Origin of the sequence: Gordonia bronchialis DSM 43247 (genome assembly GCF_000024785.1) — a bacterium.
Lineage (GTDB): Bacteria > Actinomycetota > Actinomycetes > Mycobacteriales > Mycobacteriaceae > Gordonia > Gordonia bronchialis.
In genome coordinates, this window is the sequence record NC_013441.1 from 1,082,948 (window position 1) to 1,194,026 (window position 111,079).

Sequence of the window (111,079 nt, forward strand, 5' to 3'; positions counted from 1 at the left end):
GATCGTCGCCTTCTTCGCGCAGTACCAGGGGATCGCCGACTCGATCCGCGAACAGGTGCATGCGGGCTCCGAAGGCGTGCCGGCCAATCAGGTCACCTTCATGACGTCGACGCCCTTCATCGTGACCGTCCTCGTGGGTGTGGCCGTGGTCCTGTCCGTCATCCCGCTGGTCTTCGTGTGGCTGGCGCGGCGCGGATACAACTGGGCCCGGGTGGTGGTCGCCGCGATGGGCGTCTACGTGACCGTGGACATGATCTGGGCGTTCTTCGTGGGTCGCGACCCGGTGTGGGCGATGGTGCCGACGGTGCTCAGCGGCGTCGCCGGTCTGGGCGCCACCATCCTGTTGATGCGCCGCGAATCCGACACGTACTGCCGGGCGATGGCGGAGTTCCGCAAGCCGCGTCCGGTCACACCACCTCCTCTGTATCCGCCGCACGGCTGGGGACAACCCGGCCCCGGCGTCGCTCCTCCTCAGGTGCCGCCCACCTCGCCGCCGTATGGTGAGACGAGGCCGACTCCGGACCCCCCGGGCCCGACGCCGCCCGGCCCCGATCACCCGACCGGCGATCACGACACCCGGGCCGACGATCACTCCAGCGAAGGACGGCGAGCACGTGACCAATCCTGATCCGGCACAGCGACCCTCACTCGTCGTCTGGGCGCACCGCTGCTGGATCACCGGTGGCGGACTGCTCGTGGCGCTCGGGGTGGCCTTCGTCGTCCTCGGGATCGTGTCGTCGACGTCTACCTTCGGTCCGGTGGCCGTGGGTGTCCTGGTGGCCTGCGTCGGCGTCGCCTACATCCTGATGGGCAGCAGGGCTTTTGCCGGCGACGCGCGATGGCGGTCGTCGTTGTCCGCGCTCACCCTGGTCGCGGTCGCGATGCTGCTGGTGGTCAGTTTCCTGGCCCCGGTGCTCGCCTTCGCGCTGATCGCCGCCATCATCGCGCTCTTCGGGTCGCTCCTGGCCTACCGCCCGGAGTCGGAGTCCTGGTACACCGGCGAACCCGTCCCCGACCGCAAGTCGAAGTCGTCGCGGCAGGCACGCCGCAAGAACGCGTGAGCGACCCGACGCCCGACGACCGGGCGCCCCGCGACAGCGCCGATCCCGCTGACGGCACCGCAGATACCGCCGAGGGCACCGCGGATTCCGACGAGGGCACCGCGGATCCCGTCGAGGGGACCGCGGATTCCGCCGAGGGCACCGCAGATACCGCCGAGGGCACCGCGGGTCCCGCCGCGGCCAGCCCGGATTCCGTCGAGGGCACCGCTGATCCCGCCGACGACCACGGCGACATCCTCTTCGCCGAGGCGGGCGGTAGTTGGTGGGTGGTGATGATCGGTCCGCTGCTGGTGATCGCGGTTCTGGTCCTGGAGGCCACCGGCCCGGGCAGTGTGCACTGGCCGGTCTTGATGATCTTCCTCGTCGTGCTGTTGGGCTTCTCGGTGGTTCAGGTGACCGCCGCACGACGCCACGTCAGCGTCGAACTCACCGAGACGACGCTGCGTCAGGGTGCCAAACGCATCCGGCTCGACGAGATCGAGAAGATCTTCCCGCCCAACCACGACCCCACGCCGCAGGACTGGGAGAGCGCCCCCGCCCTCGGTGAGCTCCATGGCGTACCGCGGCGGCGCAAGGGCGTCGGTGTGCGCCTGAGCTCCGGGGCGCTGGCGCAGGCGTGGGCGCGTGACGTCGAGGCGTTCCGTTCCGAACTCAACGATGCGCATACGGCGGTGCGTCTCGGCCTGCCGCCGCGCGGCCACGAACCCGAGGCCTGACCCTCTGACTCGCTGACCCCGTCCGACTCGCCGACCACGGCAATGGTGCGGTGACACCATGGTCACATGGGCAGCAACACCTCCGACGCGGAGTGGAACCGAGAGCAGCGATCGGAGACCAAGACGCAGCGCCTTGACCGCAACTGGGCGTCACTGCTGCAGGAACTGCGCGTCGTGCAGACCGGCGTCCAGATCCTCACCGGGTTCCTGCTGACGCTGCCGTTCCAGGACGGCTTCGAGGACCTGGGCGGATCGCTGCGCGTGGTGTATCTGGTCACGGTCACCTCGGCGGTGTCCGCGGCCATCCTGCTCGCCGCGCCGGTCGCACTGCATCGGGCGCTGTTTCGACGTCACCAGCTCGAGCTGATCGTGACTGTGGCGCATCGCCTGTCCTACATCGGACTGCTGTTGCTCGGAATCGCCCTCTCTGGGGCGATGACCGTCGTCTTCGGTGCCACCTCGGGACCGGTACCGGCTGTGGTGGCCGGTACCGTCACCGGGCTGCTGTTCGGGATCTTCTGGCTGCTGTTGCCGCTGATCCTGCGCGCCCGGACCGATCCCGACCCCGGCTAGCGGTCCGTCCTAGTGTCTCGACTGCTCAGCCGTGCTCGAGCATCGGTGCGGCGAGGAGATTCTCCGGTATGCCGAAGGCGTCCACCAGGGTTCGCGCGTGTGGGCGCAGCTCCTGGCACAGGGTGTTGACGCCGCGTCGGATCGCCTTGGCCCGCTCGACCGAGATGTGCCGGTGCATCAGGAACCAGCCCAGATCGTCCTCGAGCGCGGAGTAGACGAACAGATCGCACACCTTGCCGAGAAGCTCTGCCGCCGAACGTGAATCGCAGTCGTTGATGGCCTCGATGAAGGCCTCGAGGACGACGCGTTCGGTGTGGGCCCGCCCGACCTTGAGCAGATGGTCCTGCGCGTTGTTGAACACCTCGAAGGCGTCGTTGTCGTCGTCGAGTGCGCGGCGCAAACGCTGTGCGCACGTACGGATCAGGTGATCCTCGCGATTGCGGAACAGCCGGATCTGGGTGCCACGGTTGGTCAGATTCGACTTCTCGGTGTCCTCATCGGAACTCTCCAGCAGCGTCTGCACCACCTGACGGACCGCGGTCTTCTCGGCGACCACGTCGCGGGCCATCTCGACGACGAACCGTACCCATCCGCCGGCCGAGAGTCCTTGGACGTCATCGGCATACGATGACAGTAGCTCTTTGGCGACGAGTTGGGTCATCACCGTGTTGTCGCCTTCGAAGGTGGTGAACACGTCGATGTCGCCGCGGATGATCGAGAGCTGGTTCTCGTCCAGATAGCCTGCGCCACCGCAGGCTTCGCGGCTGACGTTCACCGCGTGCGAGGCGTGCCAGGTGGCATACGCCTTCAGGCCGGCCGCATCGGATTCCAGCTGGCGTTGCCGACCAGCGTCGGAATCGTCGGGCGAGCTGGACTGCACCTCGTGCAACTCGGCGGTGATCTCGTTCTGCGCGCAGGCGATGGCATACGATTTCGCGATGAGCGGCAACAGCTTCCGCTGGTGGCCTAGGTAATCCATGACGATGATCTCGTCGGTCTCGTCGGGTGCCTCGAACTGCTTACGCATCAGTCCGTAGCGGGTGGCCAGCGTCAGCGCCTTGCGCCCGGCCGCGCCCGCGGTCGCGGCGACGCTGACCCGACCACGGATCAGGGTGCCGAGCATCGTGAAGAAGCGACGGTTGGGGTTCTCGATGGGGGAGGTATAGGTGCCGTCGGGCTCGACGTCGGCGTAGCGGTTGAGCAGGTTCTCCGCGGGTATGCGCACGTTGTCGAAGACGATGCGGCCGTTGTCGACTCCGGCCAGACCGCCCTTGTACCCGCAGTCGCTGGTGGTGATGCCGGGCAGGTCGTTACCGTCCTCGTCGCGGATCGGCACCACAAAGCAGTGCACCCCTTGGCTTTCCGGCTCCGCACCGGGGCCGGCGGTGATGAGTTGCGCGAACACCGCGGCGTATCGGGCGTGTTCGGCGGCACCACCGATGTAGTCCTTGCGTGCGCCGGGGGTGGTGGAGTGGATGACGAACTCGCGGGTGTCGCGGTCGTAGGTCGCGGTGGTCTCGAGCGCCTGAACGTTGGAGCCGTGTCCGGTCTCGGTCATCGCGAAGCAACCGAGCACGTCGAGGTCGATGATTCCCTTGACGTAACGCTCGTGATGCCGTGCGGTGCCGAGGTTTTCCACGGCACCGCCGAACAGACCCCACTGCACGCCGGCCTTCACCATCAGGGACAGGTCGGCGTAGCCGAGCATCTCGATCGAGGTGATCGACGCGCCGACGTCGCCGGTGCCGCCGTGGTCGGACGCGAAACCGGCGGAGGCGAACCCGTGCTGGGACAGTTCGCGCACCACCCCGAGGGTGTGTGAACGTGCCTCGTCGAGGGTCCGGGACGGGTCCGGAAGGAGCTCGGACCGGTTCGACTGCTCACGCACCGTGTCCCGGACGGCCCGCCAGCGGCCGTCGAGGGTGTAGCGCAGGTTCTCCACGAGCAACGCCCGCTCGTCGGCGGAGAGTTCGTCGTCGGCGGACACGTCCGGCGGTGTCACGGGAACATCGGGTGTGCGGGCGGCGTCGGAGGCGGGGCTCTCGGTGGGAGTGCTCATGACCCCACGTTACGTAACGAGGGGCCCGCGTCGGTCGAGGTTGAGCAAGCAGGCGGCGGGCGAACCGACAACGACCGCAGGTCAGGCACGGCCGCTGAGGGTGACCCACAGCGGCGCGGTGATCTGCTCGGTGATCATCCTCACGCGATCGTCGGTCAGGACGCCACGCATGAAGATGTCGTGACGCGCGAGATCGAACGGCAGGCTCAGGACCTCTGGGCCGAGGGGCACGTCGCCGAGTTCGCCACGGGCGCGGGCACGTTCGACGATCGGGGTGGTGATGTCACCCATCCGGGTGAACAGCATCTCCCGCAGCGGCTCGGCGGCCTCGGGATCGAGTTCGGCGAGCACCACCATCATCATGCGTCGCTCGGCGCGGGTGAACAACGTGCGAAGCGTGGTGAGTGGGGCGGCGAGGTCGGCGGTGAGGCTGCCCGCGTCGGGGAGGTCGTCGAGCACTTGGGTCCGGTCGGCGAAGACGGCCGTGATCGCGGCGAGCAGCATCTTCGGTTTGGTCGGCCACCGCCGGTAGAGCACCGGCTTGCTGGTGCCGGCCCGCTCGGCGACGCCCTCGTAGGTCAGGCCCGCGATCCCGCTCTCGTCGATTTCGGCGAGGATCGCGGCGTGCAGCGCGTGCTCGAGTTCGGCCCCGCGGCGACGTGTCGGCGTCACAATCCACCCCACCTCTGTAGATACATTGCGTTTCTTATGCGGAGAGACTACCGTACCAAATAGGAAACGAATCGTATCTAATCGGAGGTGTGATGATGACCCGGGACTCGAACGCGACGTCGACGGAGATCCGCAAGGTGGTGGGCCTCGTCGTCGGACTCACGATTCTGTTGGCGGTGATGTTGTGCGCCTTCGCATTGCCCGCAGTGCATACCGGCGCGCACGGCGTGCCGGTGGGCGTCGTCGGCAACGACCAAGTCGTTGCCACGGTCAGTGAGAAACTCGACGGCTTCGAGGTCAGTGCCTATCCCGACGCCGACGCAGCGGGCGCGGCCATCCTCGACCGGCAGATCTACGGTGCCTTCGTCGTCGAATCCGGTCAGGTCCACACACTGGTGGCGTCGGCAGCGAGTTCCGCGGCTGCCACAGCCATCACTCAGGCGGGTTCCGGTTTGGCTGCAGCGCAACATCTTCCGGCGAGGGTCACCGACCTGCGCGGCTTCGGCGCCGACGACCCGCGCGGCGCCGGACTGGTGGCCGGTGCTCTCCCGCTGGCACTGGGTGGTTGGATCGCCGCGGTGGTGATCATGCAGGTCATCGGCTCGACGCGGGAACGCATCCTCGCCGTCCTGGCGTTCTCGGTGGTCGGCGGCCTCGGTATGACGGCCGTCATCCAGTTCGTGCTCGGCACCTTCGACGGCAATTACTGGCTCACGTCCCTGGCCGCGATGCTGGGCATCGCCGCGACCGCGATGACGGTCCTCGGGTTGCGTGAGCTCATGGGCGCGGCCGGGCTCGGCGTCGCCGCGGTGTTGCTGATCCTGCTGGGCAATCCGCTTTCGGGGCTGGCCAGTGCCCCGGAGATGCTCCCCACCCCGTGGGGCACCATCGGTCAGCTCCTGCCGCCCGGCGCCACCGGATCGCTGCTGCGTGACGTCGCCTTCTTCGACGGACACGGCGCCACCCATGCGCTCATCGTCCTGTTCTGCTGGCTGATCGGCGGGATGGTGTTGTACGCCAGCGGATTACGCCGCAGCGGCTCGTCTGAGAACGCTCCGCACCCCGACGAAGAGGCCTCCAGCGAGAAGCTCACCGTCGTATGAGACGACCGTCGACCGTGCAGCCGAAATCGTTGACCGGTCAGCGTCGGATGCGCTGCTTCAGGTCGTCGACGAAGCCGGGCGGAACCAACTCGGCCGGATCGTGAAGACCGGTGTCCGGCCCTGGTAGAGCATGACGGCAGAACGGGTTTCGTGTACGCGGGTGATGTCGACGAGACCGACTGACGACTCGATGGTGCCGTTGGTCGACTCGACCCGGTCGGGGAGGTAGCGAACCCGCAGCTGCGCACCCGGCGGCAGCAGGCGCCGAAGTCGCGCTCGCATACGCAAACCGTTGAAGATCAGCACACCTGCGAAGAAGATCCCGCCGATGGCCGGCGGCGAGATGAAAGGCGCTGTGCCGCGGGAGTTGTCGACGATCGCCTAGACGACGAAGATCACGGCGAGAATGCCGATCAACACCATCGACGCGGGGGTGTACGCACCGCGGAGAACACGCGTCGCGAGTCCTCGGTCGGCGATCATCGTGGCCTCCAGCCCGCCACCGTCGGTCGGTGTGAACGTGACGGTGTCCATCCCGGTCGAGTCCGATGCCGTTGCGGCAGAGGCCATCGGTCGCCGAGCGCGAAGCGCCTGGTGGCGTTCGACGATGCCGCCGGCAACCTCGGCGGGTACGAGTTGGCGCGGGATGACGATCATCGGCTGCCGGGCGATGAACATCACCAGCCGATGGCGGTCGAGCCGGATGCGGTCGACGTCTGTCAGCGTGAACCGCGACCGGATCTCGCCCGCGCGGTAGGCAATCCAGTCATCACCGAACTCCGAGGTGAGGACCGTGCCCTCCGGGAGGAGGCGCCGCGTGCGGCGCAGGATCACGAACCACAGGAACGCCCATACCGGTGAGGCCAGAACGCATCCGACGATCAGTCCGAGGACGACGATGGCGGCCGAGGTGGCGGCTGTCTGGGCAGGCGAATCGTCGGTGACGATGACAAGTGCCGCCGTGATCACCGCGAGGAGCACCATCATCGCGGCCACCCACCGTGCGGAGCGCACGAACGTGTACGCGGCCATATGACGCGCGACCGAACGGTCGGCGATCGTCGTCGTCTGCAGGGCACCGCCCGGTAAGACGGTGTGTTGGTAGGGAACAGCCAAGGCTTATTGACCTCTCGGTGGTCGGGGCGAGTCGCCACTGTAGTGGATCAGGCCGTCCGGCGCGTCAGCTCGGCGCCGACGCCGCCGGTCAGCACTACGTCGGGGATGGTCAGCGCGCCGGCGGGCAGGCGGGCCCGCACCAGCAGCGCCCCGCCGGAGCGGCGCACCCGCGCCACCGAACTCAGCGGAAGCGAGCGCACCACGCCGCCGAGCCGCAGGCGGAGCGCATCGGGAGCGGTGGCGGCGGGTGATACTTGACCCTATGGCACCGAGTGACCCGGATTTCCGGACGCTGGTCGTCGCCGAATCGATCCGGCTCTTCGGCGAGAACGGCTACGAATCGACGACGGTCGAGCAGATCGCCGCCGCCGCCGGCATCTCCCGACGCACGTTCTTCCGTCAGTTCCGGGCCAAAGAGGATGTGATCTTCGCCGATCACGAGTCGTTGCTCGCCCAGGTCGACGATCTGCTGGCCGCGACCGGGTCTGATCCGTCCGAAGCGGTGTGCGCCGCTGCCGAACTCGTCTTCGGGCACTTCTCGGGGGACCGGAACCTGGCATTTCGCCGACTCCAGGTGGTGTCGGAGGTGCCCGCGCTGCGCGATCGGGAACTCGTGACCACCTATCGCTACCAGCGGGCCTTCGAGGAATTCCTGCGCCGTCGCCTGCCCGAGGCCGACCGCGTCCACATCGTAACCTACGTCGCCGCCGTCACCGGAGCGCACAACTACCTGCTGCGCCGGATGATCCGCGGCGACTCCGACGCCACGCTGGCGCGGCTGCGAACCGAACTCACCCGCATCCGGTTGGCACTGGGTGTCAGCGGTGCGGTGTCGTCGGGGCCCTCCGCCGAGCTCTCGTCGGGGCGCACTACGAAGACCGAGGACGACCCGGTGGTCACCGTGGTGACCTACCCGGCCGGCACATCGCCGGAGGAGATCACCCGTCACCTCGCCGAACAGCTGGGTCGGCGAACAGCTGGGCAGACTCGTCGGCAGTCGCGGACAATCGAAGACGATCCCGACGGATTGACATGGCACCGAGTGCCGTGATGGACTGGAATCATCCACCGTTTGGCACCCAGTGCCGTGAGGAGCCGCAGTCATGGGTTTCGGAAACCCCGATTTCAACGTTTTTGAACTCCCCGAGGAGCACGTCGCGCTCCGCGAGGCGATCCGCGCGCTCTCCGAGAAGGAGATCGAGCCGCACGCCGCTGACGTCGACGAGAACTCCCGCTTCCCGCAGGAGGCGCTCGACGCGCTGGTGGCGTCGGGCTTCAACGCGATCCACGTGCCCGAGGAGTACGACGGCCAGGGTGCCGACTCGGTGGCTGCCTGCATCGTCATCGAGGAGGTCGCGCGGGTGTGCGCGTCGTCGTCGCTGATCCCCGCCGTCAACAAGCTCGGCACGATGGGCCTCATTCTCAACGGCTCCGACGAACTCAAGCAGCAGGTGCTCCCGTCGATCGCCTCCGGTGAGGCGATGGCCTCCTACGCCCTCTCCGAGCGTGAGGCCGGCTCGGATGCCGCCGGGATGAAGACCCGCGCCCGACGCGACGGCGACAACTGGGTGCTCAACGGCACCAAATGCTGGATCACCAACGGCGGCAAGTCGAGCTGGTACACCGTCATGGCGGTAACCGATCCGGAGAAGAAGGCCAACGGCATCTCGGCGTTCATGGTGCACAAGGACGACCCCGGCTTCACCGTCGGCCCGCTGGAGAAGAAGCTCGGCATCAAGGGTTCGCCGACCGCCGAACTCTACTTCGAGGACTGCACCATCCCCGCCGACCGCATCATCGGCGACGAGGGCACCGGCTTCAAGACCGCCCTGCAGACCCTCGACCACACCCGTCCGACCATCGGCGCGCAGGCCGTCGGCATCGCGCAGGGCGCGCTCGACAAGGCCATCGAATACGTCAAGGACCGCAAGCAGTTCGGGCAATCGATCAGCAAGTTCCAGGGCGTCGAATTCATGATCGCCGACATGGCCATGAAGGTCGAAGCCGCCCGGCTGATGGTCTACACCTCGGCCGCCCGCGCCGAACGTGGCGAGAAGAACCTGGGCTTCATCAGCTCGGCGTCCAAGTGCTTTGCCTCCGACGTCGCGATGGAGGTCACCACCGATGCCGTGCAGCTCTTCGGTGGCGCCGGTTACACCCGCGACTTCCCGGTCGAGCGCATGATGCGCGACGCCAAGATCACCCAGATCTACGAGGGCACCAACCAGATTCAGCGGGTCGTCATGAGCCGCGCTCTGCTCCGCTGACGCGGTTTCTGTTGGGTGACACGCCGAGTGCAACCGATCCGTCCTGGGCTGCGTCCAATCTTGCATGGTCTTTCTGACATCGTTGACACGCGCGACGACCCGCGCCGAACTCGTCGCCGACGGCATCACCGACCATGAGATACGGCGGGCGGTCTCCGGCGGGACCCTCACGGCGCTCGCTCCGGGGGTGGTGATCCGCACCGACCTGCTCGACGGCACGCCCGAGCAACGACACCGGGAACTCGCCAGGGCGTGGTGGCGTCGCCAGAGGTCGTCGGAACCCCGTCGGGCGCTCGCCGCCGTCTCGGCGGCGGCTGCGCTCGGTCTGCCGGTATGGGGGCTCGACACCACGCTGGTGGTGGTGACCGAGTTCGCTGCGCGCTCACGCTCGAGGACCTCGGGTCTGACACGGCTGATCTCGGATGGCCGCGCGCCGTCGACAATGGTCCACGAGGGTGTGCTCGTGGTGACTCCGGCGCGTGTCGTCGTGGACATCGCACGCACCGCCGACCGGATTGCCGCTGTCGTGGTCGGCGATGCGGCCCTGCGCATGGGTCGGTGCTCGCTCGACGAACTCGCCGTCGAACTCAGCCTCATCCACGGGGGATGGTCGGTGCCGCCCAGGCACGACGCGTGATCGAACTGCTCGACGGGAAGTCGGAGTCGGTCCTGGAGTCGCGCAGCCGGATGGTGTTTCTCGACGCCGGGCTACCGGCCCCCGAGTTGCAGCTCGAGCTGTACGACCAGTGGGGCAACCTCGTTGCGCGCGTGGACTTCTACTGGCGCGAACAGCGCGTCGTCGGCGAGAGCAACGGCCTGGCCAAGTACTCGGGCGACGACGGAATCGGCCGTGTGCTGTATGAGAAGCAGCGTTCCGACGCGCTCACCGAACTCGGCAATCGAGTGGTGCCCTGGGGCTGGAAGGACCTCGAAGACCCGAAGCTGCAGAAGAACCTGATCGAGCGACTGACCGCGTGGCTGGCGTAGTGGTCCCCAGGGCCGTCGAGGTATGCGACCAACGTCGATAGGCAAGTCCGCTCGAGTATGTCAAGGTGTTGTGGCCCATGCGGTTCGCTTGTGGACAACCGGTACCGACGCGACGTCTCGGCCGTTTCAGCAGCTACAACTTGACTCATGTCAGCACAGTCCTGGGTGACACTCGTCGTCGGCGTCATCGGTTTCGCCGGATTGATCGCCGGCATGGTACAACGCACCTTGGCCGATCGCCGAGCCGAATGGTGGCGACGCGCGAGTTGGGCCGTGGATCATGTTCTGTCTGAGAAAACGGCACGGCGCGGGTAGTCGGGTTCGATGTGTTGGCCAGGCTGCAGTCTTCGCCGTTGATCACCAGAACCGAGGCCGACGTCTTCCTGCATCTGGCTCATCTACTCCTGCGTGAAACCAACTCTGATGACTTCGTCGCAGGTGGAGGGCATACTGAGGCAGAGGAGGAGCCATGACGAGAACCCAGCGCGGCAGCGTCGCATCGGGGTCTCCGCCCGTGTCCGAGGTGCGGCGGGCGGCCGCGCGCTTGGCGTTGGCTGCCGGGAAGGCCGCTGGTCGGCCGCATGATCCGCACATGCAGGCCATCATCGACGGTCGCGAGGATGTCGGTAGTTCGGTTTCGGCAACCACGCCACCGTCTCCCGTGTCCGAGGTGCGGCGGGCGGCCGCGCGCTTGGCGTTGGCTGCCGGGAAGGCGGCGGGACGGCCGCATGATCCGCACATGCAGGCCATCGTCGACGGTCGTGAGGACTGAACAACTCTGTCGCCCGGTATTCGGTCACCAATGATCTACCGGGGCATGTTTTTACCACCCCCAGCGCGTCGACCTACAGAAACCGCGTTTCCCGTCAGAAACCGCGTTTACAAACACGGTTTTCGACGAGACACGCGGTTTCTATTGACCGACGCGCCGAAACCCCTACGCGTACGCGGCGCGAAACTCGATGCGGGCGTGCTGTTTACGCGCGGCGGCCCGGAAGTCGTTGAGCGCCCGGCCCATGTGGAACCCGTTGGTGACGATGACGGCGCCGTTGGCGCCCATGGCCTTGAGCATGCCGACGGTGTAGGTCGCGTTCTGCACGGTGCTGGTCGAGCGGCCCTCATTGACCATCTGCCACATCGGGATTCCGCGTCGAAGAAGTCCCAAGTTCATGAACTGGGCTTCGGAAACCGGTAGCCACCAGGTGTTTCCGCCGGAAACCACCATCCGGTTGAACGGATGCTGTTTGGCCAGGCGCGCAGCTACATTCAGCCGGCGATCCAGGATCGCCGGCGTCTGCCCGAAGGTGCCCATCTTGGCGCCGAGCACCACGATGTAGCGGGTCAGCACGCCCTGCCAGAGGAAAAGGCTGTTGGGCGTACCGAATTCGGAGCTGCCGAAGTCGACGCTGCCGAAATCGGTGCTCGACGAGGGGGCGGCTTGGGCAGGCGCTGCGACGACGCCGCCGGCACCGGTGGCGAGGGCGGTTGTCAGCGCGAGCGCGGACACGAGTTTTCGAACACGCATGATCACGAGAGTAGCGATCAGCACGACCGTACAGGTTTCGATCCAGTAACACCTGCAACACGGGTAACAAATGACACTCGTGTAACACGACAGCACCACGAGACACAGAGTGGAACCACAAGAGTTGCGCCCGAACAGGTTTCGGAGTGCCCGGCCACCACCACCCACCCATCGGTAGGCTGAGACGGTGATCACCCGTCGGCTCCGCACTCGGGTTCCGGCCACCGCGGCGGCGGCGCTGCTGGGACTGACCCTCGTCGCCTGCGGCACCGGCGAATCCGCCGACCGGCCGGCGAGTAGCACAAGCACACCCAGTCAGACCTCCAGCGCCGTGGATTACGTGAACCTCGGCGACAGTTACGGCGCCGGTACCGGCGTCACCCCGCTGGCGGCCGGATCGCCGTTCCTGTGTCAGCGGTCGTCGCGGAACTTCGCGCATATCCTCGCTCAGCGGGAGGGCTATCGACTCACCGACGCCAGTTGTGCGGGCGCCGACACCGCCGATCTCGCCGACGCCCAATACGACGGCGTCCCACCGCAGTTCGACGCACTGACCCCCGACGCCGGCCTGGTCACGATGATGATGGGCGGCAACGACAACGACACCTACTCGTCGTCGATCCGCGCCTGCCGCGACGTCGCCGACGACGACCCGACCGGCTCACCGTGTCGTGACCGCTACGGGGAGCGCCTCATGCAACCGATCACCACCACGACTTACCCGGACCTGGTGGCCGCCCTGCGCGCGGTACACCAGAAGGCGCGTAGCGCGCGGGTCCTCATCGTCGGCTATCCGTGGATCCTGCCGGCCACCGGCGGGTGTTATCCGACGATGAAGGTGGCCGCCGGTGACGTCGGCTATCTGCGCGAACTGCAGGCCACACTCAACGACGCTGTCCGGCGGGCCGCGCAGCAGACCGGCACGACCTACGTCGACATGTCAGCGGTGTCGGAGGGACACGACGCCTGCGCGGGCCCTGAGCGCTGGATCGAACCGATGACCACCAGCGGACCGGGTGCGGTGCACCCCAATGCTCGTGGTCAGGAGGCCATCGCGGACCAGGTCGCGACGGTGCTGCGGTGAGGGCCGAGAAGCTGAGAACCGCCTGAACGATTTGGGCCGTTGTGCCCCGTTTGGAACACTGGAGGCCGTGACCCGCACCCCGACCGGCCCCGAGAAGTCCGCCGCGCTCTTCGCGCGGGCAACCGAGGTGACACCGGGCGGGGTCAATTCCCCGGTCCGCGCCTTCTCCGCGGTCGGCGGCACACCCCGCTTCATCACCCGCGCGGCCGGCTGCCATCTCACCGACGCCGACGGCAACGACTACGTTGACCTGGTCTGTTCCTGGGGACCGATGATCCTGGGCCACGCTCATCCGGCCGTCGTCGAAGCCGTGCAGAAAGCCGCCGAAGGCGGACTGTCCTTCGGCGCACCCACCGAGGCCGAGGTGCAACTCGCCGAGGAGATCATCGACCGCGTCGACCCGGTGCAGCGCGTGCGGCTGGTCAACTCCGGCACCGAGGCCACCATGTCGGCCATCCGGCTGGCCCGCGGATTCACCGGCCGCACCAAGATCATCAAGTTCGCCGGCTGTTATCACGGTCACGTGGACGCCCTGCTCGCCGACGCCGGGTCCGGCGTCGCGACCCTGGGTCTGCCCACCTCACCGGGCGTGACCGGTGCGAGTGCCCACGACACCATCGTGCTGCCCTACAACGACCTCGACGCCGTGGCCTCGGCCTTCGCGGAGTTCGGTGACGAGATCGCCGCCGTCATCACCGAGGCCGCCGCCGGCAACATGGGCGCGATCGCGCCCCGCGACGGATTCAACGCCGGACTTCGCGACCTCACCGCGCGGCACGGTGCGCTGCTCATCATCGACGAGGTGATGACCGGATTCCGGGTCAGCCCGGGCGGGTGGTACGGCATCGAAGGCGTCGGCGCCGACCTCTACACCTTCGGCAAGGTGATGAGCGGTGGACTGCCGGCCGCGGCGTTCGGCGGACGCGCCGACGTCATGGCACGCCTCGCACCCACCGGACCCGTCTACCAGGCCGGGACCCTGTCCGGGAACCCCGTCGCGGTGGCTGCCGGACTCGCCACGCTGCGCCACGCCGACGTCGGGGTGTACGAGACCCTCGACGCCAACGCCGCCAGGCTCGGTGAGTTGTTCACCGACGCGCTGTCGGCGGCCGGCGTCGGGCACCGGGTGCAGAAGGCCGGCAACCTGATCAGTGTTTTCTTCACGCCGGACCCACAGACCCAGCTCGTCGACTATGCCGGCGTGAAAGCCACCGAGACATGGCGTTTCGCTCCGTTCTTCCATGCCCTGCTCGATCGGGGTGTCTATGCGCCGCCGAGCGCCTTCGAGGCGTGGTTCGTCTCGGCGGCCCTCGACGACGACGCCTTCGCACGTATCGCCGACGCCCTGCCTGCCGCGGCGCGCGCCGCCGCGGCAGCAACCAACCCGGGGGAGACCGCCTGATGCACACGATCGTCCACATGATGCGCCACGGCGAGGTCGCCAACCCCGACGGCATCCTCTACGGCCGACTCCCCGGTTTCCGGCTCTCCGACACCGGCCGGGCCCAGGCCCGCAAGGTCGCCGACGCCCTCGCCGACCACGACGTCACCGCCGTCTTCGCGTCGCCGCTGCAACGCGCGCAGGAGACCGCCACCCCGATCGCCGCCGCCCACGGCCTGCCGATCATCACCAACGACGACCTGATCGAGGCCGACAACGTCTTCGAGGGACTCAAGGTGTCCGTCGGCGACGGCGCGTTGTCCAAGCCGCGGCACTGGCCCAAGATGCGCGACCCGTTCACACCGTCCTGGGGTGAGCCCTACATCCAGCTCGCCCACCGGATGCTGGCCGCCGCCAACAAGGCCCGCGACGCCGCCAAGGGACACGAGGCGGTCTGCGTCAGCCACCAGCTGCCGGTGTACACGCTGCGCCGATTCCTCGAGGGCCAGCGTCTCTGGCACGATCCCCGTCGCCGGCAGTGTTCGCTGGCCTCGCTGACCAGCCTCATCTACGAGGACGACGCGCTGGTCGACATCATCTACTCCGAGCCTGCCGGGGCGTCGGATCCGTTGGCCACCGGGGCCTGAGCGGAGTTCATCAGCAAGTGACGGTTCCAGTGAGAAGTGTGGGTACTGCCCGGCGAGGTCGCCGCTCGGTGGCGGTCCTCGCGCTGCTGCTGGCCGTCGTCGTCGCCGTCACCGGTGCATGTGGCACCGGCGACGACGCGGTCGCCCAGGGCGACACCTTCCAGTTCGTCTCACCGGGCGGCAAGACCGTCATCACCTACGACCCGGCCGACCGCAAACCCATCGGCCCGGTCTCCGGGGAGAATCTCCTGGGCGGCGCACCGCTGTCCATCACCGACCCGCGCTATGCCAACAAGGTCGTGGTGATCAACGCGTGGGCGTCGTGGTGCGGCCCGTGCCGCAGCGAGTACGACGACCTCGAGCAGGTCTATGACCGTTACCGCACCCAGGGTGTCGACTTCCTGGGCATCAACCTGCGCGACGACCGGCAGTCCGCGGAGGATTTCGTCACCGACCGTCACGTCGGTTACCCGTCGATCTACGACTATCCCGGCGCCACCGTCGGCGACCTCGGCATCCCGCTGCCGGTGCTGCCGGTGACCGTGATCCTTGACCGCGAGCACCGGCCCGCGGTGGTGTTCATCAAGTCGATCACCGCCGAGGAACTCGGAGCGCAGGTGGCCCGCGTCGTCGCCGAAGACGGGAGCGCGCGCCCGTGACCGAGCCGATGATCCTGGCCGCGTCGCCGAGCGCGCCGCTGGCCGCGTTGGGGGAGACGTTCCAGAACACGGTGCTCTCCGGTCCGCTGCTGCTGGCGCTGGCCGCCTGTCTGCTCGCCGGACTGGTGTCCTTCGCCTCGCCGTGCGTGGTGCCGCTGGTGCCCGGCTACCTCTCCTATCTGGCCGGTCTCGTCGGGGCGGAGGCGCCGGCGATGACCGCGGGCGAACCCGCCAAAGCCGGTCGTCATCGGGTGGCGATGGCAGCCGCGCTGTTCGTCGTCGGCTTCACGGCCGTGTTCGTCGCCGCCACCGCGACGGTCTTCGGGTTCACCCAGACCTATGTGCTCAATCATCAAGTGCTGCAACGGGTCGGTGGGGTCATCACCATCCTGATGGGTCTGGTGTTCATCGGGCTCGTGCCGATGATGCAGCGCGACTACCGATTCCATCCGCGCCGGGTGTCCAGCCTGGTGGGCGCCCCGCTGCTCGGGGCCGTCTTCGCTCTCGGCTGGACACCGTGCCTGGGGCCGACGCTGTCGGCGATCATCGTCACGGCCACCGGCACACAGGGAGTGACCGCGGCCAAGGGGGTGTCGCTGATCATCGCCTACTGCATCGGTCTGGGTATCCCGTTCGTGATCCTGGCGTTCTCGTCGGCCTGGGCGCTGCGCAGCCTCGGCTGGTTGCGCCGCCACGCCCGGGCCATCCAGGTGTTCGGCGGGATCATGCTGATCCTGGTCGGCGTCGCCCTGGTCACCGGCCTGTGGGATCAGTTCACCATCTGGGTGCGTGAGGCATTCATCTCCGACACCGAATTGCCGATATGAGGGAGGTGAGCAGGTGACCGACGTCGCACACGCTCCGGCCGGTGCTCCGGCGCCCGGACCGGATGTGCGCAAACCGCATTGGGCCAAGCGGCGGGTGCTGTGGCCGCTGCGCAACCTGTGGCGGTCGCTGACCTCGATGCGCACCGCGCTGGTGTTGCTGTTCCTGCTGGCACTGGCCGCCATCCCGGGCGCACTCCTGCCGCAGCGGGAACTCAACGAGCAGAAGACGTTGCAGTACATCGCCGATCACGGGACTCTCGGCGAGTGGATGGACCGGGTACAGCTGTTCGACGTCTTCTCCAGCGCCTGGTTCACCGCGATCTATGTCCTGCTGTTCGTGTCGCTGGTCGGCTGCCTGACCCCGCGCATGATCGAGCACGTCCGCACCCTGCGCGCCAAACCGGTTGCCGCGCCCCGCAATCTGTCCCGCCTGCCCCGGCACGTGGAACACACCGTCGACGGCACACCCGAGGAGATCGCCGATCGGATCAACGGCCGGCTACGCGGGTGGCGTCGCATCGTCGTCACCCGGCCGTCTTCAGACGGGTTAGGGTCCGATGGCGCGGGGGTGGTCGAGGTCTCCGCGGAGAAGGGCTATCTGCGCGAATTCGGTAACCTCGTCTTCCATTTCGCGCTGCTGGCGCTGCTGGTGGCCATCGCCGTCGGCAAGCTCTACGGCTACGAGGGCACCCGCAGCCTGGTGGCCGACGGTGAGCAGTCGTTGTGCAACAACTCGACCGCCGTCTACGACTCGTTCCGGGCCGGCAGCCTCGTCGACGGAACCGACCTGTCGCCGTTCTGTTTCCGCATCGACAAGTTCTCCGCGACCTTCCTGCCCAGCGGCCAGCCGGACATGTACGACGCCACCGTGCGCTACAGCGAGGGTCCCCACCCCGGCGACCCGGCGACCTGGAACACCGCGTCGGTGCGGGTCAACGAGCCGCTGCGCATCGCAGGCGACCGGGTCTACGTGCTGGGCAACGGCTTTGCCCCGACGTTCACCGTCACCTTCCCGGGCGGCGAGACCCGCACCCAGACGGTGCCGTTCGTGCCGGACGAGTTGTCGACGATGATGTCGTCGGGGGCGGTGCGCTTCGACACCCCGGCCGGGCTGTACCCCGACGAGGACGTGCGCCGCAAGAATCAGATCGCCATCGAGGGACTGTTCGCGCCCACCGCGAATTTCACGGGTGCACACGGTGGCCTGGTCACGTCGTCGTCGCCGGTGCCCAACAACCCGGTCGTCGCGATCGACATCTACAAGGGCGACACCGGCCTGGACACCGGGCGCCCGCAGAACGCCTATCAGCTCGACCGCCAGCTGATCGAACAGGGCCGGCTGGTCAAGCAGGCACGGGTCAACCTCGGTGTCGGGCAGTCCGCCCCGCTGGCCGACGGCAGTTCGGTGCGGTTCGACGGTTATCAGCGCTGGGTGTCGGTGCAGGTGTCCCATGATCCCGCGCAGAACTGGGTGCTGGTCAGCGCCATCGCCATGCTCGGCGGACTGCTGGTGTCGCTGCTGGTCCGGCGCAGGCGGATCTGGGCCCGGTTGGTGCCGGTCCCCGGTGAACGACGTACTGTAGTAGAGATTGCCGGGCTGGCCCGCACCGATCAGGCCGGCTGGGGCGAGGGTTTCGCCGAGCAGGCAGCCGATCTGGTGAGCGAGAATCCGGACGGTACGACGGCAGCGCGACGCTTCCGCCCCCGCCGTTTGTGAATCGGCCGGTTGTGAAGTTGCCGGTTGTGAATCTGGAGAGGACGACACGATGAGCAGTGCGGCCGACATCGCCGCCACCGTCGACGGCGCACCCGTCGACGAGACGCTGGCACGCTACTCCGACCTGTTGTTCGGTACCGCCATCACCGTGTACGTCCTCGCGATGGTGCTGTTCCTCGGATCGCTGGCCGCGGTCCGCAGCCGACGCCTGGCCGACCGCGCCCTCGTCGGGGCAACCGTCGGCGCCGACGCCGGTCGCACTGCCGACCCGCGGACGCCGGGCAAGATCGAGCAGGCACGACGACGCAGTCTCGGCGAGAAGCTCGGCAACATGGCCTACCCGGTCGTCATCGTCGGCCTGCTGGCACACGTCGCGTCGATCGTGACCCGCGGGTTCGCCACCGATCGCGCCCCGTGGGGCAACATGTACGAGTTCATCTCGCTGACGTGCGCGGCCTGCGTGATCGCCGGGATCGTCGTGTTGCGTAAACCCGAGCATCGGCCGCTGCTGTCCTTCGTGCTGCTGCCGGTCACGCTGCTGATGTTCATCGCCGGTCGCTGGCTCTACACCCAGGCCGCGCCGGTGGTGCCCGCACTCAAGTCCTACTGGCTGGCCATCCACGTCTCGATCATCTCGATCTCGTCGGGTGTGCTGCTGGTCTCCGGTGTGGCCAGCCTGCTGTACCTGATCAAGATGCGCTGGGGCGCACAGGTTTCCGCGACCAAGGAGCCCTACAGCGGCGAGCCGTACGCGGATCTGGTCGACGGCACCGGGATGAAGGGAATCGGTGGTTCGCTGCGCCGGATCGTCGCCCACATCCCGGGTGCGGACACCCTCGATCGTCTCGCCTACAAGTGCGTCGTCTTCGGCTTCCCGCTGTTCGGTCTGGGCGTCATCTGCGGAGCCATCTGGGCCGAGGCCGCCTGGGGCCGGTTCTGGGGCTGGGATCCCAAGGAGACGGTGTCGTTCATCGCGTGGGTGATCTACGCCGCCTACCTACACGCCCGCGCGACGGCGGGCTGGCGCAACACCGCCGCCGCCTGGATCAACGTCGCCGGGTTCGTGGCACTGCTGTTCAACCTGTTCATCATCAATCTCGTGGTCTCCGGCCTGCACTCCTACGCCGGTCTCTGAGCGAGCGGCTCAGGGCGTCGGGTGGGTGCCCTCGCCCTGGTTGCCGGCGCCCTGGTTGTCGATGGCTTGTGCCTTCACCATTTTGAGCAGTTCGATCAGAACGTCGATGGTGTCCGGGCAGATCGCGCGGAGATCGATCCCGGACAGGTGGCTGCCGGTCACGGCAAGCAGATCCACATAGTCCTGCTGTCTGCGGACGCGCTCGACGTCTTCGTCGGGATTGGCGAGGAAATAGGTGACGCTCACGTCGAAGGCGCGTGCGATGGCCTCGACGGTCCGGAACGACGGCGTGCGCGCCTTACCGGTTCGTAACTGGGAGATGTAGGCATCGGAGAGCGAGTATCCGAGGGAGTTGGCCTTCTCGGCGACCTTCTTACCGGTGTACCTGACGCCGTTCTCGTCTCGACTGTGCTCGAAGAGTGCGCCGAGCTTGTCGGCGAAACTGAGATCGTCGTCGGATGCAGATCCACCTGACTGTCGGGGAGTCAACCAGCCACACCTCCTCGCGCGTTTCGGAGAAGTCAACCCTACCCTGAGGTATGGCAAACGACGTCACGACGCCACGAGTGGGGAGAAAGTCGGTGATCGGATCAGGCCTCGTCGCCGTCGGAACCGTTGGTTCCGCGGGTTCGATTGTCGAGGTCGCGAAGGAAATCGGGATCGTCGTCGGGTCCCTTGGGGCCGCGCGGATAGCCGCCGCCCGACGACCCGCCGTCCGCCTCGTCGCGTTGAGGCCCGAAGGCGCGCCACAACAAGAACCCGATGGCTATCACGCCGATCACGGCAAACAGAAATGTCATGGCAACCTCCCATCACCAGGGTACGTGAGGGAGTGCGCGGGTGGGCGGGGTGTCGTTCAGTGAGAGCGACGGTTGAGCAGCGCGACGACATCCTCTTCGCGGAAACGACGGTGCCCGCCCGGCGTGCGGATGGAGCCCAGGATGCCCGATGTCGCCCAGCGGGCCACGGTCTTCGGGTTCACATTGAACATCGACGCGACCTGGCCGGGTGTCAGGGTGTGCTGGCTGGCCAATCCCGGGGTGATGAAAGCTGCATTCGGTGCCGTATTGATTGTGGTCACGGTCTTCCCCTCTGTGATGTCCACGCCCGTGGGTGTTCGGCGAACCCGCCCTGGCGAACGGGTTGTTTCATGAATACACGCAAATCGCCCAGGTACTCGAACCGTCAGTAGAAGGTAAAGAGCTGGCAAAGAACCCTGTGACCTGCAGACACCAGAATCGGCACCAGTAGGCTGGAGGTCGTGAGTGCTGCAGCCGACCGGCCCCGGAAGCCGGCAGACACCGACCCGACGGCCGACGAACATGCGAGCACCGGATCGCTCGTGTTGGCGTTGCTCGCCTACACCTTCGCGAGACTCGCGCTGGTGGTGGTGGTTGCCGCGATCATCATCTTCGGCGCCCGGCTCGTCGGCGTCGACGTCCCGCTGTACGTGGCAGCCGTGTTCGGCGTGCTGATCGCGCTTCCGCTGGGCATGGTGGCGTTCAAGAGCCTGCGTCTGCGCGTCAACCGCCAGATCGCGGCCCTCGACCGCGATCGCAAGCGCCGCCACGACGACCTGCAGTCGCGGTTGCGCGGCGCCAAATGACGGCCAGCGGGTCCGGCTGGTGAAACCCACCCGCGACATCGATCGCCGCACCGACCGCTCGTGGGCGGAGAACGCCGTCCGGCTCATCGAGGCCGACGCCCGACGCAGCGCCGACACCCACCTGCTGCGCGTCGAACTCCCCGGCTGGTCGCGATGGTCCACCGCCGACGGCGCCGAGGCGGGGGTCGACCTGTATCTGAAGGACGAGAGCACCCATCCGACCGGCTCGCTCAAACACCGACTGGCCCGTTCGCTGTTCCTCTACGCCATCTGCAATGGCTGGGTCACCGAACACACGCCGGTCATCGAGGCGTCGTCGGGCTCGACGGCGGTCAGCGAGGCCTACTTCGCCAAGCTGATCGGGGTGCCGTTCATCGCGGTGATGACCGCGAGCACCTCGCCGGCCAAGACCGCCCTCATCGAGCGGGAGGGCGGTCACTGTCACTTCGTGCAACGTCCGGGCGAGGTGTACGCCGAGGCGCTGCGTCTCGCCGACGAGCGCGGCGGCCACTTCATCGACCAGTTCACGATGGCCGAACGCGCCACCGACTGGCGGGGCAACAACAACATCGCCGAGTCGATCTTCGCTCAGATGGCCGACGAGGAGCATCCGATCCCGACGTGGATCGTCGTCGGCGCCGGAACCGGCGGGACCTCGGCGACGCTGGGCCGCTATCTGCGTTACCGCCGGCATCCGACGTGGCTGTGCGTGGTGGACCCGGAGAACTCGGTGTTCCTGCCCGCCTTCGAATCCGGAGACGGCACACTCACGTCCGAGGCCGGCTCGCGGATCGAGGGGATCGGCCGCCCTCGGGTGGAACCCTCCTTTGTCTCGCAGGTGATCGACCGCATGATCGGCGTCCCCGACGAGGCGTCGATCGCCACCGCCCGCTGCGTCAGTGACCGCCTCGGCCGCCGTGTCGGCGGCTCCACCGGCACCAATATGTGGGGAGCCTTCGCCCTCGTTGCCGAAATGGTCCGGGATCGACGCGCCGGCAGTGTCGTGACCCTGCTCTGTGATCCCGGAGACCGTTACGGCACAACCTATTTCGACGATGACTGGCTGACCGGGGCGGGCTTCGACCTCGCACCGGCGACCGCGATCCTCGATGAGTTCTTCGCGACCGGTACCTGGGGCGCCTGACGCTGTCCCCCACGTGCTGGTTGAGCCGCCTCCCCACCTGCTGGTTGAGCCGCCTCCCCATATGCTGGTTGAGCCGCGACGGCGAGGAACGAGCCGCCGCGTGTCGAAACCATCGGTGCGACAACGATGTTCGCAACCACTGAGCCCCCATTGTTGGAACATACTCGGGTACCGGCATTCTCGTCTCACCAGCGGCTTCGACACGCCTCTCGTCTAGCGGCTCGTGGCGGCTCAGCCAGCAGAAAAGGGGTGGCTCGGTGGGCGGAACGGGGCGGCTCGGCCAGCAGAAAAGGGGGCCGGCTCAGCCGGTGCCGAGGTTCAGCCCGACGTCCGCCCGACGAAGGTGAGCGCATCATCACCCTGGTAGCAGGTGGGTCGGCGTGATCGCCCCGGCATTGCACGAGCTCGACGTCGGCGACCTTGCCGAATCTGATCGCGAAGGCGCGGGCGTCGGCACCGGTGGGGACCACGGTGTCGGCGGGGGAGTAGAAGAACCGGAAGCGTTTGCCGGCAAACCGTTTCGGGTAGAAGGACAATGGGTCGGCGCGGTCGGGGACGGGGCCGTCCCAGGCGTCGGCGATGAAGTCGACACCGCGCAGAGTGGGCGGGATACCGGTCAGCGGGGATATCCCGACCATCGATCGGACGTTCCGGTAGGCGGGTTCGGCCATCAGCCGGAGTGCTGCGATCGCCCCATCGACTCGGCGGCGAAGACGAGATATCCGGTGCGATAACGTGTCTGCGCGACACCAATGAGGTTGCGGTAGTCGCGCAGCGCGGCGTCGTTGCCGAAGGAATTGCCGCCCGCGGTGGCCGACGCGATCACCCAACCGGTGCGGAGGAAGGGTTCGGCGAAGTGTCGCTGACGCGGGTCGTGGTCGAACTCCGTTCCGTCGGAGTCCATCCCGTGAAACCAGACCAGGATGCCGACGGGGGTGAGGTCCTCCTGTCGGTAGGTGCGCAGTCCGTTTCCGAGGTCGTCGCTCACGATGCCTGCCGACAACCCCGACGGCGCCGGCGCCGAACCGCACCCGGTGAGCGTGGCCACCACGCCCAGCCAGTACACCAGTGCGCAGACGAGCCGAGACCTCATGCGTACATCCTCACCCAGTCGACGAACATGGTTGCCGGCAGCGAGGTTTCGGCTACCGGTCCCGGCCATTCACCTCCGACGGCTAGATTGAGCACCAGGAAGAACGGTTCGTCGAGCACCCACACCGACGACGGTGGCAGATCCCGGGGGCGCAACGTCATCACCGTCCGGCCGTCGATTCCGTACTCGATCAGACCGGGCTGACGACATTGTCGGGGGCGCTGGTGTACACCTCCTACGTGGGTCCGCGACTGTCGTCGGTGCTGAAGTACGGGTGTCAAGAAATGTTGACACAACACTCTCGTCAAGATAACCTGACAATATGCACGACGAGACCACCGCACACCAGGCCTCGGGCGACCTGACCGGCGCCGCCACCAGTGGCGATCCGGCGCAAGGACTCGCCGCGGTCCGTGCCCTCCGCACCCTGGCCGATCGGTTGGAAGACATCCACGTGGCCAACGCCCGCGCCGCGGGCTGGAGTTGGCAGGCGATCGCGGAAGTCCTGCAGATCAGCCGCCAGGCCGTGCATCAGAAACATTCACAACGCGAGGCCCGCGGATAGCGTGGGCCGAGAAGGAGTAACACCATGTTCGGAAGATTCACATCAGACGACAAGACGATGCTGGGGCTGGCCATGCAAGAGGCCACGGACCTCGAGCACAACCACCTCGGCAACGACCACCTGATCCTCGGGATGCTCTGCAACGCACGCAGTCCGCTGTTCGCCCTCCTGGGCGATCAGGGGCTGACGCTGACCGGAGCCCGGGAGGTGGTACGGGCGTTCCACGCCCAGCGCGACGACGAGGAGTCCGGCTCCGCGGACGAGTCGACGGACTCCGAAACCGCCGCCCAACGCTATGACGAGGACCGAGAAGCTCTGCGCGGCATCGGAATCGACCTCGACAAGCTGCGCTCGGCGGTCCGCGACCGGTTCGGCGAAGATCTCAGCGAAGGCTGGGGTGAGCGCGAACCACGCGGTCGGGGACGCGGCCGACGCGGCGGACCCGACGGTTGCGGGCCCCATGGTCGGGGTCATCGTGGCCCCGGCGGCGGGCGTGGGCACGATCCGCGTCGCGGCTTCGATCCGGAGAGCTTCGGACCGGGCTTCGGTCCGGGCTTCGGGCCGGGTGGACCGGGATTCGGACCGGGCTTCGGACCGGGCTTCGGCCCTGGCGGTCCGTTCGGGCCGTGGGAAGAGGGCCGCGGTCGACGTGGTCCCCGCGGTCGCGGTTCCCGACCACGTTTCGCCAAGGACACCCGCGAGGCGTTCCGCCGGGCCGTCGAACTCGCGCGTGAGCGCGGCGACCGTCAGCTGCGCGCCGAGTACCTGCTCGTCGGCATCATCGATACCGCCGACGACGCCTCGCGCGCGGTGATCGACTCGGCCGCCAACGCCGACGACCTCAAGTCCGCCGTGCTGGCGTCACTGCCGGAGGTGGAGGCGGGGGTCTGATCCCCACCGACCGATCGAGCCCAGCTTGGGAATGTGTGTGCTGGCGCACCCACATTCACCGGCTGGGCTCGATCTGTCGTGTCAGGCCGCGAGCAGCTTGACGTGAACAAGCCACTTGCGCACGAGGTCGACCACGGTGCCCTTCTCGAGGTCGGCCCAGATCCATCGCACCACCATGATCCCCATCGAACGCAACGTGTCCTCCCGCGCCTTCTCGCGGACAACCACCTCGGTGACGCCCTTACCGGGACGTAGCAGCTTGGCGTACTTGACCTTGCCGTCGAACTCGCCGACGAGCAGTTCGTGCCAGTCGAAGTCCGTGCGGGCGACGACGTTTCCGTCCTCGTCGACGAACTCACGCTGCAGGCGCGGCATCGGAAGCCCGGCTTCGATCATTTGTGCACGACTCCACGATTCGCCTGGACTCTCCGACGCCCCGTCTGCGTAGTAGAGCGCCCGCCGAGCGCGGCCGATCCCGCGTCGCCGGCCGCTGAGCATCGCGCGCATGACCTCCCGATCGGCCCCCGCGCGCAGTGCAGAGTCGAAGATGGTCAACGCTTCGGCGAAAGTCCCGACGGTACAGGCGACGTCGACGGCGGTTCGTTCGATGGAGGTGACCCAGACACCGGACACCAGGATGATCTGGTCGTCGGCCAGCTCGGCAACATGGCAGTGCTGCCTGTCCGTCCGGAAACCATGTCCGCGCCCGGCGGTGGTGTGGACCCGACGCAGGTTCGGCTTCAGCATGGCCAGTCCGAGCACCGTCGCGGCCGACTGGTGGGTCAGCGGAACCTTCGACGCCTGGCCGATCCTCGATGCGAGCGCCTTGAGACGATGCCACTCTTCGGCGGTTCGCTCACCCGCGTACACGAAGACGCCGCGCGCGATCCGCCCGATACGTTTCGCCTTGACGGCCCGGCGGATGTCGTCGTCGGTGAAGCCGATGTTGATGAGCGTGGTGCGATGGATGAGACCGTGGGTGTCGGTGGGGAATGCCTGCATGATGAGTTGGACGCGCCGAGAAGCTTGCCGGTTCCCCCATTTGCTGCGTGAAACCACTCATCGAGTCCAACTCGAGAATGTGTGTGCTGCAGCACCCACATTCCCGAACGGGACCCACATCCTCAGACTCGACCCACACTCACCCCACCGCGAGCGCCACCGCCGTCAGCACTGACCACGCCAGCATCGCCAGCCCGGCCTTGCCCAACGACGGGATCAGGCCGGGGCCGGTCGCCCCGGCCTGCACGGGGCGATAGGCGACGACGATCAGGGGCGCCGCGAGAAGTCCGACGAGCGCCCACGGCGTCGCAGCGACCAGCACCACGCTTGCCACGAGGGGAACCGCGAGAAGCACGCCGAACAGAATGCGGGTCCGGGCGTCACCGATCCGCACGGCGAGGGTGATCTTGCCGGATTCGGTGTCGCTGGGAATGTCGCGCAGGTTGTTGACCACCAGCACCGACGACGAGATCGCGCCCACCGCGACGCCGCACACCGCGCCCACCCAGTCGATGCGGTCGGCGGTGACGAACTGGGTGCCGAGCACGGCCACCGGCCCGAAGAAGGTGAATACGGCCACCTCGCCGAGTCCGATGTAGCCGTAGGGGCGCTGGCCACCGGTGTAGAACCAGGCGGCGGCGATGCAGACGGCACCCACCACCACCAGCCACCAGGCGGTCGCGATCGCCAGGATCAGCCCGCATACCGCGCCCACTCCGAAGCAGATGAACGCGGCTGCTTTCACCGCGCCGGGACTCGCCGCACCCGACCCGACCAGCCGCATCGGTCCGACGCGGTCGTCGTCGGTGCCGCGGACGCCGTCGGAGTAGTCGTTGGCGAAGTTGACGCCGACGATCAGGGCCAGCGCGACGATCAGCGCCAGTGCCGCCTTCCACCAGGAGATCTCACCGAACCCGCCGACCAGCCACAGCGCGGAGCCGACGCCGGCGACGACGGGAGCGATGGCGTTGGGCAGGGTTCGCGGTCGAGCGCCTTGGAGCCACTGAGTTGGGGTTGCCACGGATTCATGGTGTCACGGCGAACAATCGGGGCTACGACGACCGCGCCCGCAACGCCCGCCGGTCGACCTTTCCCGGACCCCGCAGCGGCAATGCATCGAGTTCGACGATCTCCCGCGGCGCCGCGAACCGATCCAGCCGCTCACCGACAAGACCCTGAATTCGCTTGGCGTCCAGCCGTTCTCCGGGCCGCGTGACCACGAAGGCGACGACTTTCTCGCCCAGCCGATCGTCTGGGAGTCCGACGACGACGCATTCGGCGACCGCCGGGTCGTCGACGATGACGGCCTCCACCGCCTGGGGGACCACGGTGAGTCCGCCGGTGGAGATGGCCTCGTCGGCGCGCCCGACGATGCGCAGCACGCCGTCGGCGATGACCCCGAGATCGTCGGTGCGGAACCACCCGGCCGTCGCGAAGGCCGGATGGTCGGGCAGGTGGCGGTACCCGCGGGCGATCATCGGGCCGGCCAGCTCGACGCGCCCGATCCCGGCGTCGTCGGCGTCGGTGATGCGGATCTCGACACCCGGTAGCGGCACGCCGTCGTAGACACAGCCACCGGCGGTCTCGCTCATCCCGTAGGTCCGCACGATCGGCAGCCCGGCGTCGAAGGCTCTGCGCTGCAACGGTTCCGGCGTCGCGGCACCACCCACCAGAATGGCATCCAGTGTGCGGGACGCGGCGATCGCGGCGGGGGAGTCGAGCACTTTGATCAGCTGGGTGGGCACCAGCGAGGTGTAGCGACGCGGACCGTCGAGCTCCGCCACCGCCCGCACGAACGCATCGACATCGAAACCGTCGCCGACATCGAGGACCGTCGGTGTGAAACCGGCTGCGAGAGAACGCAACAGCACCTGTAACCCGGCGATGTGGTGGGGTGGTAGCGCGAGCAGCCAATTGCCCGGGCCGCCGAGGTGGGCCGCGGTTGCCTGCGCCGACGCCGACAGCGTCGCCGGCGTGTGCTGGGCGCCCTTGGGAGTTCCCGTGGAGCCGGAGGTGGAGATGACTAGGCTGATGTCGTCGTCGATCGGTTCACCCGCACCTAGCGCGTCGGCGAGACGCTGTGCGGAAACGGTGTCGTCGGGGACCGGGAGATGGGCCGGTTGATCCGACGACGCGTCGCAGAGACCAGCCAGTTGATCTCGCCGGAGCAAGACGTCGACGCCGGCGGGAAGTTCCAGGGTGCGTAGAACTTTCAGGAGTCGTCCCCATCGGTATCGGGATCGTCGGTATCGGGATCGTGGGCATCCGACGTCGGATAGGGCGGCAGCGGCTCGTCGTCGAAAGGCCAGCCGGAGGCCTCGAGATGCTTCCGCACCCGCGCGATGTCGGCCTCGTGGGGAAGTTCGTGGGTGATCTCGGTGATCTTGACCCCGGCGTCGATCTTGGAGATGCGCTCCGGTGGTGGCGGGGACTCGCGGATCAGGTCGGTCGAGACCGATTCGGCCTCGGCGTCGGAGAGTTGGCGGCGCAGCAGCGCCACCAGCGGGATGTAATCGTCCTGCGGGACCCCGTTGGGGTATCCGGCGCGCAGCCACTCCACAACCCGCTTGAGGAATTGCGGACGGTCCACGGTCTCTCCCCTCGTGTCGGCGCGACGTGTCCCCGCCATCGACGGCCATTGTATAGCGACCGGCACCGACCCGATGGTCGGTGCCGGTCCGATTGCACTGGTCAGCGCGACAACTGTGCTGCGGTCGACGGGCTCACGCGGGGGCGTCGACTCGCGGCCGAGCGGCGAGGGGCCAGCCGGCTGCGGCGAGCCTGGCGGCCACCTGGTTGATCTCGTGGTCGGTCGGCTGATCGTTGATGACCTCCGCGATCGCGGCCCGGATTCGGTCGCTGTCGAGCGGGGTGTCGATGTCGTGCTCGCGGGCGAGGCGGATGACGACGTCGGTGACCTCCTCTTCATCGAGCACCCGCACCAGCAGGGCCAGCAGCGGCGGAAAGTCGGTGGGCGGCACGCCCTCCGGATAACCGGCGCGGATCCAGTTGACGGCGGATTCGAACAACGACGGTGACGGCAATGCTTTACCTCTCTACCGGTCTGGGAATACTCGGGTTACTTGTAGCCGAAGGGGAAGATCTTGATGTCGGTGTAGTAGTAGATGGTCTGCCGGGTGATCCACAGGATGCCGGTGACGATCACCAACGCCACGAAGGCGAACACCAGATAGCTCGCGACCTTGAGGGCCGGGTGGGGCGCGCTGAGGGTGCCGTCGGCGTTCTCGTCGCCGTTGCCCACCGAATGCAGTCGCAGACCGTAGGCGAACAGGGCGGGCAGCCCGGCCCCGAGCACGAGTCCGACCATCAGAACCTTGCCGATCGCTTCGACGATGTCCATCGAGTACTCAGTCCTTTCAGATGTGCGTGGGCTCAGGCGACCGCGGTCGGCTTGGCCTGCGACGCGTCGTCGGCGGGCGGGATGATCGAGTCGGTCGACTCATCCCAATCGGCGTTGACGTTCTTGGAGTCGATCTTGTTCTGCTGCGCGCGCCAGTACATGTACGCCGACGCGGCCACCAGGACCGCGAAGATGGCGATCGCACCGCTGAGGTCGCCGAGCAGGTGCGCGAGGTAGAAACAGGCCGCGCCCACCGCGCCCGCTGCGGGCAGCGTGGTGACCCAGGCGATGGCCATGCGGCCGGCCACGGCCCAGCGGACCTGCGCGCCCTTCTTGCCGACGCCCGATCCGAGGATCGAACCGGTGGCGACCTGCGTGGTCGACAGCGCCATGCCGGCGGCGCTCGAGGTCAGGATGATCGCGGCCGACGACGCCTCGGCAGCCATACCCTGCGGGGAGGTGATCTCCACGAGACCCTTGCCCAGGGTGCGGATGATCCGCCAGCCGCCCAGGTAGGTGCCGATGGCGATGGCTGCGGCACAGGAGAACACGATCCAGAACGGCAGACCGTGGCTGATGGTGGAGGCGTCGAGGTGGCCGGTCACGATGAGCGCCATCGCGATCACGCCCATCGTCTTCTGGGCGTCGCCGGTGCCGTGGGCCAGCGAGACCAGCGATGCGGTGGCGATCTGGCCGTAGCGGAATCCCGCTTCCTTACGCGACTCGGCGATCTTCTTGGTGATGGCGAAGACCATCCAGGTGCCGCAGGCGGCGACCAGGCAGGCGATCACGGGGGCCAGCAGCGCGGGCACGATGATCTTGGAGAACACGCCGTGCCAGTTGATGCCGGACAGGCCGATGGCCGCGATACCCGAACCGATGAGGCCGCCGAAGAGCGCGTGCGACGAGCTCGACGGCAGGCCGAACAGCCAGGTGAACAGGTTCCACAGGATGCCGCCGATGAGGCCGGCGAAGATGATCAGCAGAGCGGTGATGGGGGTGAGACCGGCAATGATGTCGCCTTTGTCCTCACCGGAGGTCTGCTGGATGTTGAGGACGTCTTTGGTGATGGTCGCGGCAACCTCGACTGAGAGGAACGCGCCGACGAGGTTCAGGATGGCCGACAATCCGACGGCTACCTTGGGTTTGAGAGCCCCCGTCGCGATCGAGGTGGCCATCGCGTTGCCGGTGTCGTGGAAGCCGTTGGTGAAGTCGAAGCCGAGTGCTGTGATCACCAACAGCACCAAAATCAGCATCTCTGCGCTCATGGGCATAATCATGCAACGCCGGGCCCGAAACCGCCTAAAAACCGCAGTCCGAAATGTCCGATTTTTCCTCGGTGTTTCCGCTGGTGGTGGCGATGTTCACCCATTGTTCATGTTTCCGATTCTGACCGTCCACCTGCCGCGGGCGATCGAGCGCTCGGGCGGGGTCTCGGCAAGGGGCTGTCCCTGTGGAAGAATCCGCTCTCATGACATCGATGAAGCTGGGCATGCCGATCAACTACGCAGGCGATTTCCGCGAGACCATCAACAATCTCGCCGATTTCGAAGCTGCCGGTGTGGAGCGGATCGCGGTCCCGGAGGCCTACAGCTTCGATGCGGTGAGCCAGCTCGGCTACATCGCCGCGAAGACCGAGAAGATGGAACTGCAGACCGCGATCCTGCCGATGTTCTCGCGCACCCCCACCAACCTGGCGATGACAGCGGCCGGCCTCGACTACATCAGCGGCGGCCGTGCGGTGCTGGGCATCGGGGCGTCGGGCCCGCAGGTCATCGAGGGCTTCCATGGCGTGAAGTACGACTTCCCGGTGGGCCGTGCCCGCGAGCACGCCGAGATCTGCCGCATGGTGTGGCGTCGCGACAAGCTCGACTACCAGGGCAAGCACTACACCCTTCCCCTGGACAAGGAGCACGGCGGTTCCGGCCTGGGCAAGTCACTCAAGATCATCAATCACCCGGTCCGCGAGCGGATTCCGATGCTGCTGGCCGCGATCGGTCCCAAGAACACCGAACTGGCCGCCGAACTCTTCGAGGAGTTCCAGCCCATCCTCTTCCATCCCGAGCGCATCAACGACGCCTTCGGTGAGGGACTCGCCGCCGGCAAGGCCAAGCGCGACCCGTCGCTCGGTGAACTCGGCATCGTCGTGCAGGCCACCGCCCGCATCTCCGACGACGCCGAAGCACTTCACAACGCACGGGAACTCGTCCGTCACCACGCCGCCCTCTACATCGGCGGCATGGGCGCGCGAGGCAAGAACTTCTACAACACCCTTGCCCAGCGGTACGGCTACGCCGACGAGGCCAAGATCATCCAGGACCTCTATCTCGACGGCAAGAAGGCCGAAGCCGCGGCCGCGGTGCCCGACGACCTCGTCACCTCGATGTCGCTCATCGGTTCGCGTTCGGAGGTCGCCGAACGTGTGGCGGCCTTCACAGAGGCCGGCGTCACCTGCATCCTCACGTCGTCGGTTGCCCCGACGCACCAGGAGCGCGTCGCCGAAACCGAAGTTCTCCGCGACATCTTCGGCGGGTGACCCGCAGGTCCCTCGCTGCTCGACGGGCTGAACCCAAACCACGTGCACAACAGGGCATCCCGTGGTTCCCGGGTGATCAGCCGGGATGTCCGCGGGCGCTGTTCGCGACACGATATGTGCGATCGCAAACCGGTATTCGGAATCGGAGAAAAGCGACCTCACGCGGCGCACCGACGGTCGTTCAACGGTGTCGCCCAGATCATCGGTTAACGTGGACGCATGGCAAATCCAGAAAGTGACGTTTGTCGACGACCTCGACGGCCACCAGATCGATTCCGATGATGCGCACACGGTTTCGTGGTCGTGGTTGGGCGTGGATTATGAGCTCGACGTTTCCACGGCCAATTTGAACAAAGTGGAGAACGGAAAGGTGACCGTCGCCAAGCTGCTCGACGTGTCGACCCGCGTGGGTGGACGCAAACGGCCGACGGCGGCCCGCACCGCAAGCGCCCCGAGTACGTCGTCGAAGTCGGGTTCGCCGACCACCGAGATCCGCGAATGGGCCATCGGCGCCGGCTACGACGTCGCGCCGCGGGGTCGTCTACCGCAGAACATCATCGAGGCATACGAAGCGGCTCACTGACCGAATCAACCCTCGCGCTGCACGATCGCCTTCTCGGTGGTCGCGCAGCGCGGTGTTGTCTGCGGCACAGTCCGATCGTGGCAACCCCGCAGCTGCTGTACTGATGGGTGTGTCGGGCGGTGCACGATTGTCTCCTGCCCGGCGCGCAGCTGCCGAAACCGGACATGTTCATCGCACGGAATCGTTCGGGATACTGATCGGATGGCCGCGTCACCCACTATGGAGCACCCGAGTCTGTTTTACGCCCTTGTTCTTCTCAATCTGCTCATCGTCACCGGCGCGTGGTGCCTGGCACGGCCGGGCTATCCGGCGGCTGCGGTCCTCGTCGGGCTCGGTTTTGCGTGGCTGTTCTGGAACGGACCACTCGAGGGGCGGGTGCTGTACAGCGTCAACTCTCAGCACGGGCTCACCGAGTCGGATCTCCTGTCCGTGGTGGCCTTCTTGATCGCCGGCTCGGCCATCTGGCGCGTCGGGAGACCGCGGTGACAGCACTGCTCGGAGCTGTTGCCGCGCAATCGTTCTGGAGACCGATTGTGGTGGCACCTGGCGTATGTGCGTCTCCACGGTGGTTCGTATTCCGCCCGGCGAGGCGGTGGTGACGGTGGTACTGACCTACGACGAGCCACCCCCGCGGGCAGATGGTGCCGGTCCAGCCATTGGTGGACCAACCCAAGAATGTCGGTGGATGTGCCGGTGAGATGTGATGTAGACCGCTATTCCAACGCTGCCAGGATCTTACGGCGCATCGGGGAGGACGTGCCGGGCAACCAGAGTCCGCGGACCGGGGCGAACGGCGGGTCGTTGAACTCCACGATTCGGATGCGCTTGTCATAGAGCCATCCGGGTGCATTGGTGACCAGGGCACAGGCCTGTGGATGGGCGATGACCGCGGTGTGTGGAGGAGTTCCGATGAGAGTCGAGACGATCACCCGGGGTTCGAATCCCGCCCGTCGGCACAACTCGACGAGAAGATCCGTGTACGAGGCTTCATGCTCGGGTCCCCACACCACGAGTTCATAATCAGCGATCTGTTCGAGGTCCACCCGATCCGCGGTCGCCAACGGGTGGGTTGCGGTCACCGCGAGCCGCAGTGCGTGGTGCGTGATGACGGTTGTCGCCAGGTCAGGGGTTGGTGACATACCTCGACGAAGGGCAAGATCAATTGTCCCGGAGAGCAATTCGGCACGCATGTCATGGGGGTGTACCGCTCGGACCGCGATCGGGGCAGACGGGTTGTCGAGTACGACAGGCTCGATCACGGTGAATACTTCCGACGGCGCGAGGTCGGGGGAGTGGCCGATCACGAAAGGAGTCGGATCGTCGGCGTGGCGAACCTGCGAGATCAACTGCTTGCCTGCCGCAAGTAGTGGCACGGCGCCTCGATAGAGAATGTCGGCGGCCGGAGTGGGTGTCAGGTTGCGAGGTGACCGGTCGAAGAGTGTCACCTTCAATTGCCGTTCGAGCTCGCGGATGGACGAGGACAGCGCCTGCTGGCTGATGAACAGCTCGGCTGCGGCGACACGCATACTCGGCGCCTCCATCACGGCAGCGAACATCCGAAGGCGCCGTAGGTCAATATCTCGCAAGGGCTGATCCTCCTGCATTGACAACCTCTCTATGTCAAATGATCCGTTTCACGTGATTGTAGATTGTCGATGGCCCGGTTACCGTCGACATCGGTCAGCCCTTTCGTTTCACGACGAATGTGATTGGCGGTCGGCGACGCCTCCCCTGACGGAGGAGTGAGGAGGACGCGTTCGGCCGCCACCCATGGCAGAAGTCGCGTGCGTATCACAAGCGCCGGGATCGGACGCGACGTTCGTGACAGAGGGGGCATGGGGTCGATCAGATTCTCAGCATGGCTGGTTCCTGAGTTTCTGTAGTCAAGTCCGGTCGTTGGGGGAACTGCCGGATGCGAACCATGGCAGGGGTGCGACGCCGGCTTGGTGTTGCGCAAGAACACACTCGACTAGTGGGGAAATGGTGAACACACGCTGGTCGACCGTCAGGGACACTTCAGCGCCGATGGGGGAGGGCGGCGTACGCCGCGCTGTGCTGGCGGAGGTATTGCCTTGGCGGTCCACATCATGGACAGATCGGTATCTGGCCGCACTCGCCTGGACCGACGCCCTCATCATCGTCGCAGCCGTCGCGGCGGCGTCGTGGCTGCGGTTCGGAAACAATGCGCCCGGCGAAACGCTCACGACCGCACGGATTCCCATGGTCGTGGTAGCCGGCGCGTTGATAGGCGGCTGGCTGGTGTCGATGCGTGCGTGCCAGACGCTTGATCGTCGGGTCCTCGGTTCTGGTCCGCAAGAGTACAGCCGTGTGCTCACTGCCTGCTTCTCGGTCTTCGGCCTGCTCGCCATCATCTCGCTCGCCTTCCAACTCGATGTCTCGCGTGGCTTCTTCGCGATTGCGTTGCCGCTGGGCACGGTCTGCCTGCTCGCCTCGCGACTGCTGTGGCGGCGCCGACTGACCCGCCGACGTGCCCGCGGCGAGAATCTCGAGCGACTGCTCGTCGTCGGCGAATCCGCGTCGGCCGAACATCTCGTGAAACGCTTGCAGCAGAATCCGCAGATCGGTTTCGAGGTGATCGGCGTGTGCCTGCCGCGCTTCGGTGGCCGCCACGAAACGTTCGCCGGTGTGCCGGTCTGGGGCGGCTTCGATGACGTTGCCACTGCGGTTGCGGCCTGCGGCGCCACCACGGTGGCGATCACCTCGGCGGAGGCACTGGGGCACAGTGCAATGCAGGACCTGTCCTGGAACCTGCAGGGTATGGACGTGGAGATGATGGTGGCACCGGGAGTCGCCGACATCGCCGGTCCGCGCATGATGCTGCGCCCGGTTGCCGGGCTGCCGTTGCTGCACATCGACAAACCGACATACCAGGGCGCCACCAAGTTCCGTAAAGCGACTGTGGACCGCGTGGGTGCCACACTCCTGCTGTTGATGATCCTGCCGGTGCTGGTGGCCATCGCCGTCGCCGTCAAACTCGACTCCGCCGGACCGGTGTTCTACCGCGCCACCCGAATCGGGTTGAACAACCAGCCATTCCTGATGTGGAAGTTCCGGTCGATGGTGGTCGACGCGGATTCCATGCGTGCCTCACTCGCCGCCGTCGATGAGGGTGCGGGAGTGTTGTTCAAGGTGCGAGACGACCCGCGCGTCACCCGGGTGGGTCGTTTCATCCGCCGGTACAGCCTCGACGAACTTCCGCAACTGTTCAATGTCGTCGACGGTTCGATGAGCCTCGTCGGACCCCGGCCTCCGCTTCGTGAGGAGGTCGAGCAATACGACGGCCGGGTTGCCCGCCGAATGCTCGTCAAACCCGGGATGACAGGTCTGTGGCAGGTCTCCGGGCGCTCCGACCTGTCCTGGGAGGAGTCGGTTCGACTTGACCTCTCCTACGTCGAGAACTGGTCGGCAACACAGGATCTGGTGATCCTGTGGCGGACGGCCCGCGCCGTCATCGGTAAAGACGGCGCCTACTGAGCCGGTCCGCCGGACATCACTCTTGTGTCACCTGAATCCATCAGCCCACGGGACGGAAGCCATGACATCGCGCACTTTCGAGTTCGACGACCCATCCACTTCGAAAGCGGGCGTGAATACCATCCGCTTGTTCATTGCCGGAGCAGAACTCGCCTTCGACATCCGGTCTGTCAGGACGCTTGCGCAGGAGATTGCGACCACCTGTCCGCCGTCGTGGTCGCTGGTCATCACGCCGAACTTGAACATCTGCCGGACGATGCAGGCGAATCCTCGTCTGCGCCGGATCATCTCGTCCGCGGACACACTGCTGCCGGACGGCTGGCCGATCGCCTGGCTGCTCAGCCGCGAGGCCGATCAGGAGGTGACACGCGCCAGCGGCGCCGACCTCATGGAGGAACTGCTGCGGAGCGACGGAGGTGGCCGCCCGCTGGTCCTTGTCGGCGGCAGCGATCCGACGGCGATGGCACACCTCGCCCAACGCGCCCAGGCATTCGGATGGAGAGTGCACCTTGAACCCGCACCGCCCGAAGAGCTCGAGAATCATTCGGCGCGAACGTATCTACTGGAACGGGTGTCCCGCGCGGGTAGAGGCGGAGTGGTCGTCGTCGGACTCGGTGTGCCCAAACAAGAGTACTTTGCCGACCATCTCGCGCAGCTGACGGGCTTCGGGTGGGTGCTGTGCCTCGGGATGGCTCTCAACTACAGCTCCGGTGTCAACCGGCGTGCTCCGGAACTCGTGCAGAGGATGAGGCTGGAGTGGTTCTACCGGGCGGCCAGTGAACCCCGCCGCCTCGTGCGACGCTACGCAGCCGACGCCGCCTACCTGTTGCGTCTGGTCGGACGAGCCGCGTAGCCCCGACTCCCGGTTCGACGTGCTGTCCAGCGGGTCAGTGATCGGTGCAGACGGTGGGCGGTGCGGTACCGTTCATGACCTTCTGCAGCCAGTCATAACCGGACATGTCGTCGCCGATGTCGTGATTGCGGCCGTCGAGAATGTGGTACTCGACGTCACTGCCGAGGGTGCAGGCCTGTCGGACCGCGGTGGTGGTCGACTGCGAGTTGACCACCGGATCGACGCTGCCCTGAAGGATGTACATCGGCACCGCGGTCCTGCGTTGTGGGAGCGAATAATCTTGCAGCACATCGGCGAGCTTGGTCTCGGCTACGTCGTCGGCCGGTGACACATCCTCGGAGGTGATGGAATCCATGGCCGCCTGCCGACGATCGGCGTCGCCCGGCACGCACGAAATGAGCAGGGGCAGATCATTGCGCACATTGCCCCGGAGGTAGGCCCACCGATCGAGTTGTGGCGCTGATACCGACAATCCGGTGATGAGCAATGGCATGAGCCAGTCCTCACCGGCCAGGAAGGTCCCGTCCGAGGTCACACCGAGGCGGCGCAGGTTGACTGCTGGGGCCTGGGCGGTGGCCGCCACCAGTCGCAATTCTGGGGCGTATTGGGGTGCCAGTTCAGCTGCCGCCCAAGCCGACTGCCCGCCCTGCGAGTGTCCGGCCGCGGCCCATCGGTTACTGATCAGGCCCGGGTGCATGGTACGCAGGGCCCGGACCGAGTCGGCCAGGTCGTATGCTGCCGACCGTGGCTCGAGATACGGGTGCGCCGGCGCCGAAGCCGATGCCCCGTCCGACTCGCCGGCAATCCCCAGTCCTTGAAAGTCAACGACGGTGACCGCGAATCCGCGGTCCAGCAGCATCTTCACCGGACCGACCTGATCGAGGGCGGTCGGCGATGCGGTGGGTCCGCAGTCCGGGGTGAGACCGGTTGTGCCGTGCCCGATGGCGACGACGGGCCAGCCGCCCGGGGGCGGTGTGCCGGGCGGCAGGAAGAATGCACCCGAGACCTTGGTCGCGGTGCCGGTGGCACCGTCGGTGGATCGATAGATGACCAAGTCGGTCGAGCCGAGACTTCCGGCGTCCGCCGAGGTGACGCGCACGATATCGCCTGCGGTGGCCCGGGCCTGCGCCGACTGGGGAGTGGCCAGCGGGGTCGCCATCAGCTCGGTGGCGGGGGCGTCCACGGGTACGCAACCGGCCAGGCCGATCGCTGCGACGACGGCAAGCGAAGCAGTGCTCAGGAAGTGGCGAGGAGAATAGAACACGGTGAACAGCCTATCCGCCCTACCTCAATCGTTTCTGTGAGTCCCGGCATTCGTGTTGTAAGCTATGACACGATGAATTATGGACCGCCCGTGTGGTTTTCTCGCCTCTACAGTCTGCCTTTGCTCTTTGTGATCCGACAGGCCGGTATCGAGGATCTCGTCGTCCGCGAAATGTCTCGTTGGGTGGAATGCCTGGCCGATCCAGCGCTGCTCGAGGCGTCCGATCGAGATCGTTTCGCGATTATGGTGACCCGTCTCAAAGAGTTCCGCAGCCTCATTCACTATCGGCTCCGGCACCTGTCATTCTTTGTGCGGTTCCCGCTACGCGTGATCTGGCCGGGCGAGGCATCGCTGGTCTTCGGCTGCGATGACATCGGCGCCGGGCTGTTCATCCAACACGGATTCTCGACCGGAGTTGACGCCGTTCGGATCGGAACCGACTGCTGGATCAATCAGCAGGTGACTGTGGGCCATATGGCAAAAGGCAAGCCGACCATCGGGGATCGGGTCACCATCGGTGCCGGCGCTGTGGTGCTGGGCCCGATCACCATCGGCGACGATGCGGTGATAGGTGCGAACGCCACGGTGGTGACCGATGTGCCGGCCGGCGCGGTTTTCGCTGGGCCGCGGGCCAAGGAAATCGCACGCCGGCCGCCTACCGCCACCCAGAGCTGCGACGGGCCCGCGTCAGTCGCGGAGGAAACGTTTGGCGAGGGAGGCGGCGAAGCGCATCGGTGACATATCTGGCGAGACGAGGTGCCGTGAGATCTCGAATGGGGGGTCTGCACAGCTGACCCGGCCGCCCCAGGTGGTCACCGCGTACGAGTAGCCGGCATCGGCGACGGCTTGCAGCGTCGTTGGATCATAGTCTGCGCGAGTTCCGTTCGGATACGCCAGGGTGGCAACCTCGTCGCCGAGCCGATCCTGCAGGATCTGCCTGGATTCAGTGAGGCTGCGGCGTTGGGTCTCGGCGGATTCCCTGGCCAAGATCGGATGTTCCATGGTGTGCGATCCGACGGTGAGACCCGCACGGGCCAGATCTGCGGCCGAATCCCAGTCCAGGAACAGACGATCCGCCCCGTAGCGGGTGGTCGGTGCGAGCTGGTCGACCAAGTCTTCGATCCGGGCCGTGCGAGTGGCATGATCGAGGTGCTTGACGTCTCCCTCGATGTGGCGCTGGGCGTACAGCCGCTGTGCCGGATCGCCGATCCGGTACTCCCGACCGTCGTAATGAAGCGTTCTGGCCGCGGTGCCGGCGATGGCCCAGCCGAGTCGTTCCCACCACGCGTGGACACTGCGGTCGAGCAGCCCCGGGACCAAGTAGATGGTGCCGCACATACCCCACCGACGAAGGATGGGAGCGGCCACGGTGAGGTTGTCGCGGTAACCGTCATCGAAAGTGAGTGCCACCGCACGCGGTGGGAGGGCGCTTCCCGACGCCAGGGTGTCGAGTGCCGATCTCAGATCGACGACGGTGGCGACCCTGGACAGTATCCGCATCTGTTCGCCAAATCGCCGCTCACCCATTCGCGGTCTGGCCGGCCAGCACCAGGTTCCCTCGATGTTGTGATACCCCAGTACCAACAACCTGTCTCGTCGGGTCATCGACCGTCCTCCCTGGCCTCGACGACTTGCGTCCACACTCGCAGAAGGGCGTCGTGCCAACCCTCGACGCCGAATTGCTCGGCAGTCGCCACAGCCGCCTTGGACAACATCGCGGCACCGGCCCGGTCCGACACGATCATGCCGATGGCCTTCGCAGTGGCGTCGATGTCGCCGGGAGACACCAGGATTCCGTTCTCCAAGTTGCGAACGACGTCGGGGATCGCGCCCACCGGGGAGACCACTGGGATGAGCCCGGCGGCCATCGCTTCCAACAACGCCATCGGCAGACCCTCGTCGTAACTGGGCAGGAGGAAGAAGGTGGCGCGGGCCAGAAGGTCGTCGCGTTCTGCGGGACCCACCCAGTCGCGGATCTCCACACAGTCGAGATCGGCGGATTGGGCGCGAGCCCGGTCCACCTCGCCGTCGCCGGCAAGGATCACCCGTAGGCGGGCGCGGGTCGCCGGATTCAAGGATCTGATCGCCGCGATCACATCGAAGGTGCCCTTACGTTCTCCCAACCGGCCGAGGGCGAGTCCCAGGATCGGCGCCTCTGGATCAGGGGTGACCACATGTGGTTTCGGTGCCGGATTGTGCAGCACTTCGACGCGGTCTGGGTCCAATGCGAGTACTTCGGTGTACTCGTCGGCCAGATCGTTGCCCAATACGAGCCAGCGATCGGCCCGCAGGACGTGGCGGGTCAGAGACTGCACACGGGGACTCGTCGCGCGATACCACGCGGCGAAGTTGTAACTGTGCGCATGCATGACCACCGGAATACCGCGCAGCCGGGCCGCGAGGATCGGTGCCGACTTGCGGAACACCGAGCCTCGATGAGCCAGATGGACGTGGAGGACGTCGGCGCGCCCCGACGCGACCCGCAGCGCGGCACGGACCATCCCGGCCAGGCCGACGAGTCGTTTACGGACCAGGCCGTGATCCAGGTGTGTCACCACCACAGAGAGTCGAACCTCGGAACGTGAGCTCTGGCCGAGGCGAAGCATCTCGGTCATCACAGTTGCCATTCCGCCCCGGCTGACCTCTGAGGCCGGGCCCGGGCCGACGGTGAGGACTCGCAGCGGGCGGCGCGCTTCTGAACGGGTCATCGATGGTGTTCCTTTGCAACGAGGAGCAATTCGCGACGAAGGGCCGCTGCGGCCACCGGTGCGGCGAAGTCCCGACGATAACGGCGCGCGGCGGCCTCGCCGGCCGCGGCGGCCGCTCGAGGATCGGCTAATAGGTCGAAGGCCGCCGTCAGACCCGTGATGTCGTCGCGATCGATCGGTGCCGGAATCTGGGGCTGAAACTCGGGTAGGGCACCGTGTGTGGAGACGATCGGAGCCACGCCGAGTTGCATGGACAGCACCTGCACACCACTCTGCGTGGCCAGACGATAGTGCGCCACCGACCCTTTGGCCCTGCGCAGCGGTGCCACCACGGTGTGATAGTCGTAGGGGCCACCGTTCCACCAGGCGGCTTTGGGCAGACGCGGAGGGGTGGGGGCGCTCCCATAGAGCCGTAGGGTGTCGCCCTGGTATCCGGGCCCGGTGACATGCCGTTGCCACGCCTCGAACACGGTCGGCAGGTTCTTGTACTCGTTGAGCCGGCCGATGAGGACGAAATCCTCTCGCCGATCAGCGGTTTCGGGGTGGGCGGCGAGATTGTCGGGGAGGTCGCTCGACAATGGGACGACACCGATCGACTGCGTCGAGAGTACGCCGCCGAGACGGGTCGCGACATAGTCGCTGAAGCAGATCGTACGTCGAGCCGAGGCACCCCACCGATCGAAGATCGCGCGCTCCCATCGTGGCCTTTCCTCGTCGACGCCGTGCGGTTGATCGTCGTGACGGAAGTTCACCCGGGGCGCGAGGGCGCCGAGTGCCAGCCATCGCGGGTCGCGAACGAATTCGGTGATCACCACGTCGGGACGGAAATCTCTTGCGCGGCGATAGATGCGGGCGAAATCCGGCCACGTACCCGGCGACTTCGGCCGCGGGTCGGTCACGACCTCCCAATCAAGAGTGCCGACGGGCTCGGGGTGTTGATCAGAGGTGATGAGCAGGACCTCGTCACCCTGCGCTCGTAGTTCCTCGCCATAGCACCGCGCCAGTGGCCGCAACCATGGGGACAGCCAGAGGATGCGCATCAGCTGACTCCGTCGAAAGCGGATTCGTAGGCGTCTGCCATTGCGTCGATGGTGTATCGCTCGGACATGTGCAATCTTCCGGCGGCCCCGACCGTCGGAAGACGAGCGGGATCTTCGAGCGTCTCGGTGAGCGCCGCTGCCCATGCGTCGATGGTCGGCTCATTCACGAGGATCCCGGCGTTTCCGTGATCGAGGATGTCGGGTACGGAGCACACGCGGGTGGCGAGTACCGGAATGCCACGCGCCATCGCCTCGAGCATCACGAGCGGAAAGGCCTCGTTTCCGCTCGGCGAGCACAGCAGATCGGCGTCGGAGAGGGCCTGATCGGGGCCGGGAGACCATCCGCGCCAACGGATTCGATCACGAACTCGCTCTGGTGTCATCGCCTCGAGACGTTCCCGGTCGGGTCCGTCGCCGAAGATGTCCAGAGTCCAGTCGAGATGATCGGGAATGCGGGCCAAAGCTGCGGTGAGGATATGCGGGTTCTTAGCCTCGACCATTCTTGCCAGCATCACCAACCGTATGGTGCCGTGGTCTCGCACCCGTGCCGGCGGTGTTTGCTGGACCTGGGCTGCGCTGACGACTCCGTTGGGCGCGATCACGTGCTTGACACCGGCCGGAAGGAATCTGTCGAGCTCGGTCCAATGTGCCGGTGACAAGGCGACAAAGCTGTCGGCCCGGCTCATGGCTCGGGCGAGGAGAGCCGAATAGGTGGGACCGTCATCGGTGGGACAGGAGTGAGAGGCGGCCAGCCATCGTCGATCGCGATGACCGGCCCGCCACAGCGTGCCGAACCCGGTTTCCGTGTTGGTGTCCCCGCTGATCAGGATCGCCCGAACCCCACCTCGAGGGTCACCAGGAGGGTCGGGCAGATCCACCATGGGCGCCCACCACGGTTGCCGGACCACACGGATGTCGTGGCCGATCTCGGCGACCAGCGGACCGAAGCGCTGCATACAGACGATGGTCACCGGGTATCCGCGGCGGACCAGCTCGGACCCCAGAATCACGTGATGCCGTTCTGCGCCACCGTATCCCAGTCGGTTGACGGTGAATATGACGGCGGGCTTACCGGTCGCCGAGATCGCGCTCAAACGGGCACGGTCGCGGCGACGGGAACGCTGCACCCGATCCAGGACGGAGGTTCCGGCCAGGTAGACATCGCCGTGGTGCACGGTCGCGGCGCGATCGAGGTTCCGTGCGATCCCGGTACGCAACAGATCTGTTGACCGCAGTCCGGCGCGCGGGTCGTCGCTGACGGTGCCGTGTCCGTGGTGGGAGACGCCTGGCTCGTTGGCGAGGAGAAGACGCCATCCCGCTTGTCGCGCGCGGCGTTGCCAGTCGGCTTCCTCGCCGTACAGAAAGAACTCCTCGTCAAAACTCCCGACCTCGTTCCACGCTGCGCGCGAGATCATCAGGCACGCCCCGGTCAGGTATCCCGACACCTCGGTCGGTGCGGACGGATACAGCGACGAGAAGGGGGTCGACCGCAGACGCGGCGAGTACCAGGCGTAGTCGACGAGCGCACGGACCACCCCGGCCCGCCGATGCGCCACATCCCACGGGCGGGTGTCAGCGGGACTGTCACCTCCGTGCGGATCCGTGATCAGCGGTGCGACGGCGGCGACGCGGTCGGAGCCGATGAGTTCGCGGGTCCGCTCGAGTGGGCCCAGGAGCGTGGCGTCGGGGTTGAGGAGCAGAAGGTACGGGCAACTGCTCAGGGCCGCCAGCTTGTTGACCGCGGCGGCGAACCCGATGTTCGATGACCCGAGATGCCAGTCGATGTCGGGGTGGCTGGCACTGAATTCAGCCACCGCCGGGTGTTCTGGGCCGGAGTTGTCCCAGACGCGGATGGTGATGTCGTCAAGGTGCTTGCGGACGGAGGTGATGGCCGCCGCCAGGTCATCGACGCCCCGGTACGCGACGATCAGAACCTCGAAATCGCGTTGTGCCCCAGCTGGCTCGGTGCCGGTCATGACGCCCCTTCCACGTGCTGATCTGACGACGCCCGTAGCGTTGTGACGAATCGTTTGTTGGCCGGCCCGACGACGAAGTTGACGGCGACGTAGCAGGCGGCGGCGGCCGGCAGCGAGACCAGCGGTGAAAGGTCGCAGAGCAGGTATGCCGTCACGCCCGCGGCTGCTGCCGGGATCGCCAAACGCAGAATGAACCCGATGGGTTCGCGATAAAGTCCGCGTTTGGCCAGCCGCCAGCGGCTGCAGGCGAGGCCAAGGACTTCGGTGGCGACCAGTGCAGCCGCGGCGCCACGGGCGCCGAAATGCGGTATCAGCGCAACGTTGGCGACGATGTTGAACACCAGGGTGCATGCGTTGAGCTTCATCAAGAAGTGCTGATCGTGCGCGGCGAAGAGCGCCTGGCTGGCGGCGCTGTTGAGAAAGGTGACGGCGGCGGCGACGAACAACAGTGCCAGTACCGGCGCGCCGTCGGCGAAACTGTCAGAGCTGATCATCGTGATGATCGGCGCAGCCAGGATGGGACCGACCACCGCGATCGGAACGGCGAGAAAGTACATGATCTGCGATGTGCGGGCGACGATCTGTGCGAATCGGTCCCGATCTGAGGCGAAGAGTGCCGTGGCCGTGGACAAGAGAGAGGCGAGCAGGAGGTCGGAGACCATCGTCACCAGGAAGGCCAGTGAGTACGCGAGTCCGTAATGCCCGACCTGATCGGCACTCGACAGCACCGACAGCAGCACCCCGTCGATCCGCCAGTAGAGAACGGCGATGATGAGCACGACGGTGATCGGGAAACTCTCCACCAGCAGGCTGCGGGTCGCGGAGATTTCGAAACGTGGCCTCACTTGACCGAGCCGCGCGGCCGCAAAGGCCATCAACACGAGATTCACCGCCGGCGGCACCAGCTGCACCACGGCAAACCACTCCAGTCCGGCTCCCTGGCTGACCAGTACCAACGTCATCGCCATCGACAACGTGCGGCCACCGAAGTCGGCGAGTGCCACCGCGCCATATCGCAGATGCACCTTGAAGACGGCGTCGAAGGAGGTGTAGAGCGTGGTCAGGGCCAGCGAACCGACCGTGATGAGCAGGAGCTTGGCGATCTGCGGATCGTTACGGTAGACGACGAGTCCTACGCCGAGCGTTATCAGCGACAACGGCAGAGACCACACCACCGCGAACCCGAGGCTGATCCCCACCAGACGTTCCACCGACGGCCGCTCGCGCAGCCGCGAATCCGTCACACGACGGACGATGACCTCGCTGAAGCCCAGATCGGCGAATGCGGCCCACAGGGTGATGAACATCACAGCCGCCGTCAGGTACCCGTAGTCCTCTGGACCGAGATAGCGGGTGGTGAAGGTGACGGTCGCCAGCGAAGCCAGCGTCCCGAAGACGCGGCCGAACAGTTGAAGGCCGAATGCGCGGCCGATCCGACCAGCGGTGTGGCCGGAATCGGCCATCACTGCACCTTTGTCCGGCGTGGGTGTTTCAGTCAAGACGAACTGCTTTCGAAAGATGTCTGCGGTGCCAACCGGTGCAGTCAGCGCGTCATCGCAAATGCCACCGCAGGCAGGAAGTCGCCACCTGAGCTGCCTTGTCCCACACCGCACGACCCGTCTGAGGTACCCGGCGCCTTCACCCACAGGTACGCATCGAGACCCGGGGGGGCCGCGGGTGGATTCGCACGAGGTGCATAGCCGATCTTGCGTCCGGGCGGATTGCACCAGGTATCGTTGTCCCACTGGGGGTTTCCGTTACGTGAGGTATCCACGACGTAACGTGGATCGGGCGTCCCGGTAGCGATCAGAGCTGCGCGGATGCGTTGCGCGTAGATGGTGATCGGCGCAGTCGGGGCAAAAGAACTGACGTTCACCGCGAATCCGGTCCGTTCGGATGCGCCTGCACCGCGCAGCAGTGCCGCCATGCGTTCCGGTGTCACCGAACCCGAACTGGTTCCGGCATCGAGGTACACGTAGGTTCCAGGATTTCGGTTGAGGCGCGTAACTACCTTCTGTAGCAGTTGCATTCGTCTGTCGAACCCGGCACGGTCCGCCCGGAACTGTCGATCGGCCAACCATAGTGAGTCGGGTTCGACGATGACGATCGCCGAGGTATTGCCGATTGCGGATGCGACACCGCCGACCCAGGTCAGATAGTCGGTCGAAGTGAGATTGTTGATGGGACCGGTCAATCCGTCGTCGCGGCCGGGAATGTTGTACAGGACGACGACCGGCGTGGTCCCGGTACTGCGCGCTGTCGCAAGCATCGAGGTCAGGTTGGGCAGATCGCGCGAATCCCCGGTGAGCCACAAGGTATCCGGTTTGTCGCCCAGCGCCGCGCGCAGGGCCGTGGTGCGCGGATCGTGGGGATGGTCTCGCAACCACTGACGGGTCTGGCTGAACGCCGTCGCCGTGAAAGCGCGCGTGGGCAGCGCTGTTCGTTGCGCGGTGAGGGTGGGGTCGTTCTCGAAAACGCGTGACGAGCGGACGTGGTCTGTCGATCCGACGTCATTCGCAGGACTCGCGCAACCGGCTAGCGATCCGACGATCACGAGTAGAAGTGCGAGTGTCATGTTGCGTTTCCAGTGCCCCCCGGTACCGTTCTTCATGGAAAACACGCGATTCATGATAGCGCGGAATAGCGGGTTGTGTGGCCTCGAGGGACGCGGCGCCTTCGGGCGATCGGTCGAAGTGCCGGCAGGCGGAGCGGATGTTCGCCCTGCTCTTCGGTACTCTTAAATCTCGCAGCCGTGGGATGCAGGATCGGCAATCAGCGGTGACGGCCGATTCGGTGGCATCGCATCGGCCAGGGAGGTGCCCGTGAGAATACTGACACTCGCGCGCCGTCACCGTGTGGTGACGGCGCTCATCGTGATGTTCCTGCTTGTAGTGGGAACCGTCGGCGGTGTGATCGGTGCAGGGCGTGCCGAGCCCACCTACCAATCCGACGGCATCGTGCTGATCATCCCGCCCGGCGCGGGGAACCCGTCGGCAACGATGAATCCGTTCGTGAACCTCGACCAGAACATGTCTCAGCTGGCTCAGGCACTGAGCACCCGGATGGCAGCGCCCGACGTGGTCGAGCGGATTCATCAACAAGCACCCTCGGTGGTGAACTACCAGGCGCAGGTGCGCTACGACCAGTCGGTGGTGAATCCGGCTCCCACCTCGCAGTTGCAGTTCACGGTGCAGGGCACTGACGCGCAGGCGACACGGGATGTCGTCGCGCAGCTGATGGTGCTCGCAGATGAGGAGCTCAGCCGCATCCAGACACACGCTGGTGTGACGCAGTCGACCCTGGCGGATGCGGTCGTTCTCGTGCAGCCCACCGAACCGCAGGTGATGCCGGTGTCGAGTCTGCGTGCTGCGGGAATGGCCGCTGTGGCGGCCGTCCTTCTCGGGTTGGTGCTGATCGTCGTGGGCCTTGGTGTGTGGCGTTTCGTTCGCGGACGACATGGCGAGACCATGGTCGGCACTGTGGACGACAGCGATGACACGGACAACGGCAAGTATGAACCGCCGGGCGGTTCGGCGAATCATGAACCCGGCCACGACGACTCCGGTACAAGCAGCTCAGACTCCGACGGTGCCCAGAATGACAGTGTTACGGGTGACGGTGCCACTGACGAGACCAGGGAGCCGCAAACGTGGGCTCCGTCTACGGCGTCGGCCCGTCACACCGCGCCCGCGACCGAGGCGCGAGGGAGCGCATGGTGACGATCGCTGCCCGTCTGGACGAGTTCCGGACCTGGCTGCGTGACCCGGAGCATCTCGCCGCCACGCTGGTGAGTGTGAGTGGCGCGATGCTGCTCGCCATGCGGCAGGGGTACCGGGTCCCGCTGTCGACTGGTCTGCCACCGTCGCGGGTGGCGGCCGTGCTCGGCCTGCTGATCCTGATCGCGGGAGTGGTGTCGGGTAGGCCGTACTGGATGCGGTTGATCCGCGGAGTTCCGCTGTGGCCCACCGCCGCGGCACTCGCGCTCGCCGCTTCGATTTTTCTGTCCGCAGCCAACGCGACCAACGGCGCGATCAACGCGACCGACCTGACCCTCACCTGGTACGCGACGCGCGACGCGGTCACCGCTTTGGCCGCGTTTGTCGTGATCGTCGCTTTCATCCGCACTCGGGAGTCGATAGTTCTGGTGTTGCGCGGACTCGTCGTCGGCGGCAGTGTCAGTGCTCTCGCGGGGCTTATCGCCTATGCGACGGGAAAAGACCTCGCCGCCTTGATCACGGTGCCGGGTTTGCGCTACACGGACACTCAACTGGTGACGAACCTGATGCGTGAGGGTGTGGTACGCCCGCAGGGGAGCGCCGGACACCCACTCGAGCTGAGTTCGGTGCTCACTGTCCTGGCCCCTGTCGCGGTGGCATTGACCTTCGAGGCCCGCCGACGGGGCGTCGCCTGGCAGCCCTGGGCGTTGGCGACCCTGGTCCTGCTGACCGGTGCGGCGGCGACGATTTCACGGTCGGCGCTGGTCGGAGTGATCATCGCGGTCATCGTATTCGGGTGCTACTGGCCGCTGCGACGAACACTGGTGGTGCTGGGTGGTTGCGCCGTGGTGTTGGCCGCTGCGTGGCTGGCCAACCTCGCGCTGCTCCGTCAGCTCATCGACGTCGTATCCGGTGGGTCCAAGGACGCGTCTCTGCAATCCCGGTCATACGGTCGCGGATATGTTGCCGAACACTTCGGTGATCATGTCTGGCTGGGTCAGGGTTCGGGCACCTATGACGTCCGGGTGCAGCCGGTGCTCGACAACGACTACCTGGCACAGTTGATGCAGGTCGGCATCATCGGCCTCGGTGCCCTTGTCGTCTTCTATGTTGTCGGCCTGATCGCCGGGATGAGGTCAGCTGTACGCCTACGTGGCACACTTGACCCACTGGCCGAGATCGTGCCCGGACTTCTGGCCGCGGTGCTGGTGGTCATGGCCATCTCGATGATCCTCGACGTCGGGGGTTTCGCGCAGATGTCGATGCTCTCCACCGCAATGGTTGCGTTATCGGTCTGCGTGATGCGCCTCGCGACTTCGGCCCCGACAGACGATCAATCGACCTCGGCCGCTACGACGGCAATCGCGTGACAGTGACTGTGTGACAACGACACCGTCGCATCGCGCCAACCTCTATGGGCCCCCAGACGGGCGATCGCGCCGTGGAGGCGGAGTTCGGGTGGGCCGCCGCGGCCGGTGAGCACCTCGATGTCTCGAGGCGGCGTTGCCACATCGACGAGTCCGAGAGCCTTGATCGTGGCTTCCTTGGCCGCAAATCGGGCCGCCAGCCGTGGCGTGCGGAGGGCGCCACCGCATGCCACGAGCTCCGAGGCTGTGAACACCCGATGCAGGAATCGGTCGCCGAAAGCCGCCACTGATTCCTCGATCTCGCTCAACGCCACCAGATCACAGCCGATGGTGATGCTCATAACGGCCCTTCAGCGAACGGGGAGTCGAGCGCATCGACAGACGAGATGCGGATGCGGGGTGGACGGCGGCTGCGGTCGGTGCTCGTCGCGGTGACCCGTACATCGTGGCCGATACCTCCGACGAGGCCGAAACAATTGTCGCTCATCGAGTATCCGGGTGCGTCAAGGCAGACGTAACGTAGTGAAACCGGCGCGCACACAGTGACGATCCAATCGGCTCCAGCGGCATCCGGGCGAATTCGCCCGTGTAGCCCGGACCGAACCGGCGAGCGCGGTGGAGTCACCACGAGTACGTCGCGACCGAGCGGCGTGCCGTCCGTCGCAGTGAGTCGCACCTCGACAGCATCGGTGACCGCCGGCCCGAATCGGTAGGCATGGCTGAGGTCGGTGAACGTGCCGGTGAGCTGCTGGTCGCTGCGGTGCAGGGCGGAATGCGGCGCTAACGCGACGGGTTCAACGTGGGTCTCGTGTTGGCCGACATGGAGCGTCAGATCGGCGTCGAGTGGGGTGGGCCCGTCGTTGTAGACATCGACACGCAGTCCTGACAGGCCGTCGTCGGAGAGGAGTACTGCGACCGGAGCCCAGACGCGCCGCAGCACCGACAACGGCAGCTTGGGGGAACCGTCCGCACCGAGCAGGCCCCAGCCGGCGCCTGGCACCATGTCCTTGCCGCTCAAGACCAGTGCGCCGGCGCACCGTGAATCCGCGCGACGCCAGTACCGGTAGCAGCACTCCATGGCCGCCGAGATCGCCACTCGTCCGAGCTGGAGATAGCGGGCCGGGTCCACCCGACGAATCGCGAGCGGGTCCACATCGAATACCGCACGGACGTAGTGATCGCGGACATCTTCGAAATCCCAGGATGCAGTGCGATCCCGCGGTACGCCCGCCTTCCACCACGGATGGTGACCCACCACGGTGAGCGATCCGAAATCGCGTTCGATCGTGGCGTCATCCGGTGGGATGGCAAAAGCCAGCGACTCCGCGGCAAATCGCACCCGGGCGCGATACACGTCCTCGATCGGTCGGAGGTAGCCGCCGACGCCGAACCAGTGTGCGACGCCGGACGCCGGATCGATGGCGTCGTCGGCGGACGGCGCGGCACCGGTGGGACTCGACTGGACGAAGACCGCGTCGGAGTGGTCGGCGACCATGGCCGGCAACAGTTCATCGAGTATCGGCATCCGGCGGGAGGCGGCGTCGACGCCGAGCATTTGGGGCTGCTGCTGGGTTTCGCTGCCGCCGCTGAGCACGGTGAGCGCGGGATTGCCGGAGAGCCTGTCGACAAGTGCGCCCACCTCTGCGCAGATCGTCCGGGAGATCTCCTCGGGCGGATCGAATGTGGCCTGCATGGCGTCGTGCCAGATGAGGATTCCGGCCTGGGCGCACAGATCGTAGAACTCGGGCTGTTCGGGAACCAGGCCGCCGACGAGACGCAGCATGGTGGCGCCCGCGGCGGCGAACTCGCCGACGACCCGTGTCAGGGACTCGGGGTCGTCGGCGGACGGGCGGACCGCGTTCAGTGGCGCCCAGGTGGCGCCCCGGCAGAACACCTCGACTCCGTTGACGCACAGCGTGAATCCGCCATCCGAACGATCGACCGTGACGTCCCGGAAGCCCAGCGGTCGGTCGGCGGCCCGTCGACCGTCCACGTCGATGATGAGGCGGTACAGGTAGGCGGGGCCGTAACCGGCGGGCCACCAGCGCACCGGGTTGCGCACTGACATGCGCAACTCCGCAGTCGTTCCGACGCCGACCGCGGAACTGGCAGCGGCGACCTCGATCCCGGTGTCGTCGACGATCCGGGCTCGCACCACGGGCACCGTGCCGCGGGTATCATCGGCGCCGACCAACCGAAGGTTGACCGCGACCCGGCCGTCGACCTTCGTGGTAACGGAGACGTCATCGAGAACCGGACCGCGGTGCAGGTGTACCGGCTGCCAGATGCCGACGATCGGGGGGAGATCCCCGTACACCGGTGAGCGACCGATCAGTGAGGTCCGCAACCAGCGCAGTCCCTGCGCCGCAACCAATGTGGAGCGCCACCGTCCGCGACCCCGTCGCGTTCTCAGCCAGCGGGTCACCGAGTCGAACCGCACATGGATGTGCTCGGTGCCTGCCGGGATGGTCACCGTCATCGGCAGGAACATGGACTCTACCTCGGCGACAGCCACCTGATCGGCGAAGATTGTTGCCGGACAGGTTATTCCGTCGAAGCGAACGAGCGCGGCCGACCCCGGGGTGAGGGTGGCCGACTGCCACCAGTCGTAGGCGTCCACATCGCAGCCGGCCCAGGGGGAATCCTCGAGCAGTGCGCCCACCGGGCTCGGCGTAACCACCTCGAGTCCGGGCAGTCCGAGGGCGGACAACTCGGCCGGTGTCGTCGCCGCGCCGGGTGAGGTGCGCACCAATCGCCAGGCCGTCAGTTCTTCCGCGTCGACCACTGCTCAGACAGCCTGGTCGAGCAGATCGATTCCGGCCAGCCAGTCCGAGGTCAACGCGGACAACAAATCGTCGAGATCGACTGCGCGACCACGGGCCGCGCGAGCCATCTTGAACTGGACCGTCTTCGCGGTCAGGGCCACCGCACGCAGGCGTTCGGCGGCCGGAGTGGTGTCGAGGCCGTCACGGGCGAGGAGATCGGCGAGATCCGCGGCGACCTCTGCGGTGGCGCCACATTGACGCAGAGTTGCGAAGGACCACAGATGAAAGGTGGTCATGTCGGCATCCGGCAGCCAGGAGAGGGCGTCGCGGACCGAGTCGGCAAGGCGCGCAGCGGGATTCCCCGGCGGCCGACGATCGAGGTGGCGTCGGGCAACGGCCCGGATCAGGTCGGGATCGACCCGATTGCCCGGATCCGGGCCGACCCGCCGGATCTGTTCGACGTACGGTGGCAGCTCCGGAGGCGCGAACAGTCCCGCGAAGTCCTCACCGGACAGCTCGTAGACGCCGGCATTGTGCACATAAGTCAGTGACCGGGCGTCCCGGTCGACGGCCACCGGGACGATCGTCGTCTTCACATGGCCGGTTCGGTAGTCGGTGCCCGCGGTGTCCGGCAGCCACCAGCTGTCGACCTCGACGGTGTGCAGCAGACCGCGTTGCGGACCGCTGCACACGGTGTCGAGCACGGGACGCCACAGCGTCTCCTCGGCGACCTCGAGCCCGTACATGGTCCGCAGATCCTCAGGCGCGGGTTTGAGAAAGCTCCACTGCGCACCGTCGTGGTCGGCGGAGAGCGCACAGACAAACGACGGCACGGGGTCGTGACCGAGCGCGTGCAGAACCTCGATCCACAGATCGAGATAGCAGTTGGTCTCCTGCCAGATGCGGTCGGGCGCGTGCGCAGCGTGTGGCTGATACCCGTCTGCGGCGGCTGAGATACCAACCGGTGAGCCGGTTGTGGCGATGTCCGCGATCACGCGGCTTGGTCTAGGAGCTGGGCGATGACCGCCGACAGGTTGTCGATGCTGGCGAAGGTCGTTTTCTTGAGTGCCTCGTCGGGAAATTCGACTTCGTAGGCGTCCTCGAGCGCGAGCATCACGTTGACGCTCGCATGGGAGGTGAGGCCGGCTTCAAAGAGGTCGGCATCAGTGGTAATCGTCTCGGCGTCGACGGCCAGCTTTCCGTGTTGGCGGAGAACGTCACGAATCGGCTGAATATCCATCACAGAGATACTTTCGGGTGAGGCGATGTGGGACTTGCAGTCAGTGCACTTCTTCTTGACTTGAGTGCAGACACGCGTTCAAGATGCATTAGATCGTCAGATATGTAGCTCTCCACTGAAGGGCGCTGCGTTGTTCCAGGTTTGGGGAGCCCCAGAGGGGAATCTGTTATGTCATCGACCTCGCCTGCCTTGGGTGACCTCGATTGTTCCACAGCGGTGACCGCTGCGGCCGAGAATGCCGCGGACGTCGACACCAAGGCCCGGTTTCCGGTTGAGGCAGTGAACGCAATGCGCGACGCCGGCCTGCTTTCGGCGTCGTTGCCGTCCTCGCTGGGCGGTCGCGACGCGGGCATCGCCGAGCTCGCCCGGGTCGCCCGGCAACTGGGTTTCGCGTGCAGTTCCGCGGCGATGGTGTTCGCGATGCACCACACGCAAGCGCTGAGTCTGCGCTTCCATGCCGATCGTGGCCAGATTGCCGATGTGACCAGGCGAATCGCCGAGTCCGAGGCGCTGTTGGCCTCGTCGACCACCGAGATCACCACCGGAGGGGACACCGGGTCCTCGACCTGCGCGGTGGTCTCCGACGGAGACGAGATCGTGCTGGAGAAGAATGCCCCGGTGATCTCCTATGGCGCCGAGGCCGACTACATCTGCACCACCGCCCGGCGTACGCCGGACAGTCGGCCGTCGGATCAGGTCCTCGTGGTCTGCCCGAGTGGCGACACCGAGCTCACCCAGACCTCGGAGTGGAACACACTCGGCTTCCGCGGCACCTGCAGTCCAGGGTTCGTCCTGAAGACGAAGACTTCGGCCCGACACGTGGTGCCCGTGCCCTATTCTTCGATTTCGGCGCACACCATGCTGCCGGCTTCGCATATCCTGTGGGCCTCTGCGTGGCTGGGTCTGGCCGATGCCGCGATCGCCAAAACCCGCGGGCAGGTTCGCGCTGCAGCGCGCAAGAGCGTCGGTATCACAACTCCGCAAGCGACGAAGTTCGCCGATCTCCTGGTCATCCACCAGCGGATGGAATCGTCAGTCGATGCCGAGATCCGGCGTTACACCGAGTTTCTGGCCTCAGACGAAGAAGAGCCCACCATCGCTTTCGCCATTGCGATGAACAACCTCAAACTCAGTGCCTCCATCGCGGTGGTCGATGTGGTGGCCGGAGCACTCGCGATCTGTGGCATCAACGGATATCGCGAGGATCATGCGGCTTCGATGGGTCGCCTACTGCGCGACTCCTATGGTCCGCAGGTGATGGTGTCCAACGACCGGATTCGGGCGAGCAACGCCCAGCTGGTTCTCGCCTACCGTGGTCAGTCTTGAACCTTCGACCAGCGCTGCTCGACAGCAGTGATGACCATGAAAATGAGGCACACATGGCTGACCCGAATCCGTCCACCGACAGCGCTGACCTCCTCGATGGGCTGCGGCGTGACTTCGCCGAAACCCTGATCGACCAAGGCCTCCTGATCCCAACTGGAATCGACGGACTGTACGGTCGAAGTGGTGTTTTCGAATCAATCGTCGAGGGCATCGACCATGCCGTCCGGGCGGCCGGGGCTGCGGCACACGGCTCGACTCCCCGGGTGCTGCGGTTTCCGCCGGTGTTCCCGCGGGCCAACTTCGAGAAAACCGATTACATCGCGTCCTTCCCGAATCTCACCGGTGCCATCTCCACGTTCCTCGGTGACAACAAGGCGCACCGCGCGTTGCTGGCCGACCGGGAGAACGGTCTCAGCTGGGACGGGCATCTCGCACCGGCCGGGACGATGCTGGTCTCCGCGGCGTGTCATCCGTCGTATGCGGGTCTCGCCGGCCGACTGGACAGCGCGGTACTGATGGATGTCTACGGCTATTGCTTCCGACACGAGCCCTCCATCGACCCCATGCGGATGCAGGCCTTCCGAATGCACGAATTCGTCTACGTCGGCGACGCCGAAGGCGCCCGCGCCCATCGTGACTCGTGGGTGCCCAGAGCCCTGGATGTTCTGGCCGCGCTGCAACTCGACGCGCAGGCGGTCCCCGCCAACGACCCGTTCTTCGGGCGGGCCGGCAAGATGCTGGCCGCCAATCAGCGTTCGGAGAGTCTCAAAACAGAACTGGTGGTGTCGCTTTACGGTGACGCGGGTGAACCCACGGCTGTGGTATCCGCGAACTGCCACCAGGACCACTTCGGTGAGAGCTTCGGGATCACCACCGCGGCAGGCGAAGTTGCGCACAGTGCGTGCGTCGGTTTCGGAATGGAGCGGATTGCACTCGCCCTGCTGCGAACCCATGGCACGGATGTCGCCGCCTGGCCGTTCTCGGTCCGCACGGCCATGGCGCTGCCTCGGCAATGACAAGGCCAAGCGTCGGGCAGATCGACGCCGGTTCGGTGACCAGCACCCCGTTGTACTTTGGACCCGATGATGCATCGCTGTTCGGGGTGCTCAGTGTCCCGAGGAGTCGAAAGGTGCGCGTCGGGGTTCTGGTGTGCGCGTCGCTGGGAAAAGAACAGGCAGAGACCACTCGCTGGTTCAAGTATTTCGCCGAGCGTTTGGCTGCCCGAGAGTGTGCGGTGTTGCGCTTCGACTATCCGCACACCGGCGAGTCTGCGGGTGCGCAGGACGCGCCGGGGGCGTCGCGGCAGTGGCTGGAGGGTATCGGTGCCGGCGTGGAGTTGCTGCGCTCATGCGGTGTTCCGGAAGTGATCGGCGTCGGGCACCGGATGGGTGCGCTGATGCTGTCTCTGGTCGCCGCAGAGCTGTCGGTGCACACCATGGTGCTGTGGGACCCTGTGATGAGAGGCCGCACCTATCTTCGTTCGAAGACCGTGCTGTACAACATGGTTGGTGAGATCCCGGATTGGCTGACGCCCTGGGCACATGCGTCGTCGGAGCCGGTGCCGCAGACTGACCACCGGGTACACATTGCTGGGCAATCCCTGCACCCGGATGCGGCGCAGACGCTGAGTTCCTGGAAGCTGGACCGGTTGCCGGAGAGTGCGTCGGCTGTACTGGTGCTCGAGCGGGAGGCCGGCGGGCCGCCGAGCGCGGTGTTCGACCACGCGTCGGTAGACGTCGTATCAATCGGCGATCAGGAGCCTTTCCTGGAACCTGGTCATCCTGCGGTGATCTCCTTTCCGGAACGCGATGTGACCACGGTCGTCGACTGGATCGACGAGCACGCCTCGGAGTCGAGGATCAGCTTTTCCGATCCAGATATTCGGCAAAGCGCCGTCGTCGCCCGGACACAGGACGGGCGTCCGGTAGTCAACAGCGTGCACGTTGTCGACGATGGGGTGATGGTGTGGCGGACGCAGATGGGCGGACGTGCGGCGCCGATGGACATCTTTGTCGCCCATTCGCTCGGGCAGTACGTGCGGACCGGGCCGTCGAGATTATGGTTCGACACCGCGATCCGGGTTGCGTGCAGCGGCGGCGGAGCCATCAGGTTCGACAGGCCCGGCGTCGGCGAGTCGGGAATGGTCAGCGGCGCAGATCGAATGCTGCCCCTCTACACGCAAGCCTACGTCGACGAAGGTTGCGGTGTCCTCGAGTCGCTGGAGCTACCGGTCGCGGCGCGTCTGGTGCACGGCGGGATATGTGTGGGTTCCTGGATGGCAGCGCACGGGGCGTTGGCCACCGCGCGTACCCATCCGGATCGGCATTCGACCGTCGTGCTGGTGAACCCGCTGATGTGGCGGTTGCGCCCGCAACGTCGATTCCGACTCTCCGATTACGGATCCGACGTTGGCATCGCGGGGGTCGCCACCGCGGTCAGCGCCGACGCGACCTCACGGCTCGATGATGCGCAACAACGCCTCGCGACCTTGAGGAACAGGATCGAACTGCGTGTGCGTCGTCGTATGCCGCGTCGTTGGTGGTCGGTGATCCCACACCTCCCTGACGCGGCCCTTGCCCAGTTCGCTGCCGAGGCGGTGAATGTCGAGATGGTGTTCGCGCCGGCCGATTACGCCTACTTCAATCACCTTTTCGGCGCCGACGCGACGATCCGGGCGGCGAAACAGCCCCCGGGGGTACACATCGGCGTCGTGGGCGACCACACCTCGTACAACGTCGTGATCCGCGAATTGATCATGGACACGGTGGTGGCCGCGGTCGGGAGCCCTGGCCTTCCGGACTGAGCCTTCCCAGATTTGTGAGGGAATCGGGCCACGCGTGGCGAGTGCGCCTTTGTAACGGAGTCGGTTGGAACCTCCTGATCCCACCGTCGGAATGGTCGTGGCTGTGGTGTTGCGTACTAAACTGATTGCGCACTATAATAAATATACCGGCAGATCTGTGTTATCAATCAATGCGGGTGATAGGTTCGGGCACCGTACGCTCAAGGATCGGAACGCTTGCGGGGGTGGATCCTTGAGTCGATCGCGAGAGCCGGCACACGGTGTGGAGGGGTAGTGAAGCGGCGTTTCGATCGACGGACCGTAGCAGTTCTCGTCAGCGAAACAGGCGCACTTCCGCTGCTGCTCATCGGGTATATCTGGCCTGAGAATGTGGTCGAGCACGGGCTCAGGTGGCTGCTCGTCATCGGCGTGTACACGGCCGGGTCGATCATCCTGACGGTTCTCCTGCGTCCCCTCACTGATGTGTGGTTCACCATCTTGAGCTTCGGTGGCATGCTGGGTATCGCGGGCTCGGCAGCGGTGATAGTCGACAACGGTGCCGCTCATACTGTGCTCGTTCTGCTTGCCGTGATACCCGCGCTGGCCGCGGTGGAATCGCCGCTGCGAACAGTGGTGGCGTTCGTGCTGACTGCAGCGATAATGGCTTGCGCAGTGGTGGCGGACCGAGCCACGGGGGTTGTCCCGCTGGTCGTGAGCGAGGGCTCGGTGATCATGGCCATCAGCGTGCCGACCTACCTGGTGCTGACGCTGCGCTGGTCACTGGAGCGATCGTTGGCGCAACAGCAGATCCTGAGCGATACCGACCCACTGACCGGAGTGCTCAACAGACGCGGGCTCGCGAAGAGTTGGGGCGGGATGTTGTCCGCCAGTGAAGCCGGCCAAGGCCGAATCGGATTCATCGAGGCCGACGTGGATCACTTCAAGGAGCTCAACGATCGGCACGGCCACTCGGTTGGCGACTCCATTCTCGTCGAAATCGCCGAGACGTTGAAGAAGGCAGTCGGACCCCAGGCACTGGTAGCGCGGATGGGGGGTGAAGAATTCGTCATCATCGATCACACCGACGGGGTGGCGGAACTGACTCGGCAGTGCGAGAACCTGCGAACTGCGGTCGACGAGAATGTGGCGGCAACAGTCAGTCTGGGCGCGGTGTGCGCTACGGTGAGCTTCTGCCGAGCCGACAAACCGGTTTCCGACTCGGCGATCATGGACGAGTTGTTCGGCATCGCCGACAGCTCTCTTTACGTCGCTAAACGGTCGGGGCGCAATCAAGTCGTCGTGACGTCCGCGGAGGTCACCGGCGACGTCAGCATTGATGAGATTCTCCGGGAAGGCGACAGATGATCGAGATCCTGCACCCAGACGACGACGAGCATCGCCTGAGCGAACTGCGCGCCGCCGGTGTGCCCGAGGTGGACGTCTGGGCATATGCGGCCGACGAACTTCGAGCACTCAATGCTCTTGACCACGTCGACCCGGGGGTCTCGCCGCCGACCGTGATCGACCTCGACGATCCGGTGCAGCTGGCGGCCCACTCCCGGTTTGTTCACTTCCCGTGGCGATCGACTGTTGTGCGGCTGCCCGACGCCGAATTGTTCTACCGGTTGAAGACGGCACGTAACCGACATCTGTTGACCGGCACGGAGCAGGAGGCCTGGGCGACGGGATGTATCGGGGTCGCCGGACTGAGCGTCGGGTCCGCCGCCCTGAGTTCGTGTGCGCTGACCGGCGCGCGAAGGTTCCGGCTGGCCGATCCCGATGTTCTGGCTCCGACGAACCTCAATCGGATCGAGGGGTCGGTGTGTGACATCGGAGTCTCGAAGGTCGACTTGGCGGCACGTCGGGTACTCGAGTTCGACCCCTACATCGAGCTCGAGCTCTTCCCTTCCGGATATGTTGCGGCCGACGCCGACGCCTTCCTCGGACTGTCTACGACCGCGGCGTCGGTGATCATTGAGGAGATCGACGATGTGGCGTCCAAGATCGATCTACGTCGGAGGGCACGGAACGCCGGGATTCCCGTCGTCAGTGCCACTGACATGGGCGACAATGTGGTCATCGACATCGAGCGTTACGATCTCGACCGGCAGTACCCGATCTTTCACGGGAGAGGCGAAGGCTTCGACGCGGGTGACGCCGCCGACCCCGCTCAACGGATGCGAATGGCTGCCAGCATCGTCGGGGACTCGTTGACTTCGCGCATGGCTTTTTCCGCAGCACAGCTGGGTCGCAGTGTGGCCTCCTGGCCGCAGCTGGGTTCGACGGCGGCGATGGCTGGTGCGCTCGTTGCCACCGTCGCCCGGAACATTGTCTGCGGCCGCGCGGTGACATCAGGCCGCCATGTTGTCGACGTCGAGCACATGCTGCTCGCGCCCGGCGAGCCCTCGGGCTGGAACGAACTGTCTTCCGACCAGATCAGCGAACTCTTGCGTGTTCTGGGCGTGACCCAGTGACGTACGGCCCGGCGCCGACCCCGACGTCCGGACACTCCAGACTGTCCTGGTCATTGCCGCGTCTTGTCGTATCGACGTGGCCGGCCGACCCGAGCCGATAGCCACCGACCATCGCCGGATCAAGCGACGACATCATGAGATTGACGTTGCGCGGCCAGTTCGAGGTCGGCCTCGACCTGGCAGAATTCCCGTTGCATCTGGCGCCAGACCGTGGGATCGGCATGTTGCGCAAGGAGAGTACGGTCCCAGAACATCGCACGAGTACGGTAGCGGCTGTCCGGATAGGGGGTCGGTTCGATCGCGCCGTCGATCCGGCCGCCACCGGACTGCCACCGCTTGAGTACGTGATCGGCGGATGTGGCCATCACGTAGCGGCAGCCGGTCAATGTCATCACGATCAGTGGTGTCCGCGCCATCAGACCTGCGACGTGAGCCGCAGCCGGGCTGGACGTGTCCACGTACGCGCTCTTCGCCTCGACCAACCCGCCGGGGATACGTGTGGCGATGGCCCTGATCAACTGGCGTTGGCCGGGCTGTCCTGCCCACTCGGTGAGCGCGTGAGATTCGGTGGGCAGATTGTAAGGTCCCTGGATGCGTAACCCGCCTATCACCCGGTCGTCATCGAGGACCGCGCAGAACAGTCGAGTGTTCCCTCCGTCGCGCACCGTCTCGTACTCGAGTGCATCGACCACCCCGTGCTCGCTATAGCTCCGATACGCTCCGTCGATGTAGTCGGCCCACACTGTCGGCGTCGACGACGGGGTTGCCACCAAGAGGGTGGTGTTACTGACCGTGTCCCTGAAAGTCAGTGCTGCATCGAGGGTCTCGACATGGTTGCGGATGTCGCTGGCGAACGCGATCGTCATCAGTGTGTCCTTCTTCGGTAGTGTGAATTCGGTGGCCTGACCACCGGTCGTGCGACCAGAAGTACACCAGCTGGTCCCAGCGCAGGCGTGCCCCGCCAAAACAAGTGTCAGCCCTGAGTTGTGGTGAGCGCCAGTTCTGCATTTGACAGATCAGATTCACCCGAGTAATCGGCGCGGTCAGATGTGTTTTGACCCGGTCGTTCCTATGGGCGGATGACTCCATGGGCTGGCTTCCTTCCTCTCGATGAACGCAGTCGTCGAATGGGGTGTGAGCCATGAGCAGGGTCGCTCTCGCCGGCTCGAACCCGCGGCAGCATGGGATACGATCACCTGGTGGGGGCGACCGGCCGGAGGGGCTGTACCGCGAGCGGCGGGGCAGGCGACAAAGTCGTGATCATGGTGCGGGTCGATCCGCACCATCGGGCGACCGCCGCCTATGGTCGCGACGTCGCCGTGCGCCTGGCAGGCCGCGTGATGTCCTCTTTACAGGAGCAGCTGAACCCTGCCGCGATTGCCATACACACCGACTTCGAGTGGGCGATCACCATGGTCTGGCAAGAGTCGCGGACGCAACTCGTTGACCTTCTTCGTCGAATGCCCGCCGTCCACCTCGTGACCTTGGACGGCCGAGCCTATGTCATCGATGCTCTCATGGGTGTCGCGTACAGTGGCGATCTGCCCACCGCCGATTCACCTGATGAGCTGCAGGCTCATGCCGACGCGGCTCTGTGTGATGCACTTCGACGACAGTTCACGACCTCATACGCCGGTCCGCTGACGCTTGGTGCGCTTCGCGACGAGGTGGATTTGGTGCGACGACTTCGGAGTTCGAAGGGCGATGACTTCTTCGTCGTGTACCAGCCGCTCGTCGGCCTCGATGATCTCGAGGTGCGCGGCTTCGAGTCGCTACTGCGGTGGGATGCTCCGGAGGCGATCGTGACCCCCGAGATGTTCATGTCGGAAGCCGAAAGCTCATCTTTGATTGTTCCCATAAGTTGGCACTCCATTCGGGAGTCGATTGCCGCACTTGCTACCCAGATTTCACAACGCTTCGGGCCGACATCGTTTGTCTCCATCAACCTGTCCCGTCAGCAATTGCTGGACGCCGAAATCGTGGAATACATCGGAGATCTGATCCGAGAATACGGAGTCGACCCTGCACGGATCTGGGTGGAGATCGGCGAGGACCAAATGATCGCGCTTGATTCATCGGCTGCACAAGCGGTTGTCCAACTCCACGCGATCGGCTGCCGGATCTGTGTTGACGACCTCGGATCGGGATTCTCGGCACTGAGCTACATACGAGACCTGCCGGTGGATGTGCTCAAGATCGACCGGTCGCTGATATCCAATCTGGTCGCCGGCGGACACGATCGTGCTGTGGTGCAAGCGATCTGCGAGATGGCTATGGCCACGGGCATTGTCACGGTAGCCGAAGGTATCGAGAGTGCCGACGTCCTTGCCGAGGTCAAGGCGCTCGGCTTTGACCTGGGCCAGGGTTATCTGTTCGGTCGCCCGGACCTACCGTTGGTAGTGTTCGACGAGTTGGCGTAGCGTCGCACAAACCAGGGAACATCCTGCTGTCGCGTGGCAGAAGCTTGTTGTCGATCCTGACGCACACTAGAAATAGTGTGGGAATGCGTCCCAATTGGGTGGGCGCTTCTCCAAGAACGCATTCCGCCCCTCCACCGCCTCGTCGGTCATGTAGGCCAACCGGGTGGCCTCGCCGGCAAACACCTGCTGGCCCATCAGTCCGTCATCGGTGAGATTGAACGCGAACTTCAGCATCCGTTGTGCGGTAGGCGATTTGCCGTTGATCTTCCGTCCCCACTCGATGGCGACGGCTTCGAGGTCGGCGTGATCGATGACGCGGTTCACCGCACCCATCCGGTGCATGGTCTCGGCGTCATAGGCCTCGCCGAGGAAAAAGATCTCGCGGGCGAACTTCTGGCCGACCTGTTTGGCGAGGTAGGCGCTGCCGTACCCGGCGTCGAAGGACCCGACGTCGGCGTCGGTCTGCTTGAAGCGGGCGTGTTCGCGGGAGGCCAGGGTGAGATCGCAGACTGCGTGCAGTGAATGTCCGCCGCCGGCCGCCCAGCCGTTGACGACGGCGATCACGACCTTGGGCATGGTGCGGATCAGGCGCTGCACTTCGAGGATGTGCAGGCGTCCGCCCTCGGCCTTGGCGCGGACCTCGTCGACGCCCTCCACGCCTGCGGCCGCCACGTCGGAGTCGTGGGAGGTGGCGTACTGATAGCCGGACCGGCCGCGGATTCGCTGGTCGCCACCGCTGCAGAAGGCCCAGCCGCCGTCGCGGGGGCTCGGGCCGTTGCCGGTGAGCAACACGGTGCCGACGTCAGGGGAGCGGCGCGCGTGGTCGAGTGTGCGGTAGAGCTCGTCGACGGTGTGCGGCCGGAACGCGTTGCGGACCTCCGGGCGGTTGAAGGCGATGCGCACGATGCCGTTGGCGCGTCCATCTCCGCTGTGGCGGTGGTAGGTGATGTCGGTGAGATCGTCGAAACCGGGTACCGCCGTCCACTGGGAGGCGTCGAACGGATTGGTGCCGGTGGTCGTCACTGCGGTCATGGGCTTCTCCTATGTCAAGCCGCGGTCGGAATGCAAGTGTCGGCGCGGGCGTGGTGGTCGGTGGTGAGGTGGTGGAACACGACGCGCGCGAGGCGTCGTTTGAGGCAGCGCGGGGCTTCAGGGACCACCATAATCGCGGCGCCGACCGCCATCGACGACGGTATCCGTGGACCGATTTCCTCGCTGTCACGCCATCGAACTAAGGACATGTGGCACGCTGAAGCAGTGAGTACCTGGGCGATCGTCGCGGTCGTGATGGTGGCATGGTTCGCTGTGGCCATCGTGGTTGCCCTCGTCGTCGGCCGGGCCGTCAAGTTGCGCGACGAGAAGGAACGCGGTCCCCGCGGGATACCCGACTTCGTCCCCGACGACTCGTTGTCGCAGCGCCCCGGCTCGGATACCTGAACGACTTGCTCGCTACGGTTGACCGGTGAGTGACATCAGTGATCCGCTCGATCCCACCGCCGACGCCGACGAGGATCCGCACGAGGGCGGCTTCCGGGCGCACATCGCGATCACCACCGAGCGTGGTGGCCCGCGGTACGGCGAGTTCAGCGAACAGGTGCGCGCGCTCATGGACAACGTCCGCTACGCCTGCCCCGAGGACGCGGTCACCGCCGAACTCATCGACGAGCTCAAGGCGATCAACGAGAAGCTGGCCGCCAGCCGGATCGACGAATGGCACAGCCCGTCCGGCACCCGCATCGACCTGCCGTCCCGCGGCAACATCACGCTGCCGCCCTACATCGTCGACGACGTCGACGACCACGGCGTGCGCGCGAGTGTCACATTCCGCGACTTCCACCTCGGTGGCAACAAAGCCGCGCACGGCGGCCACATCGCGGTCGCCTTCGACGATCTCGGCGGATTCGCCTCCGCCGTCGCCATTCAGGGCGTCAGTCGCACCGCCTCCCTCACCGTGCAGTACCGGTCCATCACGCCGCTGAACACTCCGCTGCAGTGCCACACCTGGGCGGAGAAGATCGACGGCCGCAAGGTGTTCATCAAGGGCACCCTGCATGACGGCGACCGGTTGTGTGCGGAGATGGACGCTCTGTTCATCAAGCTCAATCCCGGCCAGGCATAGCTCGGCTTGCGCCTCGGTGCACCTCAGACGTCGTCGAGGGCCGCGCCTGTTCAGCGCAATTCGGTTGCCTCGATGGTGAATCCGGCGGTCCGCAGACGGCCGATCAGTGCGTCGCCCATCGCGGCGGCCGGGGTCAGCACCCCGGTGCGCGGCGGCAGGTTGTCGCGGTCGAGCGCGAGGGTCAGAGCGCTCTCGCCGAGCATCACGGCCGTCGCCTTGTAGCCGGGGTCTCCCTGAGCCCGCATCTGAGCGCGAAAGCGGCGGCCCGTGGTGGTTCGGGTATAGCCCTCAGAGACGAAATAGCCGTTGTCCCTTGCTTTCTCCGACGGGCCACTACCCGGCTTGGGGAGGACGCGGTCGAGCAGGCGGCGCGTCGGGCCGAAGCTCATCGCGCCCAGGAAGGCGCCGGTGCCGACGCCGACCGCCCCGGCAGTGATGGTCGAGACCGCCGGGATGCTGCCGACGTTCATCGTCTCCGCATAGTGGAAGTCGGGCCCGTAAGCGTTGTCCAGCAACACATTCGAGCGCCGGACGATGCGGGTGTTGTGGCCGGCCATGAAGAACGGCGCGAGCGTCCCGCGGAGCGACGGGTCGACCTTCTTGGCGCTGACGATGTTCAGATCGCTGGGCTCCGACGACAGACTCGCCTTCGGGACCTCGCCGGGACCGCCGGACAACGACTGCGGGTTGAGCATCAGGCGTCGGATCTGGGAGTCCTTGGCCTGCTCGGCGAGCACCCGCATCGAGTCGATGGTGCCGCCGGAGAGGCCGCCGCGCATCGCGCGCATCACCAGGGTCGTGTCGGTGAGCTGGCCGGCATCGTCGTCGGAGATCTTCTGATACAGCGCGTACACGCCGAGATCGGACGGAATGGAGTCGAAGCCGCACGAATGCACGATGCGGGCACCGGACGCGGCGGCCGTCTCGTGTGCCTTGTCGATCGAGTACCGCACGAAGGGCACCTCACCGGTGAGGTCGACGTAGTCGGTGCCGGCCGTCGCGGCGGCGACCACCAGCGATTCCCCGTACTTGAGGTACGGGCCGACGGTGGTGCACACGACCCGGGTGCGGGCCACCATGGCGTCCAGCGCGCTCGGCGACGACGAGTCGGCGACGATCAGCGGCCACGACTGCGCCCGCTCGGGCAGCCGTTTGCGGACCGTGGCGAGTTTGGTCTCGTTTCGTCCGGCGAGTGCCACCTTGGTGCCGATGGGCGCGTGGTCGGCGAGATAGCGCGCGGTGAGTTCGCCGACGTAGCCGGTGGCGCCGTAGACGACGACGTCGAACTCGCGACCCGTCGCGTCGGACTGCTGTGCGCCTGTCTGATCTGATTCCCCGGTCATGACCGCGAGCCTACTTGGGAGGTTGGTCACACGTCATCGTCGGTGCCGGGCCGGCGCAGATGCCGGGCGGCGACGCGCGCGGCGAACGGCGCGACGAACAGCATGAGCAGCACCCGCAGGATCTGGGCGGCCACCACGAAGGCCACGTTGCCGCCCGCGGCGGTCGCGGCCGCGAGCACCGCGTAGATGCCGCCGGGTGTGGTGGCCAGATAGCAGTCGTACATCGACTCGCCCGTCCACGCCGACAGCGCCACCCCGAGCAGCGCGCAGCCGACGCCGATCGCCAGGATCAGCACCAGCGCGAACGGCAGCACGCGGCCGATCGCCCGCAGCCGCGGCAGGGTGAAACCAAGTCCGGCCTGCCAGCCGATCACCGCATAACCGAGGGTGAGCAGGATCGGCGACACCTCGGCGTCGCCGGCGATGCCGGTGAGTTCGGCGACGGTCGCCAGCGCCATCGGCACCAGCAGCGCACCGGCCGGGACGTGCAGAAGACGTCCGACGGGGATACCCACGCCCATGCACACCGCCATCAGCACCAGGCCCCACCCCTGATCGGCCCACGACGGCGTCGTCTCGGTGACCGCCGCCGACGACTGCCCGAAGACGAGCGAGGCGAACAGCGGGATCGACAGGGTGACCAGCGCGACCCGCAGATACTGGATGACCGCCACCATGCGCTCGTCGCCGCCGAGCTCGCGGGTCACCACCACCAGGCCCGACGCCCCGCCCGCCACCAGCGCGAGCGACCCGGTCAGCGGATCGACCTGCTTGTGCAATCCGAGCAGCGCACCGCCGGCCACCGACAGGCCGAGCGTCGCCACGCCGATGACCAGGACCGGAAACCAGGCCGAACCGAGCCCGGAAAGGGTGTCGGAATCGGCGATGGTGCCGATGTAGACCCCCAGCACACCCTGCGCGGCCAGCACATAGCCGCGCGGGATGACCGGGGCGTCGGGGTCGTCGGATATCGCGCCGGGCGGTCGAGGTGAGATACCGGCGATGGCCAGCACACCGGCGATCACCAACCCGGCGAACAGGGGCGCGGCGTCGACGTCGAGGAGCTCGAGAAGATAGGTTGCGGCGCCGGTGAGCAGAGCCAGCAGAATCCAACGACGCACTGGCACCAGGGTAGGGGTGAGCCCGTCGGCCACGCATATCGGACACGGTGGCCTCTTCCCAGCCGAATCGGAGCCGACACGTAGGAACCTCACAGTTCCGCGGTGGATTCTTGGTCCGTGTACCGACATGGGCATGACGGGATGTCCCTGCTGACCGGGTGGCTTCCACTGACCGTCGAGCTGCTCGCGATCGTGCTGATCGCCGTGGCGATCGCGCGTCGGACACGACGGTGGTGGCTGATCTGGATTCCGGTGTGCGTGGGCGTCGGGCTGCTCAGCGTGCTCATCGCCGTACGGACCGAACATGCCGAGGGGCTCGCCTCCGACCCGCCGCCGGCGCAACTCTGGTGGTGGGTGGGGCTCAGCGGATTCGCCGTGGCCGTGCTGGTCGTCGGCATGCGACGAACCCAGATGTGGCGACGCGGAGTGGCAGTGCTCGCCGTGATCGCCGCACTGGCCGCGACCGGCGTCTCGCTCAACCAGTGGGTCGGGTACTTCACGACCGTGCAGGAGGCGTGGTCCCAGCTGACCGCCGGCCCGCTACCCGATCAGGTGGCCGTCTCCGATCTCGGCCGGTTGCGTGGTTCGGGTCAGCAGATGACCGAGGGCAAGGTCGTGGCGATCTCGACGCCCAAGGACATCAGCGGTTTCACCCACCGCACCGAATACGTCTACCTGCCCCCGCTGTGGTTCGACGGCACGGCCCCGCCGAAGCTGCCGGTGCTTGATGATGATCGGCGGCGAGTTCAACACACCGGCGGACTGGATTCGCACCGGCAACGCGATCAGCACCGTCGACGCCTATGCGCGGACCCACGCGGGGGCGGCGCCGATCCTGGTCTTCCCCGACGTCGGTGGCAGCTTCAACAACGACACCGAATGCGTCGACGGCCCCCGCGGCAACATGACCACACATCTCGTCGACGAGGTGCGGCCGTACGTCGTCTCGCATTTCGACGCCGACTCGTCGGCCGCCAACTGGGGAGTGGTGGGCTGGTCGATGGGTGGGACGTGCGCGGTGGACCTGACCGTCATGCATCCCGAGGACTTCGCCACCTTCGAGGACATCGCGGGCGACATCGGACCCAACGCCGGCACGCCCCAGCAGACCGTGGATCGCCTGTTCGGCGGCAACCACGCCGCCTACGACGCCTTCAATCCGGTCAAGGTCATGGCCGGCCACGGCCGCTACCTCGACGTCGCCGGATGGTTCGACGAGAGCAACTCGACCGCTCGGCATGGACATGCGAGACCGCATGGCGGACAACGGCATCCACCTGGAGGGTGGGGGAACGGCAACGGTCACGGCGGTCGGGGCGACGGCGGCGATACCGGCCAGGAGCTGCCCGCGGCCCGCACCTTGTGTGCGGACGCCGAGCGGGTCGGCATCGAGTGCTCGATCGCGCTGCAATCGGGCGGGCACACCTGGCAATTCGCGGAGTCCGCCTTCGGCGATGCCCTGGGGTGGCTGATGGAGCGCATCTCACCGGCCGCTCCGCCAGCGCCGGGCATCATCGCTCAGACGACGGGCCGGGCAACCCCCATGGTCAGATAGCCAAACGGCCTGGGGGTGTCGGGTTGATAGAAGGTGTCGACGTCGACGAGGCGGAAACCTGATTCGGTCACCAGGCCACGGATGTCGCGCGTGAGGTGGCATCCGCCGGCGACGCGCTTCTGGATCGGTTCGAGCCGACGCTGCCAGCGGCTGACCTTTTCGTCGGGCGCGTGGCCGTGTTCGAGGAAGGCGAAGACGCCCTCGGGCCGCAGGACCCGGCGCACCTCGGCGAGTGCGGCCTCGGCGTCGGGGATGGTGCACAGCGTGAAGGTAGACAGCGCCGCGTCGAAGGTGCCGCTCTCGAAGGGGAGACGTTGACCGTCGAGGCCGGAACGCTCGATCCGGATGGGTGCGGCGTGCACGCGGTCGGCGGCCATTGACCACGCGACGTCGGAGGGTTCCACCGCACTCACCTCGGCCACCTCGTCGGGGTAGACCGCGACGTTGAGGCCGGACCCGAAGCCGATCTCGATCACTCGGCCATGCAGCGGGGCGCACGCCTGTTCGCGAACCGGTTTCAGGGCCGGCATGCCGCACGTCTTGTCGATGATGTGCGGGAGTACTCGGTCCTGGTAGAAGCCCATCGTCGGAGAATGCTACGCAGCCGGAGGGCGCAGCGGAGGGCATCAACGCCGATGCCCTCGGCGGATGGCTGAAAACGGGCCCCGGAGACCACAGATCGGGACTATTCCCGAGGTGAGACCTCACGGGCCCGATCTCAGTCATCTCCCGCCGTGCCCCTGCCCCCGATGGCGTCGATAGGCTGGGACATATGAATCCGTCGACCTTGCAGGCCCGGGTGATCGTCGACGAGATGATCCGCGGGGGTGTCGCCGAAGCCGTGCTGTGCCCGGGGTCGCGCAACGCGCCGCTGGCGTTCGCGCTGCACGCCGCCGATTCTGCGGGACGGCTACGGCTGCACGTGCGCATCGACGAACGATCGGCCGGCTACCTGGCGCTCGGCCTGGCCGTGGCGTCGGGACAACCGGTGCCGATCGTGATGACCAGCGGTACCGCCGTCGCCAACATGAGTCCGGCCGTCTTCGAGGCCAACTATGCGCGGGTACCGCTGGTGGTGGTCAGCGCCAACCGGCCCTATGAGCTGCTCGGATCGGGTGCCAATCAGACCGTCGAACAATTCGGCATCTTCGGCACCCAGGTGCGGGCGGCCATCAGCCTCGGACTGGCCGAGCAGGACCTCGACACCAACAGCCAGTGGCGCTCGGCGGTCGGCCGCGTGCTCGCCGCCGCCCGCGGCGCCCGTACCGGCAATGCCGGACCGGTGCAGTTCGACATCCCGCTGCGCGAACCGCTCGTCCCCGACCCCGACGTCTGGCCCGACGACGACCTGGGCACCTTCGCCGGCCGGCCCGGCGGGTTGCCGTGGACGCAGGCCCCGGTCGGCAAGCTCGACGTCCCGCTGCCCATCGACCTGTCCCTGGACACCGTGGTGGTCTCCGGGCACGGGTCGGGTGTGCATCCGCAGCTCGCCGGCATCCCGACCGTCGCCGAGCCGACCGCCCCGCATCCCCAGTCGGCACTGCATCCGCTCGCGCTGGAACGGGTGCGCCCGCAGCAGGCCATCATCTGCGGGCGGCCCACCCTGCACCGCGGGGTGTCGCGGCTGCTCGCCGACCCTTCCGTGCGGGTCTACGCCCTCACCACCGGCCCGCGCTGGCCCGACGTGTCGGGCAACGTCTTCGCCACCGGCACCCGCGCTGAGCCCACCGGTGAACCCCGCGAGGAATGGCTCAAGGAATGTGCGGCGGTGCAGCAACGGGTGCTCGGGGCCGTCGACGCCGAACTCGACGCGCCCGGCCCGGACACCGGCCTGCACGTGGCGCGCGCGGTGAGCGCGGCCATGCTGGCCGGCGAACAGCTCGTCGTCGGCGCCAGCAACCCGATCCGCGACGTCGCCCTGGCCGGCCGCGTCGGCGACGGGGTGCGGGTGCTGTCCAACCGCGGAGTGGCCGGTATCGACGGCACCAACTCGACGGCGATCGGGGCGGCGCTCGCCGGGTCGTCGGGCCGCACGGTCGCGCTGATGGGCGACCTGACGTTTCTGCACGACGCCACCGGGCTGGTCATCGGGCCCGGTGAACCGCGCCCGGCGTCGTTGCGGATCGTGGTCGCCAACGACGACGGCGGCGGCATCTTCGGGCTGCTGGAACAGGGTGATCCGCGCTTCAACCAGGGCCCGTACGCGGGCAGCTACGAACGCGTCTTCGGGACCCCGCACCGCACCGATCTGGCGGCATTGTGCGCGGGTTTTCACCTGCCGCACCGGCGGGTCGGGACCGCCGAGTTGTCGACGGTCCTCGCGCAGCCGCCGGTCGCCGGCGGTATTGAGGTCATCGAGGTCGTCACCGACCGCGAGCGACTGCGCACGGTGCATGCCCGGATCGCCGAGCGGCTGCGCGATCCGCGCGGGCTATCCTGACTGCCATGAATCCGGTGATCGTGCGGCGCGTGCAGATCGGGCTGCTCATCGTCGGCACCGTGATCACGGTGATGGCGCTGGTCCTCATCGCCGCCTGCTTCCGCAACGACGCCACGATCAACGCGAGCAAGGCCACGGTGATGGCCGATGTCGTGTCCGCGGACGCCTTGCACGCCGAGGTCTACTTCCAGACACCCGACGGCGGTTTCTACAGCCCCAATCTCGGCCTACTCTATCCCACCGAACTGAGCTCAGGTCAGCGCATCAGCGTCGAATATGCCCGCACCAACCCCGATCTCGCGCGGCCGGCCGGGCGCAGCGCGACGCTGTCGATCATCCCCGGGCTGTCGGTCGCGGTGGCCGGCTGGCTGATCGTCGGGGTGCTGATGGTGTTCGTCGCGGAGTTCAGTCGCCGGTGGGGCAGGTGGCGTGCGGCGCGGGCAGCCGAACCCGATCAGTCTGCGGAAACCGTTGAGCCGGAGGTGGATTCCGACGATCAGGTGTCGATGACCCGCGATCCGTCGTCGGAGACCACCAGCGCCTGATCGTCGCGCAGGAACAGCAGACGATGCGTGTGGCCGTACTGTTCGCATAGCCGCTCGACGGGGCCGGTGCCGCCGACCAGCCCGTCGGCGTGCGGGACGATGACGGCGTCGACGAACCCGAGTGCCTCGGTGGACTCCAGCGGATGGGCCTCGGTGGGGTCGTCGAGCAGCGCGAGGGGCCCGATGTCGGAGCCGACGATCGCCGCACCGGCGCTGGCCCCCACGTACGGCAGCCCGGCAGCGATGGCGTCGGCTAGCGGGTGGTCGGTGCCGGTGCGGCGCAGGACGCCGAGCAGGTGGAAGACGTTGCCGCCGGAGACGAAGACGGCCTCGACACTGCTCATCGCCGAGATGAACTCGCCGGCGGTCATCGATTCGAGATCGAGCTCGACGGGGGTGAAACCCTGGTCACGCAGGGTGGCGCGGTCGAGATCCACCCACGCGCGGTCGGGGTAGATCATCGACGCGGTGGGCACGAAGCCGACTCGGGCGGCCGGTCCGGTCAGCGGTGTGAGGAAGTCCGGGACGGTATCGAGCCAGCGGCTGAGCAGCAGCAGATCGGGCACTCATGGAGTTCACCACGAGTTCGCGGACTCGTCACGCGTGCGCACCGGTGGCGGTGAGACGGATCGGCGACGATGGCAGCATGCGCGTCGCGATCGTCGCCGAGAGTTTCCTGCCGCACGTCAACGGGGTGGTCAACTCGGTTCTCCGGGTGGTGGACCACCTCGAGACCACTGGTCACACCGCCGTCGTCATCGCACCGGACACCCCGCGCGGACAGCCGAGCGGACCGCGGATCGTGGGGCGTCGAACCCCGGTTCACCTGGTGCCGTCGGTGCGGGTGCCGCGGGTCACCTCCCTGCCGGTGGGGGTGCCGGCGCCGGTGCTCTACCGCGCCCTACGCGACTTCGGGCCCGACGTGGTGCACCTGGCGTCGCCGTTCGTGGTGGGCGCCGCCGGGGCGCTGGCGGCCAAGAAGCTGGGTGTACCTGCCGTCGCGGTGTTCCAGACCGACGTCGCCGGCTTCGCCGCCGCCTACCGTCTGGGTGCCGTCGAACAGTTGGCGTGGCGCTACACCCGACACCTGCACGAACTGTGTGACCTCACCCTGGCGCCGTCCGCCGTCGCGATGGAAGAGCTTGCCGCGCAAGGAGTCCCGCGTCTTCGGCGCTGGGGGCGCGGAGTCGACGCCGAACTGTTCACCCCCGCCCGACGCGACGACCGCCTGCGCGCGACGTGGACTGGCGGGTCAGGGGCACTCATCGTCGGTTTCGTCGGGCGACTCGCACCGGAGAAGCATGTCGAGCGGCTGGCGTCGCTGGCCCACGACCTGACGGTGCAACTGGTCGTCGTCGGCGACGGTCCGGAGCGTGCGCGGCTCGAACGGCTGATGCCACATGCCGTGTTCACCGGGGAACTGCGCGGCGCCGACCTCGCCCGCGCTTACGCGAGCCTCGACATCTTTGTCCATGCCGGCGAACACGAGACGTTCTGCCAGGCCATCCAGGAGGCGATGGCCAGCGGGCTGCCCGTCGTCGGACCCGATGCCGGCGGACCGCGGGATCTGGTGGCGCCCTTCCGGACCGGATACCTGCTGGCACCGGGGGAGTTCTCGGCCCGGCTGCCCGAGGTGATCAATACCCTGCGCGACGACGCGGTGCGCGCCGCCTTCGGGCGGGCGGCGGTGAGCGCCGTGCGGGCGCGGACCTGGCCCGCGGTGTGCGCCGAACTGGTGGAGCACTACCGCCAGGCGATGGGCTGGCGGAGAGGGAGCAGGTCCGGCCGGGTAGCGTGAGGCGCATGGCAGCAGCGTCTTCGGGATCTGGTGGAGGCACCGACCGGGCCACCCTGGACAAGGATCCGGCCGAGGTCGCGGCGATGTTCGACGGCGTCGCCAAACGGTACGACATCACCAACACGGTGCTGTCGTTCGGGCGGGATCGCAGCTGGCGCAAGGTGACTCGTAAGACGCTGGCGCTGACCCCCGACGACGTGGTGCTGGACCTGGCCGCCGGAACCGCGGTGTCAACCGTCGAACTCGGCCGGTCCGGGGCGCACTGCATCGCCGCCGATTTCTCGCTCGGAATGCTCAAGGCGGGCGCCGGGCGGGACGTTCCCAAGGTGGCTGCCGACGCGCTCAACCTCCCGTTTGCCGACGGCTCCTTCGACGCCGCGACCATCTCGTTCGGGTTGCGCAACGTCCACGACGTCCCGCGTGCCCTCGGTGAACTTCATCGCGTGCTCAAGCCCGGCGGGCGACTGGTGATCTGCGAGTTCTCCACCCCCACCGTCCGGCCGTTCCGCACCGTCTACATGGAGTACCTGATGAAGGCGCTGCCGGCGGTGGCGACCAAGGTGTCGAGCAACCCGGCCGCCTATGTGTATCTCGCCGAGTCGATCCGGGCCTGGCCCGACCAGTTCGGTCTCGGCGACCTGATCCGCGCCGCCGGCTTCGGCGAGGTGCGCTGGCAGAACCTGACCGGCGGGATCGCGGCGGTTCACTCGGCGCGTAAGTAGGTCAACGGGGTCGGGGCGCACGCCATGGGCGATCCCGTTGGCGATGTGAACACCTCGCCCGAAGTCGCGTAGCGCCCGGATCGGCGCGCACGCGATGAAGCGGTCCCACCGCGCCCGGGCGGTGTGGCGGGTGTGTCGGGAGTGATTCGGTTTGTAGAGCATGTACCGATCATGTGCTTGCGGGGTGTCCGACCAACAGTGGCACTAGCGCCACTGATCGATAAGATAGTGACATGACTCAGGAGCACACGGTCGCGATCCTCGCCTACGACGGGATGACCGGGTTCGAATCGGGGATGGCCGCGGAGATCTTCGGGCTCACCGAGTTGCCCGCCCGGTTCTCCGCGGGCGTGGCACCCGAGCCCTGGTACACGGTGAAGATGTGCGCTCAGACCCGCGAGATCCGCATGATCGGTGGGGCCACGATGCGCACCCGCTACGACCTGGCTGATCTCGCCGACGCCGACACCGTCATCATCCCGAGTGTCCGCGACGTCGCCGACGATCCGTCGCCGCAGGTCGTCGACTCCCTGCGCTCTGCTGCCGAAGGTGGGGCGCGCCTGGTGTCGATCTGTTCGGGTGCATTCGCACTCGCCGCCGCCGGCGTGCTCGACGGCCGCCGGGCCACGACGCACTGGGTGTACGCGGATCTCCTCGGTGATCGCTATCCCGCCGTCGAGGTCGATCCGGCCCCGCTCTACGTCGACGACGGAGCGGTTCTCACGAGCGCGGGATGCGCTGCGGGGCTTGATCTCTGCCTGCACATCGTACGGACCGACCATGGCGCGGCGGTCGCCAACGACGTCGCCCGCCGGCTCGTCGTCGCACCGCACCGTGCGGGCGGGCAGGCGCAGTACATCGCCTCCCCGGTCGTTTCGCCGGGTGCGGACGGGCATATCGCTGCCGGCATGGCCTGGGCGGTGGAGAACCTGCGCCATCCGATCACGCTCGACGATCTCGCGGCCCGCTCGTCGTTGTCCCGGCGCAGCTATCTACGGCAGTTCGCCAAAGCCACGGGCACCACTCCGATCCGGTGGCTCATCGACCAGCGTGTGCAGGCCGCGCTGGGTTTGCTGGAGTCGTCGTCGTTGACCGTGGAGCAGATCTCGGCACGGGTCGGATTCGAGTCCGCGGTGACCTTTCGACATCACTTCGGTCGCCGAATGCACACCACGCCAACTGAATACCGTCGAACATTCACCGGTGACGGTGGCGAGGGTCAGGATGCGACGGAATGGGACACCGGGCACCCGGGCGCGAAGGTGCCGAGTTCCTCGACGCGGTAGCCGCGCGGGTAGCCCTGCACCTGCGGCATCTGCCGGCCGTGGATCGGCGCACGTCGGGGACGCGCGAACCAGCGGATGGCGAGACCGCGTGCCTTGAGACCGCCACGCACCAGGGCGCGTTCGACGGCCGCCGGGCTCGGATATCCGAAGGCGTCGAGGAGTGGTGTGTCCATGAGCGCGAAGGACATTCGGCGCACCACTCCTCGCGGCAGCAGGCGATAGGGCAGGAAGGTGCACAGCAGATCCAGCGTGGCGTCGGCGACCTTGCGACTCTCGGTGCTGTAGGCGAAGTGCTCACGCTCGTAGTCGGCGAGGAACTTCTCGAAACCCGCGTAGGTCTCCGGCATGTTCTTGATGGCCATGTGCTTGCCGAGCAGGCGGTAATGGTTTGTCAGACCGGTGATCTCGTGATCGGTGAGTCGTCGCCACTCGTAGGCGTTGACCCACTGCACCGAGCAGACGACGAAGGTAGCCAGCACGTAGAGCATGTCGTCGTTGCAGATGTCGTACATCGCGTGCATCTGGTTGATGCGACGGATCGCCGCGCGCCCGGTCGGGTGCTCGAAGCCGTACTCGATGGGGGCGTCGAGCAGCAGGACCGTGTCGTCGTAGCGCTTCTGTGTCTCGCCGGTGAATTGCCCTGTGCGATAGAGAAGATCGCCGATCGAGGGGACTGCGTAGGTGCGGAACAACGCGAAGCTCAGCGCCTGGGTGATGCCCCACGGGAACTCCTGCGTGCCGAGCGCCCGGGCGATGGCGACCGGATCGGCGTCGGCGTCGGTCCGCGCGATCTGCTCACGAAGCCGGTAGCGGTCGGTGCGGGCACGGAGGGAAGCAATGACCATGCTTGGAACATATCATCAGGATCGTTCCATTGACTGCATGGCGGTGGTCACCACACCTATCCGGTGTGTTGTACATCACTGCAGGTCAGGTGAACGGTGGCCGATCGTCGATGCGCGACGACACCCGGCCGACGGTGCGCCAGGCCCGCGCGACCAGGTCCGCGTCGTCGGGGGTGATGAGGTTGCCCATGACGCGCACCACCATCGACATCAGTCGTGCCGAGCGGATGCCCGGCCGGCCGAGGGTGGGCACGGCCTGCGGGACGGTCAGCACCCCGGCGAGGCGCCGCGCCGCCGAGAACGCCAGACCGTAGTGGTCGACGAGGATGGCCGGCCAACGGGTGGTGTGGTCGGGGTCGGCGCGGGTGTCGTCGATGAGTTCGATTGCCAGACGGCCGGTTTCGAGCGCGTAGTCGATCCCCTCACCGTTGAGGGGATTGACGCACGCGGCGGCGTCGCCGATGAGCATCCAGTTGCGGCCGGCGACTCCGCTGACCGCCCCGCCCATCGGGAGCAGAGCCGAGGTCAACCGGACGGGGGAGCCGTCGACGGCCCACTCGTCGCGCACCATGTCGGTGTAGAACTCGAGGACCGGACGTAATTGCATGTGCGCCGGGCGTTTCGAGGTGGCCAGCGCCCCGACCCCGACGTTCAGCAATCCGTCGCCGGCGCTGCCGAGTGGGAAGACCCACCCGTAACCGGGCAGGAGGGTACCCTCGGGTCCGCGGAGTTCGAGGTGCGAACCCATCCAGGCGTCGTCGGCCCGTCCGGACCGGACGTAGGCGCGTGCGGCGACACCATATGCGGTGTCGCGGTGCCACTCTCGGCCGAGGATCTTGCCCAGCCCGGAGCGCACGCCGTCGGCGACGATCACGTGCTCGGCCCGTACCGCCGAGGTGCCGGCCGCCGACGACAGCGTCACCGATTCGATCCGGTCGCCGCTCATCGTCACATCAACTGCTTTGGCGCCCTGGATCATTCGCGCGCCCTTCGACACCGCGAAGGCGCGGATCGCATCGTCGAGCTCGGTGCGGGCGACGGCACTGCCGTGGGCGGGGAACCGCCCGGCCGGCCAGGGCACACGCTTGTCGGCGCCCCAGCCGTGCAGATGCAGTCCCTCGATGCGGGGGCGATCGGCCAGGAAGTGGCCGAGACCGAGCCGGTCGAGTTCGGCGACCGCACGCGGGGTGAGCCCGTCACCGCAGGTCTTGTCGCGAGGGAACACCGCGGCATCGACGAGAACCACGTCGTGCCCGGCGGCGGCCGCGTACGCCGCGGCCGCCGATCCCCCCGGGCCGGCGCCGACGACGAGAACGTCGGCGCGGGCCGGAATCGCCTCACTGGTCACGCAGACCAGTATGTCGTGTCCGCACGGGTCGCCCTCAGCGGCCACCGAGGGCAATATGCCCTCGGCGACCCGTGCGGACGACCCGCCCGGATCCGAATCCGCACCCGCTGCGTCTGACATGTATGGACGAGCCCAATTCTCAGCGCGACTTCGGGATCTATACGCGAGTTGAACTCGCGGATCGGGATTTCACGGACACCGAGATCCGACGCATGGTCCGCACCGGAGCGTTGTCACATCTGGCACGCGGCTGGTACGCGACGCCGACTGCCGAGCCGGCCGCCGCGACCGCGGTATCCAAGGGCGGCTGTCTGAGCTGCGTGTCGGCGCTCGCGGCCTACGGGTTCTGGGTGCCCCCGGGCTACAGCGGCACCACGCACATCCGCGGAGCGAAACGCCGCCGCGGCGACCTCGGTTTCTGTCGGGGCTACGGACCGCCACTACCGGTGACCGCCGCCGTCGATCTCTCGCCGACCGCGCTGGTATACGCGGCACGGTGTATGACTGCCGAAGACTGGATCGCGGTCACCGATTCTGTGATGAACACCTGGAAGATCGACGTGCCCGCCTTACAGGAGATGATGCCGTACCTGCCCAGAACGATCATTCGTCTCATGCAACGGTGTGATCACCGCTCACAGTCGGGTACCGAGTCGATAGTGCGCGTCCGGTTACGCGCACTGGGGTTCGCCGTGGAGGTCCAGCCCAGGATCGAAACGGTGGGACACGTCGACCTCAAGGTGGGTCGCCTGCTCATCGAATGTGACAGCAAGCTGCATCACACGAGTCTCGAGGATTATCAGAAGGATCGGATGCGGGACCGAAAGGCACTGATCAGGCAGGATATTCCGTTCCGGGTGACCTTCGATGACGTCATCTACGGGTGGGCGGAAACGCTCGACGACATCTGCGCTGTGACCCGTCCCGACCGGCACCGTGTCCGGAAGGGTCGCTCTCAGTAGCCGCCGAGGGCAATATGCCCTCGGCGACCCGTGAGAACGACCCGTCCGGACACAACCCATCGGGCGCGAGGTGCGTGCCTGCCGATAGGCTCAGCACCATGAACGCCGAGCGCCGTTGCGCAGCGTCCGACGACGAGATGGAGCGGTAGATCACGTGAAGTCCACATTTGCCGGGGTCGATCTGGTTTCGGATGAGTTCGCCGAGACGGTTCGCTCGTCGCTGCAGCGGGTCGAAGACCTCCTACTCGCCGAACTGTCATCCGGGGACGACGTGATGACCGAGGCGGCGACACATCTGGCCAAAGCCGGTGGTAAACGTTTCCGCCCGATGTTCGCGGTGCTCGCCGCCCAGTTCGGTGAGCGACCCGACGCCGACGAGGTGATCACCTCGGCCACCGTCGTCGAGATGATCCACCTGGCCACCCTCTACCACGACGACGTGATGGACGAGGCGCCCCTGCGCCGCGGGGCACCGAGCGCCAACGCCCGCTGGTCCAACAGCGTCGCGATCCTCTCCGGCGACTTCCTGTTCGCGCGGGCCTCGCGGCTGGTCTCGACGCTGGGACCCGATGCCGTGCGGATCATCGCGGAGACCTTCGCCGAGCTCGTCACCGGGCAGATGCGCGAGACCGTGGGAGTGAAAGCCGGTGGGGACCCCATCGAGCACTACCTGCGGGTGGTGTGGGAGAAGACCGGCTCGCTGATCGCCGCGGCCGGGCGTTTCGGTGCGATGGCCTCCGGGGCCACACCCGACGACGTCGAACGGCTCTCCCGCATCGGCGACGTGGTGGGCACCGCATTCCAGGTGTCCGACGACATCATCGACATCAGCTCGGTGACCGGCGACTCCGGCAAGACGCCGGGCACCGACCTGCGCGAGGGGGTGCACACCCTGCCGGTGCTGTACGCACTGCGCTCCGACGACGCGTCGTCGCAGCGGCTGCGTCAGCTCCTGGTGGCCGCCGACGGCACGGCCCGCCCGCTGACCGACGACGACGAGGTCGCCGAGGCGATCGAGCTGCTCGGCTCGTCGTCGGGGATGAGTCAGGCCCACGCCAGGCTGCAGTCGTTCGCCGACGAGGCCGACGCCGAGCTGGCGCAGTTGGCCGACGGCCCGGCCCACCAGGCGTTGTCGTCGCTGGTGCGCTACACCGTCGACCGGATGGGCTGAGTGGTCCCCACCGAACTCCCGCCCCGGGCGCCGCGGAAACTGATTCGGACCGTGGTTCGTTTGACCTGATGACATCCCGCGTCCCCGCGGGGTGACGAGAACGAACGAGGGATCATGCATTTCAACGGACTGAAGACCGCACTGCTGCTGGGGTTGATGTCGGCGATCATCGTCGGGATCGGTGCCGCGTTCCGCAGTCCGGTGATCCTGGCGGGTTCGGTGGTCGTCGCGATCGCCGTGAACGCCTACGTCTATTTCAACAGCGCCAAACTATCGCTGAAGGCGATGCACGCCCAGCCGGTCACCGAGGTCGAGGCCCCCATCCTGTACCGGATCGTGCGGGAGCTCGCGACCTCGGCCCATCAGCCGATGCCCGCGCTCTACATCAGCCCGACCGAGTCGCCCAACGCCTTCGCCACCGGCCGCAACCCCAAGAACGCTGCGGTGTGCTGTACCACCGGCATCCTGCGTCTGCTCGACGAGCGGGAGCTGCGCGCGGTGCTCGGCCATGAACTCTCGCACGTCTACAACCGCGACATCCTGATCAGCTCGGTGGCCGGCGCGATGGCCGCGATCGTCAGCGGTCTGGCCAACTTCGCGATGTTCTTCGGCGCGTTCGGCGGCAACCGCGGGGGCAACGGACCGAACCCGTTGGTGATGATCCTGATCGCGATGCTCGGGCCGATCGCGGCGACGCTGGTCAAGCTGGCCGTCTCGCGCTCACGGGAGTATCAGGCCGACCAGTCCGGGGCCGAGCTGACCGGTGATCCGCTGGCGCTCGCGTCGGCGCTGGCGAAGATCTCCGGCGGCGTGCAGGCCGCGCCGCTGCCGCCCAACCCCGACATCGCCGCACAGTCGCACCTGATGATCGAGAGCCCCTTCCGGGCCACCGATCGGATGGCGAAGATGTTCTCCACCCATCCGCCCACCGAGGAGCGCATCGCGCGCCTGCACGAGATGGCCCGACGCGGGACCGGCGGCGACTACCGGTAGTTGACGAACTGCAGGGCGATGCCGAAGTCCTCGCCCTTGAGCAGTGCGATGACGGCCTGCAGGTCGTCGCGCTTCTTGCTGGACACGCGCAGCTCGTCGCCCTGAATCTGCGCCTTGACGCCCTTGGGGCCCTCGTCGCGGATTTTCTTGGAGATCTTCTTGGCGTGTTCGGAATCGATGCCCTGAACCAGGTTGCCGCTGATCTTGTAGGTCTTGCCCGACGCCGTGACCTCGCCGGCGTCGAAGGCCTTCAGCGAGATGTCGCGGCGGATCAGCTTCTCCTTGAACACCTCGAGCCCGGCCTGGGCGCGTTCCTCGGCGTCGGAGGTGATCACGATGGTCTCTTCGCCGGACCACTCGATGCCGGTGTTGGTGCCGCGGAAGTCGTAGCGCTGGGAGAGTTCCTTGGCCGCCTGGTTGAGGGCGTTGTCGACCTCCTGACGGTCGATCTTGCTCACCACGTCGAATGAAGAATCAGCCATGTGCAACAGGGTAGACGGTCGCTCCCGACCGCTCGCACCCTCGCGTCCGCGTCGTGGATCGGCGACGAAGCGGTGCCGCCGCCGACGTCGTGAACAGCCGGTTTGCGCCGAAGTGGCAGTTTCGTTGTATTCTTCACGGCGTTGTTCTCACACCGGTGCGCCGGTGCGCGGAACGGCACGGCAGGTTGCCCGAGCGGCCAAAGGGAGCGGACTGTAAATCCGTCGCGCAAGCTACATAGGTTCGAATCCTATACCTGCCACTGACGTGGTCAGCCCACGCACGATCTGGTCGGGAGCGGTCCTCTGAACGGGGATTTGGTCTCGCAGAGCGTGGGTGTGTAACCTCGTTAAGGCTCTCGAAACGCCTGGCAACAGGCGGATCGGGCACGCCCCCTTAGCTCAGTCGGCAGAGCGTTTCCATGGTAAGGAAAAGGTCGACGGTTCGATTCCGTCAGGGGGCTCGCTGGACGCAAGTCCAACGGGGCGGTGTAGCTCAGCTGGTTAGAGCGCACGACTCATAATCGTGAGGTCGAGGGATCGAGCCCCTCCACCGCTACACATCGGATCCGACAACGGAACCGAGCGAAAGGGTCGCCGTCCCCGCCGGGAACCGCCGATCGCGACCACGTACCACCCGAAAGAAGGCAATCCAGTGGCCTCCTCCACAGACGTTCGCCCCAAGATCACCTTGGCGTGCGAGGTGTGCAAGCACCGCAACTACATCACCAAGAAGAACCGCCGCAACGATCCCGATCGTCTCGAGATCAAGAAGTTCTGCCCGAACTGCGGCAAGCATCAGGCTCATAAGGAATCGCGCTGACGATTCCGCGGTCGGTTCGCCCGACGCGAGTGTGAGAACGGGCCGCCTCTTGTCGAGGTGGCCCGTCTTTGCTGTAGAAGACCCCGGGTAGTTCTGTACGAGGTGATAGCCGTCATGGCTCAGTTGTCCGACGTTGATCTAGAGGAGCGCATGAACGCGTTGAAGACCGATGCGAAACTCACGCCTGAGGAGATCGCCGAGCACACCAAGTCGTTGGTGGGCTTCAACTACACCGTCGACGACTACTACGAGATCGGTCGTGAAGAGGTTCGCAAGCACGCGTTCGCGGTGCAGGACGCCCACCCGACCCACTGGGATGAGGCGCAGGCTCGTGCGATGGGTCACGACACCCTGATCGCGGCACCCACCTTTGTGTCGGTGCTCGGCATCATCGCGCAGCGCCGGTTGTTCGAGGACGTCGTCACCGGATACGACCTGTGGCAGATCATGCAGACCGACCAGCGGCTGATCTACCACCAGCCGATGAAGGTCGGCGATCAGCTGGTGTGCGACGTCTCGCTGGACTCGTTCCGTCATGTCACCAGCCCCGAGATGATCGACCTGATGGTCACCAAGAACGTCATCTGGAATCAGCGCAACGAGCCGGTGATGACCACCTACACCTCGCTCGCCGCGCGGCCCGGGATGGAGATCGATCCGGCGCTGGCCGAGTCGCTCGACCACGTGATGATGAAGGTCGACAAGGTCGGGCACGGCGGGCGGACCGTCGAACAGGAGCCGGGTCGCTACGACCAGCCCGATCCGACACAGTCGCCGAGCGCTTACGCGGCCATCGACTTCGACACCCTGACCGTCGGACAGGAACTGCCGGCCAAGCGCTTCCTGCTCACCCGCGGCAATCTGACCAACTATGCGGGCGTGGCCGCTGATCCCAACCCGATCCACTTCTCCGATCATCTGGTCAAGGCCTCGGGTATGGAAGACGTTGTGGCGCACGGTATGCAGACGATGGGACTCGGTGCGACGTTCATCTCGGAGTTCATCGGCGATCCGGCCGCGTTCTGCGAGTACAACGTGCGCTTCACCAGCCCGGTGTACGTGCCCGCCGATGACAGCGCGGCCGTCGACTTCACCGGCAAGGTCAAGTCGCTGGACCCCGAGACCCGCCAGGGTGTGATCGCCATCGTCGCCAAGCAGGGCGACCGCAAGATCTTCGGCCGCGCACAGGCCAAGATCCAGTTCAACTGATCACGACAGCAACCGGGCCCGATCTGCGCTTGTGGCGCGATCGGGCCCGGTTTGTCGTATCCGATGGGCTTGAGGTGACGGTCGGTCACCGCGGACGCGTGGTGCACGCCCACCGCGCGACGTACCCGCGGTAGGGCAGTTCGCTGCGCGCGGCGTTCTGGGCGGCCTGCGGGGTGCGGTAGCCGCTCGCCCAGTGCCAGTGCCGGCGATCGTTGGTGTAGGCGATCGCGCCGCACGAGTTGTAGAACGCGAAATACCCACAGTGCGAACCACATCGGGCCTTGGCGGCGTTGATCGCGGATCGCTGGGAGGGGTAGTCGACGGCGTAGCTGGTGCGCCCGGAGTTGTCGAAGGCGATGACGCCCCAGTTGGTGGCTGCCTGGGCGGGTCCCGCGGCCGCGAGGGTGGTTCCTCCGGCCGCCAATGATGCGGTGATGCCGATTGCTGCGATGAGTTTGCGATTCATGTTGTTAAAAATAGACTGAGAAATCGCGAAAGTATCTACTGGTCTGTCGTTCGAATTACCGCCCGTGCCGTGACCGTTCGCCGCGCTAATCAACTGTCGGACTGGTCATTTGGTGGGTGGTAAACCGGCGGTTGGCCGGCCGGGCGGGTCCGACCCGAGTACATTGTGGCGAAGGTCGGATTCATGCGGATGACGGAGCTGGCAGAAGACCTTCGATGCAGGGACTGTTTTCGCGGGTTATCGCATCGTGCGGCTCCTCGGATCCGGCGGGATGGGTGAGGTCTACCTGGCAACCCATCCGCGTCTGCCGCGTAACGACGCGCTGAAGGTGCTTGCACCCCATTACTCGGGCAATGACGAGTTCCGGCAACGGTTCAGTCGCGAGGCCGACATCGCCTCGGGTCTGGATCATCCGAGCATCGTCAAGATCTACGACCGTGGTGAGGCCGACGACCGTCTGTGGATCTCGATGCAGTACGTGCCGGGCGTCGACGCCCACGATCTGCTCGTCGCCGAGGGGCCGATGCCGCTCGATGCGGTGGTGGCGATCTCGGCAGCGGTCGGTTCGGCCCTGGACCACGCGCACGGCCACGGCATGATCCACCGGGACGTGAAGCCGCGCAACATCCTGATCGACACCACGGCCAATCCGCGGCGGGTCATGTTGGCGGACTTCGGGATTGCGCGGCCCACCGACGAGACGCATGGCCTGACGGCGACCAATCTGACCATCGGGACGATGAATTACACGTCGCCCGAACAGATCTCGGAATCGCATATCGACGGCCGGGCCGATCAGTACTCACTGGCGTGTACGGTCTACGAGCTACTGACCGGTGCTCCGCCGTTCGTCGGTAAGGGCGTGGCGAATATCATCCACCTCCAGCTCAACGCCCCGCCGCCGGATGTACGACAACAGCGTCCCGATCTGCCGGCGGGGGTCGCGGATGCGATTGCGCGTGCGTTGCAGAAGGATCCGGGACGGCGGTTCGGCTCGTGTGCCGAGTTCGAAGGTGCGTTGGTGGCGTCGCGGCAGCCGGCACCGGCCGTACGGCGCCCCGCCGGACCGTCGTCGTCGGGGTCTGTCCCGGCCCCGACTGGGGGTGCAGACACAGGCGGTGCGGCCATGGGCCCGCAATCCACGCCGCAGTCCATCTCTGGACCCCAACGCGCAGCTTCCTCGGCCATGCCCTCCGGCCCGACGATGGGCGGGACGCCGGGTTCGGGTCCCAGCTTCGCACCGACGATGTCGGGACCGCTCGCGGGAGGCGTCGGGAACGGCACCGCCGGGACGAGGCCGCCCAGCGCACCGTTTCGCGACGCGGAGCCGGGGCAGCAGAATCCGGCGGCTCGGATTGCCGGAGCGCGGAGCTCCGGCGAGGTGCACGCGCCGACGCAGGCCCGACCTCTCCTACCTGCCGCACGGCGGACGCACACGCGTCGAAACGTGCTCATCGGTGCCGTGATCGTCGCCGTCGTGGCAGCGGTCGTCGTTGCGCTGGTCCTGCGATCGACCGGCCCCGACGATGCCGCCCCGGCAGACCAACTCGCGGCCGAATTGACCGATCAGGCAATAACATTCGCGAAGCAGGAGTCGGCGACCTACAACGGCACGGTCAATGACTACGGCACCGTCTACACGCTGCGTGACTTCACTGTGACCGCTGCGGGTGATGCGGCCGGTATGGTCGAGACGGCCGGACACACGGTGGAATTCCGTGAGCTCGACGACAAGATGTTCGGTAAGAGCAATGAGGCCTACTGGCGGGAAGAGTTCACGGCGGTCAGCGAGTATTGGCCCCTCGACTACGCCGCCATGGCCCGGGGCTGGGTCCGACTCGGCCCTGATCAATTCCTGAACCTGGGCAAGATCCTCGCGCCCGAAGCGATTGCCAGTCAAATGATCTGGGGCACACGTCCGGAACCCCAACACAATCCCAACGCCGAACCCGGTGCGCGGGTCGAGCCCGCGTCGACCCAGACCGTCGAACGCGACGGTGATGTGTACACAGCGGGCGAGGCCGAGTTCACGATTGACGGGAACCGTGTGACGAAGATCGGGGGACGTCTGAGTGCATTGGCGCCGGCCCTCGTCGATCTCACGGTTTCGACGTCCCATTCGCCGGACGAGGTGTACTCCACCTTCCGCACCGAGCAGCCACAGATGCTTCGCACACCGGCACCGTGGTTGCGGCTACCGTCGGGTCGGCAAAGTGACTCGTTCCTGGTGACGCAGTCCTGCGCGGGCACCTGCCAACTGGATTACGCGCTGTATGCGGACTTTCCGGGGACCACCGAACGCGGGTCGGTGACCAATCACATCGTGACGCGAATCGAGGTCAACGGGAGGCCGGTCGGAACGCGGTGCGACGAATGGCGTTCGGTCTTGTTCAACACCGCGGTTCGCTACCGGTGCACGGTGTCGGGGACTGCCGACGACCGGTCGGCGGAACTGGCGCCACGACTGGACGCAGTACATGTTCACCGAATTCGATCCGCGGACATACGCGACGATGATCAATGCGAACCTGGCGGCGTCGAACGCCGTGGCCCGGGTCGACTGGGTGGCGAGCGATCCGTATGCACCGAGCGTGGCGCGACACTACAACTCGTCCATCTCTGCCAACGCGTCGAATCTGATGATCGCGATCGGAGCCGCCCGTTTTGACGGTCGGGCGCCCGACGGTGTGCTCGTCTCCACGTTCAGCGGCTACGACCCCAAGGTGACCTCGGCCGGGACCTTCACCCTCTCTTGGCCAGGGACCGGGGAGATGGTGCAGCGGGCGCAAACGCAGATCCGTGCTACGTCTGACCCGATACGCTGGGTGTTCGACGGGAAGCGTGCCGCCGACGCGGCCGTCGCGCTGCTGCGGAGCGAGGGGATCACCGGCATCCAGGTGGTCCACGTGCCGGCCTAGCCGGGCTGTTTTGGGTTCACCTCGCGTCGTGCTCTACACTGAAGTGTCAGGTTGACTCTTGACTTGCGCGCTGCCCTTAGGGTGGCGCGTTGGTTGTGTTGGGAGCCGATCGACAGTGATCACCCCGGTGGTCACAAAGGGGCGTAGCTCAACTGGCAGAGCAGCGGTCTCCAAAACCGCAGGTTGCAGGTTCAAGTCCTGTCGCCCCTGCCCTGGTGAAGGGCACACGTTGACTGAGAGGACCTCGAAGTTGAGCAAGCGAGACCGGGCTTCACGAGCCAAAGCCGCGAAGGACACCGCGGCCGAGACGGCTGCGGAGGAGCTCGACGGTCGCGACGAAGCCACCGACGTCGACGAGGCGGACACCACGTCCGCGGAGTCGGCCAAGGAGTTGCGTCCGTCCGGTAAGCGCTCGGCTCGTGGTCGACGGTCGGCGGGTGCGGTCACCGACGGAGACGACGCGGACGCCGAGGGCGGCTCCGCGGTCGCCGTCAAGGAACGCAAGAAAAAGAAGAAGGTACCCGCGGAGGAGAGCCGGAATCCGTTCACCCGGATCTGGGTTTTCCTCACGCAGGTCGTGGCGGAACTGAAGAAGGTCATCTGGCCGACGCGCCGGGAGATGATCACCTACACGATCGTCGTGCTGGTGTTCGTCATCGTGATGACCGCGTTCATCTCCGGCATCGACCTCGCCTTCGCCAAGGGAGTCCTCTGGCTGTTCGGCTGATCCACCGCGGTGGGTGTGCCGGGTGACCACGACGACCGGAATCGCAGAAACCTAAAGGAGCGTGGGCGCAGTGAGCACCCCGGAGAACGAGAACAACTCGACCGCCACCGACGAGATCGGCACGGTCGACGTCGTCGACGCCGAGAACGGTGCTGTCGACGAGACCGAGGATCCGGGCGTGGAAGCGCAGGTCGAGGCTGCTGAAGACGAAGCCGACGCCGTCGAGGGTGGTGAGGCGGCCGTCGAGCAGGCCGACGAAGAGCAGGCCGAGGCCGCTGTCGAGGACGAGGCCGCTGCCGAACCCGCCACTGATGAGTCCGCTGCCGACGAGCCTGAGGAAGAGGTCGACCCCGTCGAGGAGCTGCGCAAGCAACTGCGGCGCGCCCCGGGCGACTGGTACGTGATCCACAGCTACGCCGGGTACGAGAACAAGGTGAAGGCCAACCTCGAGACCCGCGTGCAGAACCTCGACGTCGGCGACTACATCTTCCAGGTCGAGGTACCGACCGAAGAGGTCACCGAGATCAAGAACGGCCAGCCCAAGAAGGTCAACCGCAAGGTGCTGCCCGGCTACATCCTGGTGCGCATGGATCTCAACGACGATTCCTGGGGCGCGGTGCGCAACACCCCCGGTGTCACCGGATTCGTCGGCATGAACTCCAAGCCGTCGCCGCTATCGCTCAACGAGGTGCTGCAGTTCCTCATGCCGCGGACCGAGGCCAAGAAGCCGGCCGCAGCCAAGGGCGCCGGTGCCGAGGGTGTGGAGGCAGCTGCTGCCGCAGCCACCGCGACCATCGAGGTCGACTTCGAGGTCGGCGAGTCGGTCACCGTCATGGACGGACCGTTCGCGACGCTGCCCGCCTCGATCTCCGAGGTCAACGCCGAGCAGCGCAAGGTCAAGGTGCTCGTGTCGATCTTCGGTCGCGAGACGCCGGTCGAGCTGGCGTTCAACCAGGTCGAGAAGATCTGAGACATTTCAGCTTTCCAAGCTGAACACAACTTCCACGCCTCCAGCGGACGTGGATCTGCAAGAAACAAACAAGGAACAAGGATGCCTCCCAAGAAGAAGAAGCTCGCCGGGATCATCAAGCTCCAGATCCAGGCAGGCCAGGCCAACCCGGCCCCGCCCGTGGGTCCGGCGCTCGGTCAGCACGGCGTGAACATTATGGAATTCTGCAAGGCGTACAACGCCGCGACCGAGTCGCAGCGCGGCAACGTCGTGCCGGTGGAGATCTTCGTCTACGAAGATCGCTCGTTCGACTTCAAGTTGAAGACCCCGCCGGCCGCGAAACTGCTGCTCAAGGCTGCCGGTCTGCAGAAGGGCTCGGGCGAGCCGCACGTCAAGAAGGTCGGCAAGGTGACCGCGGACCAGGTCCGCGAGATCGCGAAGACCAAGGCCGAGGACCTCAACGCCGTCGACATCGATCAGGCCGCGAAGATCATCGCCGGTACTGCTCGGTCGATGGGTATCACCGTCGAAGGCTGAGGTTTCGATATGCCCTCGGCTAGCGCCTCGGGCTACTCAACCAACAGAGCAGGCGCCCTCGGCTAGCGCCTCGGGCTACTCAACCAACGAACCAAACCCCGTGGGAGGGCCGGCTCGGCCCGCACCACACACCCGCGGTGACGCGGAGAAGGAACAGAGCAATGAGCAAGAAGAGCAAGGCGTACGCCGCCGCGGCCGAGAAGGTCGACAAGTCCAAGCTCTACAGTCCGCTGGAGGCTGCTGAGCTGGCCAAGGAAACGTCGTCGAAGAACACCGACTCGACCGTCGAGGTCGCGATCCGGTTGGGCGTCGACCCCCGCAAGGCAGACCAGATGGTTCGAGGCACCGTCAACCTGCCGCACGGCACCGGTAAGACCGCCCGCGTGATCGTGTTCGCCGCCGGCGACAAGGCCGCCGAGGCCACCGCCGCCGGTGCCGACGAGGTCGGCGCCGAGGACCTGATCGAGAAGATCCAGGGTGGCTGGCTGGAGTTCGACGCCGCGATCGCCACCCCCGATCAGATGGCCAAGGTCGGCCGCATCGCGCGTGTCCTCGGACCGCGCGGCCTGATGCCGAACCCGAAGACGGGCACCGTCACCACCGACGTGACCAAGGCCGTCAACGACATCAAGGGCGGCAAGATCAACTTCCGCGTCGACAAGGCTGCGAACCTGCACTTCGTCATCGGCAAGTCGTCGTTCGACGCCACCAAGCTGGCCGAGAACTACGGTGCTGCCTACGACGAGATCATGCGCGCCAAGCCGTCGGCCGCCAAGGGTCGCTACATCAAGAAGGTGACCGTCTCCACGACGAGCGGCCCCGGTATCCCGGTGGACCCGCAGGTCACCCGCAACTTCGCGGAGCCGGCGCAGGCCTGATCGCCTGACCGTCCCGCACAGGTGCCCCCGACCATCACGGTCGGGGGCACCTTTGTATCGGTCGGTGAGGTGACTGAGATCGGGCCCCTGACGGAACTCCTCTGGAATAATCCATATCTGGCCGCTCAGGGGCCCGATTTCAGTCATCGCGCGACTGCACGTTTCACGAGTCGGACCCCGGGGTGTCAGGGCAGATCACAGCGCGTCGCCGACGATGGCGCGCAGCGCCGCGATGTGGCCGGCGTACGCGTCGCGGCCGGTCGGGGTGAGGCGGGCGCGTACGGTTCGACGGCGCCCGGTGCTGCGGCGTTCGGTGGTGAGGTAGCCGGCCTCCTCAAGGGCCGAAAGCTGTTTGGACAGCGCCGAATCCGAAAGCCCTAGTTGATCTTTCAGGTACGCGAACTCGGCCCACTCGGTGGCGGCTAGGGTTGCGACCAGGGTGAGTCGCGTGCTGGGGTGGATGACGTCGTCGAAGCGTGCGACGGGGGAGGCGTCGGCGGTCATGCACCGATCCATCGTCGTCCCAGCCGGAGAAACTCCGGACCGCCCAGCCCGACGACGGCCCCGACGATGATGCCGGCCCAGAGCGTCGGATGTGTGAGGCCGTCGGCCTTCAGAGCAAGGGCCAGGGCGATGGTCAACACCACGGCGAGTACCAGGATCGCCACGACGATCAGCGGAATACGCCGGTCCGCAATCGATCTCGCGACCTGGACGTGGCTGCTCTTGCAACGACCGTCGAGGAGGCGGGAGGCCAGGGCGGCGTGCCCGGCGCCGAAGACCAGCGTTGCGATGGAGACGACCCACACGCCGGTGAACTCGCCGATCGCGCCGAGTGCCGCCCAGCCGGCGGCCATTGCCCACCAGTAGGCGCGCGGCAGTCCGATGCCGTCGGCGACGTGGTCGCGGGCCTGTTCGGCGGCCGCCAATGCGGCGCGGGCCTGTTCGGGGGTCACGTCGGCCATGGTGCCTCCTCTCCGACTACTTTCCTGGATGGAAAGTAGTCTCCACTTTCCTGACGGGAAAGTCAACGGTTGATGTCGGGTTCGTGCTTCGGGACGCGCCGGTCGTGGTGATCGGCTACAACGGAGTGCGGGAGGCCCGGCGGTAACAAACCCACGACACAGGCGGTGACTGGATGGAAGCCCGACCCACCAAGCTGGCAATCATCGGAGCGGGGGCGGTGGGCACCGCGGTCGCCTATGCGTCGCTCATCCGAGGTGTGGCGCGCACCATCGCGCTGATGGACATCAACACACCCAAGGTCACGGCCGAGGTGCTCGACATGTCGCACGGACTCGAGTTCGTGCCGCGCGCCGACATCATCGGCGACGATGACGTCTCGGTGTGCGCGGACGCCGACGTGGTGGTGTTCACCGCCGGCGCCAAGCAGAAGCCCGGACAGTCTCGTCTCGAATTGGCCGAGGCCACAATCGGTTTGACCAAGAACATTCTGCCCGGCGTCATCGAGGTGGCGCCGAATGCCATCTACATCATGGTGACCAACCCGGTGGACATCGTGACGTATGCGGCGCTGAAGATCAGTGGCCTGCCCAACAGTCAGGTCTTCGGGTCGGGCACGGTGCTCGACTCGTCACGGCTGCGCTTCCTCATCGCCCAGCACTGCGACGTCGCCGTGCAGAACGTGCACGCCTACATCGTCGGCGAGCACGGGGACAGCGAGATCCCGCTCTGGAGTTCGGCGAGCATCGGCGGTGTGCCCCTGCTCAGCTGGAAGCCGCTGCCCGGCGGGCAGGCGATTGACGCCGCGGCGCGCGAGCGCATTCACCACGAGGTGGTGCACTCGGCCTACAAGATCATCGAGGGCAAGGGTGCCACCAACTACGCCATCGGTCTGGCAACCGCGCGCATCGTCGAGGCGGTGCTCAACAACGAGCACCGGGTCCTGCCGGTGTCGACGGTCGCCGAGGGGTACGAAGGGCTCGACGATGTGTGTCTGTCGCTGCCGACCATCGTCGACCGCGCCGGCGCCCAGACCCGCCTGGAGATGCCGATGTCCGACGACGAGCACGACGGTCTGATGGCCTCGGCCGGCACGCTGCGGGAGATGCAGGCGAAGTTCGGGCTCTGATCGTCTGTCCTGCGATCGGATGATCGTTGCGCAAGGCTGCACGGTCACCAGCGCCGGCGGGTTAGCGTTTCTCGGAGGGGAGAATCGAGGAGCGAAAGATGAACCCCCGACGGATGATCGGCGGCGCCCTGGTGGCGATGGCATGCGCGGTGACCGTACCGGCTTTGGCGGCGGCTCCGGCCATGGCGGCCACGACCTACAGCAACTGTTCGGCGATGCACGAGGACTATCCGCACGGCGTCGGTAAACCCGGGGCGGTGGATTCGACGTCGGGTACCCCGGTCACCGATTTCACCGTCGACGCGGATCTCTACAACGCCAACAAGAAGAGCGACCGCGACGGTGACGGGATCGCCTGCGAGAAGAACTGACCCGACGGGTTCCGGACATGAACCCGCCGACCGCAAGGTACCTGGGACGGTGGCGGGCCGGCGCAGCGGAGACCAGGGAACCGGAACAGCTTCGGTAGCGTCTAAAGGATCATGCGCGACGATAAGCTGCTCACCCGTATCTCCGCCCTTCTGCGGCAGGCCGAGAACACCGACAACGAGCATGAGGCCGAGACCTTCATGCAGGCGGCCCAACGGCTGGCGACCGCGTCGTCGATCGATCTCGCGGTCGCCCGTGCCCACGATCCGGCGGCCCGCCGTACGACCCCGCCGATCGCCCGTCAGATCCACATCGGCGAGTCCGGCAAACGTGGACTGCGTACCTACGTGCAGCTGTTCGTCGCGATCGCCGGGGCCAACGACGTCACCGTCGACGTGGCACACAATTCGACCTATGTGCTCGCCTACGGCTACGAGGCCGACATCGATGCCTGCGAGACGCTCTACACCTCGCTGATCGTGCAGATGGTCGCGGCCAGCGACAGCTATCTGCGGTCGGGGGCGTACAAGGGTGAGACTTTTGCGCGGGTCGTCAGCCAGCGGAGTGGTTGGTACACACGGCGGGTCGTCGAGGAGAAGCCGTTGTCGCCGATCACGGCACGGCTCAACTTCCAGTCGGCCTTCGCTGAACGCATCGGCCGGCGGCTGTCGGAGGCGCGGGATGCCGCGCGTGCCGAGGCCATCGAGAACGAACGGGAGACGGAGTCGGCGGCACGCTCGACGGCGGTCGCCTTGCGTAACAAGGAGATCGAGGTCAAGGACTTCTACCGATCGGAGTCCAGGGCGCGCGGTACGTGGCGTCCGTCGAGTGCCTCGGCCGGATATTCGGAGGCCGCGCGTCGTGCCGGGGACCGGGCCGGGCGGCGCGCCAAGATCGGCGTCGATCCCGAATTGGGCGGTGCACGAGGCGCTTTGGAGGCCTGATACCCGAGAACGTGGTCGCGCGGTCAAATGGTCGGCTGGTACCAGCGCGGCGACTCGGATTTCGGCATGGGCGTGGGGGACCCGACGAGATTGCGGAGCCAGCTGCCCACCGCGCCGTCGTCGGTGATCACCGCATTGGTCACCAGTGCGGTCACCACCAGGATGCCGGCGAAGATGAACAGCCAGCTGATGGCGATGAAGACGACGCCGAGTGTGCCGTAATGCTGGGTGGTGTTGTTCATGATCCTCGGCATGACCACCCGGCTGCCGACCATCAGGACGGTGATCAGCGCGCCGGTGACCGCGCCGTTGAGGGTGAGCAGACGCAGTGGCACCTGTGCCGACACCAGCAGGCGCGGCACCAGTGTCCAGGTGATGGTCCAGATCAGGAACGTCACCACGATCACCAGGCCGATACCGAGCAGTCCGCTGTCGTCGATGTGGACGCCGAAGATGGTGTTGGAACTGAGATCGGTCGACATCCCCTGCACGGTGACGGCCACCGGGATGGTGAAGATCACCACCACCCAGCGCCACCAACCCTTCAGCGGCAGTTTGGTGACCTGCCAGATCGACACGTACATGCGGCCGAGGGCCCGCGACAGGGAGGTGGCGCCGGCGATGGTCATCAACGCACCGATCAGCCCGAAGGTGCCGACCGTGGTGGTGTCGGCCGACGACAGGAAGTCGACATTGCCGCCGTGGATGCCGAGCTTGGCCAGTGACGTGTCGATGACCGAACTGCCCGGCAGGGTGGTCAGCAGGATGACGATCGGCAGGATACCGGTGAACGCCTGTGCGGCCAGCGTCATCGCCCGGTCGGTGATGTTGCCGCGTGCGATGTCCCCGAGGATGCGGATCAGCAGACCACCGCCCGGCATCACCCGGACGAACCCCATGACCGCCACCGCGATCGCCTGGGCACGGGCCACGAGCCGGCCGAACCGGGAGTCCGGCTGTGGGCGGGACTCCTCGTCGACCGGCGATTCGGGCGCAGGCATCACGACTCCTTCACGCGGTGGCCGAGCGCCATCATCGCGTCCGATCATCATGTCCGACGGGGCACGTCAACGTCGGGTGGACGCGGCCATGTGTCGCAGGATCTCAGCCGTGTGATGGTACGAGGCGGGCCTCGATATCCGGCATTGACGACGCCGGCAGCGGCGTCACCTGTGCATCCGCGACCGTCGGGCGGTAGGTGGGCCACTATCATCGCCACCGATGTCCTCTCCGCCCGATCGTCTGCGTCGCGGCACCCCTGCGTATCGTCGGGCCACCCGGGTGCTCTTTGTCGCGGGACTCACCACCTTCGCGGCGATGTACGGCACGCAGGCGTTGCTGCCGGAGCTGTCCGACGCCTTCGGGGTGTCACCGGCGGGGGCCGCGTTGTCGGTGTCGGTGACGACGGGGGCGATCGCGGTGTCGATCATTCCGTTGGCCGTGGCGTCGGAACGGATCGGGCGCACGCGAATGATGATCGGGGCGTCGGTGCTGTTCACCGTCGTCGGATTGCTGCTGCCGCTCAGCCCGGGCCTGGGATGGCTGCTCGTCGGACGAGGCGTGCAAGGGGTGGCGCTGGCCGGTGTGCCCGCGGTGGCGATGGCCTATCTCGCCGAGGAAGTGGAGCCGGCCGCGCTCGGTGAGGCGATGGGCCGCTACGTCGCCGGCACCACGCTGGGCGGCTTGCTGGGCCGGGTGCTGCCGGCGGTCATGCTCGAGGCGCCGCTGGCCGACGACGTGCAGTGGCGTGCGGCGCTGGCCTCGGTGGGAGTGTTGTCCGCGGTGCTCACCGCCTACTTCGTGGCGCGGCTGCCGGCGTCGAGGAACTTCGTGGCGAAGGACGTGTCGGTGCGGGCCACCGTCGCGCATCTGGGCGGGCATCTTCGGGACCCGCGTCTGCTGCCGTTGTTCGGCTGCGCGTTCGTGCTGATGGGTGGCTTCGTGTCGGCCTACAACTACCTCGGATATCGGCTGCTGGGCGGCCCGTTCAACCTGTCGGAAGCCGTGGTCGGGCTGGTGTTCCTGTTGTATCTGGCGGGGACGGTCAGTTCGGCGGTGGCCGGGCGATGGGCCGACCGTTTCGGCCGCGGCGCGATCATGGCGGCCGTGATCGTCGCTGCGGCAGTGGGGCTGGCGCTGACCGTCGTCGACAACCTGGTGCTGGTGGTCATCGGGATGGGCATCTACACAGCCGGGTTCTTCGGGGCCCATTCGGTGGCCAGCGGGTGGGTGGGGGTGGTGGCCACCAGTCACCGGGCGGAGGCGTCGTCGTTGTATCTGTTCGCCTACTACCTGGGTAGTTCGGTGCTCGGTGCGGTGTCGGGAATCGCGTACGCTTCCGCGGGCTGGGACGGGGTGCTCATCTTCGTCGGAGTGGGCCTGGTGCTGGCGCTCGGATTGGTGGGAATGCTTGTGCGACAGCCGAAGGCGTCGTCGTGACGCCGCGCGACTCGGGGCGCACCGCCTACTACCGCGCGGAACAGCTGGTGTTCACCATGTTCGAGCGGGCGCCCTCGACCCGCGCAGTGCAATTGGCGGGAACCGAGCTGACGTTACCCGTCGAGGCTCGGTTCGCCTCGGTGCAATCCGTGCGCGAGTACGTGGCCAGGGTGCAGGCCATGGCCACTGTGCGAGAACGTTTCCGGCGCGCCGCGGTGCCGGTCACGGTGCGCCCGCGGCGCGGCAACCGCAAGGCCCACTATGCGCCGGCGAAAGCCGAGATCGCGATTCCCGATGCGGCAGAGGGCCGTTGGGCATTGCGCGAACTCGTCGTCCTGCATGAGCTCGCGCACCATCTCGACGAGTCCGAGGGGCCTGCGCACGGGCCGGGCTTCATCGAGACGATCACGACACTCGTTGGACTGGTGCTGGGACCCGAGGCCGGGTTCGTGTATCGGGTGGTACTTGCCGACAGCGGGGTCGGCTGACGGGCCGGGTCGCCGGTGCGAAATCGGCCGGGAGAGGTCCGACTCGCTGTTAGCGTTACGCCACGAGGACACCTCAGGAGGTCACGATGGCACTACGCGAAGTCGAGTTCACGTCGAGTAATGGACGGGACACGATCTACGGCTGGATCTACGAGCCGGTCCGGCCGGCGCGCGGCATCATTCAACTCATCCACGGTCTCGGTGAGCATTCGCGGCGGTATCTGCCGCTCATCACCAAGCTGCTCGACGCGGGGTACGTCGTCGCGGCCGACGATCACGCCGGGCACGGGAGGACGGCGATGAGTTCGGGCATCTGGGCTGATGCCGGCGACGATGCCGACCGGGTCGTCGTCGACGACGAGAAGACACTGCGTTCGATTGTGCGCGAACAACATCTGGACCTGCCCTACGTCATCTTCGGACATTCGTGGGGATCGATGATCGCCCGCGGACTGGTTGCCGGGGACAGCGAGGGCGTCGACGGGTTGATCTTGTGCGGGATAGCCGCGGGCATCCACGGTATCGACAACATCCTCGACCGGCAGGCGCTTGCCGCCGAGTCCGACGCCGAGGCCCCCGCGTCGGAGGCGTATGTGGTCGCGATGTTCGACGGCTTCATCTCCCGCTACGCACCCGGCTCGGGCCCGACGGCCTGGGTGGCCCGCGATCCCGACGTGGTGCGCGACCACGCCATCGACCCGCTGAACAACTTCGGGGCGCCGATGTCGGTGCGATTCGTGCGTGGCTTCATCGACCTGTACGACGCCGTCAACGCCGACGGCTGGTACTCGTCGGTGCGCGCCGATCTGCCCGTGCTGATCCTGGCCGGCGACGGTGACCCGGTGACCAACTTCGGCGAGGGTGCCTACCGGGTCGCCAATCAGCTTGTGCGATCCGGTCATCCGGATGTGCGGACCCGCGTGTACACCGGCTTTCGGCACGAGGTGCACAACGAACCGGAGATCCGAGACGAGGTGGCGGGCGAGATCGTCGCCTTCGCGGACCGCTGTATCGGATGACGCTTCCGGCTTATTGATTTCCGTCCCGCTTATTGGATCCAATAAGCGGGAAGGAAATCAGTACGCGGGAAGTTCGGGGCGGCTCAGTCGATCCCGTCGCCCGCCAGGAACGTCAGGTAGCTGGGATGGTCGGGGTCGAGCACCAGGCGCTGACGTCGACCGCGGGCCTTGATGAGGTCGGGGACCACGGTGAGGTAGCGGGGGAAGCTGGCCGCGTAGACGTCCACGCGCAGCCGGTGTCCGGGCTCGAGGACGGCGTCGGTGGGGACGAGGTCGACGTCGATGCGCACCGGCTGGTCGGCCGGGACCGGCAGCTTGCGCTTGCGGGACAGGAAGTGGTGCGCCCCGAGGAGGGCGCCGTCCTCGGAGTAGGTGGACTTCGACTTGTCCAGCGCCCGGTTGGACGCCGACAACGCGCCGTTGGTGAGGACTGTCGAAGTGCCGTCCGGCGCAACATCATTGACGGTGACCGCCCAGATCGCCTCGTGTCCGGTGGTGGCGACGTTGAGCCGCAGGTTCATCGCGCCGCTGATCGGGGTGGCCTCGGCGACGGGTGCGCTCGTGAACGAGAGGGCGCCGCGTTCCTGGGATCGCGCGTCATGGGTGAACGAGCGGCCCAGTGCCATGGTGGCACCAGCGGTCACCTGCGTCATGTCGCGCGACCGCATGCCGCGGATGTCGGGATGGATGTGCAGCGACGAGATCCCCACGCCAGGAACGCTACTCAGTGATCCGTCGTGTACGGCATGTCCGGCCGACTCCGATGGTTCGTCGACGAGATACAGCCGATGCGACCGGACGCCGGTGCGCGGGAAACTCGGTCCCGACGTCCAGGCCCCGCCCTGCTGCAGCATGGTCACCGGACCGTAGTAGTCGATGCCATTGCGGTGGTTCTTGAGCCAGCGGTCGAACCAGGCGCGTTCGAGGACGTCGAGTCGCGGCGGGGCGAACTTGCCGCCATACCCGGATCCGACGTCGAAGTGATAGCCGTCGCCGACGACCATCTGCTTGCGGCCGGGTTCCATGTTCAGCCGCTCGTAGACGCCGGTTGCGCTGCGGCCGAACAGATCATGCCAGGCGCCGACGGTGAACGTGGGCGCCTCGATGCGATCCACCTTGGGATCGCGCTCGTCGAAGTAGGGATCGTCGAAGATGCGATCATCGCGGGCGGTGAGGAATCCCCACAGCAGCGACGGGATCTCGGTGGCCGGCGACTTCACCCGGTCGGCGGCCCAGCGCAGGGCGTCACCGCGGACGATGTCACGAATCACGTTGGCCGGGTTGGGAACCCACTTGAGTACGTTCACCACCGACAGCCAGGCCGGGATGAACGCCGACGGCATGCCGCCGGTGATGTAGATGTCGCGGACGATGTCGTCGCAGCCCTCGACGGCGAACACCGCCTTGAGCTGGGGCGGGCACTTGTCGGCGGCCTGCAGCGAGTTGATCGCCGAGTACGACCAGCCGGCGAGGCCGACCGCACCGTCGCACCATTCCTGTGTGGCCGCCCAGTCGATGATCTCCACCGAATCCTGCTGCTCACGCGGGCCGAGGATCTCCCACTTGCCGTGGCTGGCGCCGGTGCCGCGCACATCGACGATCACCTGCACGTAGCCGCTGCGCACAAGTCTGCGGTTGATGCCGAAGACGTCGAAGACGCCACCGGCGACCGTCTGGGTGAGCGTGGTCAGTCCCTCGAGTGCGGTGCCGGTCGCGTCGATCGACCGCGACGCCGAATGCAGCGCCTTGCCGAGGACCGGGGCGTGCAGCGTCTGATCGAGGACGTCGATCGCGGCCCGGTTGTAGGGGTTGATGTTGACGATGGCGGGGTAGGGGGTCAGCACGGTCTGGCCGAAGCGGTTCGCCGGGCGGATCACGGTGGCGCGCAGGGTGACCCCGTCGCTCATCGTGATGGAGACGTCCCGGTCGATGTGCACCCGCGGATACAGTTGCGCGCCGTCGACCTGTTCACGCCAGCGGATGCCGTCGGCGCCGCCGGTCGGATCACCGAGGGGCAGGGCACCGAAATGCGGTACCCCAGCGGTGCGCGACCGTTGCGATGGCTCGAGGGAGCGGCGCGGCTTGGCGCGCGCGCCGTCGGTGTCCAATTGGTACGTCATGGTGCATCGCCCTGCCTGGGGAGCCGCCGTGACACCAGGTTCGCTTCACCGTCGACCGGTTCGTCGTCGGCGATCATCCGAGTGCACACCGACACCCCCTCGTGTCGGTGGCAGGAGCGCCGTGAGACGCGAAGTGCACTGTGGTCTGGGTCACTCCCACCGTTGCTGAAGAATAACTCAGGGCAGATCTCGGATCGCTAACTAGGGGGCCACTTTTTGGCCATGTTCGCGTAACCCGAGGTCACGGTGGGTGGCTAGGCGGCAAAACCATCCAATCGGATAGGCCTGGACCGGTACGCAGGCGGCGATTTGGAGTCGCTGATGGTCCTGGCGTAACCTTTCCTGCGATGTGATGCACACCCGTGCGTCGTATCGGTTCAACCAGAGACCGTCGGTCACCGGGACGCGAGTTCCGGACGAAGGTGCGATGTCGCCAGCCCACGCAGGATGAACGAGGAACATTGCCGCACGCCTTGCGTGCGAACTGTGCGCCCCGTGCCTTCTTGCGCCGGGGCGCTTCGTCATTTCGGCACACGTGTGCCGTCCGCCTTCGCATGACCCCCGCCTCGGGTTGGGCCCGACCAACTCTAGTGATGAGGAGAGGAGGCGAAGTATGGCCAAGTCCGACAAGGTCGCCGCAGTCGCGGAGATCGCTGAGCAGTTCAAGGGCTCCACGGCGACGGTCGTCACGGAATACCGTGGCCTGTCCGTCACCCAGATCACCGAACTGCGACGGTCCCTCGGTGAGGGTGCAACCTACTCCGTCGCCAAGAACACCCTGGTGAAGCGTGCCGCCGCAGAGGCGGGCGTGGAAGGGCTCGACGAGCTGTTCACCGGTCCCACCGCAATCGCCTTCATCGAAGGTGAGCCGGTGGTGGCCGCCAAGGCGATCAAGACGTTCGCCAAGGACAACAAAGCACTGGTCATCAAGGGCGGATACATGGACGGCCGCTCGCTGTCCGTGGCGGAGATCGAGCAGATCGCCGACCTGGAGACCCGTGAGGTGCTGTTGGCCAAGCTCGCCGGTGCCATGAAGGGCAACTTGGCAAAGGCTGCCGGACTGTTCAATCAGCCGGCTTCGCAGGTGGCGCGCCTGGCCGCGGCCCTGCAGGAGAAGAAGAACGAAGCCGGCGAATAGTTCGCCGCACCACAAACATCCCCACGGGGATAACCACAACCCCGTGTGGGGCTTGAATAGGAAGGACGCCACCCATGGCGAAGCTCACCGCTGACGAGCTCATCGATCAGTTCAAGGAACTGACCCTGCTGGAGCTCAGCGAGTTCGTGAAGAAGTTCGAAGAGGTCTTCGAGGTCACCGCTGCCGCTCCGGTTGCCGTTGCCGCTGCCGGTGCTCCGGCTGCCGGTGGCGCTGCCGAGGCCGCCGCTGAGCAGGACGAGTTCGACGTCGTGCTCGAGGCTGCCGGCGACAAGAAGATCCAGGTCATCAAGGTCGTCCGCGAGGTCGTCTCCGGTCTGGGCCTGAAGGAGGCCAAGGACCTCGTCGAGGGTGCTCCCAAGGCGCTCCTGGAGAAGGTCGACAAGGACGCCGCCGAGGCTGCCAAGGCCAAGCTCGAAGAGGCCGGCGCCAAGGTGTCGGTCAAGTAAGACCTTCTCTCTCACGAGAGATCTGCACGAACCCGGGACAGCACGACTGTCCCGGGTTCGTTGCTGTTCGAGGCAGCCCACTAGTATCTGCGCGCGTGACCAACGCCGTCGCCGGGGTGTTCTCCGGTCCGCACAAACGCCTCAACATCGTCGGCGTCGTCGTGCTCGTCCTGGGCCTCGCGCGGGTATTCGGTCAGCCCTGGCTCTTTCACATCGGACCCACCAAGTACTGGGGGCCGCCGGTCGATTTTCAGATCTACCGCTACGGCGGCCAGTTCCTGTCGCACGGCTGGGCGCTCTATGACGGCTCGATGCCGCCCACCAACGACACCCTCCTGCCGTTCACCTACCCGCCGTTCTCGGCGCTGGTCTTCGCGCCCCTGAGCTGGCTGCCGGTGCGCCTCGGTGCCGTACTGATGGCCGTCGTGGGCTGTGTGCTGGTGTGGTGGATGATCCGGTTGCTGCTGCGCCGGGTGGGCTGCGGCGATCTGCCGGTCGGCTGGTCGCTGATCCTGACGGCCGTGGCCCTGCAACTCGAGCCGGTGCGTATCACCCTCGACCTCGGGCAGGTCAACATCGTGCTGGTGGCGCTGATGGTCGCCGACACCATCGCCAAACGGCCGACGAGACTCGAGCCGTACCGCGGCCTTCTCGTCGGCGTCGCCGCGGCGATCAAACTGACCCCCGCGGTGGTCATCATCTACTACCTCGCACGACGACAGTGGCGTGCCGCCGCGAACGTGGTGCTCGGCTTCGTCGCCTGCACCGGACTCGCCTGGGCCGTCACGCCGTCGGACTCCTACCAGTACTGGACGTCGACGCTCTTCGACGCCGACCGCATCGGCGGGCTGGCCTTCATCTACAACGAGGGCATCGCCGGTGTGCTGGCCAGAATGGGCCTCGACGAGACCGACCGCTCGCACTGGTGGATGCTGGCCACCGCCATCGCGACCATCTACTGTCTCGTCCTGGCCCGCGTGCTCGCCGACCGTGGCGAGATCGAACTCTGTCTGCTGGCCGCCTCGGCGGTGGCCCTGCTGGGCGCCCCGGCGGCCTGGATTCATCACTGGGTGCTGACGTCGGTGTTCATCGTCGTCTTCCTCGCCGTCGGCATCCGGGCACGCGATCGGGTCTACCTCGGACTGGGTGTGCTGGGGCTGCTGGCCCAGTTGCCCGGGCCCTATCTCTTCCTTCCCAAACGAGATCTGCGCGAGCTCGACTGGTCGTGGTGGCAGAACATCTACGGCAATCTGTCCCTGATCTGGCTGGTGCTCGTCCTCGTCGCTGCGTGGTGGCTTCGGCTCTCGCGGGTCCGGGACAAGTGGTCGCCGACGCCGTCTGACGACCCCGATGCTGCGGTGTTGGACAAGTGACCAGCAGTGATGCGTCGGCGGTCACAGCATCGGAGTTGCCGGGACTTCCCTCACGGGCTGCTCTTGGGCTACCCTCATGCGGCATACAGGGTTACCGGCTGGTAGCTTTCTCGGCGAACCAACGATGAGAAAACTCTTCCGGTGGAGGTGACGGTGCTGTGTGTCGGCTAGAGTGACCCCAACCACAAATGTCACCGGTTCGTGTGTGGCCGCATCATGGGGCCGCCGCAGGGGGCAGCGATCGTCTGGAGGATGTAGTGGGTGTTGAGGTCAGTGTCGCGAATCTGACGAAGTCTTTTGGTTCGCAGAACATCTGGCGTGATGTCACGTTGACCCTGCCGTCGGGGGAGGTGTCGGCTCTGCTGGGGCCGTCCGGTACGGGTAAGTCGGTGTTTCTGAAGACGCTGATCGGTTTGCTGCATCCGGAGCAGGGTTCGGTGATCATCGATGGCACCGATATCACCAAGTGTTCGGCCAAGGAGCTCTACGAGATCCGCAAGTTGTTCGGTGTGCTGTTCCAGGACGGTGCCCTGTTCGGGTCGATGAGTTTGTATGACAACATCGCGTTCCCGCTTCGTGAGCACACGAAGAAGAAGGAGAACGAGGTCCGCGACATCGTGATGGAGAAGGTCGATCTGGTCGGTCTGGCCGGTGCCGAGGACAAGCTGCCTGGTGAGATCTCTGGTGGTATGCGTAAGCGTGCCGGGTTGGCGCGGGCGTTGGTGCTCGATCCGCAGATCATTCTGTGTGATGAGCCGGACTCGGGTCTGGATCCGGTGCGTACGGCCTACATCAGTCAGTTGTTGATCGACATCAATGCGCAGATCGATGCGACGATTCTGATCGTGACGCACAACATCAACATTGCGCGCACGATTCCGGACAACATCGGCATGTTGTTCCGTAAGGAGTTGGTGATGTTCGGTCCGCGGGAGCAGTTGCTCACCTCGGATCAGCCGGTGGTCAAGCAGTTCCTCTCCGGTGATCGGTTCGGTCCGATCGGTATGTCCGAGGAGAAGGATGAGGCCGTCCAGAAGCAGGAAGAGGCCATGCAGGCCGCCGGTATCGGTGGTGGCGGTACCAAGGACGATTTCTCCGAGATCATCCCTCAGGTGCAGCCCAACCCGGGGATGCCCGAACGCAAGGCGATCGGCCGGCACCGCGAACGAGTTCTGGAACTGCTGCCGACGCTGCCGGAGAACGCCCAGCGCGCCATCCGCGAGTCCATGGACGAAGAGGATCGCATGCGCGAGGAGACCCGCGCGCACGAGCAGGACACCGGGCAGCAGCCCGGTGGCCAGCACGCCGCGGGTGAGTGGACCCAGGTACAGCAGGGCGGTGGCGTCGCCGTCGCCGACCAGAAGACCGACGTGATCAACTACCAGGGCAATCAGTATCAGGGCGGGGACTACCAGGGCAGCGACGCACCCACTCAGCAGTGGGTCAAGCCAGACAACTCTCCGACCACCTCCATCAACACCGATCGTGGTGACGTTCCGGGTCACGAAGGGCGGGCCACCTAGGAATGAGTAGTGCCACCACGCGTGGCGTCGACAGGATCGCAAAAGCCGGTACGGGGGCTCTTGAGCAGACCGGCAATATCGTCCAGCTCTTCGTCGATGTTGCACGCCAGACCTTTGTGCGCCCGTTCCAGTGGCGGGAGTTCATCCAGCAGGCGTGGTTCATCGCCAGTGTGACGATCCTGCCGACGGCGCTGATCGCGATCCCCTTCGGCGCGATCGTCTCGCTACAGACGGGTTCGCTGATCAAGCAGCTCGGCGCCGAGTCCTACACCGGTGCGGCCAGCGTGCTGGTGGTGATCCAGCAGGGATCACCGCTGGTGACCTCGCTGCTCATCGCCGGCGCGGCCGGGTCGGCGGTCGCCGCCGATCTCGGGTCGCGCACCATCCGCGAGGAGATCGACGCGATGGAGGTGCTCGGCATCAACCCGATCCAGCGTCTCGTCGTCCCGCGCGTGCTGGCGATGGTTCTGGTGGCGATGCTGCTCAACGGTCTGGTCGCGGTCATCGGTATCGGTGGTGGCTACTTCTTCAACGTCGTCGTGCAGGGTGGCACGCCCGGTGCCTATCTGGCCTCCTTCGGTGCACTGGCACAACTGCCCGATCTGTACGTCTCGACCCTCAAGGCGGCGATCTTCGGTGTGCTCGCCGGCGTCGTCGCCGCCTACAAGGGACTGCATCCCAAGGGCGGACCGAAGGGCGTGGGTGACGCGGTCAACCAGAGCGTCGTCATCACGTTCCTGCTGCTGTTCCTGGCCAACCTGATCATCACTGCGGTCTACCTGCAGATCGTCCCGCCGAAGGGGAGCTGACATGGCCAACGGTGGGGTGACGATCGCCAAGAGCCGCCCCGAGTACTACATGTACGAGGCGCGTAAGCAGCTGTCGAAGCCGCTGAAGGTGCTCGACGGTGCCGGCGAACAGATGTCCTTCTACGGGCGCACGCTCGCCTGGATGCCCAAGACCCTGGTGCATTACACCCGCGAGGTGTTGCGCCTGCTCGCCGAAGTCGCGTTCGGATCGGGTGGTCTCGCGGTGATCGGCGGCACCATCGGCGTGATGGTGCTGATGTCGGGATTCACCGGCGTCGTCGTCGGGCTGCAGGGATACGCGGCCCTCGACCAGATCGGCTCGCAGGCCCTGACCGGCTTCCTCTCGGCCTACGTCAACACCCGTGAGGTCGCCCCGCTGGTGGCAGGTCTGGCGCTCTCGGCGACGGTGGGCTGCGGCTTCACCGCCCAGCTCGGTGCCATGCGCATCTCCGAGGAGATCGACGCGCTGGAGACCATGGCCGTGCCGTCGATCCCGTTCCTGGTCAGCACCCGCGTGATCGCCGGTTTCGTCGCGGTCATCCCGCTCTACGTGCTCGGTTTGCTCTCGGCCTACCTGGCATCGCGGGTGATCACCACCGTGTTCAACGGGCAGTCCGGCGGGTCCTACGACCACTACTTCAACCTGTTCCTACCACCGGCCGACGTGTTGTGGTCCTTCGGTAAGGTTCTGGTCTTCGCGTTCGTGATCATCCTGGTCCACTGCTATTACGGCTACTACGCCAGCGGCGGCCCGGCCGGTGTCGGCGTGGCCGTGGGACACGCGGTACGAGCGGCGCTCGTCCTGATCGCGATCCTCGATTTCTTCCTGGGTCTGGCGATCTGGGGTACCACCACGACCGTGCGAGTAGGGGGTTAGCCGGGTGACTGTATTACGCCGGCGGCTGCTCGGTCTCGTGTTCTTCATCATCGTCGCGCTGTTCTTCACGGTGACGATCATGAAGTTCAACAATTCCTTCACCGACTACACCGAGGTGACGCTCAAGACGGATTCGACGGGCAATGCGCTGCCCTCCAACGCCGACGTGAAAGCGCGCGGCGTGGTGGTCGGCGAGGTGCGTCGCGTCGAACCCGCGCCCGACGGAAGCGTCGACGTGATCCTCGGGCTCACCCCGTCGATGGCCGACGAGCTCCCCGCCTCGACCACCGCTCGCATCCTCCCGAAGACGCTCTTCGGTGAACGGTATGTGGCGCTGCAGGTCCCCGAGACCACCGGCGGCCCGACGCTGACCAACGGTGCGTCGATCGCCACCGACACCAGCGGCAATGCCCGCGAGGTCCAGGAGCTGTTCGACAAGCTGCTGCCGGTCCTCGAGGCGATCCCGCCGCAGGACCTCAACGTCACGCTGACGTCGCTGTCGTCGGCGTTGTCGGGACGTGGGGAGCAGATCGGCACCACCCTCGACGAGCTCAACACCATCTTCGCCCGCATCAATGAGCACATGCCCGAGCTGCAGGGCACCCTGCGCGGGCTCGCGAGTTTCTCCCAGACCTACTCGGAGGCACTGCCGGACGTGATCGACGCCCTCGACAACCTGCGCACGACGAGCAACACCATCGTCGAACGTCAAGGTGATCTGCGGACGCTGATCTCGACCCTGGGGGTTGCGGCGACCGACACCACCGGCTGGCTGCGGCAGAACCGCACCGACCTCATCGACCTGTTCGTCGATTCCGAACCGTTCCTGGTGGGCCTGGCCAAGCAGTCGCCGACCTTCGTGTGCACCTTCCGCAACTTCGCGGGGCTGATCCCGGAGTCGAGGCGCATCGTCGGGCAGGGCACCAAGAATCCGGGCGTGCGGGTGAACCTGCAGTTCGTCAACCCGCGTGGACGGTACCTGCCCAACCAGGACGAGCCGCGGCTGCTGGACCGCGACCCACCGGCGGTGTGTTACGAGCCGGCGCGTGACGGCCGACCGTTCCCGCAGTACCCCGGCGGCGGCCTGGCTGACGGCAGCTACCAGCCGCCGTCGCGCAACGCCGGTCCGCGCACCGTCAAGACGCTGCCGCAGCCCCAGTTCAGCGGCATGCCGGCGGGCACGGTTCGCTCCAACCCGTACGACGACCCCGACTACGTCAATCAGCTCAAGGTGATCTACGGCGCCACCAGCGGCGTCGATCCCAAGGACGTCCCGAGCTGGGTCACCATGATCGGTGGCGCGACGCTGCAGGGAGCGCAGGTCGACATCAAATGAAATCGATTGTGGCACCGCTGATCAAGCTGATCGTCTTCGCCGTGGTGACGGTGGTGGCGACCAGTCTCCTCGCGCTGACCATCGCCAATGCCGGCGGTGACGGCGACGCCGGCTACGAGGCCCTGTTCACCGACGCGACGCTGCTCAACCCGGGCGACGACGTGCGCATCGCGGGTGTGCGCGTCGGCCAGGTGGAGAGCGTGGACGTGGTCCGCGTGCACGAGGGCGACAACGAGGTCTCCAAGGCGCTGGTGAAGTTCAACGTCAACCGCGACCGCCTGCCGGCCGGCACCCAGCTCTACATCCGCTACCGCAACCTGACCGGCCTGCGGTATCTGGGACTGGAGCGGGGTGCGGGCGACCCGAACCAGACGGTGTCGAAGGGACACACCTTCGGCGAGGGCGTCGACGATCGTTCTACGCACCCGCCGGTGAACCTGACCGAGCTGTTCAACGGGTTCCGTCCGCTGTTCCAGCAGCTGTCGGCCGACGACGTGAACAAGCTGTCGGAGAACATCATCAAGGTGTTCGACCGCCAGGAGGACTCGATCAGTTCGCTGGTCGCCAGCACCGCCGACCTCACCAATGCGCTGGCCGACAAAGACGCCGTCATCGGTGAGCTCATCACCAACCTGACGCGGGTGCTCGACACCGTCAACCGCCACGACGACCAATTCACCAGCCTGCTCGACAACACCGAGAAACTGGTGACCGGCCTTGCCGCGCAACGTGGTTCGGTGGGCTCGGCGATCACCTCGGTGTCCAACCTGACCTCGGTGACCGCCAACATCCTCGGTGCGACCCGGCCGTCGATCCAGGGTGACATCGCCGGACTGAAGTCGCTGGCCGACCAGATCAACGCCCGCGACGACGATGTCGAGGAGATCCTGAAGAACCTGCCGGTCAAGCTGCAGAAGATCGGCCGCGCGGCGACCTTCGGATCGTGGTTCCAGTTCTATCTGTGCGGCATCGACGTCGTCGCGGGCAACGGTAAGTCGACGCTGCTGACCAAACCGCTGATCCCGTTGCCGGACATCAATCATGTGCTATACACCAGCGCGGCGACCCGCTGCTGGGCGAACGAACAGCCAGGGGGGTGACACCGATGGCCGACAATGATCCGCAGGACAACACCGCGCAGGACAACACCGCGCAGGGCGATAGCTCCCAGAACGACGCCCCGCCGGAGAACACACATCCGCATCGCCGCTTCGGCGGTCGGCGCAGCCCGGTCAGCATCGGCGCGATCGGCCTTCTGGTCGTCGTCATGCTCGCCGTGTCGTCGTTCTATCTGCAATCGCTGCCGCTGGTCGGCGCCGGGGCGCGCTACACCGCGAAGTTCACCGAGGCCGCAGGCCTCAAACCGGGCAACGAGGTGCGGGTGGCCGGCGTGAAGGTCGGCGAGGTCGACGGGGTGAAGCTCAACGGCGACCGCGTCGATGTTTCCTTCCGGGTCACCAACACCTGGCTCGGCAACCAGACGCAGGCGTCGATCCAGATCAAGACGATCCTGGGCCAGAAGTTCCTCTCGCTGACGCCGCGCGGCAGTGAGCCCGCCGACCCCGACGAGCCGTTCACCGACACGGTGGCGCCCTACGACGTCGTCGAGGCGTTCTCCGATGCTGCCAAGCAGCTGACCGGCGATCCCAACGGTGGCAATCCGGGTATCGACACCACGCAGGTGGCGACGTCACTGCGGGTGCTCTCCGATGCGTTCTCCGGGACCGCGGGCGACATGGGCCCGGCGCTCAACGGCATCGCCCGGCTGTCGCAGACCATCGCCAGCCGCGACCAGGAGGTCCAGAAGCTCCTGCTGGCCACCAAGGACACCTCACAGATCCTCGCCGACCGCAACGAGACCTTCGTGCGGCTCATCGCCGGTGCGGGTCAGCTGCTCGACGAGCTGAACAACCGCCAGCGCAGCATCTCCGCGCTGCTGGCCAGCACGACCAGTCTCGGCGCTTCGCTGACCGGCATCGTCCGCGACAACGAGCAGCAGATCGGGCCCGCACTCGACGCACTCAAGGGCGTCAACGATCTGCTCAAGCGACAGAACGACAACCTGCGGCAGACCATCACCTACATGGCGCCGTTCTATCGGCTCTACGCCAACGTGCTCGGTAACGGCCGCTGGTTCGAGACCGTGGTGACCAACCTCCTGCCGCCGGCGCTGCCGCAGCAGAACACCACACGCCCGCCCAACAAGCAGGCGCTCCAGAACAACGGCGGAACGGGGGCGGGCTGATGACGGCACCCGATCTCACCCAGACCTCGGGCCCGGGACGCTGGTTCACGCCGCGTCACATCGTGGTCCTTGTCATCGGGCTGATCCTGGCACTGATCCTCGCGGGTGCGCTGTGGTGGGTGTTCTCCTCGATGGGGACCACCAAGATCACCGCCACCTTCCACCGCACCGTCGGCATCTATGAGGGCTCCGACGTACGCGTCCTCGGCGTGGCCGTCGGCAAGGTCGACTCCGTGGAGCCGCAGGGAGAGACGGTGAAGGTGACCATGACCGTCGACCGCGGCGTCGAACTGCCCGCCGATGTGCGTGCCGTGCAGATCATCCCGTCGGTGGTCGCCGACCGGTACGTGCAGCTGGCGCCGGCCTATTCGGGCGGCCCCAAGGCGTCCCGCGACATCACGCTCGGGCTCGACAAGACGCTGGTCCCGGTGGAGGTCGATCAGATCTATCGCAGCGTCGAAGACCTGTCGAAGGCTCTCGGACCCCAGGGTGCCAACAAGGAGGGGGCGGTCAGCGACGTCATCGCGACCGGTGCGGCCAACCTGCAGGGCAACGGCCAGAAGCTCGGCGACGCCATCAAGAACCTGTCGGGTGCGGCGACCACGCTGAGCGATTCGCGCGGCAACCTCGTCGACACCATCAAGAATCTCAACGTGTTCGTTTCAGCGTTGCGGGAGAACGACGCGCAGGTCCGGCAGTTCAACACGCAGATGGCCTCGTTCAACCAGTTCCTGGCCGGCGAGCGCAATCAGCTCGCCGCGTCGCTGAACAAGCTGTCGATCGCGCTCGGCGACGTGGCGACCTTCCTCGCCGACAACCGCGAGCAGATCGGTGAGACGCTCAAGGACCTGCAGCCGACGACGCAGGCGCTGCTGGACACCAAGACCTCCCTCAAAGAGGTCCTGACAGTTCTGCCGATCACGCTCAACAACCTGATCAACGCCTACGACGCGGAGTCCGGCACGCTCGCCATGCGGTTGACGGTCCCGGATCTGCAGGACCTCATCGGTGCCCAGTGCCGCCTGCTCGATCTCGGTCAGCTGCTGCCCGGCAACCCGGCGTTCGTCCAGTTCAGCAACACGTTGCGGCCGTTCATCAGCCAGTGCGAGAACATCGGCAAGCAGATCCAGAAGGGTGTGCTCGAGCCGCTGTTGCCGGTACTGCCGTTCGGCATCATGAGCAACAACAAGCTGCAGCGCTACCCGGTTCCGGGTACCCGTCCCGGGAATCCGGATCCGAATCTGCAGTCGCCGCCCGCCTCGACGCGTCCGTCCTCGCGTCCGGCGTCGACGACCCCGCGGACCCCCGCGTCGACCACTCCCCGGGGAGGCAACTGATGCGGTTCATCCCGTGGCGCTTCGCTTCTGCACGCCGTGCCAGTTCGCTGCGCCGTGCCGGCGCGGTCGGCGTGCTGATGGCGATGGTGGTCGTCATCGCCGGCTGTGGCAGCAACGGCATCCAGTCGATCCCGCTGCCCGGTGGCGTCGACACCGGCGACAACGCGCGTACCTACCGGATCCAGTTCGACAACATCCTCGACCTGGTCCCGCAGTCGATGGTGAAACAGAACGGCATCCCGGTGGGCCGCGTCACCAAGGTGGAGGTCCCCGGCGACGAATGGTTCGCGCAGGTCACCGTCGAGGTCAAGAACGAGGTGAACCTGTCGAACAAGGCGACGGCCAGCGTGCAGCAGACCTCGCTGCTCGGTGAGAAGTTCATCGCCCTCGACGATCCGGCCGCCGATCGTTCGGCCCCCCGCCAGAGCCAGGACGCCCCGATCCCGCTGACCCGGACCCGCACCGCAACTGACATCGAGCAGGTGCTCGGCGCGCTCGCGATGCTGCTCAACGGCGGTGGTCTCAACCAGTTGCAGCCGATCGTCTCCGAATTGAACAAGGCACTCGACGGCCGCACCAACCAGGTCCGTGGCCTGTTGGAGCAGGCGAACACGCTCATCGTCGGGCTCAACCGCCAGCGCGACGACATCGTCCGCGCGATCGACGGCCTGGCGACGCTGTCCACGCGGGCGGCCGGCCAGACCGATCAGATCGAACGCATCCTGGCCCAGCTTCCGGAAGGCGTGGCGGTCCTCGAGGAGCAGCGCCCGCAGTTCGTGGACCTGCTGACCAAACTCGACCAGCTCGGTCAGGTCGGCACCGACGTGCTGGGCAAGTCGCGTAAGTCGCTCATCAACGACCTCAAGGCGCTGCGGCCGGTGCTCACCCAGCTGGCCAAGGCCGCCCCGGACCTGATCACCGCGGCACCACTGATGCTGACCCATCCGTACCCGGACTGGTTGCTGCCGGGCGTGCACGGTGACTCGACCAACCTGTTCATGACGCTGGACCTGCGGCTGCTCAATCAGCTCGAGGCACTCGGTGTGGGCCAGGGGACACCCAAATACTCGCCGCCGGAGCGGGTCAACGTGCCGGTGAATCCGAACAACCCGTATTACAAGGGCAACGGTCCGCGCTACGGCTGGCCGACGATCACACTGCTGCCGCCGGCCCCGAACTCCCGGCCCGGACCCAACACGCCGCCGTCCGGTGGCCGTTACCCGGCGTCGTTCCCGAAGCCGGCGCAACCCGGCCAGAACTTCCTGGACGGTCCGCTGTCGATGCTGGGGGTGCGCTGATGCTCAGTAAGCTCGCGAAGATCCAGCTGATCGTGTTCGTGATCGTCGGTCTGGTTGCGATCGTCTACGTCGGGGCCAAGTACGCGCGGCTGGACAAGCTCGCCGGTGTCGGTATGTACAAGGTGGTCGCCGAACTGCCCGATTCCGGTGGCATCTTCACCAACGCCGAGGTGACCTATCTCGGTGTCCCGGTCGGCCGGGTGGGGCAGCTCAAGCTGACCCAGAAGGGTGTCGA

118 protein-coding genes and 4 tRNA genes (2 of these 122 cut by a window edge) are annotated in these 111,079 nt (G+C 66.4%); 77 read left to right on the plus strand and 45 right to left on the minus strand.

Going from position 1 to position 111,079, the window contains the following annotated elements; genetic code table 11:
* From GBRO_RS05020 to GBRO_RS05035, 4 genes are all read left to right on the plus strand, one after another.
* On the plus strand, window positions 1-628 hold the 3' portion of the coding sequence (locus GBRO_RS05020; RefSeq protein ID WP_012832907.1) for a hypothetical protein. Its footprint begins 116 nt before the window's first position; the window shows 628 of its 744 coding nt (coding positions 117-744); its start codon lies off the left edge, out of view; the stop codon is at window positions 626-628.
* Window positions 615-1,061: a hypothetical protein gene (locus GBRO_RS05025; RefSeq protein ID WP_012832908.1), complete on the plus strand. Its 447-nt coding sequence runs from the start codon at window positions 615-617 to the stop codon at window positions 1,059-1,061. The genes GBRO_RS05020 and GBRO_RS05025 overlap by 14 nt, the downstream gene beginning before the upstream one ends.
* Window positions 1,058-1,777, plus strand: coding sequence for a RodZ family helix-turn-helix domain-containing protein (locus GBRO_RS25105; protein ID WP_083775526.1), 720 nt, complete (start codon window positions 1,058-1,060; stop codon window positions 1,775-1,777). Before GBRO_RS05025 ends, GBRO_RS25105 begins: the two co-directional genes overlap by 4 nt.
* A 66-nt stretch (window positions 1,778-1,843) precedes the next feature.
* Window positions 1,844-2,350 carry a DUF6328 family protein gene (locus GBRO_RS05035; RefSeq protein ID WP_012832910.1) on the plus strand — a complete coding sequence of 169 codons (507 nt, stop codon included), beginning with the start codon at window positions 1,844-1,846 and terminating at the stop codon, window positions 2,348-2,350.
* Window positions 2,351-2,375: 25 nt separating this feature from the next.
* Here GBRO_RS05035 and GBRO_RS05040 read toward each other — a convergent pair whose 3' ends face one another.
* Both GBRO_RS05040 and GBRO_RS05045 read right to left on the minus strand, forming a co-directional pair.
* A complete protein-coding gene (locus GBRO_RS05040) occupies window positions 2,376-4,409 on the minus strand; it encodes an acyl-CoA dehydrogenase family protein (protein WP_012832911.1) in 2,034 nt (677 codons plus the stop codon).
* Window positions 4,410-4,490: 81 nt separating this feature from the next.
* On the minus strand, window positions 4,491-5,081 hold the full coding sequence (locus tag GBRO_RS05045; protein WP_012832912.1) for a TetR/AcrR family transcriptional regulator: 591 nt from the start codon (window positions 5,079-5,081) through the stop codon (window positions 4,491-4,493).
* A gap of 92 nt (window positions 5,082-5,173) precedes the next feature.
* Between GBRO_RS05045 and GBRO_RS05050 the strand changes: the two genes are divergently transcribed.
* Complete coding sequence (locus tag GBRO_RS05050; protein ID WP_012832913.1) at window positions 5,174-6,184, plus strand: hypothetical protein; 1,011 nt, start codon at window positions 5,174-5,176, stop codon at window positions 6,182-6,184.
* 57 nt (window positions 6,185-6,241) lie between these two features.
* Here the strand turns inward: GBRO_RS05050 and GBRO_RS05055 are convergent, their stop codons facing one another.
* From GBRO_RS05055 to GBRO_RS26250, 3 genes are all read right to left on the minus strand, one after another.
* Entirely contained in the window at window positions 6,242-6,466 is a 225-nt protein-coding gene (locus tag GBRO_RS05055) for a hypothetical protein (protein ID WP_147290625.1), read from the minus strand.
* A gap of 99 nt (window positions 6,467-6,565) precedes the next feature.
* Window positions 6,566-7,300: a YcxB family protein gene (locus GBRO_RS05060; protein ID WP_012832915.1), complete on the minus strand. Its 735-nt coding sequence runs from the start codon at window positions 7,298-7,300 to the stop codon at window positions 6,566-6,568.
* 47 nt (window positions 7,301-7,347) lie between these two features.
* Complete coding sequence (locus GBRO_RS26250) at window positions 7,348-7,503, minus strand: hypothetical protein (protein WP_155825215.1); 156 nt, start codon at window positions 7,501-7,503, stop codon at window positions 7,348-7,350.
* 59 nt (window positions 7,504-7,562) lie between these two features.
* Here GBRO_RS26250 and GBRO_RS05065 point away from each other — a divergent pair, with 59 nt between their 5' ends.
* The 6 genes from GBRO_RS05065 (at window position 7,563) to GBRO_RS05080 (ending at window position 11,326) form a co-directional block, all read left to right on the plus strand.
* Window positions 7,563-8,351: a TetR family transcriptional regulator gene (locus GBRO_RS05065; RefSeq protein WP_012832917.1), complete on the plus strand. Its 789-nt coding sequence runs from the start codon at window positions 7,563-7,565 to the stop codon at window positions 8,349-8,351.
* Between the two features lie 52 nt (window positions 8,352-8,403).
* Complete coding sequence (locus GBRO_RS05070) at window positions 8,404-9,567, plus strand: acyl-CoA dehydrogenase (protein WP_012832918.1); 1,164 nt, start codon at window positions 8,404-8,406, stop codon at window positions 9,565-9,567.
* 64 nt (window positions 9,568-9,631) lie between these two features.
* Complete coding sequence (locus GBRO_RS26790) at window positions 9,632-10,204, plus strand: hypothetical protein (RefSeq protein ID WP_231140533.1); 573 nt, start codon at window positions 9,632-9,634, stop codon at window positions 10,202-10,204.
* Window positions 10,174-10,554, plus strand: coding sequence for a hypothetical protein (locus GBRO_RS26795; RefSeq protein WP_227892854.1), 381 nt, complete (start codon window positions 10,174-10,176; stop codon window positions 10,552-10,554). The genes GBRO_RS26790 and GBRO_RS26795 overlap by 31 nt, the downstream gene beginning before the upstream one ends.
* A 147-nt stretch (window positions 10,555-10,701) precedes the next feature.
* A complete protein-coding gene (locus GBRO_RS26255) occupies window positions 10,702-10,869 on the plus strand; it encodes a hypothetical protein (protein WP_155825213.1) in 168 nt (55 codons plus the stop codon).
* 154 nt (window positions 10,870-11,023) lie between these two features.
* The gene (locus GBRO_RS05080; RefSeq protein ID WP_012832919.1) at window positions 11,024-11,326 is read left to right on the plus strand and encodes a hypothetical protein; all 303 of its coding nucleotides are present in this window, start codon (window positions 11,024-11,026) and stop codon (window positions 11,324-11,326) included.
* Window positions 11,327-11,491: 165 nt separating this feature from the next.
* Here GBRO_RS05080 and GBRO_RS05085 read toward each other — a convergent pair whose 3' ends face one another.
* Window positions 11,492-12,079, minus strand: a complete 588-nt coding sequence (locus GBRO_RS05085; RefSeq protein WP_041920240.1) for a YdcF family protein — start codon at window positions 12,077-12,079, stop codon at window positions 11,492-11,494.
* Between the two features lie 187 nt (window positions 12,080-12,266).
* Between GBRO_RS05085 and GBRO_RS05090 the strand changes: the two genes are divergently transcribed.
* From GBRO_RS05090 to ccsB, 7 genes are all read left to right on the plus strand, one after another.
* The gene (locus GBRO_RS05090) at window positions 12,267-13,163 is read left to right on the plus strand and encodes an SGNH/GDSL hydrolase family protein (protein WP_012832921.1); all 897 of its coding nucleotides are present in this window, start codon (window positions 12,267-12,269) and stop codon (window positions 13,161-13,163) included.
* Window positions 13,164-13,230: 67 nt separating this feature from the next.
* Window positions 13,231-14,565 carry a glutamate-1-semialdehyde 2,1-aminomutase gene (gene hemL / locus GBRO_RS05095; RefSeq protein WP_012832922.1) on the plus strand — a complete coding sequence of 445 codons (1,335 nt, stop codon included), beginning with the start codon at window positions 13,231-13,233 and terminating at the stop codon, window positions 14,563-14,565.
* Complete coding sequence (locus tag GBRO_RS05100; RefSeq protein WP_012832923.1) at window positions 14,565-15,191, plus strand: histidine phosphatase family protein; 627 nt, start codon at window positions 14,565-14,567, stop codon at window positions 15,189-15,191. Before hemL ends, GBRO_RS05100 begins: the two co-directional genes overlap by 1 nt.
* Before the next feature lie 38 nt (window positions 15,192-15,229).
* Window positions 15,230-15,850: a TlpA family protein disulfide reductase gene (locus GBRO_RS05105; protein WP_115311658.1), complete on the plus strand. Its 621-nt coding sequence runs from the start codon at window positions 15,230-15,232 to the stop codon at window positions 15,848-15,850.
* Window positions 15,851-15,858: 8 nt separating this feature from the next.
* The gene (locus GBRO_RS05110; RefSeq protein ID WP_172491674.1) at window positions 15,859-16,677 is read left to right on the plus strand and encodes a cytochrome c biogenesis CcdA family protein; all 819 of its coding nucleotides are present in this window, start codon (window positions 15,859-15,861) and stop codon (window positions 16,675-16,677) included.
* A gap of 13 nt (window positions 16,678-16,690) precedes the next feature.
* On the plus strand, window positions 16,691-18,394 hold the full coding sequence (gene resB, locus GBRO_RS05115) for a cytochrome c biogenesis protein ResB (protein WP_012832926.1): 1,704 nt from the start codon (window positions 16,691-16,693) through the stop codon (window positions 18,392-18,394).
* Between the two features lie 49 nt (window positions 18,395-18,443).
* Entirely contained in the window at window positions 18,444-19,529 is a 1,086-nt protein-coding gene (gene ccsB / locus GBRO_RS05120) for a c-type cytochrome biogenesis protein CcsB (RefSeq protein WP_012832927.1), read from the plus strand.
* A gap of 9 nt (window positions 19,530-19,538) precedes the next feature.
* Here the strand turns inward: ccsB and GBRO_RS05125 are convergent, their stop codons facing one another.
* The 3 genes from GBRO_RS05125 to GBRO_RS05135 form a co-directional block, all read right to left on the minus strand.
* A complete protein-coding gene (locus GBRO_RS05125) occupies window positions 19,539-20,018 on the minus strand; it encodes a helix-turn-helix domain-containing protein (protein ID WP_012832928.1) in 480 nt (159 codons plus the stop codon).
* A gap of 101 nt (window positions 20,019-20,119) precedes the next feature.
* The gene (locus tag GBRO_RS05130; protein ID WP_012832929.1) at window positions 20,120-20,329 is read right to left on the minus strand and encodes a hypothetical protein; all 210 of its coding nucleotides are present in this window, start codon (window positions 20,327-20,329) and stop codon (window positions 20,120-20,122) included.
* A 56-nt stretch (window positions 20,330-20,385) separates the two neighbouring features.
* Complete coding sequence (locus GBRO_RS05135) at window positions 20,386-20,610, minus strand: BldC family transcriptional regulator (RefSeq protein ID WP_041920243.1); 225 nt, start codon at window positions 20,608-20,610, stop codon at window positions 20,386-20,388.
* A 180-nt stretch (window positions 20,611-20,790) separates the two neighbouring features.
* Here GBRO_RS05135 and GBRO_RS05140 point away from each other — a divergent pair, with 180 nt between their 5' ends.
* On the plus strand, window positions 20,791-21,135 hold the full coding sequence (locus tag GBRO_RS05140) for a DUF4229 domain-containing protein (protein WP_012832931.1): 345 nt from the start codon (window positions 20,791-20,793) through the stop codon (window positions 21,133-21,135).
* 19 nt (window positions 21,136-21,154) lie between these two features.
* Window positions 21,155-22,279: an L-cysteine desulfhydrase Cds1 gene (gene cds1, locus GBRO_RS05145; RefSeq protein WP_012832932.1), complete on the plus strand. Its 1,125-nt coding sequence runs from the start codon at window positions 21,155-21,157 to the stop codon at window positions 22,277-22,279.
* 185 nt (window positions 22,280-22,464) lie between these two features.
* On the opposite strand, the gene GBRO_RS05150 is transcribed toward cds1, so the two are convergent.
* Genes GBRO_RS05150 through GBRO_RS26260 form a run of 3 tightly spaced genes read right to left on the minus strand, consistent with a single transcriptional unit; the run spans window position 22,465 to window position 23,533 of the window.
* Window positions 22,465-22,950 (minus strand): hypothetical protein, encoded by a 486-nt coding sequence (locus GBRO_RS05150; RefSeq protein ID WP_012832933.1) that lies wholly within the window; start codon window positions 22,948-22,950, stop codon window positions 22,465-22,467.
* On the minus strand, window positions 22,950-23,372 hold the full coding sequence (locus GBRO_RS05155; protein WP_012832934.1) for a hypothetical protein: 423 nt from the start codon (window positions 23,370-23,372) through the stop codon (window positions 22,950-22,952). Before GBRO_RS05155 ends, GBRO_RS05150 begins: the two co-directional genes overlap by 1 nt.
* Window positions 23,369-23,533 (minus strand): glycoside hydrolase family 16 protein, encoded by a 165-nt coding sequence (locus GBRO_RS26260; RefSeq protein WP_155825212.1) that lies wholly within the window; start codon window positions 23,531-23,533, stop codon window positions 23,369-23,371. Before GBRO_RS26260 ends, GBRO_RS05155 begins: the two co-directional genes overlap by 4 nt.
* 161 nt (window positions 23,534-23,694) lie before the next feature.
* On the opposite strand from GBRO_RS26260, the gene GBRO_RS05160 reads away from it, so the two are divergent.
* The gene (locus GBRO_RS05160) at window positions 23,695-23,937 is read left to right on the plus strand and encodes a hypothetical protein (RefSeq protein WP_012832935.1); all 243 of its coding nucleotides are present in this window, start codon (window positions 23,695-23,697) and stop codon (window positions 23,935-23,937) included.
* Window positions 23,938-23,961: 24 nt separating this feature from the next.
* Window positions 23,962-24,828, plus strand: coding sequence for a Clp protease N-terminal domain-containing protein (locus GBRO_RS05165; RefSeq protein WP_012832936.1), 867 nt, complete (start codon window positions 23,962-23,964; stop codon window positions 24,826-24,828).
* 81 nt (window positions 24,829-24,909) lie between these two features.
* Here GBRO_RS05165 and GBRO_RS05170 read toward each other — a convergent pair whose 3' ends face one another.
* The 7 genes from GBRO_RS05170 to GBRO_RS05200 all read right to left on the minus strand — a co-directional run bounded on the left by GBRO_RS05170 (window position 24,910) and on the right by GBRO_RS05200 (window position 30,459).
* Entirely contained in the window at window positions 24,910-25,830 is a 921-nt protein-coding gene (locus GBRO_RS05170; protein WP_012832937.1) for a hypothetical protein, read from the minus strand.
* Window positions 25,831-25,969: 139 nt separating this feature from the next.
* Window positions 25,970-26,851, minus strand: a complete 882-nt coding sequence (locus GBRO_RS05175; RefSeq protein ID WP_012832938.1) for a 1,4-dihydroxy-2-naphthoate polyprenyltransferase — start codon at window positions 26,849-26,851, stop codon at window positions 25,970-25,972.
* Between the two features lie 31 nt (window positions 26,852-26,882).
* The gene (gene menE / locus GBRO_RS05180) at window positions 26,883-28,001 is read right to left on the minus strand and encodes an o-succinylbenzoate--CoA ligase (protein WP_012832939.1); all 1,119 of its coding nucleotides are present in this window, start codon (window positions 27,999-28,001) and stop codon (window positions 26,883-26,885) included.
* A 41-nt stretch (window positions 28,002-28,042) separates the two neighbouring features.
* The gene (locus GBRO_RS26800; protein ID WP_012832940.1) at window positions 28,043-28,420 is read right to left on the minus strand and encodes a DUF3349 domain-containing protein; all 378 of its coding nucleotides are present in this window, start codon (window positions 28,418-28,420) and stop codon (window positions 28,043-28,045) included.
* Window positions 28,421-28,553: 133 nt separating this feature from the next.
* Entirely contained in the window at window positions 28,554-28,874 is a 321-nt protein-coding gene (locus GBRO_RS05190; RefSeq protein ID WP_012832941.1) for a DUF3349 domain-containing protein, read from the minus strand.
* A 35-nt stretch (window positions 28,875-28,909) separates the two neighbouring features.
* The gene (locus tag GBRO_RS05195; RefSeq protein ID WP_012832942.1) at window positions 28,910-29,191 is read right to left on the minus strand and encodes a hypothetical protein; all 282 of its coding nucleotides are present in this window, start codon (window positions 29,189-29,191) and stop codon (window positions 28,910-28,912) included.
* Window positions 29,192-29,223: 32 nt separating this feature from the next.
* Window positions 29,224-30,459: an inorganic phosphate transporter gene (locus tag GBRO_RS05200; RefSeq protein WP_041919736.1), complete on the minus strand. Its 1,236-nt coding sequence runs from the start codon at window positions 30,457-30,459 to the stop codon at window positions 29,224-29,226.
* Between the two features lie 203 nt (window positions 30,460-30,662).
* On the opposite strand from GBRO_RS05200, the gene GBRO_RS05205 reads away from it, so the two are divergent.
* From GBRO_RS05205 to GBRO_RS05215, 3 genes are all read left to right on the plus strand, one after another.
* Complete coding sequence (locus GBRO_RS05205; protein ID WP_012832944.1) at window positions 30,663-31,727, plus strand: LLM class F420-dependent oxidoreductase; 1,065 nt, start codon at window positions 30,663-30,665, stop codon at window positions 31,725-31,727.
* Window positions 31,728-31,938: 211 nt separating this feature from the next.
* Window positions 31,939-32,310: a histone-like nucleoid-structuring protein Lsr2 gene (locus GBRO_RS05210; RefSeq protein ID WP_012832945.1), complete on the plus strand. Its 372-nt coding sequence runs from the start codon at window positions 31,939-31,941 to the stop codon at window positions 32,308-32,310.
* Window positions 32,311-32,511: 201 nt separating this feature from the next.
* Entirely contained in the window at window positions 32,512-32,796 is a 285-nt protein-coding gene (locus GBRO_RS05215) for a hypothetical protein (protein WP_012832946.1), read from the plus strand.
* Between the two features lie 227 nt (window positions 32,797-33,023).
* Here GBRO_RS05215 and GBRO_RS05220 read toward each other — a convergent pair whose 3' ends face one another.
* The gene (locus GBRO_RS05220) at window positions 33,024-33,914 is read right to left on the minus strand and encodes a LysR family transcriptional regulator (protein ID WP_256596302.1); all 891 of its coding nucleotides are present in this window, start codon (window positions 33,912-33,914) and stop codon (window positions 33,024-33,026) included.
* Between the two features lie 421 nt (window positions 33,915-34,335).
* Here GBRO_RS05220 and GBRO_RS05225 point away from each other — a divergent pair, with 421 nt between their 5' ends.
* Window positions 34,336-35,805, plus strand: a complete 1,470-nt coding sequence (locus GBRO_RS05225; protein WP_012832948.1) for a sugar transferase — start codon at window positions 34,336-34,338, stop codon at window positions 35,803-35,805.
* 112 nt (window positions 35,806-35,917) lie between these two features.
* Window positions 35,918-36,658, plus strand: a complete 741-nt coding sequence (locus GBRO_RS05230; RefSeq protein ID WP_041919738.1) for a WecB/TagA/CpsF family glycosyltransferase — start codon at window positions 35,918-35,920, stop codon at window positions 36,656-36,658.
* A gap of 34 nt (window positions 36,659-36,692) precedes the next feature.
* On the opposite strand, the gene GBRO_RS05235 is transcribed toward GBRO_RS05230, so the two are convergent.
* Window positions 36,693-37,922, minus strand: a complete 1,230-nt coding sequence (locus GBRO_RS05235) for a lipase family protein (RefSeq protein ID WP_012832950.1) — start codon at window positions 37,920-37,922, stop codon at window positions 36,693-36,695.
* A 129-nt stretch (window positions 37,923-38,051) separates the two neighbouring features.
* Here GBRO_RS05235 and GBRO_RS05240 point away from each other — a divergent pair, with 129 nt between their 5' ends.
* On the plus strand, window positions 38,052-38,660 hold the full coding sequence (locus GBRO_RS05240; RefSeq protein ID WP_227892924.1) for a serine O-acetyltransferase: 609 nt from the start codon (window positions 38,052-38,054) through the stop codon (window positions 38,658-38,660).
* Here the strand turns inward: GBRO_RS05240 and GBRO_RS05245 are convergent.
* The 6 genes from GBRO_RS05245 to GBRO_RS24590 all read right to left on the minus strand — a co-directional run bounded on the left by GBRO_RS05245 (window position 38,610) and on the right by GBRO_RS24590 (window position 46,257).
* On the minus strand, window positions 38,610-39,527 hold the full coding sequence (locus GBRO_RS05245; protein WP_012832952.1) for a polysaccharide deacetylase family protein: 918 nt from the start codon (window positions 39,525-39,527) through the stop codon (window positions 38,610-38,612). The two genes, GBRO_RS05240 and GBRO_RS05245, sit on opposite strands and share 51 nt — an antisense overlap.
* Window positions 39,524-40,630 (minus strand): glycosyltransferase family 4 protein, encoded by a 1,107-nt coding sequence (locus GBRO_RS05250; protein WP_012832953.1) that lies wholly within the window; start codon window positions 40,628-40,630, stop codon window positions 39,524-39,526. Before GBRO_RS05250 ends, GBRO_RS05245 begins: the two co-directional genes overlap by 4 nt.
* Entirely contained in the window at window positions 40,627-41,670 is a 1,044-nt protein-coding gene (locus GBRO_RS05255; protein ID WP_012832954.1) for a glycosyltransferase, read from the minus strand. Before GBRO_RS05255 ends, GBRO_RS05250 begins: the two co-directional genes overlap by 4 nt.
* Window positions 41,670-43,646 (minus strand): glycosyltransferase, encoded by a 1,977-nt coding sequence (locus GBRO_RS05260; RefSeq protein WP_012832955.1) that lies wholly within the window; start codon window positions 43,644-43,646, stop codon window positions 41,670-41,672. The genes GBRO_RS05255 and GBRO_RS05260 overlap by 1 nt, the downstream gene beginning before the upstream one ends.
* A complete protein-coding gene (locus GBRO_RS05265) occupies window positions 43,643-45,109 on the minus strand; it encodes an oligosaccharide flippase family protein (RefSeq protein ID WP_012832956.1) in 1,467 nt (488 codons plus the stop codon). The genes GBRO_RS05260 and GBRO_RS05265 overlap by 4 nt, the downstream gene beginning before the upstream one ends.
* 80 nt (window positions 45,110-45,189) lie before the next feature.
* The gene (locus GBRO_RS24590) at window positions 45,190-46,257 is read right to left on the minus strand and encodes a glycoside hydrolase family 6 protein (protein ID WP_169309861.1); all 1,068 of its coding nucleotides are present in this window, start codon (window positions 46,255-46,257) and stop codon (window positions 45,190-45,192) included.
* Between the two features lie 211 nt (window positions 46,258-46,468).
* Here GBRO_RS24590 and GBRO_RS05275 point away from each other — a divergent pair, with 211 nt between their 5' ends.
* Together GBRO_RS05275 and GBRO_RS05280 are read left to right on the plus strand one after the other, a co-directional pair.
* Window positions 46,469-47,365 carry a hypothetical protein gene (locus tag GBRO_RS05275; RefSeq protein ID WP_012832958.1) on the plus strand — a complete coding sequence of 299 codons (897 nt, stop codon included), beginning with the start codon at window positions 46,469-46,471 and terminating at the stop codon, window positions 47,363-47,365.
* Window positions 47,359-48,732: an O-antigen ligase family protein gene (locus tag GBRO_RS05280; protein WP_012832959.1), complete on the plus strand. Its 1,374-nt coding sequence runs from the start codon at window positions 47,359-47,361 to the stop codon at window positions 48,730-48,732. The genes GBRO_RS05275 and GBRO_RS05280 overlap by 7 nt, the downstream gene beginning before the upstream one ends.
* Here the strand turns inward: GBRO_RS05280 and GBRO_RS05285 are convergent.
* The 4 genes from GBRO_RS05285 to GBRO_RS05300 are packed head-to-tail and all read right to left on the minus strand — an operon-like array spanning window position 48,696 to window position 52,734.
* A complete protein-coding gene (locus tag GBRO_RS05285; RefSeq protein WP_012832960.1) occupies window positions 48,696-49,070 on the minus strand; it encodes a holo-ACP synthase in 375 nt (124 codons plus the stop codon). The two genes, GBRO_RS05280 and GBRO_RS05285, sit on opposite strands and share 37 nt — an antisense overlap.
* Window positions 49,067-51,514 (minus strand): glycoside hydrolase family 2 protein, encoded by a 2,448-nt coding sequence (locus tag GBRO_RS05290; RefSeq protein ID WP_012832961.1) that lies wholly within the window; start codon window positions 51,512-51,514, stop codon window positions 49,067-49,069. Before GBRO_RS05290 ends, GBRO_RS05285 begins: the two co-directional genes overlap by 4 nt.
* Before the next feature lie 3 nt (window positions 51,515-51,517).
* Complete coding sequence (locus tag GBRO_RS05295; protein WP_012832962.1) at window positions 51,518-52,489, minus strand: DUF1839 family protein; 972 nt, start codon at window positions 52,487-52,489, stop codon at window positions 51,518-51,520.
* Window positions 52,486-52,734, minus strand: coding sequence for an acyl carrier protein (locus GBRO_RS05300; RefSeq protein WP_012832963.1), 249 nt, complete (start codon window positions 52,732-52,734; stop codon window positions 52,486-52,488). Before GBRO_RS05300 ends, GBRO_RS05295 begins: the two co-directional genes overlap by 4 nt.
* A 168-nt stretch (window positions 52,735-52,902) precedes the next feature.
* Here GBRO_RS05300 and GBRO_RS05305 point away from each other — a divergent pair, with 168 nt between their 5' ends.
* The 5 genes from GBRO_RS05305 (at window position 52,903) to GBRO_RS05325 (ending at window position 59,316) form a co-directional block, all read left to right on the plus strand.
* Window positions 52,903-54,060, plus strand: a complete 1,158-nt coding sequence (locus GBRO_RS05305) for an acyl-CoA dehydrogenase family protein (RefSeq protein WP_012832964.1) — start codon at window positions 52,903-52,905, stop codon at window positions 54,058-54,060.
* A 53-nt stretch (window positions 54,061-54,113) separates the two neighbouring features.
* Window positions 54,114-55,076 (plus strand): amino acid--[acyl-carrier-protein] ligase, encoded by a 963-nt coding sequence (locus tag GBRO_RS05310; protein ID WP_012832965.1) that lies wholly within the window; start codon window positions 54,114-54,116, stop codon window positions 55,074-55,076.
* 113 nt (window positions 55,077-55,189) lie between these two features.
* Complete coding sequence (locus GBRO_RS05315; RefSeq protein WP_147290626.1) at window positions 55,190-56,863, plus strand: alpha/beta hydrolase family protein; 1,674 nt, start codon at window positions 55,190-55,192, stop codon at window positions 56,861-56,863.
* Window positions 56,864-57,079: 216 nt separating this feature from the next.
* Window positions 57,080-58,207, plus strand: a complete 1,128-nt coding sequence (locus GBRO_RS05320; protein ID WP_147290627.1) for a GGDEF domain-containing protein — start codon at window positions 57,080-57,082, stop codon at window positions 58,205-58,207.
* A complete protein-coding gene (locus GBRO_RS05325; protein WP_012832968.1) occupies window positions 58,204-59,316 on the plus strand; it encodes a ThiF family adenylyltransferase in 1,113 nt (370 codons plus the stop codon). Before GBRO_RS05320 ends, GBRO_RS05325 begins: the two co-directional genes overlap by 4 nt.
* Window positions 59,317-59,435: 119 nt before the next feature.
* On the opposite strand, the gene GBRO_RS05330 is transcribed toward GBRO_RS05325, so the two are convergent.
* The gene (locus GBRO_RS05330) at window positions 59,436-60,182 is read right to left on the minus strand and encodes a hypothetical protein (protein WP_012832969.1); all 747 of its coding nucleotides are present in this window, start codon (window positions 60,180-60,182) and stop codon (window positions 59,436-59,438) included.
* 333 nt (window positions 60,183-60,515) lie between these two features.
* On the opposite strand from GBRO_RS05330, the gene GBRO_RS05335 reads away from it, so the two are divergent.
* Window positions 60,516-61,736, plus strand: coding sequence for an EAL domain-containing protein (locus GBRO_RS05335; RefSeq protein ID WP_169309862.1), 1,221 nt, complete (start codon window positions 60,516-60,518; stop codon window positions 61,734-61,736).
* Window positions 61,737-61,802: 66 nt separating this feature from the next.
* On the opposite strand, the gene GBRO_RS05340 is transcribed toward GBRO_RS05335, so the two are convergent.
* Entirely contained in the window at window positions 61,803-62,768 is a 966-nt protein-coding gene (locus GBRO_RS05340) for a 1,4-dihydroxy-2-naphthoyl-CoA synthase (RefSeq protein ID WP_012832971.1), read from the minus strand.
* Window positions 62,769-62,993: 225 nt separating this feature from the next.
* Between GBRO_RS05340 and GBRO_RS05345 the strand changes: the two genes are divergently transcribed.
* Window positions 62,994-63,173: a hypothetical protein gene (locus GBRO_RS05345; RefSeq protein ID WP_041919740.1), complete on the plus strand. Its 180-nt coding sequence runs from the start codon at window positions 62,994-62,996 to the stop codon at window positions 63,171-63,173.
* 25 nt (window positions 63,174-63,198) lie between these two features.
* Complete coding sequence (locus tag GBRO_RS05350; protein ID WP_012832974.1) at window positions 63,199-63,855, plus strand: PaaI family thioesterase; 657 nt, start codon at window positions 63,199-63,201, stop codon at window positions 63,853-63,855.
* 50 nt (window positions 63,856-63,905) lie between these two features.
* Here GBRO_RS05350 and GBRO_RS05355 read toward each other — a convergent pair whose 3' ends face one another.
* On the minus strand, window positions 63,906-65,198 hold the full coding sequence (locus tag GBRO_RS05355) for a saccharopine dehydrogenase family protein (RefSeq protein WP_012832975.1): 1,293 nt from the start codon (window positions 65,196-65,198) through the stop codon (window positions 63,906-63,908).
* 26 nt (window positions 65,199-65,224) lie between these two features.
* A complete protein-coding gene (locus GBRO_RS05360) occupies window positions 65,225-66,319 on the minus strand; it encodes an AbrB family transcriptional regulator (RefSeq protein ID WP_041919741.1) in 1,095 nt (364 codons plus the stop codon).
* Between the two features lie 727 nt (window positions 66,320-67,046).
* Between GBRO_RS05360 and GBRO_RS26805 the strand changes: the two genes are divergently transcribed.
* Complete coding sequence (locus tag GBRO_RS26805) at window positions 67,047-67,874, plus strand: alpha/beta hydrolase (protein ID WP_227892855.1); 828 nt, start codon at window positions 67,047-67,049, stop codon at window positions 67,872-67,874.
* Here GBRO_RS26805 and GBRO_RS05370 read toward each other — a convergent pair.
* Window positions 67,838-68,458, minus strand: coding sequence for a class I SAM-dependent methyltransferase (locus GBRO_RS05370; RefSeq protein WP_012832977.1), 621 nt, complete (start codon window positions 68,456-68,458; stop codon window positions 67,838-67,840). The genes GBRO_RS26805 and GBRO_RS05370 overlap by 37 nt on opposite strands.
* A 188-nt stretch (window positions 68,459-68,646) precedes the next feature.
* Here GBRO_RS05370 and menD point away from each other — a divergent pair, with 188 nt between their 5' ends.
* Complete coding sequence (gene menD / locus GBRO_RS05375; protein ID WP_012832978.1) at window positions 68,647-70,314, plus strand: 2-succinyl-5-enolpyruvyl-6-hydroxy-3-cyclohexene-1-carboxylic-acid synthase; 1,668 nt, start codon at window positions 68,647-68,649, stop codon at window positions 70,312-70,314.
* Window positions 70,315-70,319: 5 nt separating this feature from the next.
* Window positions 70,320-70,859, plus strand: a complete 540-nt coding sequence (locus tag GBRO_RS05380; protein ID WP_012832979.1) for a DUF3592 domain-containing protein — start codon at window positions 70,320-70,322, stop codon at window positions 70,857-70,859.
* On the opposite strand, the gene GBRO_RS05385 is transcribed toward GBRO_RS05380, so the two are convergent.
* Window positions 70,811-71,425: a Type 1 glutamine amidotransferase-like domain-containing protein gene (locus GBRO_RS05385; protein ID WP_012832980.1), complete on the minus strand. Its 615-nt coding sequence runs from the start codon at window positions 71,423-71,425 to the stop codon at window positions 70,811-70,813. The two genes, GBRO_RS05380 and GBRO_RS05385, sit on opposite strands and share 49 nt — an antisense overlap.
* Window positions 71,426-71,505: 80 nt before the next feature.
* Between GBRO_RS05385 and GBRO_RS05390 the strand changes: the two genes are divergently transcribed.
* From GBRO_RS05390 to GBRO_RS05400, 3 genes are all read left to right on the plus strand, one after another.
* On the plus strand, window positions 71,506-72,657 hold the full coding sequence (locus GBRO_RS05390) for a glycosyltransferase family 4 protein (RefSeq protein ID WP_012832981.1): 1,152 nt from the start codon (window positions 71,506-71,508) through the stop codon (window positions 72,655-72,657).
* Window positions 72,658-72,662: 5 nt separating this feature from the next.
* Complete coding sequence (locus GBRO_RS05395; protein WP_012832982.1) at window positions 72,663-73,379, plus strand: demethylmenaquinone methyltransferase; 717 nt, start codon at window positions 72,663-72,665, stop codon at window positions 73,377-73,379.
* Between the two features lie 233 nt (window positions 73,380-73,612).
* The gene (locus GBRO_RS05400) at window positions 73,613-74,665 is read left to right on the plus strand and encodes a helix-turn-helix domain-containing protein (protein WP_012832983.1); all 1,053 of its coding nucleotides are present in this window, start codon (window positions 73,613-73,615) and stop codon (window positions 74,663-74,665) included.
* On the opposite strand, the gene GBRO_RS05405 is transcribed toward GBRO_RS05400, so the two are convergent.
* Together GBRO_RS05405 and GBRO_RS05410 are read right to left on the minus strand one after the other, a co-directional pair.
* Window positions 74,599-75,510, minus strand: a complete 912-nt coding sequence (locus GBRO_RS05405; protein WP_012832984.1) for an oxygenase MpaB family protein — start codon at window positions 75,508-75,510, stop codon at window positions 74,599-74,601. The genes GBRO_RS05400 and GBRO_RS05405 overlap by 67 nt on opposite strands.
* A gap of 85 nt (window positions 75,511-75,595) precedes the next feature.
* On the minus strand, window positions 75,596-76,858 hold the full coding sequence (locus GBRO_RS05410; protein ID WP_041920256.1) for a geranylgeranyl reductase family protein: 1,263 nt from the start codon (window positions 76,856-76,858) through the stop codon (window positions 75,596-75,598).
* Between the two features lie 122 nt (window positions 76,859-76,980).
* Between GBRO_RS05410 and GBRO_RS05415 the strand changes: the two genes are divergently transcribed.
* From GBRO_RS05415 to htpX, 3 genes are all read left to right on the plus strand, one after another.
* Entirely contained in the window at window positions 76,981-77,820 is an 840-nt protein-coding gene (locus GBRO_RS05415; protein ID WP_012832986.1) for a hypothetical protein, read from the plus strand.
* 154 nt (window positions 77,821-77,974) lie between these two features.
* Window positions 77,975-78,991 (plus strand): polyprenyl synthetase family protein, encoded by a 1,017-nt coding sequence (locus tag GBRO_RS05420; protein WP_012832988.1) that lies wholly within the window; start codon window positions 77,975-77,977, stop codon window positions 78,989-78,991.
* A gap of 114 nt (window positions 78,992-79,105) precedes the next feature.
* Entirely contained in the window at window positions 79,106-79,984 is an 879-nt protein-coding gene (gene htpX, locus GBRO_RS05425) for a zinc metalloprotease HtpX (RefSeq protein WP_012832989.1), read from the plus strand.
* Here htpX and GBRO_RS05430 read toward each other — a convergent pair.
* The gene (locus GBRO_RS05430) at window positions 79,975-80,466 is read right to left on the minus strand and encodes a YajQ family cyclic di-GMP-binding protein (protein ID WP_012832990.1); all 492 of its coding nucleotides are present in this window, start codon (window positions 80,464-80,466) and stop codon (window positions 79,975-79,977) included. The genes htpX and GBRO_RS05430 overlap by 10 nt on opposite strands.
* Before the next feature lie 179 nt (window positions 80,467-80,645).
* Between GBRO_RS05430 and GBRO_RS05435 the strand changes: the two genes are divergently transcribed.
* The 5 genes from GBRO_RS05435 (at window position 80,646) to GBRO_RS05455 (ending at window position 82,495) form a co-directional block, all read left to right on the plus strand.
* A tRNA-Tyr gene (locus GBRO_RS05435) sits at window positions 80,646-80,726 on the plus strand.
* 128 nt (window positions 80,727-80,854) lie between these two features.
* Window positions 80,855-80,927 (plus strand) — tRNA-Thr (locus GBRO_RS05440).
* Window positions 80,928-80,948: 21 nt separating this feature from the next.
* A tRNA-Met gene (locus GBRO_RS05445) sits at window positions 80,949-81,022 on the plus strand.
* Between the two features lie 96 nt (window positions 81,023-81,118).
* Window positions 81,119-81,286, plus strand: coding sequence for a 50S ribosomal protein L33 (gene rpmG / locus GBRO_RS05450; protein WP_003929651.1), 168 nt, complete (start codon window positions 81,119-81,121; stop codon window positions 81,284-81,286).
* A 150-nt stretch (window positions 81,287-81,436) separates the two neighbouring features.
* A complete protein-coding gene (locus GBRO_RS05455) occupies window positions 81,437-82,495 on the plus strand; it encodes a fused (3R)-hydroxyacyl-ACP dehydratase subunits HadA/HadB (protein WP_012832991.1) in 1,059 nt (352 codons plus the stop codon).
* A gap of 85 nt (window positions 82,496-82,580) precedes the next feature.
* Here the strand turns inward: GBRO_RS05455 and GBRO_RS05460 are convergent, their stop codons facing one another.
* A complete protein-coding gene (locus tag GBRO_RS05460) occupies window positions 82,581-82,961 on the minus strand; it encodes a DUF4189 domain-containing protein (protein ID WP_012832992.1) in 381 nt (126 codons plus the stop codon).
* Between the two features lie 247 nt (window positions 82,962-83,208).
* Here GBRO_RS05460 and GBRO_RS24595 point away from each other — a divergent pair, with 247 nt between their 5' ends.
* The 7 genes from GBRO_RS24595 to rplA all read left to right on the plus strand — a co-directional run bounded on the left by GBRO_RS24595 (window position 83,209) and on the right by rplA (window position 88,970).
* Window positions 83,209-85,629 carry a serine/threonine protein kinase gene (locus GBRO_RS24595; protein WP_012832993.1) on the plus strand — a complete coding sequence of 807 codons (2,421 nt, stop codon included), beginning with the start codon at window positions 83,209-83,211 and terminating at the stop codon, window positions 85,627-85,629.
* Complete coding sequence (locus GBRO_RS05470) at window positions 85,601-85,879, plus strand: hypothetical protein (protein ID WP_012832994.1); 279 nt, start codon at window positions 85,601-85,603, stop codon at window positions 85,877-85,879. The genes GBRO_RS24595 and GBRO_RS05470 overlap by 29 nt, the downstream gene beginning before the upstream one ends.
* A 137-nt stretch (window positions 85,880-86,016) precedes the next feature.
* Window positions 86,017-86,089, plus strand: a tRNA-Trp gene (locus GBRO_RS05475).
* 40 nt (window positions 86,090-86,129) lie between these two features.
* On the plus strand, window positions 86,130-86,606 hold the full coding sequence (gene secE, locus GBRO_RS05480; RefSeq protein WP_012832995.1) for a preprotein translocase subunit SecE: 477 nt from the start codon (window positions 86,130-86,132) through the stop codon (window positions 86,604-86,606).
* A 70-nt stretch (window positions 86,607-86,676) separates the two neighbouring features.
* Window positions 86,677-87,576, plus strand: a complete 900-nt coding sequence (gene nusG / locus GBRO_RS05485; RefSeq protein ID WP_012832996.1) for a transcription termination/antitermination protein NusG — start codon at window positions 86,677-86,679, stop codon at window positions 87,574-87,576.
* Window positions 87,577-87,657: 81 nt separating this feature from the next.
* On the plus strand, window positions 87,658-88,092 hold the full coding sequence (gene rplK, locus GBRO_RS05490; protein WP_012832997.1) for a 50S ribosomal protein L11: 435 nt from the start codon (window positions 87,658-87,660) through the stop codon (window positions 88,090-88,092).
* A 161-nt stretch (window positions 88,093-88,253) separates the two neighbouring features.
* Window positions 88,254-88,970 (plus strand): 50S ribosomal protein L1, encoded by a 717-nt coding sequence (gene rplA, locus GBRO_RS05495; RefSeq protein WP_012832998.1) that lies wholly within the window; start codon window positions 88,254-88,256, stop codon window positions 88,968-88,970.
* 195 nt (window positions 88,971-89,165) lie between these two features.
* Here the strand turns inward: rplA and GBRO_RS05500 are convergent, their stop codons facing one another.
* Together GBRO_RS05500 and GBRO_RS05505 are read right to left on the minus strand one after the other, a co-directional pair.
* A complete protein-coding gene (locus GBRO_RS05500; RefSeq protein WP_012832999.1) occupies window positions 89,166-89,474 on the minus strand; it encodes a transcriptional regulator in 309 nt (102 codons plus the stop codon).
* Window positions 89,471-89,935, minus strand: coding sequence for a hypothetical protein (locus GBRO_RS05505; RefSeq protein ID WP_012833000.1), 465 nt, complete (start codon window positions 89,933-89,935; stop codon window positions 89,471-89,473). Before GBRO_RS05505 ends, GBRO_RS05500 begins: the two co-directional genes overlap by 4 nt.
* Before the next feature lie 173 nt (window positions 89,936-90,108).
* Between GBRO_RS05505 and GBRO_RS05510 the strand changes: the two genes are divergently transcribed.
* From GBRO_RS05510 to GBRO_RS05520, 3 genes are all read left to right on the plus strand, one after another.
* A complete protein-coding gene (locus GBRO_RS05510; RefSeq protein WP_012833001.1) occupies window positions 90,109-91,062 on the plus strand; it encodes an L-lactate dehydrogenase in 954 nt (317 codons plus the stop codon).
* Between the two features lie 113 nt (window positions 91,063-91,175).
* Complete coding sequence (locus tag GBRO_RS05515) at window positions 91,176-91,433, plus strand: excalibur calcium-binding domain-containing protein (RefSeq protein ID WP_115311662.1); 258 nt, start codon at window positions 91,176-91,178, stop codon at window positions 91,431-91,433.
* A 111-nt stretch (window positions 91,434-91,544) separates the two neighbouring features.
* On the plus strand, window positions 91,545-92,375 hold the full coding sequence (locus GBRO_RS05520; RefSeq protein ID WP_012833003.1) for a DUF2786 domain-containing protein: 831 nt from the start codon (window positions 91,545-91,547) through the stop codon (window positions 92,373-92,375).
* A gap of 23 nt (window positions 92,376-92,398) precedes the next feature.
* On the opposite strand, the gene GBRO_RS05525 is transcribed toward GBRO_RS05520, so the two are convergent.
* Window positions 92,399-93,376 carry a YhjD/YihY/BrkB family envelope integrity protein gene (locus GBRO_RS05525; protein WP_012833004.1) on the minus strand — a complete coding sequence of 326 codons (978 nt, stop codon included), beginning with the start codon at window positions 93,374-93,376 and terminating at the stop codon, window positions 92,399-92,401.
* 220 nt (window positions 93,377-93,596) lie between these two features.
* Between GBRO_RS05525 and GBRO_RS05530 the strand changes: the two genes are divergently transcribed.
* The 3 genes from GBRO_RS05530 to GBRO_RS05540 all read left to right on the plus strand — a co-directional run bounded on the left by GBRO_RS05530 (window position 93,597) and on the right by GBRO_RS05540 (window position 96,321).
* The gene (locus GBRO_RS05530) at window positions 93,597-94,814 is read left to right on the plus strand and encodes an MFS transporter (protein WP_012833005.1); all 1,218 of its coding nucleotides are present in this window, start codon (window positions 93,597-93,599) and stop codon (window positions 94,812-94,814) included.
* Window positions 94,811-95,302, plus strand: coding sequence for a TIGR04338 family metallohydrolase (locus tag GBRO_RS05535; protein WP_012833006.1), 492 nt, complete (start codon window positions 94,811-94,813; stop codon window positions 95,300-95,302). Before GBRO_RS05530 ends, GBRO_RS05535 begins: the two co-directional genes overlap by 4 nt.
* 86 nt (window positions 95,303-95,388) lie before the next feature.
* The gene (locus GBRO_RS05540; protein ID WP_012833007.1) at window positions 95,389-96,321 is read left to right on the plus strand and encodes an alpha/beta fold hydrolase; all 933 of its coding nucleotides are present in this window, start codon (window positions 95,389-95,391) and stop codon (window positions 96,319-96,321) included.
* A gap of 83 nt (window positions 96,322-96,404) precedes the next feature.
* Here the strand turns inward: GBRO_RS05540 and GBRO_RS05545 are convergent, their stop codons facing one another.
* Window positions 96,405-98,441 (minus strand): CocE/NonD family hydrolase, encoded by a 2,037-nt coding sequence (locus GBRO_RS05545; protein ID WP_012833008.1) that lies wholly within the window; start codon window positions 98,439-98,441, stop codon window positions 96,405-96,407.
* A 613-nt stretch (window positions 98,442-99,054) separates the two neighbouring features.
* On the opposite strand from GBRO_RS05545, the gene rplJ reads away from it, so the two are divergent.
* From rplJ to GBRO_RS05605, 12 genes are all read left to right on the plus strand, one after another.
* Window positions 99,055-99,579: a 50S ribosomal protein L10 gene (gene rplJ, locus GBRO_RS05550; RefSeq protein WP_012833009.1), complete on the plus strand. Its 525-nt coding sequence runs from the start codon at window positions 99,055-99,057 to the stop codon at window positions 99,577-99,579.
* A gap of 74 nt (window positions 99,580-99,653) precedes the next feature.
* Window positions 99,654-100,046, plus strand: a complete 393-nt coding sequence (gene rplL, locus GBRO_RS05555; protein WP_012833010.1) for a 50S ribosomal protein L7/L12 — start codon at window positions 99,654-99,656, stop codon at window positions 100,044-100,046.
* Between the two features lie 95 nt (window positions 100,047-100,141).
* Window positions 100,142-101,419: a glycosyltransferase 87 family protein gene (locus GBRO_RS05560; RefSeq protein ID WP_012833011.1), complete on the plus strand. Its 1,278-nt coding sequence runs from the start codon at window positions 100,142-100,144 to the stop codon at window positions 101,417-101,419.
* Between the two features lie 257 nt (window positions 101,420-101,676).
* Window positions 101,677-102,942 carry an ABC transporter ATP-binding protein gene (locus GBRO_RS05565; protein ID WP_012833012.1) on the plus strand — a complete coding sequence of 422 codons (1,266 nt, stop codon included), beginning with the start codon at window positions 101,677-101,679 and terminating at the stop codon, window positions 102,940-102,942.
* Window positions 102,943-102,944: 2 nt separating this feature from the next.
* Window positions 102,945-103,751, plus strand: coding sequence for an MlaE family ABC transporter permease (locus GBRO_RS05570; RefSeq protein WP_012833013.1), 807 nt, complete (start codon window positions 102,945-102,947; stop codon window positions 103,749-103,751).
* 1 nt (window position 103,752) lies between these two features.
* Complete coding sequence (locus GBRO_RS05575) at window positions 103,753-104,628, plus strand: MlaE family ABC transporter permease (protein ID WP_041919743.1); 876 nt, start codon at window positions 103,753-103,755, stop codon at window positions 104,626-104,628.
* A gap of 4 nt (window positions 104,629-104,632) precedes the next feature.
* On the plus strand, window positions 104,633-105,964 hold the full coding sequence (locus tag GBRO_RS05580; protein WP_012833015.1) for an MCE family protein: 1,332 nt from the start codon (window positions 104,633-104,635) through the stop codon (window positions 105,962-105,964).
* Complete coding sequence (locus GBRO_RS05585; protein ID WP_012833016.1) at window positions 105,961-107,064, plus strand: MCE family protein; 1,104 nt, start codon at window positions 105,961-105,963, stop codon at window positions 107,062-107,064. Before GBRO_RS05580 ends, GBRO_RS05585 begins: the two co-directional genes overlap by 4 nt.
* 5 nt (window positions 107,065-107,069) lie before the next feature.
* A complete protein-coding gene (locus tag GBRO_RS05590; RefSeq protein ID WP_012833017.1) occupies window positions 107,070-108,209 on the plus strand; it encodes an MCE family protein in 1,140 nt (379 codons plus the stop codon).
* Window positions 108,209-109,546, plus strand: a complete 1,338-nt coding sequence (locus GBRO_RS05595) for an MCE family protein (RefSeq protein ID WP_012833018.1) — start codon at window positions 108,209-108,211, stop codon at window positions 109,544-109,546. The genes GBRO_RS05590 and GBRO_RS05595 overlap by 1 nt, the downstream gene beginning before the upstream one ends.
* 77 nt (window positions 109,547-109,623) lie before the next feature.
* Window positions 109,624-110,844 carry an MCE family protein gene (locus GBRO_RS05600; protein ID WP_227892925.1) on the plus strand — a complete coding sequence of 407 codons (1,221 nt, stop codon included), beginning with the start codon at window positions 109,624-109,626 and terminating at the stop codon, window positions 110,842-110,844.
* Window positions 110,844-111,079, plus strand: partial view of an MCE family protein gene (locus GBRO_RS05605; protein WP_012833020.1) — the start only. Its footprint extends 1,006 nt past the window's final position; the window shows 236 of its 1,242 coding nt (coding positions 1-236); it begins with the start codon at window positions 110,844-110,846; its stop codon lies off the right edge, out of view. Before GBRO_RS05600 ends, GBRO_RS05605 begins: the two co-directional genes overlap by 1 nt.

What these genes read in the sequence shown, in the direction of transcription:
- GBRO_RS05035 (WP_012832910.1), top strand. Translation starts at nt 1,844, where the DNA reads ATGGGCAGCAACACCTCCGACGCGGAGTGGAACCGAGAGCAGCGATCG.
- GBRO_RS05040 (WP_012832911.1), bottom strand. Translation starts at nt 4,409, where the DNA reads ATGAGCACTCCCACCGAGAGCCCCGCCTCCGACGCCGCCCGCACACCC.
- GBRO_RS05050 (WP_012832913.1), top strand. Translation starts at nt 5,174, where the DNA reads ATGATGACCCGGGACTCGAACGCGACGTCGACGGAGATCCGCAAGGTG.
- GBRO_RS05055 (WP_147290625.1), bottom strand. Translation starts at nt 6,466, where the DNA reads ATGCGAGCGCGACTTCGGCGCCTGCTGCCGCCGGGTGCGCAGCTGCGG.
- GBRO_RS05065 (WP_012832917.1), top strand. Translation starts at nt 7,563, where the DNA reads ATGGCACCGAGTGACCCGGATTTCCGGACGCTGGTCGTCGCCGAATCG.
- GBRO_RS05070 (WP_012832918.1), top strand. Translation starts at nt 8,404, where the DNA reads ATGGGTTTCGGAAACCCCGATTTCAACGTTTTTGAACTCCCCGAGGAG.
- GBRO_RS26790 (WP_231140533.1), top strand. Translation starts at nt 9,632, where the DNA reads ATGGTCTTTCTGACATCGTTGACACGCGCGACGACCCGCGCCGAACTC.
- GBRO_RS26795 (WP_227892854.1), top strand. Translation starts at nt 10,174, where the DNA reads ATGGTCGGTGCCGCCCAGGCACGACGCGTGATCGAACTGCTCGACGGG.
- GBRO_RS26255 (WP_155825213.1), top strand. Translation starts at nt 10,702, where the DNA reads ATGTCAGCACAGTCCTGGGTGACACTCGTCGTCGGCGTCATCGGTTTC.
- GBRO_RS05080 (WP_012832919.1), top strand. Translation starts at nt 11,024, where the DNA reads ATGACGAGAACCCAGCGCGGCAGCGTCGCATCGGGGTCTCCGCCCGTG.
- GBRO_RS05085 (WP_041920240.1), bottom strand. Translation starts at nt 12,079, where the DNA reads ATGCGTGTTCGAAAACTCGTGTCCGCGCTCGCGCTGACAACCGCCCTC.
- GBRO_RS05100 (WP_012832923.1), top strand. Translation starts at nt 14,565, where the DNA reads ATGCACACGATCGTCCACATGATGCGCCACGGCGAGGTCGCCAACCCC.
- GBRO_RS05110 (WP_172491674.1), top strand. Translation starts at nt 15,859, where the DNA reads ATGATCCTGGCCGCGTCGCCGAGCGCGCCGCTGGCCGCGTTGGGGGAG.
- ccsB (WP_012832927.1), top strand. Translation starts at nt 18,444, where the DNA reads ATGAGCAGTGCGGCCGACATCGCCGCCACCGTCGACGGCGCACCCGTC.
- GBRO_RS05130 (WP_012832929.1), bottom strand. Translation starts at nt 20,329, where the DNA reads ATGACATTTCTGTTTGCCGTGATCGGCGTGATAGCCATCGGGTTCTTG.
- GBRO_RS05150 (WP_012832933.1), bottom strand. Translation starts at nt 22,950, where the DNA reads ATGGCCGAACCCGCCTACCGGAACGTCCGATCGATGGTCGGGATATCC.
- GBRO_RS05155 (WP_012832934.1), bottom strand. Translation starts at nt 23,372, where the DNA reads ATGAGGTCTCGGCTCGTCTGCGCACTGGTGTACTGGCTGGGCGTGGTG.
- GBRO_RS26260 (WP_155825212.1), bottom strand. Translation starts at nt 23,533, where the DNA reads ATGACGTTGCGCCCCCGGGATCTGCCACCGTCGTCGGTGTGGGTGCTC.
- GBRO_RS05160 (WP_012832935.1), top strand. Translation starts at nt 23,695, where the DNA reads ATGCACGACGAGACCACCGCACACCAGGCCTCGGGCGACCTGACCGGC.
- GBRO_RS05165 (WP_012832936.1), top strand. Translation starts at nt 23,962, where the DNA reads ATGTTCGGAAGATTCACATCAGACGACAAGACGATGCTGGGGCTGGCC.
- GBRO_RS05170 (WP_012832937.1), bottom strand. Translation starts at nt 25,830, where the DNA reads ATGCAGGCATTCCCCACCGACACCCACGGTCTCATCCATCGCACCACG.
- GBRO_RS05195 (WP_012832942.1), bottom strand. Translation starts at nt 29,191, where the DNA reads ATGGACATCGTCGAAGCGATCGGCAAGGTTCTGATGGTCGGACTCGTG.
- GBRO_RS05200 (WP_041919736.1), bottom strand. Translation starts at nt 30,459, where the DNA reads ATGAGCGCAGAGATGCTGATTTTGGTGCTGTTGGTGATCACAGCACTC.
- GBRO_RS05205 (WP_012832944.1), top strand. Translation starts at nt 30,663, where the DNA reads ATGACATCGATGAAGCTGGGCATGCCGATCAACTACGCAGGCGATTTC.
- GBRO_RS05215 (WP_012832946.1), top strand. Translation starts at nt 32,512, where the DNA reads ATGGCCGCGTCACCCACTATGGAGCACCCGAGTCTGTTTTACGCCCTT.
- GBRO_RS05220 (WP_256596302.1), bottom strand. Translation starts at nt 33,914, where the DNA reads ATGCAGGAGGATCAGCCCTTGCGAGATATTGACCTACGGCGCCTTCGG.
- GBRO_RS05225 (WP_012832948.1), top strand. Translation starts at nt 34,336, where the DNA reads ATGGGGGAGGGCGGCGTACGCCGCGCTGTGCTGGCGGAGGTATTGCCT.
- GBRO_RS05245 (WP_012832952.1), bottom strand. Translation starts at nt 39,527, where the DNA reads ATGACCCGACGAGACAGGTTGTTGGTACTGGGGTATCACAACATCGAG.
- GBRO_RS05250 (WP_012832953.1), bottom strand. Translation starts at nt 40,630, where the DNA reads ATGACCCGTTCAGAAGCGCGCCGCCCGCTGCGAGTCCTCACCGTCGGC.
- GBRO_RS05255 (WP_012832954.1), bottom strand. Translation starts at nt 41,670, where the DNA reads ATGCGCATCCTCTGGCTGTCCCCATGGTTGCGGCCACTGGCGCGGTGC.
- GBRO_RS05260 (WP_012832955.1), bottom strand. Translation starts at nt 43,646, where the DNA reads ATGACCGGCACCGAGCCAGCTGGGGCACAACGCGATTTCGAGGTTCTG.
- GBRO_RS05265 (WP_012832956.1), bottom strand. Translation starts at nt 45,109, where the DNA reads ATGGCCGATTCCGGCCACACCGCTGGTCGGATCGGCCGCGCATTCGGC.
- GBRO_RS24590 (WP_169309861.1), bottom strand. Translation starts at nt 46,257, where the DNA reads ATGAAGAACGGTACCGGGGGGCACTGGAAACGCAACATGACACTCGCA.
- GBRO_RS05280 (WP_012832959.1), top strand. Translation starts at nt 47,359, where the DNA reads ATGGTGACGATCGCTGCCCGTCTGGACGAGTTCCGGACCTGGCTGCGT.
- GBRO_RS05285 (WP_012832960.1), bottom strand. Translation starts at nt 49,070, where the DNA reads ATGAGCATCACCATCGGCTGTGATCTGGTGGCGTTGAGCGAGATCGAG.
- GBRO_RS05300 (WP_012832963.1), bottom strand. Translation starts at nt 52,734, where the DNA reads ATGGATATTCAGCCGATTCGTGACGTTCTCCGCCAACACGGAAAGCTG.
- GBRO_RS05305 (WP_012832964.1), top strand. Translation starts at nt 52,903, where the DNA reads ATGTCATCGACCTCGCCTGCCTTGGGTGACCTCGATTGTTCCACAGCG.
- GBRO_RS05310 (WP_012832965.1), top strand. Translation starts at nt 54,114, where the DNA reads ATGGCTGACCCGAATCCGTCCACCGACAGCGCTGACCTCCTCGATGGG.
- GBRO_RS05325 (WP_012832968.1), top strand. Translation starts at nt 58,204, where the DNA reads ATGATCGAGATCCTGCACCCAGACGACGACGAGCATCGCCTGAGCGAA.
- GBRO_RS05330 (WP_012832969.1), bottom strand. Translation starts at nt 60,182, where the DNA reads ATGACGATCGCGTTCGCCAGCGACATCCGCAACCATGTCGAGACCCTC.
- GBRO_RS05340 (WP_012832971.1), bottom strand. Translation starts at nt 62,768, where the DNA reads ATGACCGCAGTGACGACCACCGGCACCAATCCGTTCGACGCCTCCCAG.
- GBRO_RS05355 (WP_012832975.1), bottom strand. Translation starts at nt 65,198, where the DNA reads ATGACCGGGGAATCAGATCAGACAGGCGCACAGCAGTCCGACGCGACG.
- GBRO_RS26805 (WP_227892855.1), top strand. Translation starts at nt 67,047, where the DNA reads ATGATGATCGGCGGCGAGTTCAACACACCGGCGGACTGGATTCGCACC.
- GBRO_RS05370 (WP_012832977.1), bottom strand. Translation starts at nt 68,458, where the DNA reads ATGGGCTTCTACCAGGACCGAGTACTCCCGCACATCATCGACAAGACG.
- menD (WP_012832978.1), top strand. Translation starts at nt 68,647, where the DNA reads ATGAATCCGTCGACCTTGCAGGCCCGGGTGATCGTCGACGAGATGATC.
- GBRO_RS05380 (WP_012832979.1), top strand. Translation starts at nt 70,320, where the DNA reads ATGAATCCGGTGATCGTGCGGCGCGTGCAGATCGGGCTGCTCATCGTC.
- GBRO_RS05390 (WP_012832981.1), top strand. Translation starts at nt 71,506, where the DNA reads ATGCGCGTCGCGATCGTCGCCGAGAGTTTCCTGCCGCACGTCAACGGG.
- GBRO_RS05395 (WP_012832982.1), top strand. Translation starts at nt 72,663, where the DNA reads ATGGCAGCAGCGTCTTCGGGATCTGGTGGAGGCACCGACCGGGCCACC.
- GBRO_RS05400 (WP_012832983.1), top strand. Translation starts at nt 73,613, where the DNA reads ATGACTCAGGAGCACACGGTCGCGATCCTCGCCTACGACGGGATGACC.
- GBRO_RS05405 (WP_012832984.1), bottom strand. Translation starts at nt 75,510, where the DNA reads ATGGTCATTGCTTCCCTCCGTGCCCGCACCGACCGCTACCGGCTTCGT.
- GBRO_RS05415 (WP_012832986.1), top strand. Translation starts at nt 76,981, where the DNA reads ATGGACGAGCCCAATTCTCAGCGCGACTTCGGGATCTATACGCGAGTT.
- htpX (WP_012832989.1), top strand. Translation starts at nt 79,106, where the DNA reads ATGCATTTCAACGGACTGAAGACCGCACTGCTGCTGGGGTTGATGTCG.
- GBRO_RS05430 (WP_012832990.1), bottom strand. Translation starts at nt 80,466, where the DNA reads ATGGCTGATTCTTCATTCGACGTGGTGAGCAAGATCGACCGTCAGGAG.
- GBRO_RS05455 (WP_012832991.1), top strand. Translation starts at nt 81,437, where the DNA reads ATGAACGCGTTGAAGACCGATGCGAAACTCACGCCTGAGGAGATCGCC.
- GBRO_RS05460 (WP_012832992.1), bottom strand. Translation starts at nt 82,961, where the DNA reads ATGAATCGCAAACTCATCGCAGCAATCGGCATCACCGCATCATTGGCG.
- GBRO_RS05470 (WP_012832994.1), top strand. Translation starts at nt 85,601, where the DNA reads ATGATCGCGATCGGAGCCGCCCGTTTTGACGGTCGGGCGCCCGACGGT.
- rplK (WP_012832997.1), top strand. Translation starts at nt 87,658, where the DNA reads ATGCCTCCCAAGAAGAAGAAGCTCGCCGGGATCATCAAGCTCCAGATC.
- rplA (WP_012832998.1), top strand. Translation starts at nt 88,254, where the DNA reads ATGAGCAAGAAGAGCAAGGCGTACGCCGCCGCGGCCGAGAAGGTCGAC.
- GBRO_RS05500 (WP_012832999.1), bottom strand. Translation starts at nt 89,474, where the DNA reads ATGACCGCCGACGCCTCCCCCGTCGCACGCTTCGACGACGTCATCCAC.
- GBRO_RS05505 (WP_012833000.1), bottom strand. Translation starts at nt 89,935, where the DNA reads ATGGCCGACGTGACCCCCGAACAGGCCCGCGCCGCATTGGCGGCCGCC.
- GBRO_RS05510 (WP_012833001.1), top strand. Translation starts at nt 90,109, where the DNA reads ATGGAAGCCCGACCCACCAAGCTGGCAATCATCGGAGCGGGGGCGGTG.
- GBRO_RS05515 (WP_115311662.1), top strand. Translation starts at nt 91,176, where the DNA reads ATGATCGGCGGCGCCCTGGTGGCGATGGCATGCGCGGTGACCGTACCG.
- GBRO_RS05520 (WP_012833003.1), top strand. Translation starts at nt 91,545, where the DNA reads ATGCGCGACGATAAGCTGCTCACCCGTATCTCCGCCCTTCTGCGGCAG.
- GBRO_RS05525 (WP_012833004.1), bottom strand. Translation starts at nt 93,376, where the DNA reads ATGCCTGCGCCCGAATCGCCGGTCGACGAGGAGTCCCGCCCACAGCCG.
- GBRO_RS05530 (WP_012833005.1), top strand. Translation starts at nt 93,597, where the DNA reads ATGTCCTCTCCGCCCGATCGTCTGCGTCGCGGCACCCCTGCGTATCGT.
- GBRO_RS05540 (WP_012833007.1), top strand. Translation starts at nt 95,389, where the DNA reads ATGGCACTACGCGAAGTCGAGTTCACGTCGAGTAATGGACGGGACACG.
- GBRO_RS05545 (WP_012833008.1), bottom strand. Translation starts at nt 98,441, where the DNA reads ATGACGTACCAATTGGACACCGACGGCGCGCGCGCCAAGCCGCGCCGC.
- rplJ (WP_012833009.1), top strand. Translation starts at nt 99,055, where the DNA reads ATGGCCAAGTCCGACAAGGTCGCCGCAGTCGCGGAGATCGCTGAGCAG.
- rplL (WP_012833010.1), top strand. Translation starts at nt 99,654, where the DNA reads ATGGCGAAGCTCACCGCTGACGAGCTCATCGATCAGTTCAAGGAACTG.
- GBRO_RS05570 (WP_012833013.1), top strand. Translation starts at nt 102,945, where the DNA reads ATGAGTAGTGCCACCACGCGTGGCGTCGACAGGATCGCAAAAGCCGGT.
- GBRO_RS05575 (WP_041919743.1), top strand. Translation starts at nt 103,753, where the DNA reads ATGGCCAACGGTGGGGTGACGATCGCCAAGAGCCGCCCCGAGTACTAC.
- GBRO_RS05585 (WP_012833016.1), top strand. Translation starts at nt 105,961, where the DNA reads ATGAAATCGATTGTGGCACCGCTGATCAAGCTGATCGTCTTCGCCGTG.
- GBRO_RS05590 (WP_012833017.1), top strand. Translation starts at nt 107,070, where the DNA reads ATGGCCGACAATGATCCGCAGGACAACACCGCGCAGGACAACACCGCG.
- GBRO_RS05595 (WP_012833018.1), top strand. Translation starts at nt 108,209, where the DNA reads ATGACGGCACCCGATCTCACCCAGACCTCGGGCCCGGGACGCTGGTTC.
- GBRO_RS05600 (WP_227892925.1), top strand. Translation starts at nt 109,624, where the DNA reads ATGGCGATGGTGGTCGTCATCGCCGGCTGTGGCAGCAACGGCATCCAG.